The sequence below is a fragment of the Litorilituus sediminis genome (genome assembly GCF_004295665.1).
Taxonomy (GTDB): domain Bacteria; phylum Pseudomonadota; class Gammaproteobacteria; order Enterobacterales; family Alteromonadaceae; genus Colwellia; species Colwellia sediminis.
In genome coordinates this window covers 4,152,346-4,267,688 of record NZ_CP034759.1, presented here as the reverse complement: position 1 = coordinate 4,267,688, position 115,343 = coordinate 4,152,346, and the positions used below count along the sequence as shown (strand labels likewise).

Below are 115,343 nucleotides of genomic sequence, written 5' to 3'. Positions count from 1 at the left end.
CACGTACTAATGGTCACAGCTTCGTCCATTTAAATCAAATCCATGCTTGGATGAATGTTGAGCAAGAGTTACCACAATTTATCTCCCCGGAAGTAGATAGACGTACTGAACAAATTGGTCAATACGTTGCCATGTTGGTTGAAAATGGCTCTACTTTGCAAATTGGTATTGGCAAAATACCAGAAGCGGTACTGCGCTATTTAGCCAACCATAAAGACTTAGGCATACATAGCGAAATGATCTCTGACGGTGTTATAGATTTAATGCTTAAAGGTGTCATTAATAATCGCAAAAAAACCTACCACAAAGGTAAAGCAGTTATTACTTATTGTATTGGCAGTCAGAAGGTTTACGACTTTGTCGATGGCAACCCTCACATTGAGTTCTACCCTTCAGAGCATATAAATTCGCCGGCAAAGATTGCCAAGAATGACAATATGATATCCATCAACAGTGCTATTGAAGTTGATTTAACCGGTCAAGTGGTTTCAGACTCTATCGGCTACCAGTTCTACAGTGGTATTGGTGGCCAAGTAGATTTTGTTCGTGGCGCGTCATTAAGTAAAAACGGTAAAGCCATTATCGCCCTGCCGTCAACAACAAAAGATGGCAACATTTCCCGTATCGTACCGCACATTACCGAAGGAGGTGGTGTAGTAACTTCACGAGGTCATGTTGCTTATGTGGTAACCGAGTTTGGTATTGCATCACTACAAGGTAAAAGCATTCGAGAAAGATCATTAGAGCTTATTCGTATCGCTCATCCTAAGTTTAGAGATCAACTCTTAGCAGATGTCCGCAAACATTACTGGGTACCTGAATATCAAGAAGCAAGCCCAAGCTCTGTGCCTGAACTTGGCGATGTAGAACTAAAAAAATTCACCTTTAAAAATGTTGATTATACTCTGCGCCCGCTTGCACCGGCTGATGAGCGCAAGTTACAAGAGTTTTTCTATTCTCATAATAAAGAAACGCTGATCATGCGTTATAACCACCATATAACGCAAATGACCCGAGAGAAGTCTTGTAACTTAGTTAGCGTTAATCAACATTCAGATTTAGCGCTTTGCTTTACCCGAAAAGATTACCTTGGTGAAGCCATTCAGGCGGTTGCTCGCTATTACTTTATTGAAAGTACCAACTCTGGTGAAGTGGCTTTTGTCATCAAAGAAAGTCTACGCGGTATGGGAATGGCGAGTACATTATTGGGTGAAATGATCATCATAGCTAAAAAACGTAAACTCGATAGCCTAGTCGCTTGTGTAAGAAGAGATAATGCGTCTATGCTAAAAGTTTTTGAAAAGGCAGGCTTTATTCGCCAACCCAGTGATGATTTTGATGAGGTAAGCTTAAAGCTACCATTAACAGATAGTGAACAAGCTATGGCGTAAACACCATAATTTTTCACTATATTTCATCATAAAGTCGAATAGTGTCATGTGATAAAAACAGGTAAAGTGCACTTAATAACCTTTATAACGTATTAAGTGCAAACTTAAGCTTTAAAATACATGAGAGGCCAGCAATGCCGGTTGGAGTAATAGGTCACTATAAGTGTGGCGAACATGACATGGGCGAACACCACCCTGAAAATGGCAAACGCTTAACGGCGATATCTGATCAGTTGATCCGCAGCGGCCTTGATTATGTCGTACGTCAATTCGACGCAAAACCTATTGATAAGTCACTAATATCTTTAGCGCATAGCCAAGCACATATCGACTTTGTCTTTGACAATGCTCCGCAGGGTGAAGATACTTTTGTTGTTGGTGAAGACACAGTAATGAATGCTAAAACATTATCATCTATTATGCTTTCTGCTGGCGCTGCAATTGATGCGGTTGATCTGGTCATGGACGGTACTTTAGGCTCAGCATTTTGTGCCACCCGCCCGCCTGGGCATCACGCAGAGCACGATAAAGGTATGGGCTTTTGCTTTTTCAACAATGTCGCCATAGCAGCAGCTTATGCGAAAGAGAAATATAATCTAAAACGTGTCGCTATTGTTGATTTTGATGTGCACCACGGTAATGGTACCGAAGATATCGTTAAGAATAAGTTTAACGATGATGAAGGCTACCTATTTTGCTCAAGTTACCAGTACCCATTTTACCCATTCGAAATGACCGAAAGTAACACTCCACCGATTATTAACACACCACTAGCGGCAACAGTAAAAGGCCCTGAATTTAGACAAGCGATTACCGATAAATGGTTGCCTGCCTTACATAAGTTTAAGCCTGATATTATTTTTATTTCGGCAGGTTTTGATGCTCACATTGAAGATGATATGTCTCAAGTTAGTTTAACAGAAGCCGATTACCGCTGGGTTACTGATGAATTAAAAGCCATTGCCAATGAATATGGTCAAGGACGTATTGTCTCGGTACTTGAAGGTGGCTACTCGCTAAGCGCGCTAGGTCGCAGTGTCGTTGCCCATATTAATGGTTTAATAGGTAACTAACCTGAGGTTAACTAATCAGAACTTATCACAGGTTATCATTAAGAAAAAAGGATGCTATTGCATCCTTTTGGCTTCTACATTGCGTGATAAATCAATGATTAAAAATACCATTCAACTGATAATTGTGCGTGGTTATCATGCCTTAGCATAAATGCGGTATCAATCGAATCACTGCTTTGCAATAAACGAATATCTAAGCTGGCTTTAAAGCTTTCACCAAAACGACGGCTCGCTTCAACTAAGAAACTACTGGCACTGTGATCTAAGTCAGTACCTATGCCCATTAATACTTCCGAGCTTTGCATATCATTAAGCGCTAAACGCGCACCAACAAAAACATCGTTTTGAAATACAGAGCCTGATTTGCCAAATTCTAGGGTACTAAAATCTACCTCACCGCGCGAGTCCCAGGCATATTCAGTTAACAGCCCTAAGTCAAAGTTAGTATCAAAAATACCAATAAAACTGTATTCAAAGCCTGCCTGTGTCGCAACAAAACTCTCAGCACTGGTTTTTCGGTAAATAGTTTCAAACTTCCATAACCAATCACCTAAAGTCGCTTGAAAATCTAAGCCAAGCTGATCCATTTGATTGTAATACTGCTGCAATACTAACTTTTCGCCGTTATGGCTAGGGATTAAAATTGGCTCACGATTAGTACCGTGAAACCAATAAGCACCAATATCATAATCACCAATGCTATTAGCCCAACGAAGCGCGACATCTAGATGCTGTTGCCCCGCTGATGATTCATAATTGACATTATCGTCATCAACCACGATTGGCCCACGTAAGCGCCCTTCTTCGCCGGCAAAGGTTCGCTCACGAAAACCTGGCAGTAAAAACACATCCACTATGCCCCAATCTCTCACAAGCGATAAATTAACCATTTGCTGACCTAACTTATCTTCACCGTCAAAGTCTTCAACGCCATCGGTTTGGTTAATCACATCAACCAAATGTTGAAACTCAGTTACTCCCCAAAACTCTTTACGTATCCCGAGCCTAAGCTCCCAATCATCGGCGGCGTGGATATAAGCTAATTCACGTATATCACCGTGTTGTCGATTATCATCTTGGCTATCAACACGATAAAACGGGGTAAAAATGATGCTATCAAAGCCGTCATTCCAACTCCAATAAAGCTCAGGCTCTACCACTAACGATGTTTGACCACCATTAAATTGATTTTCAAACTGAGCATCTTTAAAAAAGTACCTTTGCTCAAGTGCTAGTTTACCGGACGCTTCAAATTCTACTGCATTAACCTGAGTTGCTAATAAGGCAACAGTTAGGCCAATTGATTTAGCTAACAAATTAACTTTGCTATTAACCATTTTACCTATCACCTACCTGGCTCGTTTTAATGAATTTTTATTAAAGTCACTGTCTTTCAAACCCGTTTTGAATTGGTAGTTACTCCAAACCAACTCGGTACTTTTACCACTTTGGTGGTTAACCATATTTTGCACATCAGCACGCCAGTGTTTACCTAAGTACTGTTTATAATCTGAAAAAGTTAAGGTTTTTAATAAGGTATCTTTTCTATCATAAAAATCAATTTTCTGAACACGGTATTCTTGTTGATCTATCCATACAACACGACGCGTATAACCTGAGTTTTCATCAACTGGATATTGCTCAACCTTAAAACTCATTAAGCCATTAATTTGCTCATCAGCAATATATTTATAAGTATATTTTTCTACTTCAAATGAACTTAAATCCTCAAAAGCAAACTCTGAGCCCATAAAAGGTCCTGACTTATTACGCGATGAAATACGTTTAACTCGCTTTAATGCCGGTAAAAACAACCATTGTTCATCAGCTGCCACCGGATGAGAGAAACTTAAAAACGCAGTACCTTTTACGTCTCTAGGCTTATTAAAAATGGTTAAACTTTTATCGCCATCGTTATCAATTTCCAACGATTTTATTTTAATTTCACGAACACTTTCCTGCCCTTGCTTATTTCTAAGCATCATTAACATATCTGCGCTGCTATCTTGCCAACCTAAATCACGCTTTTTCGCCTCAATCGAAATATCTAGCCCTTTTTGCTCATCAGCAGTCAAAGCAAACGATGCCGCACTCGTTAAACTCAGTACCATTACCGATAAAGCAGTAATTAAGGTTTTGTTTTTTTTGATCATCTTTTTCATGTTAATTCCTATAAAAATTCTTATGCGATATAGCTACAGTCTATTTAACTAAAGCAGCATTCTGTTCATTTACTAGTTTTTCTTGGCCTTGGCGCTTTTCCCTGCGTTTATCAATTGCCATCAATAATGGTGGTAAGAAAAGGAAATCAACCACTAAAGCAATAAATATAGTAACCGCGGTTAGTAGCCCCATCTCAGCATTCATTCTAAAGGTTGATTGTGCCAAGACGCTAAAGCCTGCAACCAGTACAAAAGTAGTTATCCATAGCGCACGACCAACATTATCAAAGGCATAATGAACCGCTTGCGTTGTGCTTGCCCCTTTATCGCGCTTAGCATGCAGGTACTTACTTAAAAAATGCACGGTATCATCAACAACAATACCTAACGTCATACCGATAACAACAGATAAGCCTAAGCCAACTTGTCCGCTATAAAGTGCCCATAAACCAAAGCCCATAGCTGCTGGAATTAAATTTGGCAGCAAACTAATAAAGCCAAAACGAACACTTTTCAGAGCAAAACCAAGCAAAATAGAAATAAGTACTAATGCCAGTGTAGTTCCTATTAACATGCTATTGATATTACGCTGACCAATATGCGCAAACATTAAACTTGGGCTGGCAAAATCAACATCATATTGCGGGGCATTATGGTTAAACCATGCTTGCATCGCTGATTCAATATTAATCAACTGATTACTGGTCATGTTCTTAAAGGTTGCTACCACACGTGATGATGATTTATCTACATTTAGCTGGTTATTAAGATCTAAGCCGTACGGTAATGACATTTCATACAATAATAAGTATTGCGCAGACAATTCATTGTTATCAGGCAACTTATACATAGCAGGATCATCACCATGCATGTTTTTATTTAAGCGTTTTAAGGTGTCGGTAATAGTATTTACATGGTCAGTTTCTGGCTGAGCACGTAACCAATCAGTAAAGTCTGATACGGTTTTTAGGTAAACCGGATCATTAATACCACTTTCTTTGCCGGTTTTAATTGAAATCTCAACAGCCATCATGCCCGAAAGATGCTCTTGCATGTAATCGGTAGCAGCACGGTATGGCACGCTTTCATCAAAATACTTTACAAAGTCATCATTTAATTCATTTTTAGGTACAAAGGCTGCTGATGCGATAATAAAAATACTGGTAAAAACTAATAAACCTTTACGCTTACTAATAACAAAGTCAGCAAGCTTAGCCATGCTATCTTTCTTACCTTCAGCTTGTTTTCTCACTTTGACAGGTAAAACAGTTAATAAAGCCGGAAAAATGGTTACAGAGAAAACAAAGGCCAGCATAACGCCAATCGCCACTAAATTACCTAAGTCCCTAAATGGCGGGGAGTCAGAAAAGTTCATACTTAAAAAGCCAATTGCCGTAGTAATACTGGTTAAAAAGATTGGCTGAAAGTTGATTTTGACACTGCGCGCTATAGCTGTACGCTTATCTGAACCTTGACGCATTTCATAAAACATCGAGGTTAATATATGAATACAATCTGCAACGGCAAGCGTGAGTATCATAGTCGGTGCCGATGCCGAAGGCCCTGTCAGGAAGAAGCCTAACCAACCCGCTAACCCCATGGTGGTCACAATACTCATAATAATAATAAGTACTGTGGCAATAGTGCCGGTAATAGTTCTTAACAGTAAGCCAATGGTGATTATGACGACCAAGAACATCAGCGGAATAAGTGTTGCGTTATCACTTAGTGCTGATTCAGTGAATGAGGTGTTCATCATGATCATGCCAGATAACATAACCTCATTATCGGGGAATTCCGCCAAAAACTTTGCTTTGATCTCACGAACACTTGCAGCCACCTTAGGCGTTTCTGTTAATGGGTCAATGCCGGGTAATTGAACAGTAACATTAACCACAGATACATGGCCTGCTGGTGCGATAATCTTATTTACCAATAAAGGTTCGCTAACCGCTATTTGCTTAATCCGCTCTAAGTCTAACGGAGTCAAGCTGCCAGTATTTAGCACCAAATTTTCAACAATCATGTCGTCTTCTTCAGCATAGGTGTACTGAAAATTAGTTACTGAATCGACACGTGTTGAGAATGGCACTTGCCAGCTTGCTTTGGTTAGCGACTTTAATGCCGCTAAATGCTCGTTAGTAAAAACATTGCCGTCTTTAGGTATAACAATAAAAGCGACATTATCGGTTTTGTTATAGATTTTCTGCATCGACTCAAAAGCGGTCAATTGCGGGTTCTCTTTACCAAAAAATACTCGGTAATCGTTCTTAAAGACCAACTTTTGTGCTCCTGCACCAGCAACTACCATAAAGGTAATACATGCCAGTATTACCCAAATGGGATATTTGCCAACAAAACTATAGAGTTTATCTCTCATGTTTTTCTCCATTTTTTTCAATGACGAATCGTCACTTAATAATTTAAAAAATACGGTGAAAACACCGTACTTCTGTTAACTTAAATTCTGTGCAATTGAGCTAAAACTTTAGCTCTCTACCTTTCTCTTTTATTAACCTTAGCTCAACAGGATAAACTTGCTCTAAAGCTTTTCTTAGTTCATCACAATGCATTTTGTCCTTAGTCAAAGGTTGCCACTGCAAACCATCAAACAACAAGTTGCTTTGATTAAATAATTCTCGCTCTACCACTAAGTTAGTCCTGCCACTGCATTGCTCAACTTCTGCCGAAAGTAAGGCAATGGTGCCATATGCCATAGACCAATTAGCAAAGGTTAGCTGCTGTAGATCCATGTGCGCTGGCAAAGTTAAGCTTTCATTGGCAATTGCTTCTTCAAATATGCCAAATATAGCGCCCATTAGCTTAGTCTCTAATACTTCCTGCTCTTGAATGCGCTCAGCACTTGACTTACCCACAACGTTAGGAGCTTTCGCACAAATACAGGTTTGAAATAATTCAGGATAGAGAATTGCATAAAGCAAATAAGAAAAGTTAGCCAGTAACATACGTTCACGCGCACAACCTTCAAAGTGAAATGCTTTAATGAATAACTCAGCTAATAACTTAATCGCTCGGTTACTAATCGCAAGAAGTAAGTCTTCCTTACCTTCAAAATGTTTATATACAGTACCCTTTGAAAATGGTACCTGGGCAACAACCTTATCCATGGTTAAATTTTCTATGCCCACCTTGGCAATTAACTTAACTGCACTATCAATAATCAGCTCTTCTCGAGCTTGCAGTGCAGTGTCATCTATAATTCTTGGAGTCATATCTTATTTATACCTTTAAGTGACGAAACGTCACTGACGATTCGTCAATAATAAACTTATTGTGAAAAAGATCAATAAAATGTTACCTAAATGTACAGTTTTTCTTTCTGAACAGAAGACTCGACATGCCTTGTTACATTCAGTAAAACATCAAATGAAATTTTTATCATAAAGTAACTATCTCATTACATTGCATTTACTCAGATAAGCATCACTTTATGACCAGCCAAGCATATCAACGTTTACTTAGCGATAGCCTGATCACACTCATTTGGCGAAACTCCTTTCCTATGATTGGCGCAATTTTAGCTTTATTCTCATATGATTTACTTGAATCCAGTTTAATGGCATTAAGTGATGCCAATACCTTAACAGCACTTGGTTTTACCTTACCTATTACTACGGCAATGACTGCATTCGCCATTGCCACTAGCATAAGCTGCAATAACACGGCGGTTAAATCAGCATGCCAACAAGGTAAATGCTTAAGCCTTGCCATTAGCCGCTCATTAGTTAAAGCCAATGTTGCCATTATAATATTTACGCTACTACTCCTTGCTTGCTCGGGATTATTGTTAAACTTATTAGGCAATTCCAGCTGGTTAAGTAGTTTAGCCCCAGAGCAACAAGCATTATTTTTATCTGAGCAATCCAGTTACCTTAATACCCGCTACTTAGGCTGGGTATTTCTCGCAATAATTTGGCAAAGCAATGGCATATTAAGGGCAATAGGATTAACGCATATAGCCAGTAAGCTAATGATATCTTGGATCACGGTTAAAGCGTTCCTGGCTATCATCTTACTGTCGCCAGATAGCAGTTACTTTATAAGTAGCATGTATGGCGCTTCACTAACGCATGCTATTAGTGACTTTACCTTTGCACTCGCTTCAATTGCAGTTTTACATCATAAAATTAAATTGAAAAAGCCATCGCTAACTGAGCTTAAAGAAACTGAAGATAAAGCAAAGACCACTTCTAGCTTAATTGTCATGCAGCAGCTGATAACACCAATCAGTATTGGTGTTATTACCATCATAGCATTAAGTGTAGAGCCTTCATTAGTTGCTGCATTTGCTATCATTTTTCGAATAGAAGCATTACTGCTGTTACTGCCAATGGTGTTAACCACATCCATGCCAGCTATCGTAGGGATTAATTATTGGTCTGGACATCAGCAAAGAGCAAATCAAGCAATAATGATTGCTTTTATCACCATAATGATTATGCAAGCGTGCATATCAATCATACTGCTCAATCAAGAAAATTTATTATCTGTCTGGATATGCCCACAAGATGAGGTAAGTAAGCATCTAGAAAACTACCTAATGTGGCTTCCTTGGGGCTATCTAGGCACAGGTTGTGCACTCGTTTATCAATCATGCTTAAATGCTAAAGGAAAAGTCCTACAAGCGACAATATTAGCGGTAAGTCATCGGATTATTTTATTACTGCCGTTGGCATTTATAGGCGTGCAAATTGATATAAACATAGGCATCTTTCAAGGGCTGATGCTAGGACATTTGGGAGCAGGGATACTTAGCTTGCTATTATTTTATAAACATCTACAAAAAAAGGGTGCAAACAAGGCTATGGCAATACAAGCAAAATCAAGTTAAAAACAAAATGGCCAGTTACAATCAAAGTAACTGGCCATGACCACTAATCTTATTTAACTTGTTTATGGTACTAACCAAATATCGCTCGCATTAAGCCAATAACGTGCTCTACCGATTTACCGTTCTTAACTTCATTTATGATTGAGTCACGCTTAGTCAAAATATATTCTGGCAATGAATCATCCGCAAGCGCACGATCAACAATCATTTCAGCAGTCTCTTTACTCTTAGGTCGAGACAATCTTGCACCTGTGCCACTTTTCTGTGCACTGCGCTTATCACGTAAACGTAGATAATTTGAGTTAAGTGCTAAAGTTTCATCTGCGAACAAGAAAGCATCCAAAAACAGCACTCTCGCTTGCCATAACTTATATTCAATATTATTCCCTTCCTGATGCTCAGGCTCTGCTTGATGCCACCAAGCACAGGTTCTAATTGTCCCTATCATATCTTGGAAGTAACTATCAAAATCAGTATTGTTAAACTTAGCAATAGATAGCCCCTGACATAACACGTCTATCTTACTATTTGTTAAGGCAACAAATTGATCTGGTCGTCTCATCGCAAGTAATCGTGTCGCCGGAGCTAAAGGTGCTTTTTCACCTGACGGCTTTTCGACGGTAAAGCCTTTAAAAATAGCCTTATAAGCCTTAACAAAGTCTTGGTATTGCTGTGGCGTTACATCACCTTCAAGGGGTATATAATTTAAAGCAGCATCAAAGTCTGATGCTTGTTGCTCTATTAGCAAAAGAAAAGTTTTCGCGGCTTTAGTTGAAGCAAACCACTCAACATCAAAGTTGAATACCGATGGTTCATGCATACTGGTATGCTTACCTATATAAGCTAAGCGTTGTGTATCACTCATCTGTGCTAACGGAATCGTTCGAATCGACGCAATATAGTCTAATAGTGCTAAACGCTCTTCTAAGGCATGCAACTGCGCTTGTTGCTGAATAAACTCGCTGTAAATAGGCCAAGGAGCAATACGCGTCATTTTTAACTGACTAACACTGATTGCTTGAATTAAAATCTCTTCAAGCTTTTTAAGTGGTTTAAACTGCTCAGGCTCAAGTAAGTCGAAATTGATACCATCACGACAAATAGCCAATAACTCATTACTCCAACCCAAAAAGTCATCAGGTCGATTAGTTACTTTAACCGCCATAAGGTTAAGGCTAATTTCAGCAATATACTTTAAGGCATTTTGATAAATAGCATTTTCAACATCAGACAATGCCATATTTACAGGGGAAGATAACAGCTTTCTCATTAAACTACTCAAGATCTAGAATTCAAATATGATCAAGTGATTTACTTAACAATAAATCAACTTTTACACCTTTTCCCAAATCCCAAAAAGCAAAAAGCCCGTAACGTATGTTACGGGCTTTTCTTAATTAGGCGCTTAGCAATGTGCCTCTACGCTCTTACATGGGCTTTTCGTAACATAAGTCACACTACCATCGGCGTACGGTTTATTGTCTAAACCTGAATTAGGTGCTTAGCAATGTCCTACTCTCACATGGGAACTCCCACACTACCATCGGCGCTATTGCATTTCACTTCTGAGTTCGGAATGGGATCAGGTGGTTCTACAATGCTATTGTCGCTAAGCAAAAAAGGACAATCTCGAAAACTTAATATAAATCTTAACTCTTGTAACTTAGTGCGTGATGTTCATCAGCTTCATACACAAAACCACTTAGGCGTTGTATGGTTAAGCCTCACGGGCAATTAGTATCAGTTAGCTCAAGGCCTCACAACCCTTACACACCTGACCTATCAACGTCGTAGTCTCCAACGACCCTTTAGGGGACTTAAAGTCCCAGTGAGAACTCATCTTAAAGCCTGCTTCCCGCTTAGATGCTTTCAGCGGTTATCAGTTCCGAACGTAGCTACCGGGCAATGCCATTGGCATGACAACCCGAACACCAGAGGTTCGTCCACTCCGGTCCTCTCGTACTAGGAGCAGCCCTCTTCAATTCTCAAACGCCCACGGCAGATAGGGACCGAACTGTCTCACGACGTTCTAAACCCAGCTCGCGTACCACTTTAAATGGCGAACAGCCATACCCTTGGGACCGACTTCAGCCCCAGGATGTGATGAGCCGACATCGAGGTGCCAAACACCGCCGTCGATATGAACTCTTGGGCGGTATCAGCCTGTTATCCCCGGAGTACCTTTTATCCGTTGAGCGATGGCCCTTCCATACAGAACCACCGGATCACTATGACCTACTTTCGTACCTGCTCGACGTGTCTGTCTCGCAGTTAAGCTGGCTTATGCCATTGCACTAACCGTACGATGTCCGACCGTACTTAGCCAACCTTCGTGCTCCTCCGTTACTCTTTGGGAGGAGACCGCCCCAGTCAAACTACCCACCAGACAGTGTCCCCAACCCGGATTACGGGCCTAGGTTAGAACATCACGCATACAAGGGTGGTATTTCAAGGATGGCTCCACCATATCTGGCGACATGGTTTCAAAGCCTCCCACCTATCCTACACATGTAGGAGCAATGTTCACTGTCAAGCTATAGTAAAGGTTCACGGGGTCTTTCCGTCTAGCCGCGGGTATACGGCATCTTAACCGCAATTTCAATTTCACTGAGTCTCGGGTGGAGACAGTGTGGCCATGATTACGCCATTCGTGCAGGTCGGAACTTACCCGACAAGGAATTTCGCTACCTTAGGACCGTTATAGTTACGGCCGCCGTTTACCGGGGCTTCGATCATGAGCTTCGCAGAGCTAACCCAATCAATTAACCTTCCGGCACCGGGCAGGCGTCACACCGTATACGTCATCTTTCGATTTTGCACAGTGCTGTGTTTTTAATAAACAGTTCCAGCCACCTGGTTACTTCGACCGACTTCAGCTTAGGGAGCAAGTCCCATCACCATAGTCGGCGTACCTTCTCCCGAAGTTACGGTACTATTTTGCCTAGTTCCTTCACCCGAGTTCTCTCAAGCGCCTTAGTATTCTCTACCTAACCACCTGTGTCGGTTTGGGGTACGGTTCCTATATATCTGACGCTTAGAAGCTTTTCCTGGAAGTATGGCATCAACAACTTCTGCTCCGTAGAGCATCGTCTCGTATCTCAGTCTTAGAATCCCGGATTTGCCTAAGATTCCAACCTACATACTTTCACATGGACAACCAACGCCATGCTTGTTTAGCCTGCTCCGTCCCTCCTTCGCAATATATAGAAGTACAGAAATATTAATCTGTTTCCCATCGACTACGCGTTTCCGCCTCGCCTTAGGGGCCGACTTACCCTGCCCTGATTAACATGGGACAGGAAACCTTGGTCTTTCGGCGTGGGGGTTTTTCACCCCCATTATCGTTACTCATGTCAGCATTCGCACTTCTGATACCTCCAGCAAACCTCTCGATTCACCTTCAACGGCTTACAGAACGCTCCCCTACCACTCAACATAAATGTTGAATCCGCAGCTTCGGTGCATAGTTTAGCCCCGTTACATCTTCCGCGCAGACCGACTCGACTAGTGAGCTATTACGCTTTCTTTAAAGGATGGCTGCTTCTAAGCCAACCTCCTAGCTGTCTATGCCTTTCCACATCGTTTCCCACTTAACTATGACTTTGGGACCTTAGCTGGCGGTCTGGGTTGTTTCCCTCTTCACGATGGACGTTAGCACCCACCGTGTGTCTCCCGGATATCACTCACTGGTATTCGGAGTTTGCAAAGGGTTGGTAAGTCGGGATGACCCCCTAGCCTTAACAGTGCTCTACCCCCAGTGGTGTTCGTCCGAGGCTCTACCTAAATAGATTTCGGGGAGAACCAGCTATCTCCCGGCTTGATTAGCCTTTCACTCCGACCCACAAGTCATCACCGCATTTTTCAACATACGTGTGTTCGGTCCTCCAGTTGATGTTACTCAACCTTCAACCTGCCCATGGGTAGATCGCCGGGTTTCGGGTCTATACCCTGCAACTAAACGCGCAGTTAACACTCGCTTTCGCTACGGCTCCCCTAATCGGTTAACCTTGCTACAGAATATAAGTCGCTGACCCATTATACAAAAGGTACGCAGTCACCCTCGAGGGGCTCCCACTGCTTGTACGTATGCGGTTTCAGGTTCTATTTCACTCCCCTCACAGGGGTTCTTTTCGCCTTTCCCTCACGGTACTGGTTCACTATCGGTCAGTTAGGAGTATTTAGCCTTGGAGGATGGTCCCCCCATGTTCAGACAAAGTTTCACGTGCTCCGTCCTACTCGATTTCACGGTAAGTTCGTTGTCGTATACGGGACTATCACCCTGTATCGTTGTCCTTTCCAGAACATTCTACTAACTTACAAACCGCTTAAGGGCTAATTCCCGTTCGCTCGCCGCTACTAAGGAAATCTCGGTTGATTTCTTTTCCTCGGGGTACTTAGATGTTTCAGTTCTCCCGGTTTGCCTCTTTATGCTATGTATTCACATAAAGATACTGTCTTATGACAGTGGGTTTCCCCATTCAGAAATCCTAGGTTATAACGGTTTTTATCACCTTACCTAGGCTTATCGCAGATTAACACGTCTTTCATCGCCTCTAACTGCCAAGGCATCCACCACATACGCTTAGTCACTTAACCATACAACCCTAAGTAGTCTTAGTCAGAGCAGGTGACTAAACCTACTCGATTGTAAAGTCTGACATTTTCACGCACTTTTCATTTAGCTTTCGCTAATATGATGAGTTACTTGAATAAGAGTTAATAGTCTTTCAACTATTGGTCTAAATGATTAAGGAATAAATCATTTAGCTATTGTTGGTATTTATACTTATGTGATTGAAGTGCGACACTTCGCACACCATATAAACACCGGGTATTTATATCAGCTTTCCAGATTGTTAAAGAGCGTCAAACTAGCGCACATTCGGCTAATTTGTGATTTCCCTCCTTGCGGAGAGTAAAAACCAAACTTAAATTGTTCATTAGAACCGCTTAAGTTTGGTTTCTAGAGTAATGATGGTGGAGCTAAGCAGGATCGAACTGCTGACCTCCTGCGTGCAAGGCAGGCGCTCTCCCAGCTGAGCTATAGCCCCATCTTTTCACCCAAGGCAGGTGTACTCTTTTAATTTCGTTATCATGTAATTTGTGTGAACACTCAACAAAGCGTTGTTTTACTTCAAGATAAGGAGGTGATCCAACCCCAGGTTCCCCTAGGGTTACCTTGTTACGACTTCACCCCAGTCATGAAACACAAAGTGGTGACCGTCCTCCCGAAGGTTAAACTAGCCACTTCTTTTGCATCCCACTCCCATGGTGTGACGGGCGGTGTGTACAAGGCCCGGGAACGTATTCACCGTGGCATTCTGATCCACGATTACTAGCGATTCCGACTTCATGGAGTCGAGTTGCAGACTCCAATCCGGACTACGACGTACTTTGTGGGATTCGCTCCACCTCGCGGTATTGCTGCCCTCTGTATACGCCATTGTAGCACGTGTGTAGCCCATCCCGTAAGGGCCATGATGACTTGACGTCGTCCCCACCTTCCTCCGGTTTATCACCGGCAGTCTCCTTAGAGTTCCCGCCACTACGCGCTGGCAAATAAGGATAGGGGTTGCGCTCGTTGCGGGACTTAACCCAACATTTCACAACACGAGCTGACGACAGCCATGCAGCACCTGTCACTCAGTTCCCGAAGGCACACCAAAATCTCTTTTGGCTTCTGAGGATGTCAAGGGATGGTAAGGTTCTTCGCGTTGCATCGAATTAAACCACATGCTCCACCGCTTGTGCGGGCCCCCGTCAATTCATTTGAGTTTTAACCTTGCGGCCGTACTCCCCAGGCGGTCAACTTAGCGCGTTAGCTACGCCACCCACTGCTCAAGGCAACAGACGGCTAGTTGACATCGTTTACGGCGTGGACTACCAGGGTATCTAATCCTGTTTGCTCCCCACGCTTTCGTACCTCAGCGTCAGTATCTGTCCAGGTGGCCGCCTTCGCCACTGATGTTCCTTCCAATCTCTACGCATTTCACCGCTACACTGGAAATTCCACCACCCTCTACAGTACTCTAGTTTGCCAGTTCAAAATGCAGTTCCAAGGTTGAGCCCTGGGCTTTCACATCTTGCTTAACAAACCGCCTACGTACGCTTTACGCCCAGTAATTCCGATTAACGCTTGCACCCCTCGTATTACCGCGGCTGCTGGCACGAAGTTAGCCGGTGCTTCTTCTGTAGGTAACGTCACAGATTGCAGTTATTAACTACAACCCTTTCCTCCCTACTGAAAGTGCTTTACAACCCTAGGGCCTTCTTCACACACGCGGCATGGCTGCATCAGGGTTTCCCCCATTGTGCAATATTCCCCACTGCTGCCTCCCGTAGGAGTCTGGGCCGTGTCTCAGTCCCAGTGTGGCTGATCATCCTCTCAAACCAGCTAGAGATCGTCGCCTTGGTGAGCCATTACCTCACCAACTAGCTAATCTCACTTGGGCTAATCTATAGGCGAGAGGTCCGAAGATCCCCCCCTTTGGTCCGTAGACATTATGCGGTATTAGCAGTCGTTTCCAACTGTTGTCCCCCACCTAAAGGCATATTCCCAAGCATTACTCACCCGTCCGCCGCTCGACGCCGAAGTACAAGTACTTCTCGTTTCCGCTCGACTTGCATGTGTTAAGCCTGCCGCCAGCGTTCAATCTGAGCCATGATCAAACTCTTCAATTAAAAAATCGTTTGTGGAGCCGAAGCTCCTGCTCAATGAATTCTGTCGTTTCTTCTCACCAAAGTGAAAAGAAGCATTACATATATAAGTATATATTTATTTGCGTGACATTCATCAAAGTGCTGCTTTACGTCCAATGGACTATGTAAAATCAACATCTATGTGAGTGCCCACACAAATTGCATGATAACTAATTGTTAAAGAACTCTCTTTCGAGAAGATATAAATCGCATTCGTTTATATCGTTTGCCTCAGTAGCTTTGCCCCGAAGCGGATGCGCATTGTACGCTTCCTAGTTTTGATGTCAACGTTTTTTTTAATTTATTTCAAATTAATTTTTAACGTTATCTTAAGCTAATCTTTCAAATTTGATTGAGTTAACTTATCAAAACTGACTTCTTAAGTCTCCCTGAGAAGTGGATGCGCATTTTAGACACTTTTCTTCTCAGGTCAACCCTTATTTGCAATTAATTTAGCGTTTACAGCTTAAGTGTTCAAAGCTTATACAATTCACACAAATAACCAGCTAAAAACGCTATTATTTGCCATTTACATACATAAACCGCCATCGATTTCGACAACACGACCAGTAAAAAAGTCATTTTCACAGATATATTTCGCCGTATGAGCAATTTCTTCCGCTTCACCTAAGCGACCAACTGGTTTCATTTTTTCTAATCTATCACGCATCTCAGGTTTCATTGCATCTGTCATAGCCGTACGAATTACACCTGGCGCTATTGCACCAACACGAATACCGTGTCGTCCAAGTTCTCTAGCCCAAGTAATTGTCATAGCGACAACGCCAGCTTTAGAGGCTGCATAATTGGTTTGTCCCATATTACCGCCACGAGCAATGGAAGACATATTAATAATGACACCTTTTCTACCCGCTTCAATCATATGAACCGCAGCTTCACGTCCGCAAAGGAAAACACCTGTTAAGTTGACATCAATGACTGATTGAAATTGCTCCAACGACATTTTTTTCGTCACTTGACCATCTTTTTCCTTAACAAACATGCCATCTCTTAAAATGCCAGCATTATTAATTAAGCAATCGATACCTGCAAAATCACTATTAATTTGAGCAAAAGTCGACTCGACCTCACTTTCAACACTTACATTAGCAATATAATACTTTGCCTTAACGCCTTGTTGCTCTATTAGTGTTACGGTTTCTTGTAATAACGCTTCATTTAAATCAATTAAAGCGATATTAGCGCCACTTTTAGCAAAGCTTAGCGCCATGGTTCTACCTAGGCCTTGACCACCACCAGTAATGACTACTGTTTTATCTTGTACATTCATATTCTTTTCTTTTAATAAAAATTAATAGTGCTATTTATCGTGATTGAACACGTTAAAAATACTAGAGAAATCTTTTGCACCATTACCTGATGCCGCATGCATGGCATATAAGCTACGTGCTAAAGCCCCCATTGGCGTTGACGATTGACTCGCTAATGCTGTTTCCATAGCTAAGCCGAGATCTTTCGCCATTAAATCCACCATAAAACCACCTTGGTAGTCATTTGCTGACGGAACATTTTCCATCACGCCTGGGCACGGGTTATAAACATCTAATGTCCAGTTACTCCCTGAACTTTTACTCATAATATTTGAAAGCACTTTAGCATCTAGCCCATTAGCTAAACCAAGCTGTAATGCTTCACTTGTACCGACCATAAGTACTGATAGCAACATGTTATTGCAAACTTTTGCTATTTGACCGGCACCATGCTGACCAGCATGAAAAATATTCTTGCCCATGGCTTCTAAAATAGGTTTAACTTGTGCGAATTCTTCTTCACTCCCGCCAACCATAAAGCTCAATGTACCAGCCACTGCGCCGCCCACACCCCCAGATACTGGCGCATCAACAAAGTTAATGCCCTTTTCTGCAAGTACAGATGCAACTTTTTGCGAGGTTTTTGCATCTATGGTTGATGAATCTATTACATGACTACCCGGTTTAATATGCTCAGCCAATCCTGAACTAGGTGTTAAATAGACAGCTTCAACGTGCTTGCCAGCAGGTAACATTGAAATAATAAATTCTGCACCTTTAACACAGCTGATGGCATCATCAAAGGTAGTTGCACCTTGCTCGACAACATGAGCAACAGCTTCTTTGGATAAATCAAAAACACTAACTTGATGACCTGCTTTTACTAAGTTGATGGCCATAGGGCCGCCCATATTACCTAGCCCGATAAATGCTATATTTGCCATGATTATTTCCTCATTAAATTCTTTTCACTGTATTGCGTTAACTGCGTTAATACTAGCACCTATAAATCTGCTAACGGGTGCGTAGCATCTTGCCACTTATCGGTAAAAAACCAATCGACAACTTGACTATCTACATCATCAATTGCAGCAAAACGCCAGTTAGGTTGATTATCTTTATCTATTAATAATGCTCTTACACCTTCAACAAACTCACCAAATTTACCACTTTTAACTGACAAATTTAGCTCCATTCTAAAACAGTCAGCTAAAGGTAAAGATTTACCTAACTGTAGCTGCTTGTACGTAATACAAGCACTTAATGCACTACCGTGTTTCAGAGATTTTTGTCCGCGATTAAACCACTTATCTTCGATGTCACAATGAATAATGGCATCAACGATACTTTTAATATCATCTTGATTAACAAGCTCGGCAATCAAGTGTTGGTGTTCGCGTATATGTGAGGCAGGTAATTTATTTTGCGACTGTTTTTCAAAGTCTTGTAGCACTACTGATAATTTTTCATGATTAAGGGCAATAGTATCACCCCAATTCACCTGCAATAATTGCTCGACAAATTCACCGTGCTTATCTTGACTCATAAAGTAATCGGCCAAATGGGTAAATTTTGCATCAGCAGCATTGATACTGGCACCAGTTAAACCCAAGAATAAACCACAGCCATTTGGCATTTTATTTAAAAAGTAACTTGCACCAACATCAGGATAAAGCCCTATGCTAATTTCTGGCATAGCAATCCGTGAAGACTCAGTAACGACTCTGTGACTTGCGCCAACCATCATACCTAAGCCTCCGCCCATAACTATACCACTGCCCCAAACAATAAATGGTTTGTTATAACGGTGAATTAAGTAATCTAACTGATACTCTTTAACAAAATAAGTTTCAATTGCAGGTGCGTAATCATCTTTATGACTCGACATTTCTTTATAAAGATGAACAATGTCACCACCAGCACAAAAAGCTTTTTCGCCCTCTCCTTTCAATAACACCGCAGCAATATCATCGCATTGTTGCCATGCTTGTAGTTGAGGATAAAGTAAATCAATCATTTCACCACTTAATGCATTAAGTGATTTAGGGGAATTTAACGTCGCAACGGCAATTTTCTTACCGTTTGCACAATTTAACTCTTCAAAGGTAACTACATTAGACATAATGAAAGCCTTACTTATTAGACCAAACAGGCGCACGCTTTTCTAAGAATGCTTGCACACCTTCGGTTTGATCTTGAGAATCAAAGAGATCAACAAATGCTTGGCGCTCTACAGGCAAAGCATCAGCTATTGGTGTAGCTCTATGCATTTGCACTAATTTTTTACATGCGCTAACCGCAACAGGACTTTGCTTAGCAACTTTTGCAGCTAAGGCAATTGCCGCTTGCAAACCTTCACCTGAGGCGACGACTTCTTCTACTAAACCAATTTGCTCTGCTTTTTGTGCCTTAATACGCTCACCACACAAAATCATGCGCTTAGTCCAGCCTTCACCGACAAGAATATGCAAGTTTTGCGTGCCGCCAGCACAAGGTAATAAGCCAACCGTTGCTTCTGGTAACGCCATTTGCGCATGTTCTTCTGCAATTCTAATATCACATGCTAACGCAACTTCAAGACCGCCGCCCATGGCGTAGCCGTTAATAGCTGCGATTGACACACCACGAAATTGAGATAAGGTTTCAAACGCTTGACCAAAAATTTCACTCATCTCACGAGCAACTGTTTTATCGCCATCAGCAAAAACATTTAAATCTGCGCCTGCGGAAAAGAATTTATCACCGCCGCCCGTTAACACTAACGCATAAACGTCTTTGTCTTCATTAAGTTCAATCACTAAATCGCGCAAATCAGCTAAGCTTTGCGCTGTCCAAGTATGTGCTGGTGGATTATTAAAGGTTACCACTGCAGTATTGCCCTGCTTTTCTACTAACAAATAATCTGACATGATCTTTCCTCAAAATTCGATTGTCTTAAAGCAGTTGACCTGCGCCTTGTGTTAATAAACGACGCGCAATGATCAAGCGCATAATTTCATTGGTGCCTTCTAAAATTTGATGCACACGAACATCCCTAAAATGACGCTCTAATGGGTACTCTTTGATATAACCATAACCACCGTGTATTTGCAGCGCAGCATCACACACTTTAAAGCCAATATCTGTGGCAAAACGTTTGGCCATAGCACAGTACGCGGTTTTTTCCGGATCATTTTGATCGAGCTTATAAGCTGCCAAACGTACCAATTGTCTTGCTGCAACGAGCTCAGTTGCCATATCAGCTAATTTAAACTGTAAGCCTTGAAATGCTGCGATAGGCTTACCAAATTGTTCACGCTCTTGCATATAAGCAGCGGCAGTATCTAGCGCTTGCTGAGCTGTACCAATTGAACAAGTAGCAATATTAATGCGACCACCGTCTAAGCCTTTCATTGCTAAGGTAAAACCTTCACCTTCACTGGCTAATAAGTTTTCAACTGGCACTTTTACATCTTCAAACGTAACTAAGCGTGTTGGCTGGGCATTCCAACCCATTTTCTCTTCTGCTTTACCGTAAATAATGCCATCAGTATCAGCAGGGATTGCTAAGGCAGAAATACCTTTAGGGCCAGCTTCACCTGTTCTTACCATGACAACGAGCATATCGGTTTCACCAGCACCTGAGATAAACATCTTAGAGCCATTAACGATATAATGTTCACCGTCTTTTTTAGCCGTAGTTCTCAATGACGCTGCATCTGAGCCAGAGCCAGGCTCTGTTAAACAATAAGAAGCAAGCTTTTCACCAGTAACTAATGATGGACACCAAGCATCTTTAACCGCTTGTGTACCCCAGGTAGCTATCATCCACGTTGCCATATTGTGTATGGTCATCATGGCTGTTGTTGTTGTGCAGCCCATCGCCATTTGCTCAAAAATAATTGATGAGTCTAGACGACTTAAGCCTAAGCCTCCGGCATCTTCTGGTGCATAAAGGCCACAAAAACCAAGTTCACCCGCCTTGGTAATCACCTCTTTTGGAAAAATGTGCTCTTGGTCCCACTTAGCAGCATTAGGTAATAATTCACTATCACTAAATTGCTTAGCGGTATCAGCAAACATTTGCTGATCTTCAGTTAAATCAAAATTCATGTTTAATTCCTATGTGCTAATGCTTATAACATTTCAACAGCAATCGCCGTTGCTTCACCGCCGCCTATACATAATGAGGCAACACCTTTCTTAAGGCCTTTATTTTTCAGCGCGTGAATCAAGGTCACCATAATACGGGCACCACTCGCCCCTAATGGGTGACCTAAAGCACATGCGCCACCATGAATATTTACTTTGTCAATATCAAGCCCCATATGTTTAACTGCCAGCATAGTGACCATGGCAAATGCTTCATTAATTTCAAATAAATCAACATCATCAACATTCCAACCGGCTTTATCTAAAAGCTTATTCATCGCGCCAACTGGGGCAACGGTAAATTCAGCAGGCTTTTGCGCATGCGTAGCGTGGGCAACAACTTTACATAAAGGTGTTAACCCTTGTGCCTGTGCTTGAGAAAGCTTCATCATCACTAAAGCTGCGGCACCGTCTGAGATGGAACTAGAGTTTGCTGCGGTAATAGTGCCATCTTTTTTAAAGGCTGGACGAAGTGAAGGAATTTTATCCGGGCGGGCATTACCGGGTTGTTCATCAGTATCAATTACAGATTCTACTCTGCGGTTAACTACTGAAACTGGGGTAATTTCATTAGCAAAAGCACCAGATTCAATGGCATTATTTGCTCGACTTAATGAACGAATGGCAAATTCATCCATTTCTTCTCGAGTAAAACCTGTTTCATCAGCCGTTTCTTGAGCAAAGCAGCCCATAGAAATACCATCATAGGCATTCTCTAAACCATCAAGCATCATATGATCTAGCACTTGACCATGCCCCATACGCATACCACTGCGCGCTTTTGGCAAAATATAAGGTGCATTACTCATGCTCTCCATACCACCAGCAATGGCAACATTAATTGAGCCGGCTAAAATCGCATCATGTGCTTGCATAGCTGCTTTCATACCTGAGCCACACACCTTATTAATCGTGGTACAAACCGTAGATAAGGATAAATCCGCCGCTAAAGCCGCTTGTCTAGCTGGTGCTTGCTTTAAACCCGCAGGTAAAACACAGCCCATTATTACTTCATCAATTTGATCATTTTCAAGGTTAGCAGTTTTTACAGCCGCTTTAATTGCAGCACTGCCTAACTGAGTGGCATCCAAGTTAGCAAGGCAACCACCAAATCCCCCCATAGGGGTTCTTGTTGCAGAAACAATAACGATAGGATCATGTGTAGACATCAGGTTCTCCGACAATTTATATAGTTATCAAAGTCTAGTTAGTTTCCAACCAAAAAGACGCTTTATCTATTAAGCCTACCCCAATATTACCTTTACGCCAACGTAAACTTTAGTACTAGTTACTATGATTAATTTGCAGAGTGTAAGCTCAAAGTTACAGCAAGCCCGACAGATAAATAACTAAAACCAAGATGAAAGCACAGATAAAGGTCACGCTCATTCTTTACGTTTACGTAAACTTCATGTAAGGTTTAAACAATAGTGAATTAAATGATAAATATTATGACAACCAGAACTAGCCAAGCTCGCTACTCCATCGGCGATTTATCAAAAGAGTTTGATATTACTACCCGTAGTATTCGCTTTTATGAAGACCAAGGGTTATTACACCCTAGCCGTAAAGGGCAAACACGAATTTATAACCAAAGAGACAGAGTTCGACTAAAGTTAATTTTACGTGGTAAACGCTTAGGTTTCTCTTTGGCAGAAACAGGTCGCTTATTTGAGCTCTATGACGCCGATAAAACTAGTGCAACACAGCTCTCGACAATGATGGAGTTGATAGTACAAAAGAAGAACGATCTAAATCAACAGCTTGAAGACATTAATGCCGTACTTATCGAGCTAAATGACTTAGAAGCAAACTGTGAAAAAATACTCGCTAACATTAGCACCGAACAAAAGTAAGGATAAAACATGATCTCTCAATTCAGCTCTTTAAACTTTAATTTAGGCGAAACCGTGGAAATGATCCGCGATACTGTCAATGCTTTTGCTCGAGATGAAATTGCGCCACGTGCAGAGCAAATTGATTTAGATAACGAATTTCCAATGGATTTATGGCGAAAATTTGGCGACCTTGGCTTACTTGGTATGACAGTTGATGAACAATACGGTGGCTCAGGCTTAGGTTATTTAGAGCATATGGTTGCTATGCAAGAAATTTCACGCGCATCAGCTTCTGTTGGTTTAAGTTACGGCGCTATGTCTAACCTGTGTTTAAACCAATTAAACAAAAATGGCTCTCATGAGCAAAAAGCCAAGTACCTACCTAAACTTTGTACTGGTGAGCATATCGGTGCCTTAGCCATGAGTGAGCCAAACGCCGGCTCTGATGTGGTTAGCATGAAACTACGCGCTGATAAACAAGGTGATAAGTACATATTAAATGGTAATAAAATGTGGATCACTAACGGCCCAGACGCCCATGTTTATGTTATCTACGCCAAAACAGATACCTCAGCCGGCTCAAAAGGCATTACCGCGTTTATCGTTGAGCGCGATTACCCAGGTTTTTCTCGTCATCAGAAGCTCGATAAATTAGGTATGCGTGGTTCAAACACTTGTGAGCTAGTGTTTGAAAACTGTGAAGTACCCGCTGAAAACGTATTAGGTGAAGAAGGTAAAGGCGTACGTGTATTAATGTCTGGTCTTGATTACGAGCGCTTAGTATTAACTGGTGGGCCATTAGGTATTATGGATGCCTGCATGGATTTAGTTGTGCCTTATATTCACGATAGAAAGCAATTTGGTCAATCCATTGGCGAGTTTCAACTTATCCAAGGAAAAATTGCCGATATGTACACGCAAATGAATGCCGCTAAAGCATACGCTTATATGTGTGCTCAAGCTGCTGATAGAGGCGAAACCACCCGCAAAGATGCCGCAGGCGTTATCTTATACGCAGCAGAGCTTGCCACGAAAATGGCGCTTGATGCCATTCAATTACTTGGTGGTAATGGTTATATCAATGAATTCCCAGCAGGTCGTTTATTACGTGATGCCAAACTTTATGAAATTGGTGCTGGTACCTCAGAAATTCGCCGCATGCTAATTGGACGTGAATTGTTCAACGAATCAAATTAATCAATTTATGAGCTATACCCAAGGTGTAGCTCATGACCAACTAGCCCATTTAAAAGGTTTTTGTTGTGACTAAAATAATTTCAAAAGTTAACACCCGTAGTCAAGATTTCCTCGATAACTCGGCTCATATGCAAAGCCAAGTAGACGATTTACGCGCTAAATTAAATGATATCAAGCAAGGTGGCGGTGAACGCAGCCGAACTCGCCATACCGATAGAGGTAAACTATTACCTAGAGATAGAGTTAATGCCTTACTTGATAATGGTTCAGCTTTTCTAGAGTTCTCGCAATTAGCAGCCTATAAGGTCTATGACGATAATGTACCTTGTGCTGGTATCATCACCGGTATTGGCCGTGTCGGCGGACAAGAGTGTGTTATTGTTGCTAATGATGCAACCGTTAAGGGCGGTACTTACTACCCGCTTACGGTAAAAAAACACTTAAGAGCACAAGCGATAGCTCAAGAAAACAATTTACCTTGTATTTACCTAGTGGACTCAGGTGGTGCCAACCTACCGAATCAAGATGACGTCTTCCCTGATAAAGAGCATTTTGGCCGAATCTTTTTCAATCAAGCCAATATGTCCGCGCAAAATATCCCACAAATAGCTGTGGTGATGGGCTCATGTACTGCTGGTGGTGCTTATGTTCCCGCCATGGCAGATGAGTCTATTATTGTAAAAGAGCAAGGTACTATCTTTTTAGCTGGCCCACCTTTAGTAAAAGCTGCTACTGGTGAAGTAGTGAGCGCAGAAGATTTAGGCGGAGCTGATGTGCATTGTCGCACCTCAGGGGTTACCGACCATTACGCGCAAAATGATCATCACGCACTTGAAATCGCCAGAAGTGCGGTGAAAAACCTCAATAGAAAAAAATCAGTCGATATTGACATTAAAGCGGTTAATGAGCCTGCATACGATACAAGTGAAATTTACGGCATCATTCCTAAAGATACCCGCCAGCCTTACGATGTTCGTGAAGTCATTGCACGTATTGTCGATGCGAGTCAATTTGAAGAATTTAAAGCCTTGTACGGTAGTACGTTAGTTTGTGGCTTTGCTCATATTTATGGCTACCCCGTTGGTATTGTCGCTAATAATGGTGTGCTATTTGGTGAGTCAGCAGAAAAAGGCGCCCACTTTATTCAGCTATGTGCGCAACGAAAAATCCCCTTAGTTTTCTTACAAAACATCACGGGCTTTATGGTAGGTCAACAATATGAATCTGGCGGTATCGCAAAGCATGGCGCTAAAATGGTAACCGCAGTAGCCACAGCACAAGTGCCTAAATTTACGATATTGATTGGCGGCAGCTTTGGCGCAGGTAACTATGGTATGTGCGGTCGCGCTTATGATCCGAGATTTTTATTTATGTGGCCAAATGCGCGTATATCAGTCATGGGTGGCGAACAAGCCGCTGGCGTAATGGCACAAGTAACCCGAGATAAAAAAGAAAAGCTTGGTGAAACTTGGACTGATGAACAAGAGCAAGCATTTAAGCAGCCGATCATGGATAATTATGAGCATCAAGGTCACCCCTACTACGCCTCAGCGCGCCTGTGGGACGATGGCATTATCGACCCTGCTGATACCAGACAGGTATTAGGCTTAGCAATTTCCGCAGCACTTAATAAACCCATAGCTGATACCAAGTTTGGTATCTTTAGAATGTAGGTGGCTTTATTATGCAAGACTTTAATGACAACCCTATGCCAAGCCTAAGTGACAAGGTACTGTTTGACCTTGATGACCAAGGTGTGGCTACCGTAACCTTAAATAATGCCGAAAAACATAATGCTTTTGATGATGAAATCATTAAGCAGCTTTTAGCCATCTTTACGCATATTGCCAAGCGTAGCGATATCAAAGTGATGGTATTAGCATCCAGGGGCAAAAGCTTTAGTGCTGGTGCTGATTTAGGCTGGATGAAACGTATGGCCTCGTATTCATACGACGATAACCTTACCGACGCTAATGCCCTAGCAGCTATGTTAAAGGCACTTAATTTTATGCCACAGCCAAGCATAGCGAAAATTCAAGGTGCAGCCTTTGGTGGCGCCGTTGGTTTAGCAAGCTGCTGCGATATAGTTATTGCCAGTAATAAAGCAAGCTTTTGTTTAAGTGAAGTTAAGCTTGGCCTTATCCCTGCTACTATCAGTCCTTATGTAGTCTCTGCCATTGGCTTAAAGGCGTCGCGTCGATACTTTCAAACCGCTGAGCGCTTTTTTGCCGATAAAGCCATGCACTTAGGTTTAGTCGATGAAGTTGTTGAGCTTGATGCCTTAGATGATGCCGTAAAGACAATGACAACAAGCTTATTAGCCAATGGCCCCCTTGCTATGCGCCAAGCCAAACAACTCGCCTTTGATGTTGCTTATAAAGATATCAGCGATACCTTAGTAGCAGATACCAGCGAGCGCATTGCCGCGATAAGAGTATCAGGTGAAGGCCAAGAAGGCTTAAGTGCTTTTTTTGAAAAACGTCGCCCCAGTTGGCAACAATGCCCAAACGATAAAAGGAATCCTTAAATGTTCTCAAAGATTTTAATTGCCAACCGTGGCGAAATCGCTTGTCGTATCATTAAAACCGCCAAAAAAATGGGCATTTCAACCGTTGCCGTCTATTCAGATGCTGATAAAGATGCTTTGCATGTTCATATGGCTGATGAAGCTATCTATTTAGGGGCTTCGCCATCAAGAGAAAGTTACTTGGTGATTGATAAAGTTATTGCCGCCGCCAAACTAACCGGCGCTCAAGCAATTCACCCAGGCTATGGCTTTTTATCAGAAAATGCTGACTTCTGTAAGGCGTGCGCACAAGAAAATATCACCTTTATTGGTCCACCTGTTGGTGCTATTGAAGCGATGGGTTCTAAATCAGCAGCAAAATCTATCATGGAAAAAGCTAATGTGCCTTTAGTTCCAGGCTATCATGGTGATGATCAATCACATGACGTTATTAAAGCGGCAGCCGATAGTATGGGTTACCCCGTTTTACTTAAGGCTACCGCTGGCGGTGGTGGTAAAGGTATGCGCCAAGTATGGAGTGAAGCAGAATTTAGCCAAGGCCTTGAAGCGGCAAAGCGTGAAGCTAAATCATCCTTTGGTGATGATACTATGTTAGTGGAAAAATACCTAACACAACCACGACACGTAGAAATTCAAGTGTTTTGCGATAACCACAATAATGCCGTTTACCTTTTTGAACGAGATTGTTCTGTACAGCGTCGTCATCAAAAAGTAATAGAAGAAGCACCAGCTTTTAAAATGCCTGACGAGCTTCGTGCAAAAATGGGTGAAGCTGCGATAAAGTCAGCGCAAGCCATTGGCTATCAAGGTGCAGGTACGGTTGAATTTTTACTTGATGTTGACGGTTCATTTTATTTTATGGAAATGAATACGCGCTTACAGGTAGAACATCCTGTAACTGAACTGATTACAGGACAAGATCTGGTTGAATGGCAACTGAGAGTGGCTGCCAATGAAACGCTACCCAAAACACAACAACAGCTAAGCATTCACGGCCATGCCTTTGAAGCGAGAATTTATGCCGAAGATGCCGACAATGACTTTTTACCGGCAACAGGTAAGCTAGCACTATTACAAACGCCCGTTGAAAGTGAGCATGTCCGTATAGATACTGGCGTGCGTCAAGGGGATGAAGTAAGTGTTTATTACGATCCTATGATAGCTAAGCTGATTGTTTGGGATGAAAATCGTGAAAAAGCGCTACAACGTTTAACCAAAGCACTAAGCGAGTATCGTATCAATGGTGTTACCACCAATATTGATTTCCTCTACAATTTAGCTAGTTGTCAGCCTTTTGTTCAAGAGGATATAGATACAGGTTTTATCGAAAAGCATAACGATTTAATCTTTCATCAAAACAGTCAAACCTTAGCAAACGAACTGCCGATAGCCGCACTTTATCTGCTCTTATCAAATGCCAATGAAGCGCAACTAAAAGCTAAACAAAGCAGTGATCCATATTCACCTTGGCATAGCACCAGTGCTTGGCGATTAAATGAAGCGCATGTTCATCAGCTTATACTCGCTCACAATGAACAAAACTATGACATTGAGATTGAACAAAAACATCAAGGCAGCGATAGCTACTACTTGATCAGCATTAGCCAAGATAACCAGCTGATGCAAACAGTCGATTGTCAAGGTGAGATAAAAGGCGAACATATGATTGTCAATATTGATGGTCACCGTAGCCAAGCAACCATTGCCCATGATGAAAATAAAATTAACATCTATCGTGCTAATGGTGTCTTTAGCTTTAAACACATTTTACCCGATTATGGCAGCAATGAAGCTAACGACTCAAATGGCGGCTTAACTGCGCCAATGAATGGCACTATGGTCAGTGTACTGGTAAAAGCTGGCGAAAAAGTTAGCAAAGATCAACCATTAGTGATCATGGAAGCAATGAAAATGGAGCACACCATCAAAGCACCGAGCGACGGCATGATAGACGAAGTCTTTTTTAATGCGGGTGATATGGTTGACGGTGGTGCTGAATTACTTGCTTTTACCGAAGCAGAGGTTAGTTAATGAAACAAGCTAATAACTTACCAACCAAGGTTAAAATTGTTGAAGTAGGCCCAAGAGATGGCCTACAAAATGAAGCTAAGCTCATCAGTGCTGAAGATAAAATCAAACTCATTGAAGCATTAGCCAATGCTGGCGTTAGTTATATCGAAAGTGGCAGTTTTGTCTCGCCTAAATGGGTACCACAAATGGCAACCTCAACTGACGTTTTTGCCAATATCACTCGTTTAGACAATGTGACTTATGCTGCCTTAACACCCAATATGAAAGGCTATCAAGCCGCCATTGATGTTAATGCTGACGAAGTCGCTATTTTTGGCGCAGCATCAGAAAGCTTTAGCCAAAAAAATATCAACTGCTCTATTGCAGAAAGCCTTGAGCGCTTTGCGCCAATTATGAAAGCCGCAAAAGCTGCAAATATAAAAGTGAGAGGCTATGTTTCTTGTGTTGTTGGCTGCCCTTATGAAGGAGATATAGCGCCAGAGCAAGTGGCAATGGTTGCAGAAAAACTATATCAAATGGGTTGTTACGAAATATCACTAGGTGACACCATAGGGGTTGGCACACCGGCAAGTGTAACTGAAATGATACGCGCGGTCAGTGCCCGTGTGCCCTTAGATAAACTTGCTGTTCACTTTCATGATACCTATGGTCAGGCGTTAACAAACATTTACGCGGTACTACAAATGGGCATTTCGGTCGTTGACAGTGCTATTGCAGGCCTTGGTGGCTGCCCTTATGCTAAAGGCGCTTCAGGTAATGTTGCTACTGAAGATGTCGTCTACCTTTTACATGGTTTAGGCATAGAAACTGATATTAATTTTGAAAAACTATTGGAAGCAGGCTGGTTTATCAGTAAAAAACTCAATAAACCGAGCGTATCAAAAGTTTCCAGTGCATACCTTGCTAAGCAAGAGTCCTAGCATAATTTACCAGAATAAAAACAGGAGAAGATAATGGCCGGATTTGACAAAGTAGTGTCTAGTTACGAAGAAGCCATGGCCGGATTAACTGATGATATGACAGTTATTGCTGGCGGATTTGGCCTATGTGGTATTCCAGAGAATTTAATCGCTGAAATTAAGCGTAAAGGCACTAAGGGATTAACCTTAGTTTCTAATAACTGTGGTGTTGATGATTTTGGTTTAGGCATTTTATTACCTAATCGTCAAATTAAGAAAATAATCGCTTCCTATGTAGGTGAGAATGCCGAGTTTGAACGTCAAATGATGGCAGGCGAATTAGAAGTAGAGCTAACACCACAAGGAACACTCGCTGAGAAAATGCGTGCTGGTGGGGCGGGTATTCCAGCATTCTTTACTGCCACAGGCTATGGAACGCCAGTAGCTGAAGGTAAAGAAGAGCGCCAATTTAACGGGCGTGATTATATTTTAGAAGAATCTATTGTTGGTGACTTTGCCATAGTTAAAGCGTGGAAAGCCGACAGATACGGCAACTTAGTTTTTAGAAAAACCGCGCGTAACTTTAACCCTATGGCCGCTACCGCAGGCAAAATTACTGTAGTTGAAGTTGAAGAAATTGTCGAGCCTGGTGAATTAGATCCAGACCAAATTCATACACCTGGCATATATGTTGACCGACTCATTCAAGGCACTTTTGAAAAGCGTATTGAGCAACGTACAACCCGTAACGAAGCGCAAGGCTAAGGAGATTTATTATGGCTTTATCAAGAGAACAAATTGCTCAACGTGTAGCACAAGAACTACAAGACGGTTATTACGTCAACTTAGGTATAGGTATCCCAACCCTAGTTGCTAACTATGTTCCAGAAGGCATGGAAGTTATGCTGCAATCAGAAAACGGTTTACTCGGTATGGGGCAATTCCCAACAGCAGAAGAGCTTGATGCTGACCTAATTAATGCTGGCAAGCAAACCGTTACTATGGCAACAGGTGCTTCAATTTTTGACTCGGCAGAGTCCTTTGCCATGATACGTGGTGGTCATGTAGATCTTACCGTGCTAGGTGCCTTTGAAGTGGATGTAAATGGTAATATTGCTTCTTATATGATCCCAGGAAAGCTTATCAAAGGTATGGGTGGCGCTATGGATTTAGTTGCAGGTGCAGATAATATTATTGTTACTATGACGCATGCCTCTAAACACGGTGAATCTAAACTACTAACAGAGTGCTCTTTACCTCTAACGGGTAAGGGCTGCATTAAAAAAGTATTAACTGACTTAGCTTTTATTGAAATACGAGACGGGAAATTTCATTTACTTGAACGCGCACCTGGCGTATCAGTTGAAGAAATTGCCAAGTTAACCCAAGGTGAACTGGTTATTGCAGGTGATATACCTGAAATGACTTTCTAAAGAGTTGTCAAACGCTTGGGAGGGATAGAATTGCTATTTTCAAATTTCCCTCCCCTCACCCTTGCGCTTGTATACGCCATTATTGCATACAAAATACCCCATAAAAATACTGTATAACCCATACTTCTTGTATGCATACCTTTTATATAAATTGGCTATAATGCCCGCCATACTTGCATTTGTAGGTAATTTTGGTAATACTTAAACTTGACAAAGAAAAAGGCAAGGTACGCGAAAACGTACTACGCAAAACCACCGGTCTAAGGGTTTTAATGTTTACTTACTTGTAAGTTAGTATTTTATTTCCTATGACAGCGGAGTCACCATGGTCAAGGTACATCCCGTGGTTTTTTCTTTTAATAACTCAATGCATTTAAAAGGTTACTAAAATGAAAAAATTATTAATAGCTTCTACTATCACTGTTTTAACATTGACGTCTGTTGTAACGACGCCATCAGCACAAGCTGCAAATGTTGCTCAAAGTATCTGCGAGTACGTAGCTGCCGATGACAAGAAACGCATGCGTTCTTTTTTAAAGACGAATAAATTAAAAATTCGTCGTATCTTTGACGGTATTCAGTGTAATGGTAAGAATTTATTAGAGTTTGCTGCAGCATCTGGCGCAGTAGAAACAGGCTCTTTGATGATTTCAAAATTACCAAAGAAAGTTGTTTCTGCTAACCTAGCTACATTGCAAACTGGATCGCAACCATTGATAGATGCTGCCAACGCTCGCGTTAGTAGCTAAATTATTTTCAGTTAAGCGTTAAACTTACTACAGTTATTTTATAAAGGTGATAAGTCAGAAGGTTTACTGTTAATAATTCTATGTCATTTTAAAAAGGTCAGCTTCTGCTGGCCTTTTTTTCTTTCCTAAATTCTGCTTTAAAATATTAGCGTTGCGCTAGCGAAGTTTACTAAATGCCATTACACTAACAATATCAGTTGTAAGCTTTTGATAAGCATAATAATACTAAAGGCTAATTCTTCTTATCATGACTAGCAAACGTAATTATATCGATAGCAAAAACGCCCTTGTCTTAACTGGTGGCGGTGCAAGAGCTGCATACCAGGTAGGTGTGTTGTCAGCCATAGCTAAGTTTGTTCCTAGAAATCACGGCATTCCTTTTCCTATTCTTTGCGGCACATCTGCTGGAGCAATTAACTCAACAGCACTTGCTTGTTATGCATCATGTTTTCACTTAGGCGTGAAAAAGCTAGAGTGGGTGTGGAAGAATTTTAATTTAGCGAAAATATACCACAGCGACGCGACACGGGTGTTTGGTCACATTAGCCATGGTATGTTAGCAAGCTTTCAAGCAGATTATGCCAATAAAGTACCACGCAGCTTATTAAACAATGCGCCATTAAGAGAGCTACTTAATGCCATGATCGATTTCCCTCGCATTGACAATAACATTATCCGTGGTTATTTATCGTCTGTTTGTGTTACCGCTTCAAGCTATAGTAATGGTGACTCCATCAGTTTCTACCAAGCTGATGATAGCGTTAAACCTTGGTCTCGCGTCAAACGTCGCGGCGAAGCAAGCCAGCTTAACACGGAACATTTAATGGCCTCAGCCGCCATTCCCATGGTATTTCCTTCAGTAAAAATTAAAAATCAACACTTTGGTGATGGCTCAGTACACCAATTATCACCACTAAGCCCTGCTATTCACTTAGGCGCAAAACGACTATTTATTATCGGCGTAGATCAGCCTAAAGAGCCATTACACGCACAAGAAAATAATCCTCACCCGCCTAGCTCAGCAACCATTGCAGGTCACTTGCTGGACTCTATATTTGCAGATACCATGCATAGCGATCTAGAGCGTATGGCACGAATTAATCAAACCTTAGCGTTGATACCTGAAAAGTACAAAGCAGTAAATGAGGGCTTACAGCATATAGATACTTTTGTCTTAAATCCTAGCCATGACTTTAATGCCATTGCCACGAAACATTATCACGATTTACCATTTTCGATGCGTTTACTACTAAGAAGCGTCGGTATTAGCCATGACTCAGAATCCAGTATCGTAAGTTACCTGTTATTTGAAAAAAGCTTTTGCAACGAGCTTATTAAATTAGGTTTCGAAGATGCATTAGAAAAAGAACAGCAAATTATCAGCTTTCTAGGCTTATAATAACGCTTACAACTAACTACCTTCCTGAAGAAAGCGCTCAGCTCGCTCAATGCGTCTTGGCTTACCACGAAGAATAAGGGTATCACCTGCAGATAGCACAGTATTTGGCTCCGGCTCTTCTGTTTCAATGCCGTTACGTTTTAAGGCAAACACGTACACGCGTCGACTCGATAAATTAAGTGAGGCAATGGTTTTACCGCAACAATAAGAATCAGTTGAAATTAAAATAGCATGGGCAAACTCAATGCGGTCAATTGATGACGGGCTTAACTCAGTATCTTCCCCTTGGAAAAAGCCATGCAAATGATTGTAATGGTTTTTTCGCTCTTTCTGCACTCGGCGCATAATACGAGAAAACGGCACACCGCTAAGTGATAAAACTTGCGATACCAACATTAAGCTGCCTTCTAAGCTTTCAGGTACCACTTCATTAGCACCAGCTTGCTGCAATACATTCAATTGATCATCATTTCGTGTTCTAACTAAAATCGGCACATCAGCCTGCATACTTCTTACTTTTTGAATCACTTCAATTGATTGCTTATCTTCGCCAAAAGCGATGACCACCAGTTTGGCTTTACTTAAAAATGCTGCGTTAAGTATTTCTGTTTTTCTGGAAGAGCCAAATAAAACCCGCTCGCCAGCATCACGTGCTTTTCGCGTACGTAGAGGATCAATATCAATAGCAACAAACTCAATGCCTTCTTGTTTTAAAAAGCGGCTAACCGTTTGCCCTATTCGACCAAAACCACAAATAATGACATGATCTTGCAGTTTAATATTTTCAGGCAATTGCTCTAAATCATGGTGATCATCAACTTTTTCTTGGCTTAAGAAAAGTGACCAAGAACGAGCATGTTCTATCATATAAGGTGTGATTGCCATACTAACAACCCCCGCGCCAAGTAACATTGAAGTGACATCAAGTGGTAATAACTGACTTTGATTAGCAAGCGCAATTAGCACAAAACCAAACTCGCCCATTTGTGCTAGCATCAGCCCCGATGCCCAAGCATCTTTATTTGACTCGCCCGCCTTGACCGCTAGTATTTTAATAATAACAACTTTAATGACCATAAAGCTGACCATAAGCATAAGCAAGCTCAGCGGCGACGACAGCAATAAACTGACATCCAGCTTCATACCCACAGTAATAAAGAATAAACCGAGTAAAATATCACGATAAGGCCTAATATCCGCTTCTAGCTGATATTTATATTCACTTTCACCTAACATCATACCGGCTAAGAACGCCCCAAGCGCCATAGACAAGCCAAACCATTGGGTTAAAGCTGAAGCCAGAAGCGTAACCAGTAAGGTTGTTAACACGAACAGCTCATCCGTTCTCACTTGAGCAATAACATTAAAGATTCGCGGTAATAGCCATTTGCCAATAAACAATAGTAAAACAACAACGACAACGCCTTTTACCATCGCCAATAATAGCGCTAGCATCATAGAGCTTTCGCTATCCTGTGCCAGCATTGGAATAATAATCAGTAACGGAACAACAGCAACATCTTGAAATAACAGCACAGCAACTGAGAGCTGACCAGACTTTCGTTTCATTGCCCCCGATTCACTTAACTGGCGAATAACAATAGCTGTAGATGACAGCGCCAAAATGCTACCGACAACAAAAGCAGCACTATAGCTTAAGCCAAAAAACATGGCAGCAATCATAAAAATTAACAGTGATATACCAACTTGCAGACTACCTACCGATAGCACTAAATGCCGCATAGACATTAACCGCGGCAATGAAAACTCTAGGCCTAAAGTAAACAGTAAAAAGACTATACCTAGCTCAGCAAAGTGATCATAATCTACTTGCTCATTCGCCAAATCTAAACCATGTTGGCCTACGAGCATACCTGCAACGAGATAGGCTAATATTGCTGGTAATTTCAAGCGGCGAAATAGCCAAACAACCACGACTGCGCTGGTTAAAATTGCAAGAATCTCTAAATGCACACACTATCCTTTATTCGTATGAAATTTATATGTTGCTTAATTTAGCTGGCAATAAATTGCCATTTACCCGCTCAAATACCCCTAGCAAGCAATGTCAATAAAGTGACTTAAAAAACAGTTTACCTAGTATGTATTAATATTGGCAACAAAAAAACGATTTATCAATTAGTTAAACAGAGCATTCTGTTATGCGATATATAAGTCTCAGCCAAAAAAATGACCTTTAACAATAGGCATGCTACTTGCTTACATAAATAACAGACAGAACAGTAAACAGGCTAAACACGGATGTAATATGAGGTTTTAGCATGCAAACATTGAATATTCTTGATAATAAGTTTTCTCGATTTAATACACTAACAACACTAAGCGCAGAATCACTGACTGAAGATAATTACTATCGTAATAAAGTCATAAACAAGCGATATACTTTATCTGTATTAGAGCGATTACAAACAACGCTAGATATAGATGAGCTGTTAGAGATTTTTGCCATTGAAGTCACTAAATACCTCGACTTTGCCGGGCTATACTTTAAGAGTCCTACCCTGTGTAAAACCCTTAAAGGTAGCAGAAAAGCCAAGCAAGAACGTCAGTTTGAATTAAAAGTTAACCAAGAGTTTCTCGGCACACTGACTTATGGGGTTAACTCACCAATAAGTATGACTAACTTCAATGTGCTAGAGCAATTGCATCAGTGCTTACTTTACCCGTTAAAAAATGCCATTGCTTATCATCAAGCCATGCAACTTGCCATGCAAGATGCCTTAACAGGTTTAGGTAATAGACGATATTTTGACGAACAGCTAAAACGTGCCATGCATCATGCTAATAGACACCATAGTATGGTTGGCTTAGTACTTGGCGATCTTAATAAATTTAAAGCAATTAACGATACCTTTGGCCACCCAACTGGTGACAAAGTACTGACTGAGTTTGCTAATGTCCTTAAAGCGAGCGTGCGTGATTCTGACAGTCTATTCCGTTTTGGCGGCGATGAGTTTGCTATTATCATTGAAAATGCTGATGACAATGCCTTGGCCATTATTGAAAGTAGAATCAAGCAAACACTCACAGATAACCCACTGCTAAGCAAATATAAATTAACCTGTAGCTTAGGCGCGACCTTTATGAGTCGAGCTGATACAGAGCAAAGTTTATTTGCTCGAGCAGATCAGTCGTTATACCGTAAAAAAATGAATATGAGTCAAAAGCTCACTGTAGTTTAACGGGTTAATGCTTTAAAGGCTCTTTTTCGTTCATCGGGAGTAGAGCCTACTAACAGGCGGCAAAACCTTACCGCTTTGGCAAAGGTGCTAGATGAGACATCCGCTAAATTGATACCGCCAGTTACTTGCCACATATGCTGTAGCACTGCAGAAAAATAATGCTCATCCAAAGCAAACGTTTTGGCGTAATGCTTAACAGCATCACTAATACTGGGGTAATAAACATCATCAAATAAAAACTCAGTATGTATTTCAGTATCTTGAATCTGAATGCCATCTACTATAATGGGCCAAGCTTGATAATTAACCCTTGCCTTTGCCACTTCATACATAAACCAAGCACTACGTTGAAACCCGGCAAAATTTCCGTGTTCAAATTCACTCTCAGCTAAGCTTTGTGGTGTCCAGTTTATCCCTATTGCCAAATCTTTACGATATTGCTTAATTAAAGCGCCCTTAACAAACTGCTTCACTTGAAAAATAGAAGCACACCTGGCTTTACTAGCAATAGCACAGCATTCATTACATGTTTGAATTGCCAATGTTGGATGAGGACAGTCCAACACTATATGACGATCAAGCTCATACCTTGATGACTGAGCAGGCGGGAAAGTAAAGTATGTGGCATAAGGCTCACCACAAAACCAGCAACTATGGCGAAACTCAAACGGTACTTCTACCGCTTTAACCTCTGGGCTAGCTGCTGACATAGTTTTATTTAACGCTTCTTCTTAATTTTATTGTTGTATTTAGCATTCGCTCTAGCGGTTTTATTTTTTTGCACAGCCTTCTTCTTGGCTTGCTTTTTAGCTATCGCTTGATTTTTTTCTTGTGTAGCTCGATAACGATTCTTACTGGCGCATTTAACTGCTTGTTGCTGATATTCTTCATGCTCATTACGAGTAAATTCATAACCCGGAACGATAATACGCTCAAACTTTCGACCTACTAATTGCTCAATATTCTCTAAGAATTTTTCATCTTTAGGGCTTACTAACGAAATCGCAACACCAGACTTACCTGCTCTACCAGTACGACCAACACGATGAACGTAATCTTCCGCTAAAAACGGCAAATGAAAATTAACAACATAAGGAAGGTTATCAATATCTAGGCCACGCGCAGCAACATCTGTCGCAACAAGAACACGTACCTGTCCAGAAACAAACTGCTCTAATGCTTTATTTCTAGCACCTTGTGTTTTATCACCATGACATAAAGCCGCTTTAATACCGTCTAATTTTAGCTCTTTCGCTAAAATATTGGCGCTTTCCTTAGTACCGGCAAATACCAACACTTGCTGCCAGTTATTAACACCAATTAGCTCAGATAATAACTCTCGCTTTCTTGCTTCACTAACCCAATACACCGCCTGCTTCACTTTACCCGAGGTGGTGTTTTGCTTGGCGACGCTAATTGTTTTCGGCGTGCGTAATAAAGTATTTGCCAGTGATTTAACACGCTCAGAAAAAGTCGCTGAGAACATCAAGGTCTGATGCTGATGTTTAATATTCACCATGAGCTTTTCTATGTCAGCTAAAAAGCCCATATCAAGCATACGATCCGCTTCATCTAATACCAGATATTTCACTTGAGAAAGATCGACATTTCGTAAAGCCAAATGCTCTAACAAACGTCCAGGTGTAGCAACTAAAACATCCAGCCCTTGCTTTAACTTGTTTTCTTGCGCTGCCATTTTGCCGCCGCCATAAACCGCAGCACTTCGAATAGGTAAGTGTTGACTATATTGGCTAATATTATCAGCAACTTGAATAGCAAGCTCTCGCGTTGGCGTTAAGATTAACGCTTGCAAGGTATGGCCTTCTTGACCAGCTTTCTTTTTGCCGGCAATTTTATCTAAAAGCGGGAGAGAGAAAGCAGCCGTCTTACCTGTACCAGTTTGGGCACTGGCGAGTAAGTCATGACCTTGTTTGATTACAGGGATTGCTTGTTGTTGGATAGGCGTAAGATTTTTATAGCCACACGCTTTAACCGCCTTTAATAATTCAGCCGATAAACCTATTGCATCTACACTCATAACCTTTCCTCACCCCCGATAAATTTTAGGGTGCGGATTATAAACCAATTGCTGACAAATTGCAGACTAATAAATTAAAGCATCAAACTTAGCATGGCTAAGCCTTGATGCTTTCTAGTATTCAATTGAGTTAACTAGTGATTAGAGACCTTAATTTTCTCTAATAGATCTCGACTGGCAAGGACTGAATCTTCACTCATAACAAAATCAAGCTGAACCAATAAGTCCTTATGAAAGACACCGCCTGAGTCATACTGCCATTGACGTAAAGCAATTTTGGCAGAGTCATCAAAAACCTTTTCTGGTACTGACTTTAATACCATAACATCAGTAACCTTGCCGCTTTTATCTACGTTATATTTCAAGACAACTGAGCCTTCTACCCCTTGCTCAGCAGCTTCTGTTGGGTATTTAGGTTCGATTCTGATAACAGGTTGTAATGCTACTTTTTTATTAGCGTGTACCTTTTGCTCAGCGGATAAATTACCGGCATAACTGATACTGGTTAATAAAGAAACCGATAACAAGCTAACAACAGCCAAGCTAAAGCCATTATAGCTCTTGTTCGTTTTTATATGTTTTATGCGTTCAAACATAATATTTTTAGCTCCGTATTTTTTAAAGGATAATTGAGCAAACGCTAGTGGTGGTGACGTCTCAGCCGCCACTAACAATGCTTTGCCATAGTTAATCCTGCTTTCTGTTTGTTTGCGCGCTAAAACAGTTTGATCACAGGAAATTTCTTGGTCTCGTCTAAAGCGAAAATACGCTAACCAAACCAAAGGGTGGAACCAAAACAGCGCTATAAAACTATAGGCGAGAAGATTCCAGTAGATGTCATTGCGATCAAAATGACAAATTTCGTGCTCTAAAATAAGGGTTTGCTGCTCTTGGTTATACAATACCTTGAAGTCTTCTGGGATCAGTAACTTTTGTTTAAATAGACCAATAAGCATAGGGCTATGGGCATGAGAGCTTTGATAAAGTGCAAGCGAGTTAGGTAGTTTTACCTGCACCTGCTCTTTTACTTGGCTACATTGTAAATTTTGCTGAAAGCACCAATAACTTAATAACCCATGGCCAACAATCATTAATGAGCCAGCAAGCCAGATTAGCATAAGCCAATCAAGTGCTACGCCTTGTTGTAATACTTGTTTAGGGGCAACCAGATAGGTAGTGATTAACTGTTCATCTTGAGCTGAGGTACTAAAAAAACTCAGTTTGCAGCTATAAACTAATAATGCCAATGGTACGATTAACCAAAAATAATACGTTTGCCTTGCGCCAAGCTTAGTCAAAAGTGCAGAATGACCAAACAGCAGCAATGAAAGCACAATAGTTAACGGATAAATTAACTCAATAATTAACTCAATCATGCTCTTGCTCCCACTTTGAAATGATATCTTTCAACTGGGCAATATCTTCTTTTTTTAATTCATTATGTTTGGCAAAGCCCGCTACTAAAGGTGAAATTTTGCCACTAAATAAACGCTCTACTAAGCTTATGCTTTCTTTTTGCGTGTATGTATCTCGCTCTAGTAGTGGCGAATAGAGGTATCGTCGTTGTTCTTTTTCAAAGCTAATTGCTTCTTTCTTAACTAAACGATTCAACAAGGTTTTTACCGTTTTATCATGCCAGCTTTTTTTTCTATTTAACCTCTCAATAATATCGCTGGCACTTGCTGGATAGCTTTGCCACAACGCATCAAGTACTTCAAACTCAGCATTACTAATTTCGACCATCTATCTCACCTACTTTTGCTAATTCTTGTTATAAATAAGCATAGTATTACAAATGTAATCATAAAACAAAGAATTACACCTGTAATACTTAAAGTCAAGACAATAATTATTTTTTAATAATTGAATAAGTAAAAATAATGCCCTGCAACTTAGTTACAGAGCATCAAATAAGGGATGAAACCTAAAGCGCTCTAAATATTTGCTCAGTGCTCTCTTTGGCATCACCAAACAACATCTGAGTATTTTCTTTATAAAAAAGTGGGTTTTGTACGCCAGCATAACCCGTATTCATTGAACGTTTAAACACAACAACCTCTTTGGCTTGCCAAACCTCAAGTACTGGCATACCAGCTATTGGACTTGATGGATCTTCAGCTGCTGCAGGGTTTACTGTATCATTGGCGCCAATAACAAGTACTACATCAGTTTCAGCAAAATCCTCGTTTATTTCATCCATGCCGAAAACAATGTCATAAGGCACCTTAGCCTCAGCAAGAAGTACATTCATGTGCCCGGGTAAACGGCCTGCCACAGGGTGAATGGCAAACCTAACCCTTATGCCACGCTCTATTAGCTGCTGACTCAATTCATATACAGGATATTGAGCTTGCGCTACCGCCATGCCATAACCAGGCGTGATAATCACTGATTTTGCCTCACGTAATAGTTCCGCAACAGATTCAGCATTAACTTCTCTATGGTCACCATAATCAGCATTTTCATCAACAACAACATCAGTACCAAAGCCACCCGCTATAACACTGATAAATGAGCGGTTCATTGCTTTACACATAATGTAAGACAGAATTGCCCCTGACGAACCAACCAAAGCCCCGGTAATAATAAGTAAGTTATTATTAAGCATAAAGCCAGCTGCTGATGCCGCCCAACCAGAATAAGAATTAAGCATTGATACCACTACAGGCATATCAGCTCCACCTATTGAGGCAACTAAATGCCAACCAAAGGCTAAGGCAATTATTGTCATCAACAAGAGTGCCATCATAGCACCATCACTTTGCACAAATATCAGTAACAATATTAATGAAACAACACCAGCGGCTAAATTCATCTTATGACGATGCGGTAACATAAGGGCACTTGAGCTAATAAGACCGCGAAGCTTGGCAAAGGCAACCACTGAACCAGTAAAGGTTACCGCGCCAATAAATACCCCAAGAAATACTTCAATAAGATGAATGGTAAAAGCAGTCTGCTGTGCTGTGGTTATGACTAAGGCATGCTCACTCGTTAAAAAACTATTGTAACCAACAAGTACGGCGGCAAGCCCAACAAAGCTATGCAATATAGCGACAAGCTCTGGCATTTGTGTCATTTCTACTTTATTCGCTAAGCGTAAGCCAATAACAGCCCCGATGGCCATAGCAACTAAGATAAGCCATACCGTTGACACTCTTGGGTCAGCTAATGTTGCCAGTAACGCTATGCCCATGCCAATCATGCCAAACAAGTTACCTCGCTGAGCAGACTCTTGCTTACTCAAACCAGATAAACTAAAAATAAATAACAAGGCGGCAATAAGATAGAAGCCGTTTATTATATTTACAGATAATGTCATAAGCCCCTTCCTTATTTTCTAAACATTTTTAACATACGGCTTGTTACCTTAAAGCCGCCAACTATGTTAATGGTTGCGATTAAGGTAGCAAATGTCGCCAACACTTGTACTAACCAATTATCAGAGCTGACTTGCAGCAAGGCTCCGACAATAATGATGCCTGATATGGCGTTAGTCACACTCATTAACGGCGTATGTAGCGAGTGTGAGACATTCCAAACAACGTAATAGCCAATAACACAGGCTAAAACAAAAACACTAAAGTGCGTTAAAAAATCTGCAGGAGCTTTATCTAGTAGCCAAATATAAAATAACAGGGCCACAGCGATAGCTAAAGACTTAGCAAAACTAAAGCTGCTGATATTTTTGCTTTTTTCTGGCATGGCTTTTTCTGGCATTACCTGTTCTGATGTTACTTTTTCAGGCTTTTGCTTTGCAGGGTTAGTTGGGGCAGCGCTTACTTGAATAGGCGGCGGTGGAAATGTAATGTCACTACCTTTTACGACAGTCATATTGCGAATAATGACATCATCAAAATCAATCGCTATCTGCCCATCTTTTTCTTTACACAATAACTTAGCAAGGTTAAGCAAATTATTAGCGTATAACTCGGAAGACTGACTAGCTAAACGTGAAACCAAATCGGTATAACCAATAATTTTCACGCCTTCACAATTAACAACTTTACCTGGCTGGGTAAGCTCACAGTTGCCTCCGCCAGCCGCAGCTAAATCAACAATAACACTGCCAGGTTTCATTGAAGCCACCATCTCGGCAGTGATTAATTTTGGCGCTGGTTTTCCCGGTATCATGGCGGTGGTAATAATAATATCGACTTCTTTTGCCTGTTGTGAAAACAGCGCCATTTCAGCCTCAATAAAGGCTTTACTCATTTCTTTTGCATAGCCATCACCGCTACCAGTATCTTCACTCTCTTGATAATCTAGCGCTAGAAACTCAGCTCCCATACTCTCAATTTGCTCTTTTACTTCTGGGCGGGTATCAAATGCTCTAACTATTGCGCCTAAACTTCCTGCCGTACCTATAGCGGCAAGGCCTGCAACGCCAGCGCCAATAATCATCACCTTAGCTGGCGGCATTTTCCCTGCCGCTGTAATTTGACCAGTAAAAAAGCGACCAAAATGATGAGATGCTTCAATAACGGCGCGATAACCGGCAATATTTGCCATAGAGCTCAACGCATCCATAGGTTGTGAGCGGGTCATTCGAGGCACCATTTCCATGGCAAGGCTAGTGATTGATTTTGCTTGTAGCGCAGCGATAAGCTCATTCGATTGCGCAGGCGCTAAAAAGCTAATTAAATAAGCGCCGTCTTTCATTTGCTCAACTTCAGATAAGGTTGGCGGATTAACTTTAAACACTATATCCGCTTGCCATGCAGCCTTTTTGGTAGCCAATAAAGCGCCCGCATCTAGATAATCTTGATCTTTGAAACTGGCTTTATTACCCGCCGTTTTTTGTACACAAACAGTAAAGCCAAGCTTGATTAAACCTTGTATCGATTTTGGCGAGCCCGCAACTCTATTCTCTCCCGATTGAGACTCTTTAACGATTGCTATTTCCATAAACCATCCTTAATTAAACGACTAAGCACGTAAAACTTGATGTGTAATCAGTCAGTTACTTTTAATTAAAACAACACAACTGCTTATTGTTTTACCATTTAATGTACTATTTTTAAACAGGTTAAGCTGGTATTTGCGTTTTTACTTGCCCAAACTGTGATGACAGATAGAATTAACTATGGAGTAGTTGACAATTTTAGCAACACAAACGGAGTATTCATTTGCTTAAGCTTGCTGTTTTACTGGTATTAATTTTCTACGTAGCAGACTGCATTGCTGAGCAAGGGGTCAGCGCAAAAAAAATTAAGCTGGGTATGTCTAACGCGCTAACGGGTCCTGCTGCAAAGTTAGGCTTAGAATTAAAAAAAGGCTCTCTAGCCTATTTTCATAAGCTAAATAAAACAGGTGGCATTCACGGCAGAGAAGTTGAACTCATAAGCTTAGATGATGCTTATGAGCCTATCCACACGGTTGCAAATACTCATCAATTAATTGCCAAACAGGTATTTGCCTTATTTGGTTATGTTGGCACACCAACCTCACATGCAGTGATGTCTATCATTAAATACAAGCAAATCCCATACTTAATGCCGTTTACTGGGGCAAAATTTCTTAGAACGCCAACACAAAAAAATATTTTTAATTTAAGGGCAAGTTACGCACAAGAGGCTCAGGTTCAAGTAAACTACCTTGTAGAAAAGCAACACTTTAAAAATATAGCCTTAGTCATTCAAGCGGATGAATTTGGTTTAGCTGCTGAAGCAGTATTCACCCAATCTTTATCTAGCTATAACCTTAACCCTGTCGTTGTTGCTCGCTTTCAACGTAATAGTAATGACATAGATAAAGTACTAGTTAAGTTATTACAGCAGCCTGTTGATGCGGTTATCTTTGTTGGAACTTATCAACCTTTTACTTCTTTAATAAATCAAGGCTTTGCGAAAGGTTTTAACCCTTACTATTCCAGCCTTTCTTTTATTGCCAGCAAAGAAGTATTCTCTGAGCTTAGTCAGCCAAGTAAAATATTAATCACAGAAGTTGTTCCTAACCCTGATAGCTGTCAATGGCAGGTATGCAAGCAGTTTCGCGCTGATATGAAAAGCGCAGGTCATAATGAACTCAATAGAATACAGTTTGAAGGCTATTTAAATGCGCTGGTTTTTGCACAAGCTGCCAAGCAGTGTGCTATAGAGCTAAACCGAGAATGCTTAATAGCGCAACTGGAGCAATTTTCTCTATCAAACCTGACTATGCCTATTCAGTTTTCAGCTAATAACCACCAAGGCTCACAGCAAGTGTACTTATCATTAAGTGATGCCGTGAACTAACAAGTCTAAGTACATTAGTAAGCTATTTAGTGCGATTAGCCTTACTTACAGACCAAGTTTCAAACACTGCTGCACTTATCACTAAAATACCACCAATAATCGTCAGTAAATTCACTCTCTCTTGTAAAAGAAAATAAGCTAATACACTGCCATAAAGTGGCTGCAAACATGAAATTAATCCCGCCGTTGTTGCAGATAAATGACGTAAACAAGAAGCAAATAACGCATGAGGTGTAGCAGTAAATACCACACCAACAAGTAGTAATAACAACCAATTATCAACAGAAACCTGCCCAGGGGGTACTTCAACAAAAAGGCATAACATAACAAAAGCGACTAAAGTTTGATAAAGCATGGTATGCGGGCCAGAATAGTGAGAAAAGTAATTCTTATGCAGTATATTTCTCACCGCAAAAAATACTGCCGATATCACTCCTGTCACTATTCCCATAGTCACTTGATTACCTAAACTTATTTCTGGAATAAGTAAATAAATACCCAGCATAACAACCAGAGCAGTGACAATATCTTTACCTTTAGGTCTGGTTTTATTAAACAGAGGCTCAATAAAGACTGTGATCACCGGGTAGGAAAAAAAAGCAATAATACCTATGGTTACACCAGCCATTTGCATTCCGGCAAAATAAGTAACCCAATGAATACCAACAACCGCCCCTAATAACGCAGCAATAGCGTAATCTTTAGCACTAGATAATAAGATTTTTTTTCTTTGCATTGTCAACAATACCAGTAATGCCATTGCAGCAACCGCGGTTCTATAAACCGTAATATCTAATGCAGGTAGAGAAATAAGTTTAGAAAATAGCGCGGTGCCGCCAAAAAGTAATACGGCACTGTGGAGATATAACAAGCTTTGTTGGTGAGCTTTCATGAAAGGAACTTCTAGTTTTTGTTAAATTGTAACCAAGTAATGATTGGCTGCAAAATACAATTCGTTATGAGATATATAGAACTAACACGCGGTTAATCAAGATCATTAAGCGGCCAAGTAACAATATGATCTTCAAATTGCTCTACGCCAACCTCATCATCTTTAACAATTTTTCCGCGAACTGACATACCTGCATTATGCATTGCTGTTTTTTTGCCTTTGTTTAATAACGGGTGCCAAGAAGGCATACCTCGCCCTTCTTGCAACCTGCGATAAGTACAACTAGGCGGCATAAAGAACACCCCATCAATATTATCTTGTGTTAGTCGCACACAATCTGGCACTAAGGTTGTTCGCTGTTGATACTTAGTACACTGACAAGTTTTTTCATTAAGTAAATAACAGGAAATATTCGAGTAGTAGAGCTGCTCACCTTGCTTAATATGATCTGTTGGTAAAAGGTCAACATCACTTTCTGTTTCATCATCATTGATAAAGGTATGCAAACAGCACTTAGCACAGCCGTCACATAATGACTCCCACTCATCTCTGGTCATTTCTGCCAAAGATTTCGTTTGCCAAAACGGAACAACTTCTACTTTTTTACTACGGCTCTTCTTTCTCATAAATTCTTTAATTATTTAACGGGTGGAAACTTAATGCGATCAGATAAATGACCAACAGAGCTAACAAAGTAATAGGACAAATTCCAATGCATTAAACTCTTATAATTATCATAGGCTAAGTAAACACGGCCGTTTTCATCATCTGGAAACACCAAAGCAGCTTTAATATCTACGTTAGGTAAATTGGTGCCATCAACTCGACGAACCCCAAGTGCTTGCCACTCGGCTAAAGTTTTCTCTGTTTGTGACCAAGCTTTTAACCAATTTTTTCTGCTACCTGTATTTTTAGGTATAGCTAAAGAGGTATCAAAACCTTCTGGCAGCTTAACTTGTCGACCCCAAGTTAACTCATCGCTCCAGCCTTCTTTTTGTAAGTAGTTTGCCATGGAAGCAAAAACATCCGCTTGGTTTTGCCAAATATCTTTTTTGCCATCACCATCGCCATCAACTGCATAGGCTAAAAATGAAGTGGGCATAAATTGATTTTGCCCCATAGCGCCAGCCCAAGAGCCTTTCATATTTTCAATATCAATATGCCCTTCTTCAAGAATAGTTAAGGCCGCAAATAACTGCTTTTTAAAAAAGGCTTCTCGGCGTCCTTCATAAGCTAGCGTTGATAAGGCAGAAATAACATTATAGTTACCCATTATTTTACCAAAGTTAGTTTCCAAGCCCCATAAAGCAACGATAAACCTAGGTTGCACGTTGTACTTTTCACCGACATCAGTCAATAGAACTTGATGTTCTTTATACAGGGCTCTTGCTTTATCCACCTTCCATTTAGGTACGCGTTTCGGCAAGTAGGTATCTAACGTTTCAACCTTTTCCGGTTGACTTCTATCGGCCTTAACCGCACGTTGATGAAATTTAACTTTGGCAAAACTTGAATCTACCATGGCCTGTGAAAAACCTTTTTCAAGCGCTTCAACTTTTAATTGCGCAACATACTGTTCAAAGCCTTCTTGAGAGAGTTCTTTTTTCTTTGCCTCAACACTAAATGAAGCAATATTTGCCGATAAACCTAAGGCTGCAATTAATAACGTAGCATAAACTGTTTTCTTCACTGACATATTAAGCTCCTTGCTTTTTATTCGACATCATTTCTGCTTTATGCGCCTTTAACATATCTTCTTTTGGTGGCGGCAATTGCAAATAAAAACCTTGCTCATCTAAGCTAGTTTTTACTTTATTAATATCTGCCATGCCTAATTTATCCTTAGTTGCTAAATTAACAATGGTGACTAAAGTAGGCGTACCAAACGTGGTCATTAGCGCTTCAGGCACATCGGAAAAATCATCTCTTTTTTTGATAAACAGATATGTTTGTTCTTTTTTAGCACTTTTATAAATGGCACATAGCATAATGGAGACCTATTGTGAGAAATGATAATAAACAGAGTGCAATATAACATGAGCAAAGTGTCATGTTCAGCGATTTATTGTAATTAAAATAAAGGCGAAAAATAAACTTATGTCATTTAACGTTCAGCAAAGCCTCGCGCAGCGAAGTCTTGTAACGATTGACCAAACAATTGATAGCGCCAATCTGAAAGCAAATCAACATGAAGCGAGCTCGCTTGAGCATCATTGATATTAAAATGCCAAGTTAAAAATTGGTTCAGCTGTTTCTTTGACGCTAAATTTTCAACGGCAATACCACTTTGCTCACTAATAGCTGTCATAAAGGCTTTTAGTTTTTTGAAGATTTGTTTATAGCCTGGGTGTTCATCTAAGCGCTGAATTTTTTTCGGATAACTGCTGATATCATCTTTTTCAGCTTGACGTAAAACCGCTAACATGGCTTTACCTTTATGGCGCACATCAAGTAACTCTACCCCAGTCAGGTTTAGCATTGCACTTATACTGCTTGGGTTTGCTTGAGCAACAGCCATTAAGGTGTGATCTTTGGCAATAAAGCCTATGGGTAAATCGCGTTTCTTCGCCTGTTGATAGCGCCAACGAGCTAAGTGTTTTAGACTATTTAGCTGTTTTGGGTTTAATCGCCAGCTCATTTTAATATGTCGATACAAGCTATCTTCGTCAATATCAGTAAACTTTTTCTCAACTAGGTTATTCGACTCTTGCTGAACATAATCCCAATAGCCTGCGTCTTTAATATCTTGTAATAGCTTAGGGTAAAGCGATATCAGGTAGCTAACATCGGCACTCGCATAACTTAACTGCTTATCCGTTAATGGCCTTTTCATCCAATCCGTTCGAGATTCTGACTTATCTAGTTCAACCTGGCAATAATGTTTCACCATAGCGGCATAGCCCATAGAGAGCCCATGCCCTAGAAATGACATCATCACTTGACTATCAATTAAGTTAGCGGGTTTACACTGACCAACCATTTGAAAAATCTCTAAATCTTCAGAGCAGGCATGCAGCACTTTTGTAATATTCTCATCGGTAATTAAGCGCCAAAAGCCAGATAAATCATCAACAGCTAACGGGTCTATTAGTGCGAGCTGCTGACCATCAGATACCTGTAACAGGCCAAGCTTTGCATAGAGGGTTCGGGTTCTTACAAACTCAGTATCTACGGCAATAACACTTGCTTTACTTAATTGCTCGCACAAGGCATCAAGTGCTGGCTGATTATCAATGTACTGATAGCTCATTTATCTACTACTTACTTGGCTGATTACTTATGACGACGGCGCATGCTTTGTTGATGGCGTTGCTGGTGTTTTTTCACTGAGCGTCTGATTCTACGGCTCTTAGCATTATCCATCGCCTTTTCATCAACCCTCACTTTACTTTGCGTTTCTGGTTTTAAATTGACTAATTTACGATAGTAATTCACTTCTTTAAGGCCTAATTCTGTCCAGCCACCTAAAGGTAGTTGACGCTGCATTTGCATATCACCATAGCGTACGCGGATCAGTCGGCTTACTTGAATTTCTTGGCTTTCCCATAAGCGGCGAACTTCTCTATTGCGTCCTTCAGACAGCACGACATGGAACCAGTGATTTCGTCCTTCACCGCCGCGATAGGTAATTTTTTGAAACTTAGCTGGGCCATCTTCTAATTTTACCCCAGAACGCAATGTTTGCAGTTTAGCTTCGGTGATCTCACCAAATACTCGAACCGCATATTCTCGTTCAACACGTTGTGATGGATGCATTAAACGGTTAGCTAACTCGCCATCCGTGGTAAATAACAGCATACCTGAGGTATTAATATCTAGGCGGCCCACGGCTACCCAACGCCCGGTTTCAAGTGGTGGTAGGCGGTCAAATACCGTTGGTCGTCCTTCTGGATCTTTTCGTGTACACATCTCACCTTCTGGCTTGTTATACATAAGTACACGACAAATATCTTCACCTTGTGCGGTCAACTTAACTTGATGTCCATCAATACGTATTTGCTCACTGCCATCAACACGATCGCCTAAGTAAGCAACTTTACCATTAACGCTAACACGCCCCTCACTAATGTAAGTTTCCATTTCACGGCGCGAGCCTTTGCCAGCACGGGCCAGTACTTTTTGTAGCTTTTCAGAGTCTGTATGGGTAGCTTTTTGAAAGTTAACTTTTTTCGGCTGTTCAACAAGCTTTTGTTGGCCACGGCCTTTTTTACTGTGAGTTTTGTTAGCTTTTGCTGAATTTTCTCGGCTATTGCGCTTACTTTCGCCTTTAGTAGCAGGTTTACCTGCCCTACCTTTAGCGGCTGTATTTTTTTGTGAATCTTTTGCTTGAGACATAGTTTTTGCTCCGTCAGTAGCGCCTCCCTAAAAGGCTACTTCTGACTCAATTAAACGTAATGATGCACACAACTTACATTGTGCTACATGCGCTACTGAAACGGTGATGGGTCGCCTTCACCGACACGAATTATTTCAATATCATCATTCGAGAAATCTATCACTGTGGTTGGGTGTTCCCCTAAATGACCGCCATTAATGATTAAATCTACTTGGTGTTCTAACAAATCTCGAATCTCTTCTGGATCATACTCAGCCATCTCTTTGCCGGGCATAATTAAGCTGGTAGACATTATAGGCTCTGCAAGCTCAGCCAACAAGGCTTGGGCAATGTTATTATCGGGCACACGAATACCTATGGTTTTTTTCTTAGGATTTAATAAGCGTTTTGGCACTTCTTTACTGCCTTTAAAAATAAAGGTGTAAGGACCTGGGGTATTATTTTTTAGTAAACGAAAAGCACTATTATCAACACGTGTGTACTCAGATAGTTGAGATAAATCTTGGCACATCAAAGTGAAGTTATGTTCTTTGGTTATATCGCGAATTTGACAAATACGATCAAGGGCTTTTTTATCACCTAAGTGGCAGCCAAGTGCATAACCCGAATCGGTTGGATACACAATCACGCCACCTTCATTTAAAATAGCTGCCGCTTGTTTCATTAAACGGCCTTGAGGATTTTCAGGATGTACGTAAAAAAACTGACTCATAACTAGTTATCCTTGCTACAACAATATTAAGTTTTAATTAACCATCTTAAGCAGTAATTTACTGCCATTGAGCCCAAATAGGTTTAACGCCATCGGGTAATGTGAGATTTTTACCTAAGTCACTCCAGCGGTTTGGACGATGAAAGTCCGATCCTAATGAAGCGTACAAATTATATTCTAAACAGTATTTTAGCATTGTTTGTCGCTGCTGGGCATTCATTTGTGGTAAGACGATTTCAAGGCCATCGCCACCAGTGTCTTTAAATTGAACAATTAAGCGTCTTAACCATTTAGCTGATAAGTCATAGCGAATCGGGTGTGCCATCACAGCACTACCACCCGCTTGATGAATAACGCTAACAGCCTCTTCAATTGTGCACCAATTAGGTTTTACAAATGCCCTTTTGCCCTTACCTATATACTTATCAAACGCCTTTTGCATGGTACTAACATGACCTTGCTGTAATAAGACCCGAGCAAAATGAGCACGGGTAATGCTCCCCTCTCCAGCCAGTTGTTTAGCGTCTTGATAAATATCTGCAAAGCCGCATTTTTCTAACTTTTCCCCCATAGTTAACGCGCGTTGCTCTCTAGCCTCTTGTTGCTTAGCAACTAACGCGGTTAAAGCTGGGCTTGTTTTATCTATATTTAAGCCAACAATATGAATTTCAAAGCCCTGCCAGGCCGTTGAAATTTCAATACCGTGAATTAAAGTAAGTGGAACATTTTGCGTTGCTATATAAGTTTCGGCTATATCAAGACCAGTAACAGTGTCATGATCGGTAATGGCCAATGCCGCTAATTGATAGTTCCATGCCCTATCAATCAAGGCTTGTGGTGACAAACTACCGTCAGAGCAAAGAGTATGGCTATGCAAATCAATTCTGCCGTGACTAAAGCTATCTGTTTTTTTTATCTCGAATGGAAAATCAACGGTTGACAGTAGCGCCATAATATTGTCTTCTATAGGGGAACAACTTGTAATGGTACAAGTTTACTGATTAGAGCAATATAATGATACAAGCAAATGACTTTTCTTTAAAAAAGTCGGTAACTACAACGACATTTATTTGGTGGTGGCATAACTCTACATAGTGGGTTGTGATATTTGCTGTATCTGAAAATCAGATAAAATCAGAAATTTTTCAAAAACCCGCTAACTTAAGCGGGTTTTTTACGTTTAATAGCATAAAAAATTGTATACAATACGCCAGCATTACTATGGCGCAAAGTAGCAACACACAGACGGTGGCACAATGAACAAGACAAAGACGTGGTTTTTATGGTGGCTTTTGCCTATCTATGCAGGATGACAACACCTATAAACCAACTGAATAAGTAGAATGAATATGAATTTAAATGTACACAATGGGCACAATACGGCGGTATTAACTCAGTCGATTACAGCGCCTTATCACAATGATCCTTTAGCCGTTTATCAGCTATTATGTCAGCACAAAGAAAACACCCTGTTACTCGAGTCTGCTGAAATAGACAAAAAGCATCTATTAAAAAGCTTATTACTTACCGATGCCGCAGTAAAAATTGTTTGTCGTGGTCAGCAAGTAAGCTTTACTGCGCTATCCAAAAGCGGTGAACAAGCCTTAGCCTTTGTTCAAACACAATTAGCCGATAAAGCTAAGTTAGCTTTTTCTGAAACAGATAAAGCACTCACCGCAGTATTTCCAGCAGTAGAGCAAGAGCTTGATGAAATGTCTCGTTTAATGGCAAGCAATCCATTTGAAAGCTTACGTTTATTTAAACGTATTGAAAATCATAATCAGCATCCATTTGCCATTTTTCTTGGTGGTGCTTTTGCCTTTGATATGATGTCTATGGCTGAAGCGCTGCCTGACGTTCAAGAGGGTGAAAATACTTGCCCAGACTTTGTTTATTACTTAGCAGAAAACTTAGTGGTAATCGATCATGAGCAGCAAAGTACAGAAATCATAAACAACCATTTTACTCTAGATAAAAATGCCACAATTGATACACAACAAAATGCTCGAATAGAAGAGATAAAGCAAATACTGGCAAGCCCAGTTACGCCTATGCCAGCCATTAAAGCGCAACAACCTGCGCAAAGTGAGGTAACAAGCGATCTTAGTGATGACGCATTTTGCTCTATCGTTAATAAGCTCAAAGAAAACATCAGAGCAGGTGATATTTTTCAAGTGGTACCATCTCGTACCTTCACCTTGCCATGTCAAGATAGCATCAGTGCTTATCAAGCCTTAAAGCTAAGTAACCCTAGCCCTTATATGTTCTACCTACAAGACAGTGACTTTTGCATTTTTGGCGCTTCACCTGAATCAGCCATCAAATATCAACAGCATAACCGTCAAGTTGAGATATATCCTATTGCAGGTACAAGACCGAGAGGCTTTGACCAGCACGGTAATATTTCTCTCGATTTAGATAGCCGCATTGAACTTGAATTAAGACAAGATAAAAAAGAGTCTGCTGAGCATATCATGCTGGTTGATTTAGCAAGAAATGATATTGCTCGAGTAAGTCAAGCAGGCACACGTTTTGTTGCCGATCTATTAAAGGTAGATCGTTACTCTCATGTTATGCACTTAGTTTCACGGGTGTGCGGCACATTATTACCTGAGCTTGATGCCCTACACGCATATCAAGCCTGTATGAATATGGGCACCTTATCTGGCGCACCTAAGGTAAAAGCAACCTCATTAATTCGAGAAGTTGAAGGTAAACGTCGTGGTAGTTATGGCGGCGCAGTTGGCTATTTAACAGGTAATGGCGATATGGATACCTGTATTGTTATCCGCTCGGCTTTTGTTAAAGATAATATTGCCCAAGTACAAGCTGGTGCCGGTGTGGTTTACGACTCAGACCCACAAAGCGAAGCCAACGAAACCAGACAAAAAGCGCAAGCTGTCATTTCGGCCATTAGCCGAGCAAATAACGTAATTCGTACAAAGGAGCACTAAGTTATGACCAAGTTATTTATGTTAGATAATTTAGACTCTTTTACTTATAACCTAGTAGACGAGTTTCAATGTTTAGGCTTTGAGCCAACGGTGTATCGCAATACACTGGCAGCAGACTTTATTTTTGAAAAGATGCTCGAGCATCATAACAAAACAGGTGAAGACGTATTATTGGTGCTATCGCCTGGACCTGGCGAGCCTCAAAATGCTGGCTGTTTAATGGCTTTGATTGAAAAATGTGCCGGTCGAATCCCTATGCTAGGTATTTGCTTAGGCCATCAAGCGCTGATTGAACACTACGGCGGTAAAGTTGGCCGTGCTGATGAAATCGTTCATGGTAAAGCTTCTGCAATAACGCACTCTGCAACAGGTGCATTTGCTAATATTCAAAATCCTTTACCTGTTGCCAGATATCATTCACTCGTGGGAAGCAATATCCCTGAGTCACTTGACGTTATTGCAGAATATAACCATATGCCAATGGCGATTAGTCAGGCTGAAGATGCGGTTCTGGCATTTCAATTTCACCCTGAATCCATTTTAACTACGTTCGGCTCTACCCTGCTTGCGCAAAGCATTGACCATTTGCTTGCTCAATCAGCTCAACTTACAGGAGTTTCTTATGAGTAATAATAATGTTTTAACTGAATTAGTCGCCGGTAATAACTTAAGCCAAGCACAAAGTCAGCACTTTTTTCAGGCGGTATTAGAAGGTAAGGTTGATCCGGCATTGCTGGCAAGTGTACTAACAGCATTAAAAATCAAAGGCGAAACGTCAGCAGAAATCGCCGGTGCTGCCCTTGCGATAAGACAAGCGGCAACAAGCTTTCCTGAGCAAGCACAAGCCGTTTCTGATTGCGTTGGTACCGGTGGCGATGGCGCAAACACCATTAATATTTCCACAACAGCAGCTATTTTAGCAGCAAGTTGTGGCTTAAAAATGGCTAAGCATGGTAACCGTAGTGTATCGAGCATGTCAGGCTCAGCAGATTTACTTGAAGCATTTGGTGTAAACCTGAATATGTCGCCTGAAACAGCCAGTAACTGCTTAGATAAAGCTAACCTTTGCTTTTTATATGCCCCAGCCTACCACACAGGTTTTAAATACGCAGGGCCAGTAAGAAAAGCCATGGGCATTCGCACGCTATTTAATATTCTAGGACCATTAGTAAACCCTGCAGCACCTAAAGTAATGTTACTTGGCGTTTATACACCTGAATTACTCGAAACAATCGCGCAAGCCTTATTACTTACCGGCGTTGAGCGAGCCTTTGTTGTTCATGGTAGTGGCCTTGATGAAATTGCCTTACATGGCGATACTCAATTAATTGAAATAAATAATGGCCAATTAATTGAGCGAACCATTTCACCAGCAGATTTTGGCTTAGCTAATTATTCACTTGAAGACATCAAAGGCGGTACGCCACAAGAAAATGCTGACGTGATCAAAGCAATCCTGTCAGGCAATGGCAAACCTGCGCATAATTCAGCCGTTGTTATCAACTGTGCTGCCCTACTTTATTTACATGGCAAAGCAGCAACCTTAAAAGAAGCGGCACAACTTGCCAGCGAAGTACTGGCATCAGGGCAAGGTATGCAAACCTTGAATAACCTTGTTAGTCTATCAAATGAAAAAGAGAGTAAATAATGGCGAATATTTTAGAAAAAATTGTTGCTGATAAGCGCATTGAAGTGGCCAATTTAAAAAAGGCTAAGCCATTAGCAGACTTTATTGATACCTTAAAGCCGACAAGCAAAGACATGTATGCCGCACTGACTCGAAGTGCAGACAAACCTTATGCAGGTTTTATATTAGAGTGTAAAAAAGCATCACCTTCAAAAGGTTTGATCAGACCTGACTTTGATGTAAAAACCATATGTCAAACTTATGATAAATATGCTGCGGCCATTTCAGTATTAACCGATGAAAAGTACTTTCAAGGCACTTACGATTATTTGCAAACCGTATGTCAAACTGTGCAAAGTCCGGTACTTAATAAAGACTTTTTTATTGATAGTTACCAAGTGTATTTAGCCCGTTATTATGGCGCTGACGCAATTTTATTAATGCTCAGTGTATTAAGTGATGATGAGTACAAGGAATTAGCTAGCGTTGCTGAGCAATACAACTTAGCGGTATTAACCGAAATATCAAATGAAGAAGAAAAACAACGCGCTATCGATTTAGGCGCAAAAATGATTGGAATAAATAATCGCAATCTACGTGATCTTAGTACGGATATTTCTCGTACATTTGACTTTGCTCCAAGCATTCCAGACGACAGAATAATTATCTCAGAATCAGGCATTTACACTAATGCGCAAGTCAGAGAATTAGCACCTGCTGTTGATGGTTTTTTAGTGGGTAGTTCGTTAATGGCTATGGATAACAATCCACATAATGATATTGATCTTGCCTGTCGAAAGTTAATCTTTGGTAATAACAAAGTTTGCGGGCTTACAGCTCCTGAATATGCACAAATGAGTGCCAAAGCCGGTGCCAGATATGGCGGATTAATCTTTGCTGAAAAATCTCCGCGTTGCGTCAGCTTAGAACAAGCCCTAGAGATTGTCACAACAGATACAAAACTTGAATATGTTGGTGTGTTTGTTAATCACCAGCGCCAAGAAATAGTCAAGTTAGTAAAGGCGCTTAATCTTGTTGCCGTTCAACTACATGGCAGTGAAGACGAACAATACATTAATGCGCTAAGAGAGCAACTAGACAGTCATGGCTGCGTACGTTGTCAAATTTGGCAAGCAAATGCCGTTATCACAGAAGTACCTGAGCTAAGTAAACAAGTCGCTCATCATGTACTCGACGGTAAGTCTCCTGGTAGTGGTCAAGCATTCGATTGGCAACTATTAAGCAAAAGTGAGCAAGATTTATCTGCCAGCTTATTAGCAGGCGGATTAAACAATGACAACCTTAATGATGCATTAAGGCAATTAACCGATTTAGATTTATTTGGCTTAGACCTGAATTCAGGCGTTGAAACAAGCCCAGGTCAGAAATCGAGCGACAAACTAGCGAGTGTTTTCGCTCAAATTAGGAATTATTAACATGACAGATATTACAGAAAAAAGCACCCTACCTGCTTATTTTGGCGAGTTTGGCGGCATGTTTGTTGGTGAGCTACTAGTACCTGCACTTGAGCAGCTCGAACAAGCCTTTATTGATTCACAAAGTGATGAAGCGTTTTTAAACGAGTTCAATAGCTTACTAGAAAAATATGCCGGTAGACCGACACCACTTACCCGTTGTCGTAACTTAGTGAAAAACCCTCTAGCTAAAATTTACCTAAAGCGTGAAGATTTACTTCACGGTGGTGCTCATAAAACTAACCAAGTGTTAGGACAAGCATTATTGGCTAAACGCATGGGTAAAACAGAAATCATCGCAGAAACAGGCGCTGGTCAACATGGCGTTGCTACGGCAATAGCCTGTTCTTTACTTGGCTTAAAGTGTCGCGTCTATATGGGCGCGGTTGATTGTGAACGCCAACAACCTAACGTATTTCGTATGAAATTAATGGGTGCTGAAGTCATTCCAGTTACTGCGGGCTCGGGTACATTAAAAGATGCAGTAAATGAAGCATTACGTGACTGGTCGGCAAACTATGACGATGCACACTATTTGCTCGGGACGGCTGCTGGCCCTCACCCTTTCCCGACCATAGTGCGCGAGTTTCAAAAAATGATAGGAATTGAAGCGAAAGCACAATTTCTAGCAGAAGAAGGACGTTTACCTGATTATGTTATCGCCGCTGTGGGTGGAGGCTCTAACGCGATTGGTATGTTCCAAGACTTCATTAAAGAAGATGGCGTAAAACTTGTGGGTGTTGAAGCCGGTGGTAAAGGTATTGATACTGACAAACACGGCGCAACCTTAGCGGCAGGCACAAAAGGCATGCTCCATGGTAACTACACCTACATAATGCAAGATGATTACGGTCAAATTCAAGAGTCGTACTCTATTTCTGCCGGCCTTGACTACCCAGCGGTAGGTCCTCAGCATGCGCAGTTAAAAGAAACGGGGCGCGCTGAATATGTGCCGATTAATGATGATGAAGCACTTGCGGCATTCCAAGCGCTTGCTAAAAATGAAGGTATTATCCCTGCACTAGAGTCATCACATGCACTTGCGCAAGCACTTAAAATGGCAGAATCAGCAACCGAAGAAACCATCTATTTAGTTAACTTATCTGGTCGTGGCGATAAAGATTTAGCGCATGTTCACACCGTACTTTCAGCTCAAGGAGAAGCATAATGACTATCGCAGACAATAACACTGTCGGTGCTCGCTACCAGGCTTCATTTGCTCAGTTAAAAGAGAAAAATCAAGCAGCGTTTATTCCTTTTGTTACCATTGGCGACCCTAATGCTGAACAATCTTTAGCGATTATTAAAACCTTAATCGACGCTGGTGCTGACGCATTAGAGCTAGGTATTCCTTTTTCAGATCCTAGCGCTGATGGCGTAACCATTCAAATGGCTGGCCTGCGTGCGTTAAATTCAGGTATTAATACCGATAGTTGTATTGATATTTTAAAGCAAGTACGTGAATACGCACCACAAATTCCCATTGGCTTGTTACTATACGGTAACTTAATCTTTGCTCGTGGTATAGATAACTTCTACTGCGATATGGCCGAAGCAGGTGTTGATTCTGTACTGATTGCCGATGTACCTATTCGTGAAAGCGAACCATTTAGAGCAGCAGCAATCAAACATGGCATAGCGCCAATCTTTATTGCACCACCAAATGCAAGTGAAACAACATTGCAAAAAGTAGCTGAGTACGGCCAAGGTTATACTTATATCTTAAGCCGCGCCGGTGTTACTGGTGTTGATAGCGGCGCACTAACGCCAACTTCAGCTGCAGATAAACTAATAAGCACACTCAATAACTTTAAAGCACCAGCCCCTGTGGTAGGCTTTGGTATCTCAACACCTGAACAAGTGAAAGATGCCCTAGCCGCTGGAGCATCAGGCGCTATTAGCGGCTCTGCTGTGGTAAAAGTCATAGAAGATCACCTCGATGATCCTAAACAAATGCTATTAGCATTAACTCGCTTTGTCAGTAAAATGAAACAAGCCACCTTAAGCGAGTGATCATTTTTCAACAATTGACAAGGAGCCAACAACGGCTCCTTTTTTTATCAAAAAATATTAAAAATATTTATCAAATCACTTATAGCAAGAGTCTATGAATTGAACAGATTTTTCATATGCTTATAAAGTTAAACTGATTCTAATTGAGCAAAAACAGTCCGCGATCAGCTAAGGTTTGCTAACCACATAGTGTTATCTAACTTGAGTAGAGGCCAGAACCATGATAGCTTCGTAGTAATTTTATACAATATATAATAATTATTATGACAAAATTAGAATTAACCGCGATTGGCATTATTGTTATAGCTGGCATTGGCCTAGCCGTTTCTTATACACCTTCAAGTGCTGATGTAACTAAAGACTCGCAGCAAAGCAGTGCAGTAACAAAGCAAAAGCAACCAATAACAAAAGCGCCAGCGCCTAGACAAGCAGAGCATGACAATCATTCATATACAGTAGACAGAAGAAGTCTCCCCGTTGCACACGGTTATGCAGATAAAGATGGCAAACAAATTAACCCTGAAACAGGTGAAAGATTAAGGCCACCACCGCCACCTCCTGCACCATCACCAAATGTAAGACGTACTACAGCACCTCAAGTAAATGCGCATAGTCACGGCCATGAACATTCACATACCGCTAAAACCGATGATAGAAATACGCCTCCGCCACCAGCAGGAGCAAACAAAGGTTAATTAATACCAATTTGATTAAATATTTAGTCACTTAGAGTTACAAGAATAGCATTAGAACAAGCAAGATTTATGAAGATATAGTCGTTCTACATCAAATAAATATTGTGCAGTTATCATGTTATTCTTGAACTCCCAAAGGGCGAGTTTAAAAGGCTTATACCCAGCGTTGCTAATTTTAACAAGGGAATAACCATTCTTTGCAATTAGCGCCTTGCTTATAAGCCTTTTAATTCTCGCTAAATGATCAAATACTTAATTAACTTGGTATAACCATCCGCAAGTCGCATTTTAGCGACTTGCTTTTCAAACAATTGTGAATGTAAATGCTACCTTGGTAGCTTACTAAGTCTTTATCATCCTGCACACTAACCACTTTCTTATTACAAAGCTTGCTCAACATTTGAATTAATAGAATCTCTAAGAAAAATCTATTTAAAAGTGCCAAAAATCCGCCAACATGACACCTTAATGACACTTTTATTTAGTTTTTTTTATCTTTTTCTATCACATTTTGACGTTATTTTTTCCATTAATTTACAACAATTTAACATTGATTTTTTCTCAAAATTACTGCAGCCGCCCTCTTATCCACCTTTGTATTTAGGAAGAACCCCTGTTTTTTCAGTATACAATTAGTATCATTTATAATATATTGCATACAATATATACACATTTGGTTGCATTGTTAGATAAATAACAATTCGAAATGTAGCGCAGATGTAAATGATAAAAATGACAAATTTGAATGGTGCATTCAGGTTACAAATGCCAACCCAAGCTACTTTAAACCGCGCCATTAGCTGACATAAAGATGCAGTCAGCCCAACAAATGCAATGCTAGCGCTTTTCTAGCTTGCTACAACTATGTTGTAGCTAAAGAGTAAACTCAAAAAGCATATAAAAACTATAAATAAGAGGAATGTCCGCATAACTTCCTCAATAAAATAATGGGAACTTTTATGACACACTCTGTCGCGAAAAAGTTACTTGCTGCAGCAACCATGTGCGGTGCTTTTGCATCAACGCATGCCAGCGCAAGCGACTCTGCCCTATGTGGCAGCTCAACCATTTCAAGTGGTGAGCTGACCATTGGCCAAACTGAATGTACTTCAGGTAATGGCTTATACTTCTACGTAGATGTTGAGCAAGATAATACTGCGTTAGAAATCACTACATCAGGTGGAACAGGTCAAGCTGACATCTATGTAAACACGTCTTCTTGGGCAACTAGCTCAAGCTACACACAGCGTTCAAGCAATAACGGAACGGATGAAAGCTTATCGGTTACAGCAAATGCTGGCCGTTTATATATCAGTATCTTTGGTATACACGAACAGGTTACTTTAAATGTTCGTGAGCCTGACTCAGGTAACGGTGACGCTACGCTTTGTGCTAACCCAAGTAATTCAAATGCTACCCTTACTATTGGCGATGTTCGCTGTACTTCAGGTAATGGTCTGTATTTTAGTACTTACGTTGAGCAAGACAACACGCCACTAACCATCACAACAACAGGTGGTACAGGTGAAGCTGATATTTATGTTAATAACAGCTCTTGGGCAACTCGTTCAAGCTATACGGCTTCATCGGTAAATAGTGGTACAGAAGAGTCTTTAACTGTTACAGCTAACAAAGGTCAATTCTATATATCACTAATGGGCGCTCATCAGGGCGTAACATTAAGCCTACAGGATGACTCAAACGGTGGTGGTGATAACGGTGGCGGCGATAATGGTGGCGATACGCCAGTATTATGTGGTGCTAAAACGCTTTCTGGTTATGCCTTAACGTTAAATCAACAAGAATGTATTTCTGGTAATGGTCAGTATTACTATTTAGATGTTGAGTCTGACAATACACCATTAACTATCACCACAACAGGTGGTACAGGTGAAGCAGATTTATACGTTAATACGGGTAACTGGGCTTCGCGCAGCGACTATATCGCATCTTCAGTTAACCAAGGTACCGATGAAAGCCTTAGCCTAACCGCTAATGCAGGTCGTCTATACATTAGTGTATTTGGTCTTAATGACCAAGTTAGCTTTAAAGTAAGCGACGATACTGACAACGGCGGCGGCGATAATGGCGGTGGTGATAACGGCGGCGGTGATAACGGCGGCGGTGATAACGGCGGCGGAAACGACGACTATATTGTTGTTGATAAAAATGTCGATGTGACTATTCCTGCACCGACACTAACCTCTGAGTCACAATTTGCTGATGTTGTAAATGATATTATTGCCAGTGGTTGGTCAGATTGGGCAGCAATTGCCAGCAGCACACCAGATCCTATCGGTGATGTCGCTGATGCGATTCATTACTTAGCGGCACAAGATGACATTAACAGCACAGCATTAGATCAACTTGTGTACTTCCTACGTAACTACGCAATTAACGGCGCTTATGATGACTTTAGTGCAGACGAAGTAACACGTTTAAGCAATGCGCTTCATGCTGTTGCAAAAATGTCAGACTTCCACTCTACTGTTGCACCTGCCGGTTTAATTCAAGAAGGTTACGCTACGGCTATGTTAAATTTGGCCATGGCACCAGCAAGTGATGTATTCCATGAACACATCCCTCACCTACTTGCATTAACTCAATATTATTCAGAGTTAACTAACCCATATGCTAATGATAACTTTGGTTACAGCACTCATCAGTTATTAAAAGCTATCTATGATATGGCGTTTGAAGCGAAAGCTAATGCGGCATTAAACGATGCTTATAATGACAATATGCTAGCGGTTATTTCAGCATTACGCGCTTATGGCTTAGGTGAAACTGCACTTGATTTACGTTGGGATGCAGACAGTGACAGAAAGTGGATTTTAGCTCATCAGTTACTTGCTTTAGGTCATGTTGCCAACATTGCCGATGCAGCAACAAAAGAGCGTATCGACAGCATAGTTGTTGAAATCTACAACAAGGTTACTGCTGATATTTCTGAAGAAACAGCAAAACGTGAAATTGGTACAACTTACTTAGAAGCCGTAGGTCGTACATGTGATGCAAATGATGCTTTAGCTGATTACTGTTTAGCTCCTGCAACTGCGGATGACATTTTAACAATTACACACCAATGTTCTGACGATTTGACTATCCGTGCTCAAGCGATGACAGCAGCACAACTTGATAGCTCTTGTCAAAAAATGGCAGCGGTTGGCGATAAGTTCCACAACTTCTTTAACACAGGTAACCAACCTGTAGCGGATGATACCAATGTTAAACTTGAAGTGGTTGTTTATGCTACACCTGAAGATTACGAGCAGTATGGTTATGACTTCTTCGGTCACAGCACTGACAATGGTGGTATTTACCTTGAAGGCGACCCTTCTGTAGAAGGTAATGTTGCTCGTTTCCACGCAATGCAATGTCCTTCAAGCTGGGTAGGTTACTCATGTGAAGCTGCAGGCGACGTATATAACCTAGAGCACGAGTATGTTCACTACTTAGATGGTCGTTATAACCTATATGGTGCTTTCCAATACCATGACAATACAGTGTCTTGGGCTGAAGGTATGGCTGAATGGTTAGCAAATGGTGAAAACCATCAACGCAGTTTAGACTCAGTTGCAGGCGATAATATTCCTTCGCTATACAACGTATTATTCACTGATTACTATCTAGATGATCTGTACCCGTGGAGCTACTATGCAATGCAATACTTAGCATTAGAGCGCCCAGATACAGTTGCAACGCTTTCTCAAGCACTACGTTCTTCTGATGTTTCTTTATATCAAGCAGCATTAAATGAAGTAGCAGCAACTGACGGTACTGGTTTTGTTGACTGGGTTGCAGCAAATACCGATGCAACACCGCCACCACCACAAGTTTTACCCCAAGCGAATACCTTTGGTAGCTGTGACTTGGTTTATCAATACGTCAGTGATAGCAGCGCTTTAGCAGCTGTATCAATCACAAATACAACTGATACGCCTGTAACACTTTACTTAGTAGACGGCGTTTCGGGTAAAGTTGACTACTCTTCTCCACTTCAAGTACTTGATTTAGGTGAAAGCTATAACTCTACTAGCCACGCTAATGGCCAACGTATCGCCGTAACTGATAACTACAAAAACTGTTTAGGTGTTGCTGTATTAACAGAAACAACAAATACCTATGATATTGATGCAGATATGGTAGCTGATGCCGTAACGGTTGAAATTATCCCTGCTGCAGGTGAATTTGGTATGTGTAACCTAACTAATGCTTATGATAGAACTGCAGATGCAGCTGAAATCAGCATTACTAACACAACCAACACACCGGTTAATCTTTATTGGGTAAGTTCTTCAACGGGTGAGCCAAACTTAGATAACAACTACCAAACACTATATAATGGTGATACCTACAGTGCAGACTACTGGGCTCAAGGTGACCGCTTAATGGTGGCAGATAGCAGCAATAACTGTTTAGGCGTAGCGGTATTAACTGAAGCGGTAAACACTTACACCATTGATGATAACTCATTCAACGGTGACGACTCTGGTGACGGCTCTGGCGACGGCTCTGGTGACGGTTCAGGTGACGGCTCTGGCGACGGTTCAGGTGACGGCTCTGGTGACGGCTCTGGCGACGGCTCTGGTGACGGTTCAGGTGACGGCTCTGGCGACGGTTCAGGTGACGGCTCTGGCGATGGTTCTGGTGACGGCTCTGGCGATGGTTCAGGTGACGGCTCTGGCGATGGTTCTGGTGACGGCTCTGGCGATGGTTCAGGAATTCCTACCCTACCAACTAACCCAGGTATGTGTGGTGCAGACACTATTGCTGAACAAGAGTTAACCTTTAACCAAGTTGAGTGTGTTAGCATCTCAGGTTCATCTTCTTACTACATTTACGTTCCTGCTGATAATATAGAAATTACTATGTCAACTGCAGGTGGTACAGGTGATATTAAGATCTACACGAACCAAGAAACTTGGGCTAACGATAGCAACTACGAGCATGTATCAAGCGATATGGGCAGCAGTGAATCTGTTACTTTTGTTGCTAATAAAGGTTGGTTATATGTAGCACTTTATGCTGCAAATGATACCGCAAATGAAGTGAGCTTCTTAGTCGCGTCTGATGCATCTAAGTTCCCATCTACAGGTGGTGGCTCAGATATTCCAGATGATGGTTTCCCAACAGATGCTACTCGCTTCTTAGGTTTAAATGGTGATGAACTAGTAGAGCGTATCGCGATTTCACACCCGCAACGTGTTAGCCCTATCTATAACATTAGCGGCCCAGATGCGACACAAATCTATTCTGAAGCGAATATGTTAGCGATTGCTAATGCAATCAACTCACGTGCCCCATCGTACGCAGGTGAAGATACGACAGGCCTTGAGTCATTATTCTACTTCTTACGTGGTTCATACTATGTATCATTCTCACACCCAGATGATGTACCTGAGTACACAGATGCGGTGAAATCTACCATTAAAACAGCACTACGCACTTTCTTTAATAACAGCAGTGCTTGGATTACTAGCGAAGCAAATGGTAGCGTTTTAAAAGAAGCATTAATCACTGTTGATTCAGCAGGTTTAGGTGCTGATTTTAACGATATCACTATTAAAGTACTTACCGATTACAATGCTGATTGGAAGGCAAGCTTTAACATGAATGCCGCAGCTAATTCTGTTTTCACAACCCTATTCCGCGCACAATGGGATGAGGATATGAGAGCATTATTTACAGCTGATGACAGTATTTTAGACGTTCTATATGACTTCCAAAATACTAATCGCGACATGATTGGTACTGATGCTGAATATGTATTACTCAATGCTGTTAATGAAATGGCGCGTTTATACCATATAGATTCAATGTTTTCTCGTGTTAAGGTATTAGTTAAAGCGGTACTTGATAGCACCAGCAAAGACGATAATACTCGTGGTTTATGGATCAAAGCTGCTAGCATGTCAGATTACTACGATCGCGCAGATTGTGGTTACTACGAGATCTGTGGTTTTGCCTATACCTTAGAAGCTGAAACATTAGCCTTTAACTACAAGTGTTCTGATACGTTAAAAATCCGTGCACAGCACATGTATAACGATCAAGCCGCTTGGATTTGTGATGTGTTAGGCGATCAAGAAACTAACTTCCATTCAATCTTAGGTACAGGTTATCAACCAGTAGCTGACGATAATAACCAATCTTTAGAATTAGTTATTTTCGACTCCTCTGATGATTACCAAACCTATGCAGGTCAATTCTTCGGTATCAATACCAACAATGGTGGTATGTACTTAGAAGGTGCACCAATTAATGAGAAGAACCAAGCACGCTTTATTGCTTATGAAGCAGAGTGGATCAAACCTGAATTCCACGTTTGGAACTTACAACACGAATACGTTCACTACTTAGATGGTCGTTTCGATTTATACGGTGACTTCCAATTAGGTATGACAGTAAACACTGTTTGGTGGTCTGAAGGTCTAGGTGAGTACATTTCTCAAGGTGACGGTAATGATTATGCAATCTCTACTGGTCAATCTCAGGAAGTAGCTTTATCTGAAATCTTCAAGAATGACTACAATTCAGGTCAAACACGTATTTATCGTTGGGGTTATTTAGCTGTACGCTTTATGTTTGAAAAACACAGAAATGATGTTAATCAAATATTAAACTTAACTCGTACTGGTCAATACCCAGAGTACCAAACGTATATGGATAACATTGGCACTTCATACGACAGTGAGTTTAACGACTGGTTAGTAAACGGTATTACTTTAGGTGAAAGCAACATTGTTGAACTGGGTCCGAATGATGAAGACTCAGCGGCATCAGGTACTGCAGGTAACTGGGCAGGTGAGCCAGTAACGATTAGTACTGACTTCTCTCCATGTGAAGTTCAAGTTCCAGCTAATGCTTATGATGCAGATAACAACACTGTGACAACCAACCAAATTGTTGAGTGTATTAATTCTTCAGGTGGACGTGCTTCTTTCTTTATTCGTAATGAAGGCGGTCTTTCTACACGTTTTGAGTTAAGAACCACTGGCGGTTGGGGTAATGCAGACATTATGTTTAAAGCTGATGGCTGGCCAACAGCTCAAGATAATGACGGTTATGCAAATGGTGACGGCAACTGGGATAGCTTAGTTGTTGAACTTAAGCCTGATGTATACTGGCACTATATCACCTTAGATGGTGAGTTTGGTGGCGTAGAGTTACGTATTACTGAGCAGTAAATAGCAGTTTAAAACGACAAAAGCCCTAACAATACGTTAGGGCTTTTTTTTACCTAGTGTCCCGTCCTGTGTCCCATCCTGAAATAAGTTGACTATGACAACACATTCAACATTCGACTTGATATCATCAAAATAGCTAAAGTTAATAAAATAAATAAAACCGAGAGTAACCACATGGCAAGTTGTTTCATTTTTAACTTGAATTTAGCAAGCAAAGACTGAGCAGTCTGCACTTCAACAACCTCGCCAGCAAAGGTATTGATTAAGCTATACAAAAGTAATAACCAAATAAAGGCCATAAAACTGAGCTTTAACACGCTATCACTGGCGCTCTCCTTGGCATCGATAAAAAGAAACTGATACATAAGAAAACCAAGCAAAAATATCAAGATTGCAAAGCATAGCTTTCTTAAAGGAAATAACCAGTTAGCGAGCTTTTGTAAAAAGAGGTACATGAAAATTTGAACCGTAAAATAGAGTTAGCGCATAAAGAATGTCACTATTTTAACCAGGTTATAGTTAAAAGATATAGCATTACCAACTCAGATTAAATTGTGGCAACAGCTGTAGTAGTCTGAAAAGAGGCAGGAATAAAAACAAAAATGCGGCTCTAAGAGCCGCATTTCATACTAGCTTATTTCGTGCGTCCTGCACTCATATTTAGTGTTCTCGTTTCTTCCTTGAATTACTATCCTTAGTCTATCCTAATGAGTCCTCTCATTGTCTATCCATTTACTACAGTCTTCCTGACGTTGATCATCCTAACCAACTCACATCCCTGTTTATGTCATCCGTTAGTGACATCCTGCCACTATGCTTTATCCTTAAAGCTCCCGAAACAAAGCATCCTGCCTTGTGTTGTCCTTATTTCCTTATAACATCCTTGTGCAGCTCTTCCGTGATAAGTCCAAAAAATGATTTACATCCTTAAATCACTTGCTATCCTAGCCTGCTTATCCTTAAGCATATCGTCCTTAATATCCTAAAAGCCCCCTGCTCTATGTCTTCCTGACATGATTAATATTACACCCTACAAAATTCATTTGTAGGCAGTTATTCGCAATTAATTATTTGTAATCTTGTTGTAACAATAAATCAAAACAATTTATTTGTTACTTTACAACAACTTAAATAAATTAAGGTGTAAAAAGTTAGCAACAAGTGCCAATATATCTCACGACTTTGTGCGACATGTCTTACAAAGATTAAGGGGATTTGGAAAACAACCTATTAACATTTTTTAGCAAAGCTAGCTGAAAGCGTGACAAGAGTGTTAAAGTTTTGTTTATAATTAACAATAAATTGAACTTATAAGCAGCAAGGAAGGCTTAAACAGATTACAAACAGGAAATCAGCTTGAATTTGCCTTTAAAAGAAAGAGTTCCAATATTAGTAGCAATAATAATGCTAACGCCCTATCAGTATCTACCATTTATTTCCTTAAGTAGTCTTGATAGTTTAACGGCTGTGCTAATTACTGCGGTGCAACTGCTAAGTATCACTTATACCGCATTAGCAGCGTATCAAGCCAAAACAAAACAATTAACCTCGTTTTGGCAATTTCTGTTATTGGCAGTATTAACATCAACACTGCCTAAAAGTATTTTATTGAATACCCATTTAACTTATTCATCCCTCATAGCAGACTTTACTTATTTATTTAGCTACTTTTTCATCATTCTGGCAATTGAGTCCAATCCGCACTCACCTGTCGATATAACAAGGAAGAACGTAGACACAAGGGCTCCAAGTATTTTCTTTGCGCTATTGTGCTTCTGTTACTTAATATTGTTGCCCTATGAGTTTGATAAACCCAATTATCAATCACTTTTACCATCACTGCTGTTCCACTCAAGCATGGCTTCAGTCATTTTTTTACGTGTGCTGTTAAACGTCATAAAATGCCAAAACCTGTACTGGAAAAAAACCTATACAATCCTTGCACTGGGCTGCGCAGCACTGATAATGGAAAGTATATGTAGCTATTTTTCATATAACGCCAATACACCAAGCTTTAAATATAGCCAACAAGTCTTACAAACCCTGCCCTATTTATCACTGATCCTAATAAGCGCTATCGCCATTAAGCGAGTTCACCTACCCATTGAACCTGCATCAAAAGCAAGCACTGAATTATATCTATTTGGCCTATCGCTATTCATCATCATATTGCACCTAGTTGGCAAGGAGTACTCATTAGCTTATATATCAACAAGCTACAATCAGTCTTTACTGGTCATTGGCTGGTTTTTTATAACAATGATATTTATCGCTATCCTTGTACATAAAAAACAGAATACGCTAGCTCATGTTTTAAATGAGTCTAAGGCGCTGAGTGAGCAAAAATCATCACTTTTATCTTTAAATGAAGAACTAACCAAATCACTTCTTTACAGTGAAGATAAAGCCATTGTTAGTGCGTCAAATAATGCCATTTTAACAACGACAACCCAAGGCATGATACTTTCAGCCAACCCAGCTGCTAGTAAGGCATTTCAATGCCTAGAACATGAAATTATCAATACCAATGTATCTAAGCTATTTTCAACAGAAGATAAAATGCATTACTTTTTTAATTTTAAAAGCAATGTATACGCCTTACAACGAAAAGAGTCCGGCATATCAATAGAATGTACTGCTAAGCGAAGTGATAACAGCGAGTTTCCCGTGCAAGCCGAATTACAATGGGCAGAAAGGCAAGAGCAACCATTAATCGTCATCACATTCATTAACTTAACTGCAAGAAAGTTAGCCGAAAAGCAAACATTAGAGTTAAAAGATAAATTTATCGCTAATATTTCACATGAATTTAGAACGCCACTCACCATTATTAATGGCGTATTAGATAAGTATATACTCGATGCTAAATCTGCCAATGAAAACCTAGAATTAACAACCGCCAAACGTAATGGCTTACGTTTAGTGCGCATGGTTGAGCAATTATTAGAGTTATCAAAGCTCAGTAATAAACCTAATTTAACGCTTGCCACCTATAAATTAGATACCTTAATGGCAATGCCATCAGATTCATTTAAACGTCTTGCTCAGCAGAGTCAATTGACATTTAAGCTTAGTATTGCACAAGGACTATGGCTTGAATGTGATGCTCAAGCCTTTGAGAAAATTATTTTTAACTTATTAGCCAATGCCATCAAATATACTCCTGCCGGCGGCGAAGTTGAAGTAAACGCCTATTGCGAACAAGATACCATTTACTTAGATATTATTGATACCGGCATAGGCATTAACAAAGAATCGCAAGATAAAATTTTTGAGCGTTTCCAGCGAGCGACAGACGAAAAAAATCATGCCATCTTTGGCGTCGGTATAGGCTTATCTTTAGTGAACGAACTCGTCAATGCTCATCAATGGCGCATCAGTGTGGTCAGTGAATATAATCAAGGCAGTAAATTTACCTTAGCAATACCTATGGCACAACCTGCAAAAAGTGAAGCAAGTGTGCCCATTAGTATTTCAGAAAATGAAGTGTCATCACTTTTGCTTGAGCAGCAAAGTCAAGCAAGCACTCACAAGCCTCATTCAGGACACGTTGTTCTTGTCATCGAGGATAATTCCGATATGCAAAATCATATAAAGCAAGTTATTGAGAAGAAACATCACTGCCTATTAGCAGATAGTGGCGAGCTCGGTATTGATTTAGCTCGAGAGTACCTACCCGATTTGATTGTTTGTGACATTATGCTTACCGGTATTGATGGCTTTTCAGTGCTAAAAGCCCTCAAGCAAGAAGAGTTAACCGAGCATATTCCTGTCATATTACTCACCGCACGCTCAGATCTTGATAGCCGATTACAGGGATTAAACTTACATGCAGATGATTACCTCAGTAAACCCTTTAATCATCAGGAGTTGCTAGCGCGTATTGATAACTTGATGGAGAACAGAAAGAGTCTTCAACAAAGTTTATTGCACAAGCTCGAGAAAAAGCAGCAGCAAGAAAGAAAAGATATATGTCACCAAAATGTTGCCAAACAAACCGCAGTAGAAAGTGACACAATGAATGAAAAGTTTTTAACTAAACTGGAAAACGTTTTAGCTAAACTTTACACCGAGCAAGATTTAGGCATACATCACATAGCAAGTGAAATGGCAATGAGCGAAAGACAGCTGCAACGAAAACTCAAGGTTATTTTAGGTATCAGTCCAAATAACTTTATTAAAGAGTTCAGGCTTCGCAAAGCACAAGAGTTATTACGAAGTGGCGCTCAAATTGGCCGCATTGCCCTTGATGTTGGCTTTTCTTCACAAACATACTTTGGTCGCTGCTTCAAAGAGAGCTTCGATTGCACACCTAAGCAATATCAACAACAAATATTAAAGCAAGAGGAGCAATAATAGCTAACCATGCTTAATGACAATATTGTTTTTCAGCTCATCCAAGGTATGTTGTTGTAATACAGATAAATAGTCAAACGGCTGCTCCTTTGGCTTACATAACCCCAACCATTGAACATTGGCTTCTCTTTCCACGAGATTTAAGCCAAGCTCAATCAAGACATTAACCTGATCCCAGGATGTCTCAACTGGCTGTTCAATGTTAAAGGGATAAAAAGAATAGGCTAAGCTAAGACAAACTTGGTTTTCAAAGGCACTTGGCAACTTTTTCGCCAAACTATGAGATAATTCAGCAGCGCTGTTTTCTTTTTCATAACCAATAATGGCAAAGGTGTCATCTGCCCAACGAATAACGAGATCCTCAGGGTTTCTACTGTATAGTAAAAGATCGGTTAAGTTAATGAGCTGGCTATTAGATATTGTCGACATATCATTGATACGCACCATAACAATATAAAGCCTTGGCAGCACACTACGTTGAATAGGCAGTAGGTTTTGGTGGATATTATTCATCAACTGGCTGGCTTGTTCAATATAAATATCTAAATAGCGGCGACTCTTAATACCTGTCACCTTGTCAATGGTAGCAGCCTTTTCTAGTTGCTTATTAGCATGCTCTAACTCAGTATTTTTTGATAAATATCTTTCGGTTTTTTCTGCAACCTGTTGCTTGAGTAATTCTTTTTGCTGCTGCTCTTGTAATAACTTGCGGTTTAAGGCTTTAGCATAGAGCAATAAGGATAAGGCAATAATAACTGCATAGGCCAAATATGCCCACCAAGTGTTCCAAGGTGCTGGTTTTACGTTAATTTCAACTTGATAAGGTTTACTCCATAGCTCATCACTACTGCTGGCTATAATTTGTAATTGATATTGTCCCGGGGGTAAATTCGTGTACGTGGCTCTAGTAGCATCTCCAGCATTTATCCATTGCTGCTCAAAGCCTAATAACCGATATTTATAGCGGGTCGCCTTTGGATTTGAATAATTTAAACCAGCATATTCAAATGAAATGAGGTTATCACTGTAGTCAAACGTTAGCGCGTCAATATGTGTCAAGGGTTTACTAAATGACATTGGCTCGTTTAATTTCATCACGTTAGTTAACTTAACGTCAGGTACATTATATAAACCATTAATATCTTCAGGTTTAACACTGCTGATCCCTTTACCCGCACCAAAATATATCGTGTTATCAGCAGCTAAAAAGACTGAACTATGATTATATTCCAAATCAATTAAACCATGGCTTAAATCAAAGTGGACAAACTTATTCTTTAACGGAGAAAAACGAGTAAGCCCTTTATTTGTACTGAACCAAATATCCCCTTCTTTATCTTGAGCAATACCGTAAACCGTTCTACTTTTAAGACCATCCTTGGTATCAAAATGGCTAAAGGTGTAGTGCTCACGCTCAAAATTTTCATGACTTAATAAGTTCAAGCCTGCCGCCTGAGTACCGACCCATATATTCTTTTGATTATCTTGCAGTAACACCCAAGCGATATCACTTGATATTGAATCACTCTCGCCTTTTACGTTCTTTATATGAATAAACTGATTTTTTTCAGGAAAGAACCGATTGAGCCCGCCGCCATAAGTGCCCAGCCATATAGTGCCATCAACATCGACTAATAACTGCAAAATATGATTACTACTGGGGCCCAAAGACGGCTGAGATTGCTGTTTAATATAGCGAGTAAAACTGCCATCACTATTAAGCTTATTTAGTCCCTGATGAAAAGTAGCCACCCAAATGTTGCCATTTAAGTCTTTAACGATATCAGTAATGCTATTAGCGGAAATAGAGTCGATATTGTCTGGTTCGTGTTGATAATGCACGACCGCTTTTGACGTTAAATTAATTTGATAAAGCCCATCGGTTCTTGTGCCAAGCCAAAGGCTATTAGTTTTATGGTCAATATAAGTGGTCATGATCCTAAGCTCAGAAAAATAATCATCAAGCTGAAACTGAGTAATGACATTATCACTGACAGATAATTGATAAATACCGCCACTATAAGTGCTAAATAAAATGCGCTCAGGATCTAACTGACTAAAGCTTGTGACATTATTATTACTAAGTGCTGGATGGTTGATAGAGCTGTATTGGCGAAAACTTGCCATATTTGGGTCATAACGATTAACCCCGGTAAATGTACCAATCCACATCATATTATTTTTATCTTCAAAGAAGCATAAAATAAAATCGTTATTTAAGCTAAAAGGATCTGTGGCAGCGTGATTATAGCGCTTAAAGTTATCTGTATTTTCTTGATAGATTATCAAGCCTTTATCTGTTGCTATCCATAATTGCTGTTTAGAATCTTGATAGATTTCTTTGATATTATTGCTGGCGATACTATGTTGATCTTTTTCACTATATTGATACTGCTGTAATTGTTTGCTCGGCAAGTGATATCTCAGCAAACCGCTATCAACCGTCCCTATCCAGACATTCTGCTTGTTATCCAAAAACATCGAATTAACGAACTTATTGCTATAGCTACTTGAATTGCTATCACCAAATTTGATTGCTCGAATAAACTGCCCTTGCAATGAAAATACGGAAATACCGCCGCCATGGGTTGCCACCCAAACTTCATTGTTATTAACTTGAATAACATCATGAATAGTATCGTGTGTTAAACTGTTTTCATTACCTAATACTTGTGCTATCTGCTGAACATGCCAATGGTTATCTTTAACACTAAGTATATTTAAGCCTTTTTCTGTACCTATCCAAAGTTTGCCTTCACTGTCTTCAAATAAACTATTGATAACATCATTTGTCAGCTTAGCGTCTTCGGTTAAGGTGGAAAAATGCTGAAAATTTTTACTCAGCTCTTGATATAAATTTAAACCTGCGCCCGATGTCGCAACCCAGAACCTTTGCTTGCTATCAATTAGCATAGTGCTAACAACATCAGAGCTTAATGAATTTTCTATCTGCGCATCATGGTGGTAGCTCACAAAATGTTTACCGTCATATCGATGTAAACCTTCATGGGAGCCTAACCATATAAAACCGTCATCATCCTGAACTATTGAGCGTACAAATTGATAAGATAACGGGTTATCAGGAGTAAAACTCTTGAATAATTTGACTTGTTCGGCAAGAGCAAAGTTACTCACCAATAAGAGAATGATAAAAATACATCGATTGAGCATACAAATAACCTAGGTATGTCTATAGGAGGATAAGCTGGATTGAAAAAGCCTCTTAAAAGAGGCTTTTTATTGGCTTTATTGTTGGTCGACCCAGTGATTAATGGCGATATTTGAAACGCCATTTTCTTCCAAGTTCACCTTCCAAATCAGCGCATCGGTTTCCAAGTTAACTTTCCAAATTAATGCATCTGACTCTAAGTTGACTTTCCAAATTAACGCATCGGTTTCAAAGTTTACTTTCCAAATCAATGCATCTGTCGTGGCATTATCTTGCCAAGCAGCAAATTGTTCTTCGTAGTTTACCTTCCAAATTAATGCGCTACCATCTAATGTCGGCTCATCCCTTTGCCAAACATATTCATCACCTAAACCTTCTATATAAAAATTACCGTCTTCATTAATATTCGCAGGACCAAAATAATGATTTTCATTATTTAAATCTTTCGCGATATTTAGTGACTGGTTAGCACACCCTGACGCTGTAGTTGCTAAAGCCCCTTTTGCATTAACAACACCAGCGCCTTGTTGGAAAACACTATAAGCACGCTGGCCATTATCTTTAGTTGCGATATGGGCACTATCAAGTAATCGACATTTTACATCATCAGGCGTAAGTGCAGGGTTTTCAGTTAACATCAAAGCGACCACACCTGAGACAACGGCTGCGGCTTGAGATGTACCTGACATTTGAAAATAACGGCCACCATCGTGAAACTCTGGGTGCTCATTAACAATTTGTGAATCAAACGACATCAAGCCAGATAAATGACCACCTGGGGCAAGTACATCAGGCTTAACAAAACCTGATGGTGTCGGACCTGCTGAGCTAAAGCTTGCTAACTTATCATCTGTTGTAAGTGACTTAGTATAAGAGTCAGTCATAGCACCTACCGTGATAATATAAGGTACATTACCTGGCACCCCAACTGTCATTGGCTCAGGGCCTTTATTACCAGCTGAAGCGACCACCACAATACCTGCTTGCCAAGCTTTCATCACCGCTTGATTAAGTGGATCCTGCCAATATAAAGAACGTACCGGGCCACTGAAGGACATATTTAACACACGTAAATTGATATCATCTTTTACTTGCAGTGCCCATTCAATACCACGAATAACATCGGCATAAGTCGCCTTACCTTCATAATCAAACGCCTTGATACCGACAATAGCTGCATTCGGTGCTACACCATATAATTTACCGTTAATATCAAAATCACTGTTGCCAGCTATGCTAGCTACATGTGTGCCATGGCCGTTGGCCTCATCGTCATAGTTATGCACGCTATTATTAATCGCATCATAGGTACCCCAGGCTTTATCTTTACCATATAAATCAGTTGATAAGCCTGATAGTTGATCTAAACCTGTGTCCAAAAAGCCAATGGTTACGCCATCACCAAAATTACGACTACTATGTGCCTCACCTGCTTCAATAAACTGCGCTACTGTTGCTTCAGGTTGCCAGCGACGTTGCCCCTTACGCCAGCCATTATTTGCTGCCAACTCAACACTGTAATTAGGCGTTACATCCACATTAATTGATTGCTTTAATAATGCTAATTGCGCTTGTGTTAAATTTGCAGCAACCGCATTAATAATGCTTAATTCATGGCTAGTGGTTAACTTTAATTGCGCTAACTTACTTTTCAGACCATCGTAATCCTTTGCTGAAATAATATATGACTGACTTAGTGTATTTTCATTATTCCATTTCAATGATGCCAAGCCAATCAGCAACATCAAAGCGAGTATGATGACTAAACTCGGTTTTATTATTCTTAAATAAGCGGAAGATTTCATAACCTCTCCTATATTTATTACAACTAGTGGCCCAAAACGACAAGCAACTCAAAAATGATATACAGTATTACATTTGTTAATATATCGTTAATTAGAGGTAGACTATGCAACATAGCGAGATATGACGGCATATGTCAACTAATAAAAAGGTAATTTCTTACTACAACAGAATTACTTTATCGCTTAAACGACAATATCCAGCTTACTAAAAGCAAGCTGGATATTATTATTTACCTAAGGTAATTAGAAAGAAACAGATTGCTCATTTGAACAGTTGTCTGTTCCTTGGTCACATACTTTGTATGTGTAAGAACCTGACTTTCTAAAGCTCTCTGTGTATGAACCGTCATTAGCTGTAGAACCTAATAGCGAACCATTACGGTAAATGTCAACGTTAGCAGTTGTTGCATCTGTCCAAGATAAAGTAACATTGGTCTTACGCTTACTCGTTGAAGTCGAAATGCTCAATGTAATATCACCACCAGTAGGAGGTGGAGTTACATCACCACCACAGCCATTTGCTGTTAAGTAATCACTTGCAGCTTTTGCTTTAACAATACCATGGCCGAAATAAACATCATGACCTGCACTACCAGCATCTTGAGCCGTTGCTTTTAATGCTTCACGAATTTCAGTACCCGTACAACCATTGTGATTAGACCATACTAACGCAGCAATACCAGAAACAGCAGGAGTCGCCATTGATGTACCACTCATAAAGCCGTAGTCACTTGTACCAATGGCAATATCTGCAGTAGACGCCGCTAATAGTGCGCTTCTATCTTCAAAAGCCGCACCAACAGCAGGAATGCTAGTTGCGTTTGTATCACCAAGCGTAGCATATAACATACCCGCTTCATTATTGATAATAATAGCGCCTACACCGCCTGAGTTTTCACAGTTTTGTACTTTGTCATGGAACGAGATGTTACCACGGTCAATAACACAAATATTACCATTAGCGCCAGAGTCTGTTGCTTCGGCAGTACCCATATAGTAAGTATTACCTGATGCATTACCTGCATTTTCCATTGAAGATGAAGCAAAGGCTTGACCATCAGCTGACATTGAAGCACTGGTTGCCATATCTGCTGGGTAAGTTGATAAAGTATCAACACCACCTGCGGTTACTTCAACACAAATTGTTTCATCAGTTGATGTAGTACGGTTTTTACCTTTACCACCTGTTACTGTACAGCTTGGAAATTGTGAGAAATCAGCAATATTGTTGTCAGCATCATTTGCACCAACCATCATAACTGAAGAGTAACCCGCTGGATAAGAACGAACATTGTTACCGTCATTACCTGCTGCAGCTAGTACTAAACCACCATCATTAGTAAAGGCCTTAAAGGCGTTTTCTTCAGTGCTGTTTGCACCACCACCACCAAGGCTCATGCTAATAATGTTAGCGCCTGCTGCACTACATTTTTCCGCAGCATAAGCAAGGTCAGAAGAGTAGCCCCAACCGTCAGCGTTAAATACTTTAATAATATGCATATCAACGCCAGGTGCCATACCAACAACACCAACATTGTTATCTGCTGCACCAATAGTACCAGCAACATGAGTACCGTGTGGACCACCGTGCTCATCCCAGTTGCCTGTACCTGAATCATTATCACCAGTAATGTTATTCCAAGCAAAATCTGGGTTTGAACGATCTAAACCTGAATCAATAACACAAACTTTCATACCCGCTGACGCATTAAAATTCACTTGATCGGCTTGTGACTGATAAACTGCATAAGGCGTTAATTGTGATGTCATCGGGTTACCAGCATCATCACTATAGGCAGCTAATGGCATACGACGTTGATCTTCTTCAACAACTTTTACGTGTGGATTATTTAATAAACCTTTAACTTGTGATAAATCTTTACCGTTAAATGAAGCAGCAATAAAGCCATTACCTTCTACTTTAAGCTCACCACCCACTTTTTTTGCTAGTGCTTTAACAATACCTTTGCTGTTGTTGTCTACTTGAATAATGTATCTATCGTCTGCAGCTTGTGCGCTAAATACACCTGAAATTGCAACTGCTACCATTGAACTCGTAAATTTTGAAAGTTTCATCTATCTTCTCTCCACCCGAGGGTATGTTTTATTATTAGATTTATAATTAATTCAGCATCCATTCTGCATCTTCATATTATTATTGTTATGACATTGAAGTGCGTCCTAACTGCAAGTGCTATCGATACTACCTAACTAGCAAAGCGCACCTAGTAAAATCACGACAGGTTTTCGTACAAAAACGTCACAAGCAAAAGTAACACGTAAAAATCAAACACTTAAATAAATAGATAAAATTTAAATTTTTCCTTTCCTCGTCGTAAAGTCGCGAATAAACGTCTGTTATTTACTAGTGGTAAGTCCAGATAAATTACAAGATGAATAAGGTTGAAGTGACTTCAATCACTAACAAAAAAACAAGAATAGCGAAAAGCTATCTCTCATCTAAAAACATAATGGAGACACCATTAAATGAAGAGTCAAAATAAATACCTGCTAAATACGCTAACCATAGCGATTGTTGCTGCTACCAGCACAAGCGTACTTTCAGCGCCGGCGAATTTAAAAAGTGCAGCCAAGGCAGTATCACAACAGAAATCAGCACAAGCTGACTTTGCAACGTGGCGTGAGCAACAAAAATTAAACCGTAATGACTATACTGATCAGTTAATTATTACTTTTAAAGATAAGAAGCATGGTCCTTTTATACCACCTGGTTTAGCCAAAAAAGTCGGTCTAGATTTAGCACACGTCAAAGTATTAAAAAGTGGTAGCCATGTAATTTCAATGGGCGAGCTAAAACATGTTAAAGACATTGAAAAGCTACTTGAGCAAATGCGCAGACACCCTGCGGTTGAATCAATTGAACCGGATTATCAGCGTTTTTTATTCTCACAAAATGAGCCTTGGGGGATCAGTAATACTCAATCTGACTTATTAGCAGATACTGATGCTGCGAATATGACGGTATGTATTATCGACTCAGGCTATCAACAATCAAACCCAGACCTTAATGCGAATAACGCAACAGGTACCAATAACTCAGGTACAGGTAACTGGTATCAAGCGGGTGGCTCGCACGGTACTCATGTTGCAGGTACCATAGCAGCGGTAAACAACAGTGAAGGCGTGGTTGGTATCTTACCTAACACCAATGTTAATTTACATATTGTTAAAGTATTTAATGAAAGCGGCTGGGGTTACTCGGGTGATTTATCTGATGCGGTCGATACTTGTGTCAATAATGGTGCTAAGGTCGTTAACATGAGTCTTGGTGGCTCAGGCTCTTCAAATACTGAAAAAAATGCGCTACAAGCGGCGGCAGATACCGGCGTATTATTAATTGCTGCCTCAGGCAATGATGGTAATGCCACCTTATCTTATCCGGCATCTTATGACGTTGTTATGGCAGTAGGTGCTGTTGATCAAAATGGTCAACACGCTGAATTTTCACAATATACTAGCCAAGTGGAAATTGCCGCGCCTGGTGAAGCGATTTTATCAACCGTTGCAGGAGACGGACGATTAGGCTCAATCACTATCGGCTCAAACACTTATGCAAATGATGAAGTTGTTCCTCAAAGTAGGTATGTTGAAAGTGGTGGCAGTTACTCTATAAGCGATGTCAACGGTACAGCCTCAGGTATTTTAGCAAGCTGTACTATTTCAGGTAGCAGCTACAACTGTAGCAGCAATGTTTCAGGAAATATTTGTTTAGCAGAACGTAATGACAATCAAAAAGGTAGCAACTACCCTGAAATCAATCCTGCTAAAGCCTGTGCTGATGCTGGCGCTGCAGGTATTATCGTATACAGTAATAGCGAAAGACCCGGGTTACAAAACCCATTCTTAGTAGATGGCACAAGTGCTGTAAATGTTCCAACCGTATCGGTGAACAGAACATTAAGTCAACAATTAGCCAGCCAATTAGGTAGCAATGTCAGCCTAAATGTTAGTGCGAACCAAGACCATGCTTATTATAATGGTACTTCTATGGCTACGCCTCATGTTGCCGGTGTCGCAGCATTAGTATGGAGTAACAATCCTAACTGTACTGCGACACAAGTACGTAATGCGTTAAAATCAACTGCCGTTGATTTAGAATCAGCTGGACGAGATGATAAAACTGGTTATGGTCTAGTACAAGCGAAAGCCGCATCCGATGCGTTAGCAAATGCTTGTGGCGATGGCGGCACAACTCCACCACCAAGTAGCGGTAATAGCTTAGAAAATGGTGTAGCTAAAACTAACCTTTCAGCAGCAAGTGGCCAAGAGTTAAGCTTTACCCTTGAAGTTCCTGCAAATGCTACTGACTTAACCTTTGATATCTCTGGCGGCACAGGTGATGCTGATCTATACGTTAAATTTGGCTCAGCACCAACGAGCAGCAGCTATGATTGTCGCCCTTATAAAAGTGGCAATAGCGAAAGCTGTCCTATCGCCTCAGCCCAAGCAGGTACCTATCATGTTAAGCTTGTCGCTTACTCAAGCTTCTCAGGTGTTTCACTAACGGCAAGTTACACAGATAATTCTGGTGGTTCATCAGGTGGCGCAACGGGTGGTAGTGCAAACGTATCTGATATCAGCATTAGCCGTAGAGCGTGGAAATACTACACTATTGATGTGCCAGCCGGTATGTCAACACTAGACTTTAATATTAGTGGTGGCACAGGTGATGCCGACTTATATATTAAACGTGGTGCACAGCCAACAAGCTCTAGCTATGACTGTCGTCCCTATAAAAGTGGTAATACTGAAAGCTGTTCATTTACTAACCCAGTTGCAGATACTTGGCACATAGGTATTTACGGCTACTCTGCTGTTAGCGGGCTTTCATTAGATGTAGTGTATAACCCTTAATAGCTTGCCCCCTAAAGTGAATACATTAGGGTGGCTCAGCTAACATAAAAAAAGCCAAAAGGAATCAACTTGATTGCTTTTGGCTTTAATAATTCTGTGCCTATAATAATTCTGTGCCTATATAAGTAATAAACAAGCACAATTAAACCACTTAACAGTTACTTGCGATAATGCACCATGACAGCGCCTGATACATCGCCAACATTCACTTCAGCAACAGTTTGATAATCGACATTCTCAAAAAACGATTTAAATTTTCCTGAGGTTGCATACACAGCAACACCTTCACTGTCTGGGTGTTCATCAAGTACAGTGTTAACAGCAGCCATTAAATAGTGACCAAAACCATGCTGTTGATGCAACGGGTGCACTGCGATAAAAGATAATAAATGAAACTTCTTTAACGGCACAGCAGAAAACACTGCTTGCTCTTTTTGGATCATTTGCTTGGTACTAAAATAGCCTGCATTTAACAACATTTTTAAACGCCAGTGCCAAAAGCGCTCACTTGATAACGTCTCATCAGGGCTATTTAAACAGGCAACGCCGACCATAGTTTCGCCTAAATATAAACCAACCATAGGTTGATTGGCTTGCCAAAACGCGTTTAGCTCTTCACGTATCGCCGCTCTTAATCTTTGTTCATAATCAGCTTTATTACCGTTAAAGATTTCTAAAAAGACAGGATCATCATGATAGGCTTGATATAACAATGAAGCCGCTAACTTTAGCTCATGGGCATTTAAATAGGTGGCTTTAACCTCAACATCTTCGATGCTAGAAACCGTGTCTGTCATTTTAACTCTCCAACTCTATATGGTGGATTAATTACGTTAGATTTATCAACAAAATCAACTATGCACCTTACCAGCATAATTTAAATCAGGTCAAATTTAATTATAGAGATAAAATTTCAGCTTATATATTAATCATGTAAAACAATTCAGCCCCGCGGGTTTGCGAGGCTGATTTTTTACTAACGGGCTAAATTATCGTTTGTATTCATCACCATTGCCTGTCTGAACCAGTGAGCCATCAACAAACTGTAAATAAGTACATTCATCTTTCGTTGTTAAACCATCTTTATGTTTACGTTGCGTGCGATAATATAGCACTCGTACCGTTTGCTCCCCGTCAGTATAGGTTTCTGAAAAATCTGCAACCCCCAAGGTTTCTTGCATATCAGCAAAACTTGACCCTAACTGGACTTTTGCGATCTTTTTGCGATTTGAATAGGCTCTATCTTCATGATCTGACATAAAGCTGTGATCAATTTCACCATCTTTAACTGAAATAACACAACCTGATAAAGTTAATGCTAAAGGTGCGGCAACCAATAAAGCTAATAATGATTTTTTCATGTTTTTTTCCCTTTGAAGTCAACTGAACATTGAGTTAAATAATCAAACTGAACAGTCTTTATTTTTAATATTTAGCCGTTAACAAACCAATGCGCTTGTTAATTTACGCTAACTCATATTCTTAAGAGCAAAAAGCAAACCACAATAGCAAACCATTGAAATATATGCACTTTATAAGTTTTAATATGATGAGGTCGTGATATGATTAGCATTTTTAGCTAAAATATAGTTGAATTAGTTAACTTACTAAGGGTGTTTAAGCAAAATGACAATTATCGACGAAATTTTAATCTGCGCAAATAAATTGGCTAACGAAGGGAAAAAGCCTAGCGTGGCGTTAATTAAAGCCAAGCTTAATAAAAATGTGCCACTGCCAACAATTATCAGCACATTAAAAACTTGGCAACATGAACCTGACTTTATCGCCATTGAGTGCGAAGATGAAAAGCCGATAGAGCTGGCAGAGTCGCCAACTCAAGTCAATGATGATATGAAAAAGCTCATTCAACAAACCCTTAACCAAGAGCTTGCTGAAATGAAAAAAGAGCTAAGCGATATGAAAGCGCTGATTAAAGAGTTAACTAAGCAACTTAAACAACAAGATTGACGCAGCTAAACTTCAGGGGTTAATTGGCCAATATAATCAGCTAAGGAATTAGCCAGCTTTTTATGCGGCTTACAACCCACCCGTTCAGCCCATATTTCACCGCTAGCATTAGCAAGACTAACAATAATATCTTCAGCATCAGTGACGGCAAAAAAAATAGTTTCAGCCTGTTTTAGCTTTCGCTTCATTAAAATATGACCAATAATATTTTCCTGCAAACGTTGAAAATCATCAAAATTCCATGCAAATAGCAATGACAACTTGCCATCTTCACTACTGGCGTTGATGCTCTCGCTGTATAAGGTAGTAAAATAAGTAATGATATCCGGATGCAGGTTTATCTCCAATGCCGACTCGACATTGTCGAAAGTTAATGTCTGCTGCTGATCAAGTTGAGCTATCTCAACAGGCTGCCAATAGCTTTCGTTTTCATTAGCCTTGCCCTGTTCACAAGGTGAAATCCAATCTTCATCTGTCTCTACTAATGGCAGGTGGCCATGCGCCTGAGAAAAAGCATCCAGGTAGTTACGGGAAAATTGTCGGAGAACTTGTGGTAAATTTGTCTTTGAAGATGTCATCTACAATGAATATCCTTTAAAATAGTGAATAAAACAGTATCAACAGAAAACTATATGGCTACCTATCAAAACGCAAAAGAGCTAAGTACACTGACCTTAGGCAAAGCAACGCAATATTGCAGTGAATATAACGCAAATTTACTTCAAGGAGTACCAAGAAGTTTAAACCGGGATGATTTAGCACTTTGCAATGAAAGTTTACCTTTTTACGGTGAAGATGTTTGGTACGGTTATGAATTATCTTGGCTAAATCCAAAAGGCAAGCCGCAAGTTGCCGTTGCTGAATTTAGGTTTCCGTGCACAAGCCCAAATATTATCGAATCTAAATCCTTTAAGCTGTACTTAAATAGCTTTAACCAAAGCAAGTTTGCAAGCCGCGAAGAAGTTGAAAAAGTGCTAACTAAAGACTTATCAGAGGTTGCTGGTGCTAGCGCTATTGTTAAGCTATTTTCTGTCGATGACTGCCCTGCACTGGAAATAAAATCAGCTGATAAAACCAGTTACTGTATTGATGATGAAGATATTACAGTAACTCATTATGACTTTGATGCGCAGTTATTAGCTAATGCCCAACAGCAAGACTCAGAAAACACCCAAGAGCAATTGGTAAGCCACTTATTAAAGTCAAATTGTTTAATCACCAATCAACCCGATTGGGCTAGTATTTACATAACCTACACAGGTAAAAAGATTAACCATGGTGCTTTGTTAAAGTATTTAATCTCTTTTAGAGAGCACAATGAGTTTCACGAACAATGCGTTGAACGTATATTTTGTGACTTGCAACAGTTTTGTCAATTAGAACAATTAACTGTGTTTGCCCGTTATACCCGCCGTGGCGGTTTAGATATAAACCCCTTTAGGAGCACTCATCTTGACAGTGCTCCCCATGGTCGAACATTAAGGCAATAACACTAACCTCTACTCATTGGGAAAGGTAGGCCTGTCCAAGCGTTAAAAAAAGCTTTTTGCTTTTTACTCGCCTTAGTTACTGGCACGATCATCAGCTTACCTTTTGGGATTTTAGCAAGTGTCATGTTTTGGTTCATTAGCTGATCTCGGCGAAAAAAGGTTACTTTAACTGATTGCTCTGGCGAAAAGTCTTTTAAACGATTCGCCATAGTATCACCTACTAACCTTAAGTCATCTATCGCAATGATAATATCATCTGTGGTTAAGCCTGCCCGCCAGGCTGGGCTATTTTTTTCTACATGAGTAACCATTAAGCCATGACTATGCTTTTTAGTTTTAACCCCGGTAAATGCTTGGCCTTTCGCTTTTTTACCGCTTGCACTATTACTGTACTTTATTGTCAGCCCTGCCTTAGACAATAACTGATTAAAATCAGGCTTAGCAAAACCATGAATATTTTTCTGCCACCACGCGTTATAATCTTCCCCTGTAATCTGCTTTAAAATAGCAAGCACATCAGCTTCGTCATAACTTTTCGGTATGCGGTGATGCTTATACAGTAAATTATGTACATCTCGATAACTTTTCTTTAATTTGCTTCGCGTTAAAATATCAAAATCAAGTAGCCAAGACACCAAGTAACCTTCTGAATAAATATTGACGCTGTGGTTATTGCCATAATCTCCTGACTCATTTATCCAAGCATCAAAACTTGCTTGCGCAATAGTTTGGCTATCTCTACCCGGTTTGCGCAGGTAGCCTGTAATACGCTTAGCAAGTTTATCTAAAAACTCTTTACTTGTTATCAAGTCGCCTCTTGTTAATAACTGACTTTGCAAATAACTTGTTGAGCCTTCAGCTAACCAAAGTAAATTAGAATAATTCTCTTGCTGATAATCATAAGGAACTAAGCCTTTAGGCCGATATTGCTTCACATTCCATGTATGAACAAACTCATGAGCTGCGGTTAACAAAAAGTCTAAATAATCTTTTCTTTGTGAAAACTGAAAACGCGAGCCTTGTATAATAGTTGAATTTAAATGCTCTGTTGCTCCCCGTGCACCACTGGTTGCATGCACCATAAAAACATAACGGGAGAATGGGTAGTCTTGCCATATATGTTTACTTTGCTTAACCATAATCTTTAAATCATTAAGCATTTTCTTACTATCGTAATTACCCTGCCCCCAGATAACTAACTCATAGTTGCGACCTGCTACGGTAAAATGGTGAAATTCATTGATGCCCGTTTCAATCGGCGAGTCAGCCAATACATCATAATTTGGCGCGATAAATTGGTGTGCTTGACTGCCATAAGCTAAACCAGAAACACTACGCCACTTATTAGGTACTTGTAAGCTAATAATATGCTCTTCAGGTCGACTATGCTTACTGTACATGATGACGGTTGAGTTATCTAAAAACGCATGGCTATCATCGATATGTCGTGTTCGGTATGACAACTGATTAGCATAGACTTGATAAGATACTTTAATGACCTGATTTTTTACGCCGGAAATTTCCCAGCTATCCTTAGCCGTTTTTCGCCAATTTAGCTCAGTATTATCGGCCGTTACGGCAAAGTTTCGAATGCCATTGGCTAAGTTCAGTATTTGATAACGACCTGTACGCCAGGTAGGCAGGTACAAGGTTAAGGTATCTTCTGCAGTTGCAGGGAAAATAATATCGACATTGGCTAAATGGTGCTCAGGTGAAATCAAGCTAATATTCACCTTGACTTGAGCAAAAGCGTGTTGACTTACAACGGCTAAAAAAAATAAAAAAATGCTCATAACGCATGTACGCATTTGTTTGACGGTAAAAATAATCATAAAGGAATCACAACTCCAACAGTGAAAAGGCAAGCAAATATAAAAGCTCAATATCCATTGATTAAAGTAAAGCTAATTTAAAACAATAAATCATTAATTTTTACGATATTTACTAAAGTTATAGCTTATTTGTTTGATTATTTGTCTTATACTAATATCATTATGGTGATTACTGGTTTGCTAATTCATGCATTCGTTAATAACAACAAGAAATAGCGCTTCCCAGAAATATAAGTAAGACAATACATAGTGTCGTAAAGGATAAAGCATTTTTATGAGTAGCAAGTCTGTAGCTGAACAGCAAGTCACGGCGTTGAAAAAGAAATTAGAAGCTGCAATTCAATCGCGAAGTACACTGGAAGAAGACTTTAGCGTTCAATCAAGTTTGTTGATCCAGTTTATTGGCAAGCTATCCCTGGTATCAAAAGGCATAGACTTAGAGCTAGATAACCGTTTAGCTCAACTAAGAACCTTATTTACTAAGTCTGCACCCATTGCAGAAATTGAAAGTAAAATTGCTGTCATTACCAAACTACTACAACAACATAGTATTACCAATGAACAAAACCTTACCCGCATGCACGAACAGTTTAATATGGCGGGTGAAAGCTTACAAAAAATCAATGGTTTACCTGATAATGTTAGACGCACCTTAAGAGCACTTCTTAAGGAAACCAAAACCAGTAAAGACGCGCTTGTGCAATACATTCCTTTACTAAGCCAACTTCTTGAACTTTATGATGCGGCATTAAAAGCAAAAGATGCTCCACCCAAAGGCGGTCTTTTACAAGCCAACAATGTCGCTCTAGCAAAAGCTGACAGTAAAACAGCAACAGTAGATGAAAGCCTGATAGAGCGAATTTCAGCTAGCCTGAGTGCACTCAACTTATCTAAAGAGCACACCAATGAATTACTGGCAATTAAAAAGAAACTGTTAAATGACACATCAAACGAAGAAGTGCTTCAGCACTTTCTGGAAATATTTGATGTTATTGTTGCCGACTTTAAAGACGAACAAAACAGCGCTAAAAACTTCTTAACAAATTTAAGCGATACCTTAACTACCGTACAAAACGCGGTAAAAGAAACCTTAACGTCACAAAAGTCATCGCAACAAGCAAATGATAAAATTAATCAGAAGTTACAAAGCCAAATAATAGAAATGACAGGCACAGTAAAAAAAGCCTTGTCATTAGACCAAGTAAAGTCTGATATTAATGAAAAATTACAACTTATTGCTGGCACCTTAGAGCAAAAATCTAAGTTTGAGCAACAAAGCCAACAACAGCTTGCTAACCAGCTAAAAGAAATGGCAGAAAAAGTCGACTTTTTAGAGCAACAAAGCAAGATTTTTGAAGAAAAGTTAGCCGCTCAGCAACAAAAAAGCATGCAAGATGCCTTAACCAAATTAGCAAACCGTGCCGCCTTTGATGACTACTTTGCCAAAGCTATGGTGCGATTCCACCATCAAGCATACGAGTTAGCATTAGTGGTGATTGATATTGATGACTTCAAACTCATTAATGATACTTATGGCCACACTGCGGGCGATAAAACGCTGCAAGTTATTGCCAACACCATTCAAAAACATGTTAGCAAAAATGTTTTTGTCGGCCGCTATGGCGGTGAAGAGTTCGTCTTAATTTATTCTGCAACATCTAAAGCCGAGCTAGTTAAAGAGCTCAATAAAATAAACAGCTATGTTGCTCGTTTACCCTTTAAATTCAAAAGTAACAAAGTGAGTATTACACTTTCAATGGGCGCCACTCATATCCAGCAAGATGATAATATTCATATTGCTTTTGAGCGCGCTGATAAAGCGATGTACCAAGCAAAATCTCAAGGTAAAAACCAGGTTGTCTATCTTACATAGGCAGCCACATTCCCTGTTTTCATTTTCTAACCCGGTAAAGCCAGCATAAAAGGAGTTCATTATGCGAACACAATTAAACCCTGTCGGCAATATGAATTTACTCTCTCAATCTGAAGTAGATCAACTGCAACAATCAGCCTCCAGTGAACTGTATAACCTTTATAGAAACTGCTCATTAGCCGTATTAAACGCCGGCTCAAATACCGATGACGCCGAAGCCATTTATCAAAAATTTGTCGACTTTGAAATTCAAGTATTAAGACGTGAGCGCGGCGTAAAAATTGATTTAAATAACCCGCCACAAGATGCCTTTGTCGACGGAAAAATAATTCGCGGTATTCGCGAGCATTTATCGGCAGTATTGCGTGATATTTTATTTATTAATAATCGCTACCCAAGCATGCCAGAAACCTCTTCTGAGCTCACCGATGCCACGTTTGATATTTTGCGTAACGCCAATGCCATATTACCGGAAACAGAGCCCAATTTAATCACTTGCTGGGGCGGACACTCTATTAAACAGCATGAGTATAAATACACCAAAAATGTTGGCTATGAATTAGGTTTACGTGGTTTTAACATCTGTACTGGTTGTGGGCCTGGTGCAATGAAAGGGCCAATGAAAGGTGCAACTATAGGCCATGCAAAACAACGTACTCAAACCGGTCGATATCTTGGTTTAACTGAGCCAAGCATCATTGCTGCTGAGCCGCCAAACCCTATTGTTAATGAATTAGTCATCATGCCCGATATTGAAAAGCGTCTTGAAGCTTTTGTTCGTATATCACATGGTATTATTATTTTCCCAGGTGGTGCAGGAACAGCAGAAGAGTTACTTTATATTTTGGGTATTATGCTGCATAAAGAAAATAAAGATCAGCAACTACCTATTATTTTAACAGGCCCGGCTAGTGCTAAAGCCTACTTTGAAGAAATTGATGCCTTTATTGGCGCAACCTTAGGTAAAGAAGCACAGTCTTTATATCAAATCATTGTTGATGATGCTGCTAAAGTTGCTATCGCCATGAAGGAAGGCTTAGCTAAAGTACTCGCCTATAGAAAAGAAACCGGCGATGCCTATCACTTTAATTGGTCTTTAGTGATTGAAGAAGATTTTCAACATCCATTTGAACCTAGCCATGAAAATATGTCAGCGCTTAATATTAGCTTTGAACAAGAAACAGCAGAGCTTGCCGCAAATCTACGCCGAGTATTTTCAGGCATAGTCGCCGGTAACGTAAAGTCAGGTGGTATCAAAGCCATTAGGGAGCATGGCCCATTTGAAATATCAGGTGATAAAGCCATCATGGCCCTTATGGATAAACTGCTCGCTTCTTTTGTTGACCAGCAGCGCATGAAATTGCCAGGTAGCGAATACATACCTTGTTATAAAGTTATTGCTAGCCATAAGGAATAAAGTGTGACAGCTCACCTAGTATTACTGGACGCACTAAATCTGATCAGGCGCATCTATGCCGTTCAGGAGCGTCCTTTTATTCATGCAAAAAATCAAGATACTGGTGAGCTTTCAGCCTCAACCCAACAGCAAGTGTTATTTAATACCGCACAAGCGTGCAGCCAAGCATTAGAGAAAATACTTCATCAGCACCAGCCAAGTCATGCTTTAGCCGTTTTTGATAGTCAACAGCCCTGTTGGCGCTACAAGTTATTTGATGGTTATAAAAAAGGCAGAAAAAAAATGCCGCAATCTTTAGCGGATAAACTCAATGACATTCAAGATGCCTTTATGCAACTGGGGGTAGATTCACTTACTTCTGAAGAAGATGAAGCTGATGACTTAATTGCAACACTGGCAACCAAAATGGCTTTGCATGGACAAAACGTTACCATTATTTCAACTGATAAAGGTTTCTTATCTTTATTAAGTTTGCACATCAAGGTTTACGACCACTTCAATCGACGTTATTTAGATGATGAACATATAAAAAATAAGTTTAATGTCAAAGCAAGTCAATTAATCGACCTTTGGACATTAACAGGCGATGCTACCAATAAAATCCCAGGCGTGGCCGGTATTGGGCAAGTCACCGCAGCAAACTTATTAAACCAATATGGCTCATTAAAAGCCATGCAACAAGCTGACGACCTTAAGGCAAACATTAGCGATAAACTTAACGATAATGAAGAGCAAATGAAGCTGAGTAAACAACTGCTTACATTAAAACAAGATATTCCGTTAGGCTTTAACCTAAAGGATATCAGGCTTACGCCAATTGACCATTAAAATATCTTGCAAAGACTTTTAATGTCATGAACAACTCGCTATCATTTGCTTAATGCGTTTTCAGGTTAATATCAAATGAATAAAAAAGTTATCTCTCGTATTTTACTTGCTTTAGCAGCCTATGGCATTTTCGTTGCCTTAGTGGTTACTTTTTATGATGACAGTCCAGATAAAATGGAATGGAAAGATAGAGAAGCCTATAACAGGCAATTTATCGCTAAAATTAAGCTTGAAGAATTTACCTTTGATCAAGCCATTGAGCAACTAGGTAGCCCTGATATTACCGAAGCAAAAACCGTACAAGATACCAAATATCAAGTGATGTTTTATCGTACTCAACATGTCAAATCTGATGGCATAACCACGCAAGATGAATGCACCTTCTTACTCTTTGTTAATGGGGTATTAAAGGAGATAGGTTTAGGCAATAACTACCCTGCTCAATGGGGTATTATCGAAAACTATCAACAATCATCACACAGCTCTTCTGTATAACTAAATTCTTCCCTTAGACTAAAGTCACCTTGCTAGCATCTGCTCATAGTTCTACTATGGTCAGATGTGTGCTATGCGATGAAAGGTTTCATTCTCGCATACAGCTAGTTTACATGATATAAAACGCACCATTACACGTTAGGTTAGCCCCATATTATACCTAAGCGTACAGTGCCTAATTTTACAATTAGCTTCTATACTAATGTAATACTCATAATTAGCAGCACATTCTACTAATAAATCACTTAGTGCTTTTTTAAGCTTTAAGTCAAAATAAATACTTTACAAGGTGAACTAATGACAAAACAAACCATCACTGTCATTCCTGGAGATGGCATCGGCCCAGATATTATCGACGCAACTATCAAGGTTTTAGATAAAGCAGGTTGTAATTTCGATTACGATTACGCTGACGCAGGTTTAGCAGCGCTTGAAAAGCATGGAGAGTTAGTTCCAGAAGAAACCATTTCATTAATTGAAAAAAACAAAATAACCTTAAAAGGCCCACTTACAACCCCTGTTGGCGAAGGCTTCACCTCAATTAACGTGACCTTACGCAAGCAATTTAATTTATATGCCAATTTACGTCCTGTACTTTCTTTTAAGGGCACGAAAGCACGTTACGAAAACATTGATATTCTAACTGTACGTGAAAATACACAAGGTATGTACTCTGGTGCTGGTCAAATCACCTCAGATGACGGTACTAAAGCAGAAGCGATGAGTATTGTTACCCGTGAAGGTGCAGAAAAGATTCTCACTTTTGCCTATGAAACCGCGCGTAAAGAAGGTCGTAAAAAAGTAACAGCCGTACATAAAGCCAATATTTTAAAATCTACCTCAGGATTATTCCTAAAAGTTGCCAGAGAAGTTGGTGCGCGTTACCCAGAGATTGAATCAACAGAGATGATCGTTGATAACTGCTGTATGCAACTTGTTATGAACCCTGAGCAATTTGATGTCATTGTCACTACCAACCTATTTGGTGACATTTTATCAGATTTATGTGCGGGTTTAGTTGGCGGTTTAGGTATGGCTCCAGGCGCAAACATTGGTGAAAACTGCGCTATTTTTGAAGCTGTGCACGGCAGCGCGCCTGATATTGCTGGCAAAAACTTAGCCAACCCAACCTCAGTTATTTTAGCTGCCATTCAAATGTTAGAATACTTAGAAATGACAGATAAAGCTGAAAAGATCAGAAACGCCTTAACAGACGTTATTGCTTCAGGTGATCGCACCACACGTGATTTAGGCGGTACGCATGGTACTACTGATTTTACCGAAGCACTATTAGAGCGTTTATAACGCGAACTGCTTCGCCTTGAAAGTGTAAACACATTTTAGGACGAGACAGACAAAACTGAACAAAAAAGCCGCTAAATTTAGCGGCTTTCTTTCGCTTTTATTTTTGTGGAGCAGGCGATAATAACCTTGCATGTACCGTCACTTCTTCTCTATCGTAATACAAATGTTTCGCGTAGAGTTCATACTTAACATGATGCTCACTAAAGGCATCTTTTATCGCTTGTAAGTCTTCAGTAACTTGTTGATAACGACCTTTCATTGGCAGCTTTAAATTAAACATAGCCTCTTTACAATAACCATTTAACAACCATTCACTCATCAATTTAGCAACACGTTGTGGCTTTTCTATCATGTCACAAACCAACCAATAAACATTTTGCTTCATCGGCACATATTTAAAGCCATCCATCGTTTTATGTTTTACTTGCCCGGTCTCCATTAACGACTCTGCCATTGGGCCATTATCAATAGCGGTCACCATCATACCGCGTCTCACTAATTGATACGTCCAGCCGCCTGGTGCAGAGCCTAAATCAACCGCGTTCATGCCAGAGCATAAGCGTGAGTCCCACTCTGCTTTAGGAATAAAATATAAAAAAGCTTCGTCCAGTTTAAGCGTAGAGCGACTTGGCGCTTGACTAGGAAATTTTAATCGTGGGATCCCCATTACATGAGGAGAGCTATTATGCGCCAATGAAAAGCCTAAAATGACCTGTTGGCCAGATAAAAATAACGCATGTAATATGGCGCCATCTTTATCATTTTTCTCGGTTAGCACTTTTGCTTTTCGCAAACCTTGTCTTAATGGTACCGCTAATTTACGGCAAAACTTAGTTAATGCTTTACCATCATTGGTATCTGCGGTTTCCATCCGTAAATCAGCATACTGCCACTCTGTACCAAGCGCTTCACTGATAGCCTCAACACGATTATATTCAGGCAGGTCTATTACATCCGTTAAACTTACAAACCATTGACGTGCAAAAATGAGTCGCTTTAATGGCAGCTTATTCATTAACAACTCGCCATCATCACTATTATGTAAGTGAAAAAAAACAATGCCTTGGTTTTTCTTTAGCTCTAAATAGCCATACATTTCATTCCAAGCGGCTTTTTCTTGGATTTCTGCACCACACTCTTTTTCAAAGCCTGGGCGACAGTATAAAACAATACTTGTCATAATCTTTTTCTACCTTCAAACGCTAATGCTAACCAGCCAAGCGCAAATAACATGCCACCAAAGGGGGTTACTTTACCAACAAAAGGCACGGCCAAAAGTAACTTAAAATATATAGTGACGCTAAACAACACAATACCCAACATAAAAGCAATACAAGTAAATTTTACTAGCGAAGACATACCTAAATACTTGCCATAAGTAACACAGCCTAATAAAGCTAAGGTATGATACATCTGATACTTTTGAGCGCTAGCCAAACTCACTTGTTCATTTATTGGTAATGCCTGACCTGCATGAGCTAACCAAGCGCCGAATAGTACAGAAAAACAGCCACTGATACCAATAAAAAGCATAATAAAACGAAATAGCCTTGTGCCCTGCTCGCCATTTGATTTCACCTAAGCCTCCTTAGCTATGATATTATCAATAAATTGTCTCACTGCTAGCGCAGCATTTGCTAGGTGTTCATCATAGCGAAAACCAGATTTTACTCTTGGTTTAAGGCTATGATCGCCATCAGCTAAAAACTGATAACGACACAAGGGTGAAACCTCATACTCAGCTATTTCTTGCTCACTACCTAAGCTATCTCGTTCACCTTGAACAATAAGAACAGGCTTACTTGTCTCTTGTAGCGGCTCTAAGCGAAGCTTTTCTGGCTTTTTAGCCGGATGAAAAGGATAACCAAAGCAAAATGCCCCGGCTATTTTTTCCTGCTGTTGTATAGGCAGAGCCCCCTCTTTCGCTAATAAACTCACCGCAACTCGCGAGCCCATTGACTTACCACCAATAAATAACGGCAGTGATGCGTTTTTTTGCTCATCAGATTCAGCTAATAGTGTGGTAATCACCTCACTATAATGGGATAACAATACCGGCATTCTATCGGGCGGATAGCGCTTGCCTGTTTCAGCCCGCTTTTCCATATAAGGAAAATTAAATCTAATGACATTTAGGCCTTGTTGATTTAACAACTCGGTCATCTTTTCTAGAAATTCATGATGCATATTAGCACCAGCGCCATGAGCAAGTACCAGTTGCGCAATGGCATCATCAACGGTATTTTTAATAAATAATGACATTAACTAATTTGCCCATCAGTAATTTGTTCTTGCTCACTAGCCACCATATTCAGCATCCACTCACGAAACGCCTCTATTTTTCCTAGCTCTTTTTGATTTTCTCGACAAACAATAAAATAAGCATTTTTACTAACCAAGACATCGTTAAATGGGCATACTAAACGTCCAGAATCAATATCAGGCTTAGCCAACACACTATAAGCCAGAGCAACCCCTTGTCCGTGCAAAGCCGCTTGCACAACCATAGCAGAGTGACTAAAGATTGGCCCATGATTTACATTGACCCCTTTAACGCCTACTTGCTTAAACCAACGTTTCCAGTCTTTACGTGAGGTATCATGCAGTAATGTGTGGTGCTCTAAATCATCGAGCGTCAATAATGCCGGTTTACCGTTGCTAGCATTTTCTTGAAGTAGTAACGGCGAGCAAACAGGTATTAAGTACTCAGTATGTAATTTATCAGCATGTATATTCGGCCAACGTCCCCTGCCATAATATATGGCAACATCGACATCCTCAGTTAACGAGTTTTCAGCTTGATCTACCGCTTTGATCCTAACATCTATTTCAGGATGTAAGGCATTAAATGCCGTTAACCTTGGCACTAACCATTGAATAGCAAAACTGGCCTGTGAGCTGACAGTAATAGCACCTTTCGCCCCTCTTGCTAGGAGCCGCTCTGTGGCATCATGAATTGAATTAAAAATATCTTTAATATCTAAATAATACGACTGACCTTCATCTGTTAATAATAAAGCGCGGTTCTTTCGCATAAACAATTTAATGCCTAAATGCTCTTCCAAAGACTTTATTTGATGACTGATCGCAGCTTGAGTGACGAAAAGTTCTTCAGCTGCACGGGTAAAACTCAATTGCCTTGCTGAAGCTTCAAATGCTCGCAAAGCGTTTAGTGGCGGGAGTCTGTTAGCCAAAATTCACCTTTTATTTACTTTAAAAATTGAGAAAAAACTGCATATTTAATTACAATGCAAGCATAACAATTATTCATTAGTTTTTCTAATGAATAACATTAAATTTTGTCATTTTTATTTTTTTTCCATTGTCGGTATTATACCCACCGTAGATGAAGGACATCATCTCAACGCTCAAACAAAAGAGTGTAGCAAGTGACCCCAACCCACGCGCTGCACTCTAGTTTATCTAAACGAAATAAATGAGCAAGCGCGAGAAAAGGTCCTAATAAATCTATCGGGATTAACATATATTTATTATTACTGACGAGGAAGTCGGTAAAAAACTAGGATCACTACCATGAAAAAAACTAACGTATTAACCACTTTAATCACAGGCCTCATTATCAGCACTTCTGCAATGGCTGCAGTACCAACTACAGAAGTAGAAAAAGCAGAGCCAGTTCAGCAAATTAACTTAGTATCTCAAGCAAAACAAACACTTGAACTATCATTTGCTAACATTGAAATTAAAACCGAGATGAGCCAAGTAAATAACAAGAACTCACTTGCTAAACAAAAAACCGACGCTAACAAAAATAAGCCGGTTACTTTAACAAAAACAACATTATTAGCTGAGTAATTAGCAGTAAGTAAATCTATCAAAGAATGCTCGCACATTGGTTGATCAAAAAAGGTGTCTAACGACACCTTTTTTTGTAGCTAACTTTTATCATTTTACTCTGTTACTAATGGCTCAAAGCCCTTTACCAGCTCATCTATCGCTTTCATTTGAGTTAAATACGGGGCAAGCTTATCAAGTGGTAATGCGCATGGGCCATCACACTTAGCCTTGCTAGGATCAGGATGTGCTTCAATAAATAATCCGGCAATACCAAGCGCCATACCACTTCGAGCCAATTGAGCCGCTTGTGCGCGACGTCCATCAGCGCTATCACTACGACCACCCGGTTTTTGCAATGCATGTGTAGCATCAAAAATAACAGGTGCGTAGCTTTTCATTGCATCCATGGCTAACATATCAACAATTAAATTGTTATAACCAAAACAGCTACCACGCTCACACAGCATTACTTTTTCATTACCTGCTTCAGCAAACTTAGTAATAATATGACGCATTTCATGAGCCGCCAAAAATTGTGGTTTCTTAACATTGATAACTGCATCTGTTTTTGCCATTGCCACCACTAAATCTGTTTGCCTTGCCAAAAATGCCGGCAACTGGATAACATCAACCACTTCACTTACCGGTTGAGCTTGGTATGGCTCATGAACATCGGTAATGATAGGGACATTAAAGGTTGATTTAATTTCTTCAAATATCTTAAGGCCTTCATCTAAACCAGGGCCACGATAAGAGTTAACAGAAGAGCGATTCGCTTTATCAAATGATGCTTTAAAAACATAAGGTATATTTAACGTTTGGCACACGTTTACATAGTGCTCAGCAATTTTCATTGCCAGATCGCGAGATTCCAACACATTCATACCACCAAAAAGTACAAACGGTTTATCATTTGCCACTTCAAGCTGAGCAACATTGACCGATTGAATCGTCATAATTGAATTCCTTAATATGCAAAAAAAAGAGCCATAATTTATGGCTCTTATAATAATCTTAAATACTGAGCTTAACTACCGATAATTCTCAATAACTGGCCACATAACCACGCCATGTATGTTCCTAGAGCATAGCCTAAAACGGCTAACAACACACCGACAGGAGCAAGTGATGGGTGGAAAGCCGAAGCAATCACAGGCGCAGATGCCGCGCCACCAATATTGGCTTTACTACCTACCGCTAAATAGAATATTGGCGCTTTAATCATTCGGCCAACAACAAACAGTAAAATAACATGAATTGCCATCCATATCAGACCAATAACAACATATTTAGGCGCTTCAGCTATTTGAGTGATATCCATGTGTAAACCAATAGTGGCTACAAGAATATATAAAAAGCTACTGCCCACCTTAGATGCGCCAGCATACTCTAACTGTCTTACTTTAGTGAAAGACAAAGTTAAACCAATAGTTGTTACCAATACGATGATCCAGAATAATTTACTGTGTAAGCTAAACTTCTTTAATTCAGGGAAGTTAGTTTGAAAGAAAGGCACTAACCAATCAGCGGCAAAATGCGCAAAACCTGCTGCACCAAAACCTACAGCAATAATGAGCATGTAGTCTTTTAGCTCTGGCGTACGTTTATTCTTACGTTCAAACGCTTCTACCTTGTCTATTAACTTATCAATGCCAGATGTATCGGCACCACTTTTTGCATCAATCGCTTTATGATTAGCGGCAATATATAGCAAGCCTGCCATCCAAATATTGGCAACAACAATATCTACCGTCACCATAATGGTGAAGATTTTGCCATCAGCCTCATAAATTTCTTTCATGGCAAGCATGTTTGCGCCACCACCAATCCAGCTACCTGCAAGTGCAGCCATACCGCGCCATACCGCATCTGGACCAGATACACCAATAAGCTCAGGCCATACAGCCGATACTGCAAGTAAAGCAATCGGCCCACCAATTACAACCCCAATAGTGCCCGTTAAAAACATGATAATGGCTTTACTGCCAAGACCTGCAATGGCTTTAATATCAATACTTAATGTTAATAACACTAAACAAGCTGGTAGTAAGTAGTACTTAGCCACCTCATCTACCTTGCTTATATCTGCGCTGACAATACCAAAAGTATTTAGCAGTGACGGTAATAAATAACACATTAATAAGGCAGGAACGTATTTATAAAAACGCTGCAAAAATGGATGTTGACTATTTGATGTGTAAAAAACAAAACCTAGTATTAGCGCTAAAAGCCCCAATACCACATTGTCATTTGCGATAAGTGGCGCGTTTGCCACAACTTGTGCTTGCATTATTCAACCTTTATTAGTTTTAGTTATTACCATTGTTTGTTGTGATGGTTTTATTAATGTATTTTTTTTAATGTAAAACGGTGTCAACAACGCTTATATTTTCTAGTTGTAATTTTAATAACTTAGCCGCAGGATCTTTAGGGCATTGCTCTACGAAGAAGCGATAGTCATCAACTGCTACCTTAAAGCAATCAAGTTGATGTAATAAAAAGCCGCGATCTCTTCGCTGTAATGGGTCATTAGGTGTTAATGATAAAATCACATCAACACATTTAAGCGCCTTATCGAATGATTGCTGACGAATTAGCGCATTTTTAAATGAGCTTAGGTGCTCAACTATAATGGCTTGATGATCCATTGCTTCTAATTCTGGCTGACTTGGGTCGCCATCAAGCTCATCAAGGCGAATATCTAACTCTTGCCAGTTCAGTGATTCGCCAGTCACAGCATCAAAAATAATGGCATATTTTTCATCACAACAAACTCGAACCATGACTTTATTTGGCACAAAGACAAGATCTGTTTCAAAGCCACAAGCCGTTATAATTTCACGAACAATCACGGCTTTTAATACCGGTGACATTAAGCGCTGATTTAAGCCCGAGGCAACCAAATAAGAATCACTTGGCCATAAGCGTCGATATTTATCGATAAACATATGTTGGAAATAAAGCTCATTAAGTAATACTTCTGCTTTTTCCAGCGGGGATTCAAGCTCTTCAATGACAGCTAAACACTGGTTAATAATTTGCTCTAAACCATCTAAAGAACAATCACTCTCTAGCTGAACAAGTTGCGCTTGCTGACTAAATTCAGCTTTCCCTAAAATATAATCTTCTAATAAAACAAATAATTGCAGTAAATCTTTGTTATCAGATTTAATTTCTGATAATAACAACTCGTTCATAACTACCTAAAAAATTAATATTACTTCAACATATGCTTTGCTTTGCTTTGCTTTGCATATTAAAAAATCATTGGCTCACGTGTCATAGCTAAGCGTACTATCAACATAACCCAGCCCATAGCGCCTAAATAACCGATAATTTGCATGGTACGATTTCTGGCTAATTTTAAGGTGTAATAGCCGGTAAAAATATAAGCTACTACCGCTAATAGCTTTTCACCTAGCCATAAATGCACCACCGGGTTCATGTGATATAAAAAAGCCATATAAACACCGATACCTAATAAGAAAGTATCAATAATATGCGGGGTAACCTTTACCCATTTCTTCTGCAATGACGGCGAGTTAACTAAAGTCCAGACAAAACGCAGACTAAATAAGGCAATGCTGATCACAGCCAGTGTCATATGAAGATGTTTAAACATAGATATTCCTTTTATTATTATTCATGTGAATGAGAAAAAATGGCCCAGCTTATACGCTCATGGCCATTTAAATCTGTAACAGTTTGTGCAGCTCGGTAACCTAAATTTTCCAGCAGCGCTCTCACTGCAGCCCCTTGCTGATAACCATGTTCAAAATACAAGCGCCCCTGTGGCTTTAAATAATGCTTAGCTTGTTTAGCAATATGTTCTATATCAGCTAAGCCGTTATTGTCAGCTACTAATGCCGATTTAGGCTCAAACCTAACATCACCTTGGCTTAAATTAACATCATCACCATCAATATAAGGGGGATTAGATACAATCAAATCAAACTGACTGTTAGATGGAACCTTCTCAAACCAATCACTTTGGTAAATATTTACCTGAGGTAAATTAAGCTGCTTAGCATTAAATTTGGCTAATGCCACCGCGTCTTCGCTAAAATCTAACGCGTCAATATGCCATGTTGGCATTTCAGATGCGAGTGATAAGGCAATTGCGCCTGTACCTGTGCCAAGATCTAGACAGCTTAATTGCGCTTTCTCTGCAAAATGTACTAAAACCAGCTCAATCAAGGTTTCAGTATCAGGACGAGGAATTAACGTTGCCGTTGACACTTTAAAAGGTAATGACCAAAATTCTTTAAATCCCAGAATATAGGCGATTGGCTCGCCTTCTATACGACGAGATAACAAAGATAAGAACGCTTGCCTTTGCGCTTTTGACAGCACCTTTTCTGGCCAAGTTAACAAATAACTGAGTTCTTTATCTAATACAGATGCTAACAATAATTGTGCATCTAATTTAGCGCTATCAGAGCTAGGCATCAATTGTTGATGCCCATACGCTATCGCCTGAGCAAGTGTTGGTGTTTCAACTAACATTAACGCTGTATTACTTTATTCTTGCTCAGCTAATTCAGCCAATAAATCAGCTTGGTTTTCTTGCATGATTGGCTCCATAACCAACTGCAAGTTACCTTCCATAATTTCAGCTAAACGATATAAGGTTAAGTTAATACGGTGATCACTCATACGGCCTTGCGGGAAGTTATAGGTACGAATACGTTCAGATCTATCACCACTAGCAACAAGGTTACGACGTGAAGACTCTTCTTCACTACGACGTTTTTCATCTTCTGCTTGTTGTAAGCGAGCTTGTAAAACAGACATAGCTTGAGCACGATTTTTATGTTGTGAGCGCTGATCCTGACACTCAACCACCACACCCGTTGGAATATGGGTAATACGAATGGCCGAGTCAGTTTTGTTAACGTGCTGACCACCGGCACCTGATGCTCTAAAGGTATCTACTTTTAAGTCGGCCTTATTGATTTCAATGGCTTGCGACTCAGGAATTTCAGGCATAACAACCACAGTACAAGCTGAAGTATGAACACGACCTTGAGATTCTGTTTCTGGTACACGTTGAACACGGTGTCCGCCTGACTCAAATTTCATCTGACCGTAAACACCTTCACCGTTTACTTTCATGATCAGTTCTTTATAGCCGCCCTGCTCGCTTTCATTACTGTTCATTACTTCAATTTTCCAGCCTTGCTTCTCTGCATAACGGCTGTACATTCTAAAGAGATCACCAGCAAAAATTGCCGCTTCATCACCGCCAGCACCTGCTCGAATTTCAACAAAACAGTTATTATCATCGTTAGGGTCACGAGGTAGTAATAGAATCTGCAGCTTATCAGCAATATCGGCAACCGCTTGCTTTGCTTCTTTATACTCTTCCTGCGCCATTTCACGCATATCAGGATCGTCATCTTTAAGCATTAATTCAGCCGTCGCAAAGTCATCTTCTGCTTCTTTATAGGAAGTAAAGGTTTGTGTGACTTCTTCTAATTGCTTAAATTCTTGAGATAAGGCTCTGAATTTTTCTTGATCATTGATGGTATCAGGATCTGATAATAGCGCTTGTACTTCTTCGAAGCGTTCAACTAACACTTCAAGCTTTTGATAAACTGAGGGTTTCATGAATAAAATCTTATTTCTAAATACTGATAATTGCCAACCACAAAAATTAAGGTTGGCGAAACTGACGCTATTCTAGCACAGTGAGCAAATGAAAGAAGATATTGCGAGACTTTTTAACGAGATAAGTTATTCTTTCGGATCAATATCGAAAATATCGCGTAAGTAAAGCAGCTTATCTAGCTCGCCACCTTGCGCCGCAGATTGCAGCGCACTTGTTGGCGCATGCATAAATTTATTAGTAAGCTTAGTTGCTAACTCTGCCACAACCGCTTCTGAAGATTTACCATTTTTTAATTGTACCAGTGCTTTTTCAAGTAACTGATCACGATTAGCTAAGCACTGCTTACGGTAAGTAATCACAGTATCTTGGGTATTTAAACCACGTAGCCAAGCCATAAAACTGTCTGATTGACTGTTAACAATACTTTCTGCTTGCACCGCTGCTTTGCGACGATTTTCAATATTCTTAGCAATAATACCTTGTAGGTCATCAACCGTATAAAGAAAGACATCTTCAAGCTCAGATACTTGCTCTTCAATATCTCGAGGAACAGCTAAATCAACCATAAAAATAGGCTTATGTTTACGAGCAACCAGCGCCTGCTCAACCATACCTTTACCAATAATAGGTAAAGTAGAGCCTGTCGAACTAATGACGATATCGGCTTGACAAATGTGCTCAGGTATTTGCGCTAACGTAATCACATCGGCGCCAATTTGCTTCGCCATACCTTCTGCTCGCGCAATAGTACGGTTTGCTACGGTAATTTTACCGACATTATTTTCATATAAATGTTTGGCAACTAGCTCTATTGTTTCACCGGCACCAACAAGTAACACGCGCGCTTTTTCTAGGCTAGCAAAGATATGTTTAGCAAGGTTAACTGAAGCAAAGGCAACAGATACAGCGCTTGCACCAATTTCAGTTTCAGTGCGTACTTGCTTGGCTACACCAAAAGTACGCTGAAATAAGCGATCCATCACAAGTGCCATAGAGCCAGCGGCTTTCGCTTGGCTATAGGCTTGCTTCATTTGCCCTAGAATTTGCGGCTCACCTAATACCAATGAATCAAGTCCGCAGGCAACACGCATCATATGATTCACGGCTTGCTGATCTTGATGCCAATAAAGGCTAGGTAATATAGTAGAGGCAGGAACGTTGTGATAACTCTCTAACCATTGCACCAATCGCTGCTGAGTATTTTCTACATCACCATCTTGAACTAAATACAGTTCAGTACGGTTACAAGTAGATAATATTGCTACTTCCTTACACTGAACCTCAGTCAGCATCTCCTGCAGCGCAGTCGATAACTTATCCGGATTAAAGGAAATTTTTTCCCTTACAGCAACAGGAGCAGTTTTATGATTGATTCCAACAGCAACAATGGACAAAATAATTAACCTATATCTTTCATATGACTAACAATCAATACGTTAACTTTAGCGTAGATATTAATCATGTATTTTATACTATATTAACAATTTTACTGGCAGCTACTTGTTTAGTAACCGACCTTAAATCACTTGCTTGCGCATTATACCTGAGTCATTCAAGTATTTCCCTATTATTACTCAGGTTTTACGATTAAACCATGATCTGAAATAAAAACTGCCGAGAAATTCTTGTCGCCAACCAGTAAAATTTGTTGTTATTGCACATTGCTAGAGCCTGTGTTCCAATAAATAAACTCTTACTAGTCACACTGTAACGATAACAACTTCTTCATGATAAACACTCAGTCTTCATCAATTTACCGCCTGCTGACCATACTAGTATTGGCAATGTTTTTTTTATCCGCCTGTACAACAAATAAGGCTATTCCCCCGATAGAATCAGTACACCCTCACCAAGAAAGAGCACAGTTACTCCAGCAGCTTAGCCAGTGGCAAATCACAGGAAAAATAGCCTTTATTCAAAGTAACAAACGCGAGCGCGCCAATTTCCATTGGCAAATAAATGAAGAAACTCAGCAGCAAAACCTCAACTTAACCAGTTATTTAGGTATCAATGTCTTGCAATTATCTTCAAGCAATGGCCATCATAAGGTAAAAGTTGATGGTAAAACTTACCAAGGAGAAGACTTAACAGCACTGATTTATCAACTTACTGGCTTCACCTTACCAACGAAAGCGTTAAACTTTTGGCTTAAAGGTTTACCTTATTTAGACAGTGACCAAATCAGCTATCACCCAGAAACACAATTGCCTGAGTACCTGTTAAGTAGCTTAGAGACAAATACAAATAACCATGAAGCTTGGCGCATTCACTACGGTAACTACCAAGCAATTAAGCAATTCATTTTGGCAAAAAAGCTCACTATCAGCAAAGGTGACTTAACCATCAAATTAGTTATTGATAAGTGGCGCGTATGAGCAAGTGTATTGCTATAGCCGAAATTATCTTAATTAAGCCGTACTTTAATTTTAAAGCATAACAAATCATTATTATGAATAGATTCATTAACCAAACTAAAACCTTTAGCGCCCCCGCTAAACTTAATTTGTTTTTACATATAGTGGGCAGGCGCAGTGATGGCTACCATGAACTTGAGACATTATTTCAATTTCTCGATCACTGTGACACGCTATCCTTTACGGTTACTGCCAGTGAAAAAATTCAATTACTGACACCGATAGCTGGCGTAAACGATGACGACAACCTCATTGTTAAAGCGGCGCGATTATTACAAGAAAAAATACGTCAAGATCAGCACTCCCCTATTTTGGGCGTTAACATAAGCATTGATAAAATATTACCTATGGGCGGCGGACTCGGCGGTGGCTCATCTAACGCTGCAACGGTTTTACTGGCACTTAACACCCTTTGGCAAGCAAACTACTCAATAACTGAATTAGCACATTTAGGATTAACCCTTGGTGCCGATGTGCCTATTTTTATTCACGGTCATGCTGCTTTTGCCCAAGGTGTTGGCGAGAAATTCACGCCAGCCTCACCAGAAGAAGCTTGGTATTTGGTCAGTAAACCCAATGTCAGCATATCCACGCAAAGCGTATTTACATCAGGGGACTTACCAAGGAACACAGAAAAACTGGAAAAACCTGACCATTTAGTAAACATAATGAACGATGAATTTTTCCACAATGACTGTCAAACCATGGTAATAAAACACTACTCTGAGGTTGCCAAGCTACTGGCTTGGTTGATAGAATACGCGCCGTCAAGAATGACGGGAACTGGTGCCTGCGTTTTTTCACGCTTTACCAGCCAAGAACAGGCGTGCGAAGTACAAGCAAAACTCCCTAATGGAATTACGTCCTTCGTTGCTAAAGGATTAAATAAATCGCCGTTAATTACGCAAATTGCAAGCTTGTAATACCTAATTATTACCTGCTTAAAATAAAATTATCAATAGTTATTAACTTGCTAAGCCAATAACTAGTGCCTAAAGTTAATGCTGTTTTATTCATGCTATTTGTTGCAAATGCACCTTTGAACAAATAGTCAAATATTAATGTCAAAAGTTTCTGAGGAACTGACTGTGCCTGACATGAAGATCTTTGCGGGTAATGCCACCCCTGAACTGGCCAAAGAAATTGCTAATCGCTTATATATTACTTTAGGCGAAGCCAAAGTTGGCAGCTTTAGTGATGGTGAAATTAGCTTTGAAATCACTGAAAACGTACGTGGTTCAGATGTTTTCATCGTGCAATCTACCTGTGCACCTACAAATGATAATTTAATGGAATTAATTGTGATGATCGACGCATTACGTCGTGCATCAGCTGGCCGTATTACCGCGGTAATTCCATACTTTGGTTATGCTCGTCAAGATAGACGTGTTCGCAGTGCTCGTGTACCAATCACAGCAAAAGTTGTCGCAGATTTCCTTTCAAGTGTTGGCGTAGACCGCGTACTAACAGTTGACTTACACGCAGAACAAATTCAAGGTTTCTTCGATGTACCAGTAGATAACGTATTTGGTACACCTATTCTTTTAGAAGACATGAAAAACCGTGAGCTAGATAACCCAGTTGTTGTATCGCCAGATATTGGCGGCGTAGTACGTGCACGTGCTGTAGCAAAATTATTAGATGATACAGACCTAGCCATTATTGATAAGCGTCGTCCTAAAGCAAACGTTGCTCAAGTTATGCACATTATTGGTGAAGTTGAAGGCCGTGACTGTATTATCGTTGATGATATGATTGATACGGGTGGTACTTTAGCCAAAGCCGCAGAAGCCTTAAAAGAGCACGGTGCAAAACGTGTTTTTGCCTACGCTACTCACCCAGTACTATCAGGCAATGCTGCAGAAAACTTGAAGAACTCTGTTATTGATGAAGTTGTGGTAACTGACTCAATCCCACTTTCTAAAGAAATTAAAAAGCTGAAAATGGTTCGTCAATTAACATTAAGCGGTATGTTAAGCGAAGCAATCCGTCGTGTTTGCAATGAAGAATCAATTTCTGCCATGTTTGAAAACTCATAATTCAAACGACAAAACACCTCGACAAAAGCCAGCATCACGCTGGCTTTTTTATTGCTTTATTCATTAGCTCATATGAACGCTAATATTTTTCAACAATACATAGCTTTAATTTAATTGAAGTGTTATCATTTCGCGCCTTTTTTATCTGGCACTTAATTTACTTGCTTAAAGTGACTAAATAATTGCAGAGATAACAAAGCCAATATCCTTGTTTTTGGTCGCAAAAAACAAGACTTAACTTTAGTTTAACAAGAGTATTAAACATGACTGATTTATTTACTTTGGATGCAGAAGTACGTACTGACCTGGGGAAAGGTGCGAGCCGCCGCCTACGTCACGCGAATAAAGTTCCTGCTATCCTTTACGGTGAGAACCAAGAACCTGTTTCTTTAACTTTAGAGCACAAAAATGTTTACCGTGCTCAACAAGAAGAAGCTTTCTACTCACACGTATTAACATTAAACGTTGATGGCAAAGCTGTTGAATGTTTAATTAAAGACATGCAACGTCACCCATACAAAGACGTTATCATGCACTTAGATTTCATCCGTATCGATGCTAAGCATGCTGTTCACGCTAACGTTCCTGTTCACTTCTTAAACGAAGATGTTGCAGCGAAGACAGGTGCTAAAATTGCTCACCACATCAATGAAATCGCAGTAACTTGTTTACCAAAAGATTTACCTGAGTTCATCGAAGTTGACTTAGCAGATCTTGAACTTGGTCAAACATTACACTTATCTGACGTTAAATTACCAGCAGGTGTTACCTCTGACGAATTAGCCAAAGGTGAGAGTCATGACCAAGCAGTTGTTACAGCTAATGCTCCAAAAGGCAAAGCAAGTGACGACGAAGCTGCAGAAGAAGATACTGCAGAATAATAATCGTTAATACATTTTTTTAAGTGTAATAATCTATGACGATTAAATTAATTGCGGGGCTAGGTAATCCTGGCCCCGAATATAGCAAAACTCGCCACAATGCTGGTGTCTGGTTCGTTGAAGAACTAGCTCGACGCAATAATATTGCTCTTCGCCCGGAAAAAAAATACTCAGGCCTCTACGGTAAAGGCTTAATCGCCAATCAAGTAGTTCACCTACTTATCCCGACAACCTTTATGAATCGAAGTGGTCAAGCTGTCGCTCCCTTAGCAAACTTTTTCCGTATTAATGTTGAAAATATTCTCATTGCGCACGATGAAATGGATATGCTACCTGGTACTGTAAAAATTAAACAAGGTGGTGGTCATGGTGGACATAATGGCTTAAAAGACATTATTGCCCGCATGGCAAATAACAAAGATTTTTATCGCTTGCGAATTGGCATAGGTCATCCAGGTCACCGCGACAAGGTAACAGGCCATGTGCTAGGTAAAGCGCCCGCAAGTGAACAAAGCTCAATTGAACAAGCCGTTGACGAAGCAAGCCGTTGCTTTGACATTTGGCAAACTGACGGTCTTACCAAAGCTCAACAGCGCTTACATGCCTTTAAAGGCTAATTGCTCAAAGCAAAGTAGACCATTGCAAATTATATATCAAAAAAGTAGGTAAAAATTATGGGATTTAAATGTGGCATCGTTGGCTTACCAAATGTAGGTAAATCTACTTTATTTAATGCGCTAACCAAAGCAGGTATTGAAGCTGCAAACTTCCCTTTTTGTACTATTGAACCGAACACAGGTGTAGTACCAGTACCTGATCCGCGTCTTGATAAATTAGCAGATATCGTCAACCCTGAACGCGTTATTCCAACCACCATGGAATTTGTTGATATTGCCGGTCTGGTTGCAGGCGCATCAAAAGGTGAAGGTTTAGGTAATAAATTCTTAGCAAACATTCGTGAAACTGACGCCATAGGTCATGTAGTGCGTTGTTTTGAAAATGACAACATTATTCACGTTGCCAACAAAATCAGCCCAGCGGACGATATTGATGTTATCAATACAGAATTAGCCCTTGCTGATATGGATACCGCTGAACGTGCTATTGTACGTCAAACAAAACGCGCTAAAGGTGGCGATAAAGACGCTAAGTTTGAACTACCTGTACTGGAAAAAATACTTAAGCATGTTGAAGACGGGCAAATGATCCGCTCTCTTGAGTTAAGTAAAGAAGAGTTAGCCGCGGTAAAATACTTAAACTTCTTAACCGTAAAACCAACCATGTACATTGCTAATGTCAATGACGATGGTTTTGAAGATAACCCTTATTTAGATATCGTTCGTGATATTGCTGAAAAAGAAGGTGCGGTTGTGGTTGCCGTATGTGCCGAGATAGAAGGCGAATTATCTGAAATGGATGAAGATGATCGTATTGAGTTTATGGCTGAAATGGGCTTAGAAGAGCCAGGCTTAAACCGCGTGATCAACTCAGGTTATGGCTTATTAAGTTTACAAACCTACTTTACTGCCGGTGTTAAAGAAGTTCGTGCATGGACAGTAAAACAAAATGCCACTGCACCTCAGGCTGCTGGCGTTATTCATACTGATTTTGAAAAAGGCTTTATTCGCGCTGAAGTGGTTAGTTATGATGACTTTATTGAGTTTAACGGTGAAGCAGGTGCTAAAGAAGCCGGAAAATGGCGCTTAGAAGGGAAAGACTACCCTGTTAAAGATGGCGATGTTGTTCACTTTAGATTTAATGTTTAATCATTAACGCATTACAAATTTCAATAGTAAAAAGGCTCATTCAATATGAGCCTTTTTTATATCTTTTTTGCCAATTTTTTAGCACTCTTATATCGTCTAATATATCGCCATGTAAACCTTAAGTTAATTGAAAGTTAAAGATTAACATCTCCTCAATTAAAGCTTGTTTTTACACTCTAGTGCAATAGAATGCGCGCTGAAATCACAAGAAAATCAAAACTGTAGAAACGTTTTTTTAGCTATTTTCTCGAAAAATATCTAAATAACACAATTCTTAGTCTACACTTTCTTTGTCAAACCATATTTTTACTTAACAATAATAAGGTGCTCTAATGAAAAAAGTTCTTTTATTAGCAACATTGGTAGCTGCAAGCTCATTAACGGCAACACCTGCGCAAGCAGACAACTTAACATTACGCGTATGTGAGTACGTGCAAGCAAACGATAAAAGTCGTTTAAGAGCTTTTTTAAAGCAAAACAAATTAAAAATGCGCAATATCTACACTGGTTTAGAGTGTAATGGCAGTAGCTTGCTTGTTTTTGCAGCAAAATCTAATGCGTTAGAAGTAGGTGAATTCATTATTGGTAAATTACCCGCAAAAAAAGTTAAACCGGAAATCGAAGAGCTATCTAAACATTCTGCACATTTAGCTGAAGAAGCAAAAGAAAGATAATTACTTTCCCCTTCAATAAAAACAAAAACGCATTACTTTATTTACTAGATAATGCGTTTTTTCTTAAAATACTGCATAGTTAACCACCAAATTGCACACGCATTAGCCAAACAAACAAAAAGTGTAATTTTTTCGAAAAAAACGGTTGACGTACGGCAAGCAGATTAGCATAATACGCCGCACTTGCTACAGAGCAGGTTGGTAAGGCTACATAGCTCAGTTGGTTAGAGCACATCACTCATAATGATGGGGTCCCAGGTTCAAATCCCGGTGTAGCCACCATTTCACATAAGGATTGTGTGAATATTAGAAATGCGGGAGTGGCGGAATTGGTAGACGCGCTGGATTTAGGTTCCAGTATCTTTGATGTGAGAGTTCAAGTCTCTCCTCCCGTACCATTTCTAACAACGTCAGTTGTAAAAAGTAAGTACATTGCAGGGGTATAGCCAAGCGGTAAGGCAGCGGGTTTTGATCCCGTCATTCAGAGGTTCAAATCCTCTTACCCCTGCCACTTCTTTTCAATTCAAAAGAATTCAATGTAATTACAAACGGTTTTCTGCAGGGGTATAGCCAAGCGGTAAGGCAGCGGGTTTTGATCCCGTCATTCAGAGGTTCAAATCCTCTTACCCCTGCCACTTTCATTTCCAAATGAATAACTTAAATGATGCTGAAGTAGCAAATTGATAGACGCGCTGCTTTCTATTAGAAAATAGCAGGTTCCAGTATCTTTGGTGTGAGAGTTCAAGTCTCTTTAAAAACTTTACTACCTTATGCGGGAGTGGCGGAATTGGTAGACGCGCTGGATTTAGGTTCCAGTATCTTTGATGTGAGAGTTCAAGTCTCTCCTCCCGTACCATCGCCCAAACAATCCAAATAAATTCTTTCTTCATTTATTAGCTATTTACTCATCATGTTTTGGTTGAGTTGTTAGACGCGCTGCTTTCTATTAGAAATTAGTAGGTTCCTGTATCTTTGATATGAGAGTTCAGGTCTCTTTAAAAACTTTACCACCTTATGCAGGAGTGGCGGAATTGGTAGACGCGCTGCTTGTATTAGACATGTACGGTTCCAGTATCTTTGATGTGAGAGTTCAAGTCTCTCCTCCCGTACCATCGCCCAAACAATCCAAATAAATTCTTTCTTCATTTATTAGCTATTTACTCATCATGTTTTGGTTGAGTTGTTAGACGCGCTGCTTTCTATTAGAAATTAGTAGGTTCCTGTATCTTTGATATGAGAGTTCAGGTCTCTTTAAAAACTTTACCACCTTATGCAGGAGTGTCGGAATTGGTAGACGCGCTGCTTGTATTAGACATGTACGGTTCCAGTATCTTTGATGTGAGAGTTCAAGTCTCTCCTCCCGTACCATCGCCCAAACAATCCAAATAAATTCTTTTCTCATTTATAGCTTTTTACTCATCATGTTTTGGTTGAGCTGTTAGACGCGCTGCTTATATTAGACATGTACGGTTCCAGCATCTTTGATGTGAGAGTTCAAGTCTCTCCTCCCGTACCATCGCCCAGCAATCTAATCAAAATATACTTTTCTTAAATTTCATCTTTGCCAATACATGATGCAATAATCCAAGTTTCTATAAAACTTTACTACCTTATGCGGGAGAGGCGGAATTGCTAGACGCGCTGCTTACATTAGATATGTAGGGTTCCAGTGTTTCTTTTTTTGATGTCAGAGTTCAAGTCTCTCCTCCCGTACCATAGTCCAAGTAATCCATACAAAATATTATTTTCTAACTTATTATCTTATAGCCAAGATGTTTTGGCTGTATGCTAGACGCGCAGCATGAGCATTAACTTTCATTAAGTAAGTGCAGTTACAGTAGCTTTTATGATGCGAGCAGAAGTTTAAACTCATGTTTAATAAAGCACATTCATTAGGCCGAGAAGAGTCTTTAAAAGCTAAACTTGTTAGCCTTTAATCAAGGTTCTTTGCTGAATTCAAGCTTTCTGTTTGATTGTCGTATTCGCGCTTATTCAGTGAGCGTCACACCACAGGCATACGCTAAAGCTCTATTTTTAATTTGAGTATTGATTAAAGGCAGTTTATTAATAGCTAAAAAGCCAAGATTACGAGCAAATTTAACTAAAGATGATGGGTGACTAAAACTAGTGTATAAGGCATCCATAGTAGACATCATCAATAAATTATCATGTCGTCTTGCCTTTTCATAGCCACCAAGCACAGTGTCACTATGCCAACTCTGACCATTAGCTATTGCTGATGCAATCACATTCTGCAATGCTTTTACGTCTTTAAAGCCTAAATTAACACCTTGGCCTGCCAAAGGGTTAATGGTATGAGCTGCATCACCAACGAGTAATATGCGCTTGTGCTGATAACTATTGGCATGGCGGCGCGTAAGCGGGAATGACGCTTTATCTATCACCTTTACTTTACCTAAGCGCTTTGGAAAATATTGATGTATTTCAGACGTTAATTGCGCGTTAGAGATTGACGCGAGACGTTTAATTTCTGCTTTACTGTGATACCAGACTAATGAGGCATAACCACCAAGCTCGCTCTGCCCAGGCAAGGGTAAAAAAGCAACAGGACCTGAGGGAGTAAATTGCTGCCAAGTAATATCTTGCTGTGAGAACTCAGTTTCAACATTGATTAACATGGCTGATTGCTGATAATCCCAACCTGTTATACCAATACCTGCGAGTTGTCGCACCTTAGAATTAGCGCCATCAGCACCAATCAGCAACTTAGTAGCTATAGTAGAATTGCTTAGGGTAACAATCACATTATCTGTTGATTGTTCAATATCTACTAAGCTTTCTGGGCAATACAAAAATATATTCTGATTACTGTTAAGCTCCTGCCAGAGCGCTAACTGTAATAGTCTATTCTCTACGATATCACCTAGATGCTCTTGTGCTATATCTTTAGCGTTAAATTCGGTATAAGCATACGGTAGTTCCCAAACCCCTAAACGCTTATATTGACATGTTCGCCATTGCTTTATTTGCTGCCAGCAGTTTAACTGGGTGAGTAAATGTTGTGAGGCTAATGATATAGCGGAAACTCTCAGATCAAGCGGCTGCTCTTTAGCAAACTCTTTAGGCTTAAATTGCTCAACAACAGCCACTCGCAAGCCTAGGTTTGCCAAAGATAGTGCACTAGCAGCACCAACCATGCCACCACCGATTACCACACAATCAAAATTTTCCATCTCTTATTGTTCACTAAGCAATTTACATTGCCAACATTCTACCCCATGCATTCATGACTTGCCTGAGAAATTTTACTAAAAATAAGTTAGCGCTTATTTAAACAAAGCTCGATAAATGCCTGAGCCGGAATAGGTTTAGATATATGATAACCTTGACCATAATCGCAACCTAAAGATTGCAAATAATCAAAATGTTGTTGCGTTTCTATGCCCTCGCCCACAAGCTTTAAGTTTAAACTGTGACCAATAAGAACAACGGCCTCTACTAAACTTGCATCAGTCTTATCATCTATTGCTCCTTCAATAAAAGAGCGATCAATTTTCAAAACATCAATAGGGAAATGTTTTAAATAACTTAACGAAGAATAGCCAGTACCAAAGTCATCCATATGAATAGCAACACCAAGCGAGCGGATTTTTTGTAAGGTTGAAATCATTTCCTTGGAATTATCCATTAATAAACTCTCGGTGATCTCAACTTTTAAATGATTCGGCTGAATGTCATTCTCTGCCAGTGCTGTCTCAATGACTTCAGCTATCGGTGTGGCACTGGTTTGCTTACATTGCCTACTAGAAACATTCACGGCAACATTTAATTTTAACCCTTGGTTATGCCAATTTTTCAAATCTTTACATGCTTGCATAACCACCCATTGACCAATGGTCTCAATCAAACCTGTCTCTTCAGCAATAGCAATAAAACTATCAGGGTATACCAAACCGTCTGTTGGATGCTGCCAGCGAATAAGTGCTTCAGCGCCCACTATATTTCCAGATTTAAGCGATACGACCGGCTGATAATGTAGAACAAACTCGTTATTTTTTACCGCCCTTCTCAGCGCAAGCTCAACCTTCATACGCGCGGTAACGGTTTTATTCATACTGGCAGTGAAGAATTTATAAGCGTTTCTACCTGACTCCTTCGCTTGGTACATAGCAGTATCGGCATTTTTAAGTAGCAGCTCAACTTCATAACCGTCAGTAGGTGCGATGGTAATACCAATACTGGCTGAAACAACCGCTTCATTACCACCACTGTCAATATCATTAGATAAATGAAATGGTGCAGATAAGCTTCTTAGAATATTCTTGGTTATGCGCTCAATATCAAAGCGATTGGCTGTTCCAGCTAAAATCACAACAAATTCATCGCCGCCAAAACGGGCAACGGTATCTGTCTCTCTAAGGCACTGTCTTATACGTATAGCCGCTAACTTAAGTAATTCATCACCGCTATTGTGTCCCCAAGTATCATTAACGTTTTTAAAGCGGTCTAAATCAATAAAAAGCAAAGCTAAGTGACCGCTATGATATTGATTTTTATTTACTTCATGATGTAAGCGCTCTAAGCAAAGCTTACGGTTAGGCAAGCCAGTGAGTGAATCATAATTTGCTTGTAGCCAAATATCTTCTTCATACTTTTTATGTTTAGTAATATCAGAGAACAGGCTAATGTACTGAATAGGCTTATTATGGCTATCCTTTACCACGCTAATGGCTAAAAATTCAGGGTAAATTTCGCCATTTTTCCGTTTATTCCAAATCTCACCTTGCCAACAATTATTTTGCTCTAACTCTTGCCACATAGCTTGGTAAAAGCTAGCGGTATGTTTACCTGAGTTAAGAATATTAGGATTTTGACCTATCACCTCGTCAGCGCTATAACCACTAATAGCACAAAAAGCCGGGTTTACTGTTTCTATTTCATTGTTTTCATTGGTGATCATTATCGCTTCTGAGGCATATTTAAATACCGCAGCAGAGATTTTTAATTCCCCTTCAGACTTAATCCGTTCAGCTAACATCTGGTTAAATGCCGCCGCCATTTCAGCTATTTCATCTTTACCTTGCACAGCAAGAGGTTGATTAAACTTGTGGTCTATTTGCATTTGCTTCATGGCATCAGCAATGGACTTAATTTTCTGAATAATGCGCTTTACAACAGAAAAAGATAAATACAGGGCACAAATGAAAATAACAGCAAACAAACTAAGATAGATAACTAAGTTTAACCTAGCGCTTGATTCTTGCTTTCTGGCTAAACTTTGCATTTCATCGCCGATAGAATCACTGATTTCGCGAAATAAAGCGATTCGCTCTGAGCTTATCTGCCACCACAATTTATCATCAATATTTAAGCCGTATTGATGTAAAGTGCCAATAGCATTTACGGCATCACTGTCGTCAATCCTAACTTGTTCATCAATCAGTTCAATTTCCACTCCTTGTGCTTTTAATGACTTTGCCAAAGCCAATTGACTGCGATAAGCTGCAAAGGTTTGCTCTAGTTGTGTTAGCGCGAGGGTTTCCTGTGCTGATAAATCATCTAACTTATGAAATGCACTCAAAATATGTTGCGCCATCTGATAACGCTGCTCAAATAAATTTAAGTAATGTGGCTCGCCTCGAATAATATAGTTTTTGAAGTGGTGAATTAAGCCGCCGTAACCCAGCTCATGTTCAAGCTTATAAATATATTCTTCTCTCATCAATTTTTGATAAATGCGCTGTCTTACTGTAAACACTTGAG

87 protein-coding genes, 7 tRNA genes, 3 rRNA genes and 1 riboswitch (2 of these 98 only partly in view) are annotated in these 115,343 nt (G+C 40.1%); of the genes, 46 read left to right on the top strand and 51 right to left on the bottom strand.

The window, feature by feature from the left end; all coding sequences use genetic code 11:
- Together EMK97_RS18890 and EMK97_RS18885 are read left to right on the top strand one after the other, a co-directional pair.
- Positions 1–1,391: the 3' portion of a bifunctional acetyl-CoA hydrolase/transferase family protein/GNAT family N-acetyltransferase gene (locus tag EMK97_RS18890; protein WP_130604308.1), read on the top strand. 469 nt of this gene lie to the left of the window's left edge; the window shows 1,391 of its 1,860 coding nt (coding positions 470–1,860); its start codon lies off the left edge, out of view; it ends in the stop codon at positions 1,389–1,391.
- Positions 1,392–1,525: 134 nt separating this feature from the next.
- Complete coding sequence (locus EMK97_RS18885; RefSeq protein WP_130604307.1) at positions 1,526–2,464, top strand: histone deacetylase family protein; 939 nt, start codon at positions 1,526–1,528, stop codon at positions 2,462–2,464.
- 98 nt (positions 2,465–2,562) lie between these two features.
- Here the strand turns inward: EMK97_RS18885 and EMK97_RS18880 are convergent, their stop codons facing one another.
- From EMK97_RS18880 to EMK97_RS18865, 4 genes are all read right to left on the bottom strand, one after another.
- On the bottom strand, positions 2,563–3,801 hold the full coding sequence (locus EMK97_RS18880) for a hypothetical protein (protein WP_130604306.1): 1,239 nt from the start codon (positions 3,799–3,801) through the stop codon (positions 2,563–2,565).
- Between the two features lie 12 nt (positions 3,802–3,813).
- The gene (locus tag EMK97_RS18875) at positions 3,814–4,617 is read right to left on the bottom strand and encodes an outer membrane lipoprotein-sorting protein (RefSeq protein ID WP_211342321.1); all 804 of its coding nucleotides are present in this window, start codon (positions 4,615–4,617) and stop codon (positions 3,814–3,816) included.
- Between the two features lie 49 nt (positions 4,618–4,666).
- Entirely contained in the window at positions 4,667–7,006 is a 2,340-nt protein-coding gene (locus EMK97_RS18870; RefSeq protein ID WP_130604304.1) for an efflux RND transporter permease subunit, read from the bottom strand.
- A gap of 100 nt (positions 7,007–7,106) precedes the next feature.
- Positions 7,107–7,859 (bottom strand): TetR/AcrR family transcriptional regulator, encoded by a 753-nt coding sequence (locus tag EMK97_RS18865; protein WP_130604303.1) that lies wholly within the window; start codon positions 7,857–7,859, stop codon positions 7,107–7,109.
- A gap of 218 nt (positions 7,860–8,077) precedes the next feature.
- Here EMK97_RS18865 and EMK97_RS18860 point away from each other — a divergent pair, with 218 nt between their 5' ends.
- Positions 8,078–9,478, top strand: coding sequence for an MATE family efflux transporter (locus EMK97_RS18860; protein ID WP_130604302.1), 1,401 nt, complete (start codon positions 8,078–8,080; stop codon positions 9,476–9,478).
- A gap of 70 nt (positions 9,479–9,548) precedes the next feature.
- Here the strand turns inward: EMK97_RS18860 and EMK97_RS18855 are convergent, their stop codons facing one another.
- The 11 genes from EMK97_RS18855 to EMK97_RS18805 all read right to left on the bottom strand — a co-directional run bounded on the left by EMK97_RS18855 (position 9,549) and on the right by EMK97_RS18805 (position 22,748).
- Positions 9,549–10,748 (bottom strand): hypothetical protein, encoded by a 1,200-nt coding sequence (locus EMK97_RS18855; protein ID WP_130604301.1) that lies wholly within the window; start codon positions 10,746–10,748, stop codon positions 9,549–9,551.
- Between the two features lie 229 nt (positions 10,749–10,977).
- Positions 10,978–11,092 (bottom strand): 5S ribosomal RNA (rrf, locus tag EMK97_RS18850).
- 99 nt (positions 11,093–11,191) lie between these two features.
- Positions 11,192–14,074, bottom strand: a 23S ribosomal RNA gene (locus EMK97_RS18845).
- A gap of 379 nt (positions 14,075–14,453) precedes the next feature.
- Positions 14,454–14,529 (bottom strand) — tRNA-Ala (locus EMK97_RS18840).
- A gap of 89 nt (positions 14,530–14,618) precedes the next feature.
- Positions 14,619–16,159 (bottom strand): 16S ribosomal RNA (locus tag EMK97_RS18835).
- Together the 16S, 23S and 5S rRNA genes with 1 tRNA gene alongside form the textbook arrangement of a ribosomal RNA operon.
- A 547-nt stretch (positions 16,160–16,706) precedes the next feature.
- Positions 16,707–17,468, bottom strand: a complete 762-nt coding sequence (locus EMK97_RS18830) for an SDR family oxidoreductase (RefSeq protein WP_130604300.1) — start codon at positions 17,466–17,468, stop codon at positions 16,707–16,709.
- A 30-nt stretch (positions 17,469–17,498) separates the two neighbouring features.
- Positions 17,499–18,392 carry a 3-hydroxyisobutyrate dehydrogenase gene (gene mmsB, locus EMK97_RS18825; RefSeq protein ID WP_130604299.1) on the bottom strand — a complete coding sequence of 298 codons (894 nt, stop codon included), beginning with the start codon at positions 18,390–18,392 and terminating at the stop codon, positions 17,499–17,501.
- Between the two features lie 59 nt (positions 18,393–18,451).
- Complete coding sequence (locus tag EMK97_RS18820) at positions 18,452–19,570, bottom strand: enoyl-CoA hydratase/isomerase family protein (protein WP_130604298.1); 1,119 nt, start codon at positions 19,568–19,570, stop codon at positions 18,452–18,454.
- 10 nt (positions 19,571–19,580) lie between these two features.
- Entirely contained in the window at positions 19,581–20,357 is a 777-nt protein-coding gene (locus EMK97_RS18815; protein WP_130604297.1) for an enoyl-CoA hydratase, read from the bottom strand.
- Between the two features lie 25 nt (positions 20,358–20,382).
- Complete coding sequence (locus tag EMK97_RS18810; protein ID WP_130604296.1) at positions 20,383–21,540, bottom strand: acyl-CoA dehydrogenase family protein; 1,158 nt, start codon at positions 21,538–21,540, stop codon at positions 20,383–20,385.
- A gap of 23 nt (positions 21,541–21,563) precedes the next feature.
- Positions 21,564–22,748: an acetyl-CoA C-acyltransferase gene (locus EMK97_RS18805; protein ID WP_130604295.1), complete on the bottom strand. Its 1,185-nt coding sequence runs from the start codon at positions 22,746–22,748 to the stop codon at positions 21,564–21,566.
- A 279-nt stretch (positions 22,749–23,027) separates the two neighbouring features.
- Between EMK97_RS18805 and EMK97_RS18800 the strand changes: the two genes are divergently transcribed.
- From EMK97_RS18800 to EMK97_RS18755, 10 genes are all read left to right on the top strand, one after another.
- Positions 23,028–23,435: a MerR family transcriptional regulator gene (locus EMK97_RS18800; protein WP_425462198.1), complete on the top strand. Its 408-nt coding sequence runs from the start codon at positions 23,028–23,030 to the stop codon at positions 23,433–23,435.
- A 9-nt stretch (positions 23,436–23,444) separates the two neighbouring features.
- Entirely contained in the window at positions 23,445–24,614 is a 1,170-nt protein-coding gene (locus EMK97_RS18795) for an isovaleryl-CoA dehydrogenase (RefSeq protein WP_130604293.1), read from the top strand.
- Between the two features lie 65 nt (positions 24,615–24,679).
- The gene (locus tag EMK97_RS18790) at positions 24,680–26,287 is read left to right on the top strand and encodes a carboxyl transferase domain-containing protein (RefSeq protein WP_130604292.1); all 1,608 of its coding nucleotides are present in this window, start codon (positions 24,680–24,682) and stop codon (positions 26,285–26,287) included.
- An 11-nt stretch (positions 26,288–26,298) separates the two neighbouring features.
- Positions 26,299–27,141, top strand: coding sequence for an enoyl-CoA hydratase/isomerase family protein (locus tag EMK97_RS18785; RefSeq protein ID WP_246028835.1), 843 nt, complete (start codon positions 26,299–26,301; stop codon positions 27,139–27,141).
- Positions 27,142–29,172 carry an acetyl/propionyl/methylcrotonyl-CoA carboxylase subunit alpha gene (locus EMK97_RS18780; protein WP_130604291.1) on the top strand — a complete coding sequence of 677 codons (2,031 nt, stop codon included), beginning with the start codon at positions 27,142–27,144 and terminating at the stop codon, positions 29,170–29,172.
- Complete coding sequence (locus EMK97_RS18775; RefSeq protein WP_130604290.1) at positions 29,172–30,092, top strand: hydroxymethylglutaryl-CoA lyase; 921 nt, start codon at positions 29,172–29,174, stop codon at positions 30,090–30,092. The genes EMK97_RS18780 and EMK97_RS18775 overlap by 1 nt, the downstream gene beginning before the upstream one ends.
- Positions 30,093–30,125: 33 nt before the next feature.
- Positions 30,126–30,836 (top strand): CoA transferase subunit A, encoded by a 711-nt coding sequence (locus EMK97_RS18770; protein WP_130604289.1) that lies wholly within the window; start codon positions 30,126–30,128, stop codon positions 30,834–30,836.
- An 11-nt stretch (positions 30,837–30,847) separates the two neighbouring features.
- Positions 30,848–31,504: a 3-oxoacid CoA-transferase subunit B gene (locus EMK97_RS18765; protein WP_130604288.1), complete on the top strand. Its 657-nt coding sequence runs from the start codon at positions 30,848–30,850 to the stop codon at positions 31,502–31,504.
- Between the two features lie 211 nt (positions 31,505–31,715).
- A riboswitch (cyclic di-GMP riboswitch) is annotated at positions 31,716–31,832 on the top strand.
- A 61-nt stretch (positions 31,833–31,893) separates the two neighbouring features.
- A complete protein-coding gene (locus tag EMK97_RS18760) occupies positions 31,894–32,253 on the top strand; it encodes a DUF3718 domain-containing protein (protein ID WP_130604287.1) in 360 nt (119 codons plus the stop codon).
- A 247-nt stretch (positions 32,254–32,500) separates the two neighbouring features.
- A complete protein-coding gene (locus tag EMK97_RS18755) occupies positions 32,501–33,652 on the top strand; it encodes a patatin-like phospholipase family protein (RefSeq protein WP_130604286.1) in 1,152 nt (383 codons plus the stop codon).
- 12 nt (positions 33,653–33,664) lie between these two features.
- On the opposite strand, the gene EMK97_RS18750 is transcribed toward EMK97_RS18755, so the two are convergent.
- On the bottom strand, positions 33,665–35,626 hold the full coding sequence (locus tag EMK97_RS18750; protein ID WP_130604285.1) for a monovalent cation:proton antiporter family protein: 1,962 nt from the start codon (positions 35,624–35,626) through the stop codon (positions 33,665–33,667).
- 308 nt (positions 35,627–35,934) lie between these two features.
- Between EMK97_RS18750 and EMK97_RS18745 the strand changes: the two genes are divergently transcribed.
- On the top strand, positions 35,935–36,855 hold the full coding sequence (locus EMK97_RS18745) for a GGDEF domain-containing protein (protein ID WP_130604284.1): 921 nt from the start codon (positions 35,935–35,937) through the stop codon (positions 36,853–36,855).
- Here the strand turns inward: EMK97_RS18745 and EMK97_RS18740 are convergent.
- The 6 genes from EMK97_RS18740 to EMK97_RS18715 all read right to left on the bottom strand — a co-directional run bounded on the left by EMK97_RS18740 (position 36,852) and on the right by EMK97_RS18715 (position 43,801).
- The gene (locus EMK97_RS18740) at positions 36,852–37,565 is read right to left on the bottom strand and encodes a hypothetical protein (RefSeq protein ID WP_130604283.1); all 714 of its coding nucleotides are present in this window, start codon (positions 37,563–37,565) and stop codon (positions 36,852–36,854) included. The genes EMK97_RS18745 and EMK97_RS18740 overlap by 4 nt on opposite strands.
- Positions 37,566–37,573: 8 nt before the next feature.
- On the bottom strand, positions 37,574–38,893 hold the full coding sequence (locus tag EMK97_RS18735) for a DEAD/DEAH box helicase (RefSeq protein WP_130604282.1): 1,320 nt from the start codon (positions 38,891–38,893) through the stop codon (positions 37,574–37,576).
- A gap of 134 nt (positions 38,894–39,027) precedes the next feature.
- Positions 39,028–40,269: a TonB family protein gene (locus EMK97_RS18730; RefSeq protein WP_130604281.1), complete on the bottom strand. Its 1,242-nt coding sequence runs from the start codon at positions 40,267–40,269 to the stop codon at positions 39,028–39,030.
- Positions 40,262–40,636: a BlaI/MecI/CopY family transcriptional regulator gene (locus EMK97_RS18725; protein ID WP_130604280.1), complete on the bottom strand. Its 375-nt coding sequence runs from the start codon at positions 40,634–40,636 to the stop codon at positions 40,262–40,264. The genes EMK97_RS18730 and EMK97_RS18725 overlap by 8 nt, the downstream gene beginning before the upstream one ends.
- Before the next feature lie 181 nt (positions 40,637–40,817).
- Positions 40,818–42,215 carry a Re/Si-specific NAD(P)(+) transhydrogenase subunit beta gene (gene pntB / locus EMK97_RS18720; protein ID WP_130604279.1) on the bottom strand — a complete coding sequence of 466 codons (1,398 nt, stop codon included), beginning with the start codon at positions 42,213–42,215 and terminating at the stop codon, positions 40,818–40,820.
- An 11-nt stretch (positions 42,216–42,226) separates the two neighbouring features.
- Positions 42,227–43,801, bottom strand: a complete 1,575-nt coding sequence (locus EMK97_RS18715) for a Re/Si-specific NAD(P)(+) transhydrogenase subunit alpha (protein WP_130604278.1) — start codon at positions 43,799–43,801, stop codon at positions 42,227–42,229.
- Between the two features lie 221 nt (positions 43,802–44,022).
- On the opposite strand from EMK97_RS18715, the gene EMK97_RS18710 reads away from it, so the two are divergent.
- Positions 44,023–45,129, top strand: coding sequence for an ABC transporter substrate-binding protein (locus tag EMK97_RS18710; protein WP_130604277.1), 1,107 nt, complete (start codon positions 44,023–44,025; stop codon positions 45,127–45,129).
- Positions 45,130–45,151: 22 nt separating this feature from the next.
- Here EMK97_RS18710 and EMK97_RS18705 read toward each other — a convergent pair whose 3' ends face one another.
- The 8 genes from EMK97_RS18705 to rnm all read right to left on the bottom strand — a co-directional run bounded on the left by EMK97_RS18705 (position 45,152) and on the right by rnm (position 52,021).
- A complete protein-coding gene (locus tag EMK97_RS18705; protein WP_130604276.1) occupies positions 45,152–46,021 on the bottom strand; it encodes a DMT family transporter in 870 nt (289 codons plus the stop codon).
- Positions 46,022–46,113: 92 nt separating this feature from the next.
- Positions 46,114–46,647, bottom strand: coding sequence for a YcgN family cysteine cluster protein (locus tag EMK97_RS18700; RefSeq protein WP_130604275.1), 534 nt, complete (start codon positions 46,645–46,647; stop codon positions 46,114–46,116).
- 11 nt (positions 46,648–46,658) lie between these two features.
- Positions 46,659–47,717: a lytic murein transglycosylase gene (locus EMK97_RS18695; RefSeq protein ID WP_130604274.1), complete on the bottom strand. Its 1,059-nt coding sequence runs from the start codon at positions 47,715–47,717 to the stop codon at positions 46,659–46,661.
- Between the two features lies 1 nt (position 47,718).
- The gene (locus tag EMK97_RS18690; protein ID WP_130604273.1) at positions 47,719–48,009 is read right to left on the bottom strand and encodes a YcgL domain-containing protein; all 291 of its coding nucleotides are present in this window, start codon (positions 48,007–48,009) and stop codon (positions 47,719–47,721) included.
- 116 nt (positions 48,010–48,125) lie between these two features.
- On the bottom strand, positions 48,126–49,271 hold the full coding sequence (rnd, locus tag EMK97_RS18685; protein ID WP_130604272.1) for a ribonuclease D: 1,146 nt from the start codon (positions 49,269–49,271) through the stop codon (positions 48,126–48,128).
- A 23-nt stretch (positions 49,272–49,294) separates the two neighbouring features.
- Positions 49,295–50,101: a 23S rRNA pseudouridine(2605) synthase RluB gene (gene rluB, locus EMK97_RS18680; RefSeq protein WP_246028961.1), complete on the bottom strand. Its 807-nt coding sequence runs from the start codon at positions 50,099–50,101 to the stop codon at positions 49,295–49,297.
- Between the two features lie 347 nt (positions 50,102–50,448).
- Positions 50,449–51,069 (bottom strand): L-threonylcarbamoyladenylate synthase, encoded by a 621-nt coding sequence (locus EMK97_RS18675; RefSeq protein WP_130604270.1) that lies wholly within the window; start codon positions 51,067–51,069, stop codon positions 50,449–50,451.
- Between the two features lie 58 nt (positions 51,070–51,127).
- Complete coding sequence (rnm, locus tag EMK97_RS18670; RefSeq protein ID WP_130604269.1) at positions 51,128–52,021, bottom strand: RNase RNM; 894 nt, start codon at positions 52,019–52,021, stop codon at positions 51,128–51,130.
- A 397-nt stretch (positions 52,022–52,418) separates the two neighbouring features.
- Between rnm and EMK97_RS18665 the strand changes: the two genes are divergently transcribed.
- From EMK97_RS18665 to EMK97_RS18630, 8 genes are all read left to right on the top strand, one after another.
- On the top strand, positions 52,419–54,023 hold the full coding sequence (locus tag EMK97_RS18665; RefSeq protein WP_130604268.1) for an anthranilate synthase component 1: 1,605 nt from the start codon (positions 52,419–52,421) through the stop codon (positions 54,021–54,023).
- 3 nt (positions 54,024–54,026) lie between these two features.
- Positions 54,027–54,653, top strand: a complete 627-nt coding sequence (locus EMK97_RS18660; protein ID WP_130604267.1) for an aminodeoxychorismate/anthranilate synthase component II — start codon at positions 54,027–54,029, stop codon at positions 54,651–54,653.
- A complete protein-coding gene (gene trpD / locus EMK97_RS18655; protein ID WP_130604266.1) occupies positions 54,646–55,671 on the top strand; it encodes an anthranilate phosphoribosyltransferase in 1,026 nt (341 codons plus the stop codon). Before EMK97_RS18660 ends, trpD begins: the two co-directional genes overlap by 8 nt.
- The gene (gene trpCF / locus EMK97_RS18650; protein ID WP_130604265.1) at positions 55,671–57,086 is read left to right on the top strand and encodes a bifunctional indole-3-glycerol-phosphate synthase TrpC/phosphoribosylanthranilate isomerase TrpF; all 1,416 of its coding nucleotides are present in this window, start codon (positions 55,671–55,673) and stop codon (positions 57,084–57,086) included. The genes trpD and trpCF overlap by 1 nt, the downstream gene beginning before the upstream one ends.
- Position 57,087: 1 nt before the next feature.
- Positions 57,088–58,293, top strand: a complete 1,206-nt coding sequence (gene trpB / locus EMK97_RS18645) for a tryptophan synthase subunit beta (protein WP_130604264.1) — start codon at positions 57,088–57,090, stop codon at positions 58,291–58,293.
- Positions 58,293–59,138, top strand: a complete 846-nt coding sequence (trpA, locus tag EMK97_RS18640) for a tryptophan synthase subunit alpha (protein WP_130604263.1) — start codon at positions 58,293–58,295, stop codon at positions 59,136–59,138. The genes trpB and trpA overlap by 1 nt, the downstream gene beginning before the upstream one ends.
- 263 nt (positions 59,139–59,401) lie before the next feature.
- A complete protein-coding gene (locus tag EMK97_RS18635; protein WP_130604262.1) occupies positions 59,402–59,833 on the top strand; it encodes a hypothetical protein in 432 nt (143 codons plus the stop codon).
- Between the two features lie 959 nt (positions 59,834–60,792).
- Entirely contained in the window at positions 60,793–67,023 is a 6,231-nt protein-coding gene (locus EMK97_RS18630; protein ID WP_170176811.1) for a collagenase, read from the top strand.
- Between the two features lie 92 nt (positions 67,024–67,115).
- On the opposite strand, the gene EMK97_RS18625 is transcribed toward EMK97_RS18630, so the two are convergent.
- Positions 67,116–67,388 (bottom strand): hypothetical protein, encoded by a 273-nt coding sequence (locus tag EMK97_RS18625; protein WP_130604260.1) that lies wholly within the window; start codon positions 67,386–67,388, stop codon positions 67,116–67,118.
- Between the two features lie 1,039 nt (positions 67,389–68,427).
- Here EMK97_RS18625 and EMK97_RS18620 point away from each other — a divergent pair.
- A complete protein-coding gene (locus EMK97_RS18620) occupies positions 68,428–71,379 on the top strand; it encodes an ATP-binding protein (protein WP_130604259.1) in 2,952 nt (983 codons plus the stop codon).
- 3 nt (positions 71,380–71,382) lie between these two features.
- Here EMK97_RS18620 and EMK97_RS18615 read toward each other — a convergent pair whose 3' ends face one another.
- The 3 genes from EMK97_RS18615 to EMK97_RS18605 all read right to left on the bottom strand — a co-directional run bounded on the left by EMK97_RS18615 (position 71,383) and on the right by EMK97_RS18605 (position 78,429).
- The gene (locus EMK97_RS18615) at positions 71,383–74,550 is read right to left on the bottom strand and encodes a ligand-binding sensor domain-containing protein (protein ID WP_130604258.1); all 3,168 of its coding nucleotides are present in this window, start codon (positions 74,548–74,550) and stop codon (positions 71,383–71,385) included.
- Positions 74,551–74,625: 75 nt separating this feature from the next.
- The gene (locus EMK97_RS18610) at positions 74,626–76,353 is read right to left on the bottom strand and encodes a S8 family peptidase (RefSeq protein ID WP_130604257.1); all 1,728 of its coding nucleotides are present in this window, start codon (positions 76,351–76,353) and stop codon (positions 74,626–74,628) included.
- Between the two features lie 243 nt (positions 76,354–76,596).
- Positions 76,597–78,429 (bottom strand): S8 family serine peptidase, encoded by a 1,833-nt coding sequence (locus tag EMK97_RS18605; RefSeq protein WP_130604256.1) that lies wholly within the window; start codon positions 78,427–78,429, stop codon positions 76,597–76,599.
- Between the two features lie 411 nt (positions 78,430–78,840).
- Between EMK97_RS18605 and EMK97_RS18600 the strand changes: the two genes are divergently transcribed.
- Positions 78,841–81,228, top strand: a complete 2,388-nt coding sequence (locus EMK97_RS18600) for a S8 family serine peptidase (RefSeq protein ID WP_130604255.1) — start codon at positions 78,841–78,843, stop codon at positions 81,226–81,228.
- Between the two features lie 158 nt (positions 81,229–81,386).
- Here the strand turns inward: EMK97_RS18600 and EMK97_RS18595 are convergent, their stop codons facing one another.
- The gene (locus tag EMK97_RS18595) at positions 81,387–82,025 is read right to left on the bottom strand and encodes a GNAT family N-acetyltransferase (RefSeq protein WP_130604254.1); all 639 of its coding nucleotides are present in this window, start codon (positions 82,023–82,025) and stop codon (positions 81,387–81,389) included.
- 192 nt (positions 82,026–82,217) lie between these two features.
- Positions 82,218–82,589 (bottom strand): DUF3192 domain-containing protein, encoded by a 372-nt coding sequence (locus EMK97_RS18590; RefSeq protein WP_130604253.1) that lies wholly within the window; start codon positions 82,587–82,589, stop codon positions 82,218–82,220.
- A 265-nt stretch (positions 82,590–82,854) separates the two neighbouring features.
- Here EMK97_RS18590 and EMK97_RS18585 point away from each other — a divergent pair, with 265 nt between their 5' ends.
- On the top strand, positions 82,855–83,196 hold the full coding sequence (locus tag EMK97_RS18585) for a DNA-binding protein (RefSeq protein ID WP_130604252.1): 342 nt from the start codon (positions 82,855–82,857) through the stop codon (positions 83,194–83,196).
- A gap of 5 nt (positions 83,197–83,201) precedes the next feature.
- On the opposite strand, the gene syd is transcribed toward EMK97_RS18585, so the two are convergent.
- Positions 83,202–83,774 carry a SecY-interacting protein gene (gene syd / locus EMK97_RS18580; protein WP_130604251.1) on the bottom strand — a complete coding sequence of 191 codons (573 nt, stop codon included), beginning with the start codon at positions 83,772–83,774 and terminating at the stop codon, positions 83,202–83,204.
- A gap of 54 nt (positions 83,775–83,828) precedes the next feature.
- On the opposite strand from syd, the gene queF reads away from it, so the two are divergent.
- Positions 83,829–84,686 carry an NADPH-dependent 7-cyano-7-deazaguanine reductase QueF gene (gene queF / locus EMK97_RS18575; RefSeq protein WP_130604250.1) on the top strand — a complete coding sequence of 286 codons (858 nt, stop codon included), beginning with the start codon at positions 83,829–83,831 and terminating at the stop codon, positions 84,684–84,686.
- 2 nt (positions 84,687–84,688) lie between these two features.
- On the opposite strand, the gene EMK97_RS18570 is transcribed toward queF, so the two are convergent.
- Positions 84,689–86,479, bottom strand: a complete 1,791-nt coding sequence (locus EMK97_RS18570; RefSeq protein WP_342774615.1) for a M61 family metallopeptidase — start codon at positions 86,477–86,479, stop codon at positions 84,689–84,691.
- Positions 86,480–86,792: 313 nt separating this feature from the next.
- Between EMK97_RS18570 and EMK97_RS18565 the strand changes: the two genes are divergently transcribed.
- From EMK97_RS18565 to EMK97_RS18545, 5 genes are all read left to right on the top strand, one after another.
- Positions 86,793–88,391 carry a GGDEF domain-containing protein gene (locus tag EMK97_RS18565; protein ID WP_130604249.1) on the top strand — a complete coding sequence of 533 codons (1,599 nt, stop codon included), beginning with the start codon at positions 86,793–86,795 and terminating at the stop codon, positions 88,389–88,391.
- Between the two features lie 61 nt (positions 88,392–88,452).
- Positions 88,453–89,808 carry a nucleotide 5'-monophosphate nucleosidase PpnN gene (gene ppnN / locus EMK97_RS18560; RefSeq protein WP_130604248.1) on the top strand — a complete coding sequence of 452 codons (1,356 nt, stop codon included), beginning with the start codon at positions 88,453–88,455 and terminating at the stop codon, positions 89,806–89,808.
- 3 nt (positions 89,809–89,811) lie between these two features.
- Positions 89,812–90,636, top strand: a complete 825-nt coding sequence (gene xni, locus EMK97_RS18555; protein WP_130604247.1) for a flap endonuclease Xni — start codon at positions 89,812–89,814, stop codon at positions 90,634–90,636.
- 75 nt (positions 90,637–90,711) lie between these two features.
- Positions 90,712–91,131 carry a DUF3192 domain-containing protein gene (locus tag EMK97_RS18550; RefSeq protein WP_130604246.1) on the top strand — a complete coding sequence of 140 codons (420 nt, stop codon included), beginning with the start codon at positions 90,712–90,714 and terminating at the stop codon, positions 91,129–91,131.
- A 297-nt stretch (positions 91,132–91,428) separates the two neighbouring features.
- On the top strand, positions 91,429–92,436 hold the full coding sequence (locus EMK97_RS18545) for an isocitrate dehydrogenase (protein WP_130604245.1): 1,008 nt from the start codon (positions 91,429–91,431) through the stop codon (positions 92,434–92,436).
- Between the two features lie 97 nt (positions 92,437–92,533).
- Here the strand turns inward: EMK97_RS18545 and rlmM are convergent, their stop codons facing one another.
- From rlmM to EMK97_RS18525, 4 genes are read right to left on the bottom strand one after another with little or no spacing between them, the layout of a single operon-like run.
- Positions 92,534–93,616, bottom strand: a complete 1,083-nt coding sequence (gene rlmM / locus EMK97_RS18540; protein WP_130604244.1) for a 23S rRNA (cytidine(2498)-2'-O)-methyltransferase RlmM — start codon at positions 93,614–93,616, stop codon at positions 92,534–92,536.
- Positions 93,613–94,014 carry a DUF423 domain-containing protein gene (locus EMK97_RS18535; protein ID WP_246028834.1) on the bottom strand — a complete coding sequence of 134 codons (402 nt, stop codon included), beginning with the start codon at positions 94,012–94,014 and terminating at the stop codon, positions 93,613–93,615. The genes rlmM and EMK97_RS18535 overlap by 4 nt, the downstream gene beginning before the upstream one ends.
- Positions 94,015–94,698: an alpha/beta family hydrolase gene (locus tag EMK97_RS18530; protein WP_130604243.1), complete on the bottom strand. Its 684-nt coding sequence runs from the start codon at positions 94,696–94,698 to the stop codon at positions 94,015–94,017.
- Positions 94,698–95,630, bottom strand: a complete 933-nt coding sequence (locus tag EMK97_RS18525) for a transcriptional regulator GcvA (protein WP_130604242.1) — start codon at positions 95,628–95,630, stop codon at positions 94,698–94,700. The genes EMK97_RS18530 and EMK97_RS18525 overlap by 1 nt, the downstream gene beginning before the upstream one ends.
- Before the next feature lie 340 nt (positions 95,631–95,970).
- On the opposite strand from EMK97_RS18525, the gene EMK97_RS18520 reads away from it, so the two are divergent.
- Entirely contained in the window at positions 95,971–96,252 is a 282-nt protein-coding gene (locus tag EMK97_RS18520; protein ID WP_130604241.1) for a hypothetical protein, read from the top strand.
- 95 nt (positions 96,253–96,347) lie between these two features.
- Here EMK97_RS18520 and kdsA read toward each other — a convergent pair whose 3' ends face one another.
- The 7 genes from kdsA to hemA form a co-directional block, all read right to left on the bottom strand.
- The gene (gene kdsA / locus EMK97_RS18515; RefSeq protein ID WP_130604240.1) at positions 96,348–97,190 is read right to left on the bottom strand and encodes a 3-deoxy-8-phosphooctulonate synthase; all 843 of its coding nucleotides are present in this window, start codon (positions 97,188–97,190) and stop codon (positions 96,348–96,350) included.
- 71 nt (positions 97,191–97,261) lie between these two features.
- Positions 97,262–98,524 carry a DUF819 family protein gene (locus EMK97_RS18510; protein ID WP_130604239.1) on the bottom strand — a complete coding sequence of 421 codons (1,263 nt, stop codon included), beginning with the start codon at positions 98,522–98,524 and terminating at the stop codon, positions 97,262–97,264.
- A gap of 67 nt (positions 98,525–98,591) precedes the next feature.
- A complete protein-coding gene (locus EMK97_RS18505) occupies positions 98,592–99,431 on the bottom strand; it encodes a SirB1 family protein (protein WP_130604238.1) in 840 nt (279 codons plus the stop codon).
- Positions 99,432–99,490: 59 nt separating this feature from the next.
- Complete coding sequence (locus EMK97_RS18500; protein ID WP_130604237.1) at positions 99,491–99,856, bottom strand: SirB2 family protein; 366 nt, start codon at positions 99,854–99,856, stop codon at positions 99,491–99,493.
- Positions 99,857–99,873: 17 nt separating this feature from the next.
- Entirely contained in the window at positions 99,874–100,740 is an 867-nt protein-coding gene (prmC, locus tag EMK97_RS18495; protein ID WP_130604236.1) for a peptide chain release factor N(5)-glutamine methyltransferase, read from the bottom strand.
- Positions 100,741–100,755: 15 nt separating this feature from the next.
- Positions 100,756–101,844, bottom strand: a complete 1,089-nt coding sequence (prfA, locus tag EMK97_RS18490) for a peptide chain release factor 1 (RefSeq protein ID WP_130604235.1) — start codon at positions 101,842–101,844, stop codon at positions 100,756–100,758.
- A 126-nt stretch (positions 101,845–101,970) separates the two neighbouring features.
- On the bottom strand, positions 101,971–103,239 hold the full coding sequence (gene hemA / locus EMK97_RS18485) for a glutamyl-tRNA reductase (RefSeq protein ID WP_130604234.1): 1,269 nt from the start codon (positions 103,237–103,239) through the stop codon (positions 101,971–101,973).
- 390 nt (positions 103,240–103,629) lie between these two features.
- On the opposite strand from hemA, the gene lolB reads away from it, so the two are divergent.
- The 13 genes from lolB to EMK97_RS18420 all read left to right on the top strand — a co-directional run bounded on the left by lolB (position 103,630) and on the right by EMK97_RS18420 (position 110,731).
- A complete protein-coding gene (gene lolB, locus EMK97_RS18480) occupies positions 103,630–104,220 on the top strand; it encodes a lipoprotein insertase outer membrane protein LolB (protein ID WP_170176810.1) in 591 nt (196 codons plus the stop codon).
- 74 nt (positions 104,221–104,294) lie between these two features.
- On the top strand, positions 104,295–105,182 hold the full coding sequence (gene ispE, locus EMK97_RS18475; protein ID WP_130604232.1) for a 4-(cytidine 5'-diphospho)-2-C-methyl-D-erythritol kinase: 888 nt from the start codon (positions 104,295–104,297) through the stop codon (positions 105,180–105,182).
- 165 nt (positions 105,183–105,347) lie between these two features.
- The gene (locus EMK97_RS18470; protein ID WP_130604547.1) at positions 105,348–106,298 is read left to right on the top strand and encodes a ribose-phosphate pyrophosphokinase; all 951 of its coding nucleotides are present in this window, start codon (positions 105,348–105,350) and stop codon (positions 106,296–106,298) included.
- 263 nt (positions 106,299–106,561) lie between these two features.
- Complete coding sequence (locus EMK97_RS18465; RefSeq protein ID WP_130604231.1) at positions 106,562–107,179, top strand: 50S ribosomal protein L25/general stress protein Ctc; 618 nt, start codon at positions 106,562–106,564, stop codon at positions 107,177–107,179.
- A 35-nt stretch (positions 107,180–107,214) separates the two neighbouring features.
- A complete protein-coding gene (gene pth / locus EMK97_RS18460; RefSeq protein ID WP_130604230.1) occupies positions 107,215–107,796 on the top strand; it encodes an aminoacyl-tRNA hydrolase in 582 nt (193 codons plus the stop codon).
- 57 nt (positions 107,797–107,853) lie between these two features.
- Positions 107,854–108,945, top strand: coding sequence for a redox-regulated ATPase YchF (gene ychF, locus EMK97_RS18455; RefSeq protein ID WP_130604229.1), 1,092 nt, complete (start codon positions 107,854–107,856; stop codon positions 108,943–108,945).
- Positions 108,946–109,277: 332 nt separating this feature from the next.
- The gene (locus EMK97_RS18450) at positions 109,278–109,619 is read left to right on the top strand and encodes a DUF3718 domain-containing protein (protein ID WP_130604228.1); all 342 of its coding nucleotides are present in this window, start codon (positions 109,278–109,280) and stop codon (positions 109,617–109,619) included.
- A 205-nt stretch (positions 109,620–109,824) separates the two neighbouring features.
- Positions 109,825–109,901: transfer RNA gene (locus tag EMK97_RS18445), tRNA-Met, on the top strand.
- A gap of 32 nt (positions 109,902–109,933) precedes the next feature.
- Positions 109,934–110,017: transfer RNA gene (locus tag EMK97_RS18440), tRNA-Leu, on the top strand.
- A 38-nt stretch (positions 110,018–110,055) separates the two neighbouring features.
- Positions 110,056–110,130, top strand: a tRNA-Gln gene (locus EMK97_RS18435).
- A gap of 49 nt (positions 110,131–110,179) precedes the next feature.
- Positions 110,180–110,254 (top strand) — tRNA-Gln (locus EMK97_RS18430).
- A gap of 137 nt (positions 110,255–110,391) precedes the next feature.
- Positions 110,392–110,475 (top strand) — tRNA-Leu (locus EMK97_RS18425).
- 160 nt (positions 110,476–110,635) lie between these two features.
- Positions 110,636–110,731: transfer RNA gene (locus tag EMK97_RS18420), tRNA-Thr, on the top strand.
- A gap of 876 nt (positions 110,732–111,607) precedes the next feature.
- Here EMK97_RS18420 and EMK97_RS18415 read toward each other — a convergent pair.
- Both EMK97_RS18415 and EMK97_RS19400 read right to left on the bottom strand, forming a co-directional pair.
- Positions 111,608–112,813, bottom strand: a complete 1,206-nt coding sequence (locus EMK97_RS18415) for an FAD-dependent oxidoreductase (protein WP_130604227.1) — start codon at positions 112,811–112,813, stop codon at positions 111,608–111,610.
- Positions 112,814–112,899: 86 nt separating this feature from the next.
- A protein-coding gene (locus tag EMK97_RS19400) for an EAL domain-containing protein (RefSeq protein ID WP_130604226.1) crosses the window boundary here: on the bottom strand, positions 112,900–115,343 show its 3' portion. It continues 766 nt past the right edge of the window; the window shows 2,444 of its 3,210 coding nt (coding positions 767–3,210); its start codon lies beyond the right edge, outside the window — the gene reads right to left on this strand; its stop codon occupies positions 112,900–112,902.

Excerpts from the sequence above, each read along its gene's own strand:
- EMK97_RS18885 (WP_130604307.1), top strand. The coding sequence starts at position 1,526 with ATGCCGGTTGGAGTAATAGGTCACTATAAGTGTGGCGAACATGACATG.
- EMK97_RS18880 (WP_130604306.1), bottom strand. The coding sequence starts at position 3,801 with ATGGTTAATAGCAAAGTTAATTTGTTAGCTAAATCAATTGGCCTAACT.
- EMK97_RS18875 (WP_211342321.1), bottom strand. The coding sequence starts at position 4,617 with ATGATCAAAAAAAACAAAACCTTAATTACTGCTTTATCGGTAATGGTA.
- EMK97_RS18870 (WP_130604304.1), bottom strand. The coding sequence starts at position 7,006 with ATGAGAGATAAACTCTATAGTTTTGTTGGCAAATATCCCATTTGGGTA.
- EMK97_RS18865 (WP_130604303.1), bottom strand. The coding sequence starts at position 7,859 with ATGACTCCAAGAATTATAGATGACACTGCACTGCAAGCTCGAGAAGAG.
- EMK97_RS18860 (WP_130604302.1), top strand. The coding sequence starts at position 8,078 with ATGACCAGCCAAGCATATCAACGTTTACTTAGCGATAGCCTGATCACA.
- EMK97_RS18855 (WP_130604301.1), bottom strand. The coding sequence starts at position 10,748 with ATGAGAAAGCTGTTATCTTCCCCTGTAAATATGGCATTGTCTGATGTT.
- EMK97_RS18830 (WP_130604300.1), bottom strand. The coding sequence starts at position 17,468 with ATGAATGTACAAGATAAAACAGTAGTCATTACTGGTGGTGGTCAAGGC.
- mmsB (WP_130604299.1), bottom strand. The coding sequence starts at position 18,392 with ATGGCAAATATAGCATTTATCGGGCTAGGTAATATGGGCGGCCCTATG.
- EMK97_RS18820 (WP_130604298.1), bottom strand. The coding sequence starts at position 19,570 with ATGTCTAATGTAGTTACCTTTGAAGAGTTAAATTGTGCAAACGGTAAG.
- EMK97_RS18815 (WP_130604297.1), bottom strand. The coding sequence starts at position 20,357 with ATGTCAGATTATTTGTTAGTAGAAAAGCAGGGCAATACTGCAGTGGTA.
- EMK97_RS18810 (WP_130604296.1), bottom strand. The coding sequence starts at position 21,540 with ATGAATTTTGATTTAACTGAAGATCAGCAAATGTTTGCTGATACCGCT.
- EMK97_RS18805 (WP_130604295.1), bottom strand. The coding sequence starts at position 22,748 with ATGTCTACACATGATCCTATCGTTATTGTTTCTGCAACAAGAACCCCT.
- EMK97_RS18795 (WP_130604293.1), top strand. The coding sequence starts at position 23,445 with ATGATCTCTCAATTCAGCTCTTTAAACTTTAATTTAGGCGAAACCGTG.
- EMK97_RS18785 (WP_246028835.1), top strand. The coding sequence starts at position 26,299 with ATGCAAGACTTTAATGACAACCCTATGCCAAGCCTAAGTGACAAGGTA.
- EMK97_RS18780 (WP_130604291.1), top strand. The coding sequence starts at position 27,142 with ATGTTCTCAAAGATTTTAATTGCCAACCGTGGCGAAATCGCTTGTCGT.
- EMK97_RS18775 (WP_130604290.1), top strand. The coding sequence starts at position 29,172 with ATGAAACAAGCTAATAACTTACCAACCAAGGTTAAAATTGTTGAAGTA.
- EMK97_RS18770 (WP_130604289.1), top strand. The coding sequence starts at position 30,126 with ATGGCCGGATTTGACAAAGTAGTGTCTAGTTACGAAGAAGCCATGGCC.
- EMK97_RS18765 (WP_130604288.1), top strand. The coding sequence starts at position 30,848 with ATGGCTTTATCAAGAGAACAAATTGCTCAACGTGTAGCACAAGAACTA.
- EMK97_RS18760 (WP_130604287.1), top strand. The coding sequence starts at position 31,894 with ATGAAAAAATTATTAATAGCTTCTACTATCACTGTTTTAACATTGACG.
- EMK97_RS18755 (WP_130604286.1), top strand. The coding sequence starts at position 32,501 with ATGACTAGCAAACGTAATTATATCGATAGCAAAAACGCCCTTGTCTTA.
- EMK97_RS18745 (WP_130604284.1), top strand. The coding sequence starts at position 35,935 with ATGCAAACATTGAATATTCTTGATAATAAGTTTTCTCGATTTAATACA.
- EMK97_RS18740 (WP_130604283.1), bottom strand. The coding sequence starts at position 37,565 with ATGTCAGCAGCTAGCCCAGAGGTTAAAGCGGTAGAAGTACCGTTTGAG.
- EMK97_RS18735 (WP_130604282.1), bottom strand. The coding sequence starts at position 38,893 with ATGAGTGTAGATGCAATAGGTTTATCGGCTGAATTATTAAAGGCGGTT.
- EMK97_RS18730 (WP_130604281.1), bottom strand. The coding sequence starts at position 40,269 with ATGATTGAGTTAATTATTGAGTTAATTTATCCGTTAACTATTGTGCTT.
- EMK97_RS18725 (WP_130604280.1), bottom strand. The coding sequence starts at position 40,636 with ATGGTCGAAATTAGTAATGCTGAGTTTGAAGTACTTGATGCGTTGTGG.
- pntB (WP_130604279.1), bottom strand. The coding sequence starts at position 42,215 with ATGACATTATCTGTAAATATAATAAACGGCTTCTATCTTATTGCCGCC.
- EMK97_RS18715 (WP_130604278.1), bottom strand. The coding sequence starts at position 43,801 with ATGGAAATAGCAATCGTTAAAGAGTCTCAATCGGGAGAGAATAGAGTT.
- EMK97_RS18705 (WP_130604276.1), bottom strand. The coding sequence starts at position 46,021 with ATGAAAGCTCACCAACAAAGCTTGTTATATCTCCACAGTGCCGTATTA.
- EMK97_RS18700 (WP_130604275.1), bottom strand. The coding sequence starts at position 46,647 with ATGAGAAAGAAGAGCCGTAGTAAAAAAGTAGAAGTTGTTCCGTTTTGG.
- EMK97_RS18695 (WP_130604274.1), bottom strand. The coding sequence starts at position 47,717 with ATGTCAGTGAAGAAAACAGTTTATGCTACGTTATTAATTGCAGCCTTA.
- EMK97_RS18690 (WP_130604273.1), bottom strand. The coding sequence starts at position 48,009 with ATGCTATGTGCCATTTATAAAAGTGCTAAAAAAGAACAAACATATCTG.
- rnd (WP_130604272.1), bottom strand. The coding sequence starts at position 49,271 with ATGAGCTATCAGTACATTGATAATCAGCCAGCACTTGATGCCTTGTGC.
- rluB (WP_246028961.1), bottom strand. The coding sequence starts at position 50,101 with ATGGAAACTTACATTAGTGAGGGGCGTGTTAGCGTTAATGGTAAAGTT.
- EMK97_RS18675 (WP_130604270.1), bottom strand. The coding sequence starts at position 51,069 with ATGAGTCAGTTTTTTTACGTACATCCTGAAAATCCTCAAGGCCGTTTA.
- rnm (WP_130604269.1), bottom strand. The coding sequence starts at position 52,021 with ATGGCGCTACTGTCAACCGTTGATTTTCCATTCGAGATAAAAAAAACA.
- EMK97_RS18665 (WP_130604268.1), top strand. The coding sequence starts at position 52,419 with ATGAATTTAAATGTACACAATGGGCACAATACGGCGGTATTAACTCAG.
- EMK97_RS18660 (WP_130604267.1), top strand. The coding sequence starts at position 54,027 with ATGACCAAGTTATTTATGTTAGATAATTTAGACTCTTTTACTTATAAC.
- trpD (WP_130604266.1), top strand. The coding sequence starts at position 54,646 with ATGAGTAATAATAATGTTTTAACTGAATTAGTCGCCGGTAATAACTTA.
- trpCF (WP_130604265.1), top strand. The coding sequence starts at position 55,671 with ATGGCGAATATTTTAGAAAAAATTGTTGCTGATAAGCGCATTGAAGTG.
- trpB (WP_130604264.1), top strand. The coding sequence starts at position 57,088 with ATGACAGATATTACAGAAAAAAGCACCCTACCTGCTTATTTTGGCGAG.
- trpA (WP_130604263.1), top strand. The coding sequence starts at position 58,293 with ATGACTATCGCAGACAATAACACTGTCGGTGCTCGCTACCAGGCTTCA.
- EMK97_RS18635 (WP_130604262.1), top strand. The coding sequence starts at position 59,402 with ATGACAAAATTAGAATTAACCGCGATTGGCATTATTGTTATAGCTGGC.
- EMK97_RS18630 (WP_170176811.1), top strand. The coding sequence starts at position 60,793 with ATGACACACTCTGTCGCGAAAAAGTTACTTGCTGCAGCAACCATGTGC.
- EMK97_RS18625 (WP_130604260.1), bottom strand. The coding sequence starts at position 67,388 with ATGTATCAGTTTCTTTTTATCGATGCCAAGGAGAGCGCCAGTGATAGC.
- EMK97_RS18620 (WP_130604259.1), top strand. The coding sequence starts at position 68,428 with ATGCTAACGCCCTATCAGTATCTACCATTTATTTCCTTAAGTAGTCTT.
- EMK97_RS18615 (WP_130604258.1), bottom strand. The coding sequence starts at position 74,550 with ATGCTCAATCGATGTATTTTTATCATTCTCTTATTGGTGAGTAACTTT.
- EMK97_RS18610 (WP_130604257.1), bottom strand. The coding sequence starts at position 76,353 with ATGAAATCTTCCGCTTATTTAAGAATAATAAAACCGAGTTTAGTCATC.
- EMK97_RS18605 (WP_130604256.1), bottom strand. The coding sequence starts at position 78,429 with ATGAAACTTTCAAAATTTACGAGTTCAATGGTAGCAGTTGCAATTTCA.
- EMK97_RS18600 (WP_130604255.1), top strand. The coding sequence starts at position 78,841 with ATGAAGAGTCAAAATAAATACCTGCTAAATACGCTAACCATAGCGATT.
- EMK97_RS18595 (WP_130604254.1), bottom strand. The coding sequence starts at position 82,025 with ATGACAGACACGGTTTCTAGCATCGAAGATGTTGAGGTTAAAGCCACC.
- EMK97_RS18590 (WP_130604253.1), bottom strand. The coding sequence starts at position 82,589 with ATGAAAAAATCATTATTAGCTTTATTGGTTGCCGCACCTTTAGCATTA.
- EMK97_RS18585 (WP_130604252.1), top strand. The coding sequence starts at position 82,855 with ATGACAATTATCGACGAAATTTTAATCTGCGCAAATAAATTGGCTAAC.
- syd (WP_130604251.1), bottom strand. The coding sequence starts at position 83,774 with ATGACATCTTCAAAGACAAATTTACCACAAGTTCTCCGACAATTTTCC.
- queF (WP_130604250.1), top strand. The coding sequence starts at position 83,829 with ATGGCTACCTATCAAAACGCAAAAGAGCTAAGTACACTGACCTTAGGC.
- EMK97_RS18570 (WP_342774615.1), bottom strand. The coding sequence starts at position 86,479 with ATGAGCATTTTTTTATTTTTTTTAGCCGTTGTAAGTCAACACGCTTTT.
- EMK97_RS18565 (WP_130604249.1), top strand. The coding sequence starts at position 86,793 with ATGAGTAGCAAGTCTGTAGCTGAACAGCAAGTCACGGCGTTGAAAAAG.
- ppnN (WP_130604248.1), top strand. The coding sequence starts at position 88,453 with ATGCGAACACAATTAAACCCTGTCGGCAATATGAATTTACTCTCTCAA.
- EMK97_RS18550 (WP_130604246.1), top strand. The coding sequence starts at position 90,712 with ATGAATAAAAAAGTTATCTCTCGTATTTTACTTGCTTTAGCAGCCTAT.
- EMK97_RS18545 (WP_130604245.1), top strand. The coding sequence starts at position 91,429 with ATGACAAAACAAACCATCACTGTCATTCCTGGAGATGGCATCGGCCCA.
- rlmM (WP_130604244.1), bottom strand. The coding sequence starts at position 93,616 with ATGACAAGTATTGTTTTATACTGTCGCCCAGGCTTTGAAAAAGAGTGT.
- EMK97_RS18530 (WP_130604243.1), bottom strand. The coding sequence starts at position 94,698 with ATGTCATTATTTATTAAAAATACCGTTGATGATGCCATTGCGCAACTG.
- EMK97_RS18520 (WP_130604241.1), top strand. The coding sequence starts at position 95,971 with ATGAAAAAAACTAACGTATTAACCACTTTAATCACAGGCCTCATTATC.
- kdsA (WP_130604240.1), bottom strand. The coding sequence starts at position 97,190 with ATGACGATTCAATCGGTCAATGTTGCTCAGCTTGAAGTGGCAAATGAT.
- EMK97_RS18510 (WP_130604239.1), bottom strand. The coding sequence starts at position 98,524 with ATGCAAGCACAAGTTGTGGCAAACGCGCCACTTATCGCAAATGACAAT.
- EMK97_RS18505 (WP_130604238.1), bottom strand. The coding sequence starts at position 99,431 with ATGAACGAGTTGTTATTATCAGAAATTAAATCTGATAACAAAGATTTA.
- EMK97_RS18500 (WP_130604237.1), bottom strand. The coding sequence starts at position 99,856 with ATGTTTAAACATCTTCATATGACACTGGCTGTGATCAGCATTGCCTTA.
- prmC (WP_130604236.1), bottom strand. The coding sequence starts at position 100,740 with ATGTTAGTTGAAACACCAACACTTGCTCAGGCGATAGCGTATGGGCAT.
- prfA (WP_130604235.1), bottom strand. The coding sequence starts at position 101,844 with ATGAAACCCTCAGTTTATCAAAAGCTTGAAGTGTTAGTTGAACGCTTC.
- lolB (WP_170176810.1), top strand. The coding sequence starts at position 103,630 with ATGTTTTTTTTATCCGCCTGTACAACAAATAAGGCTATTCCCCCGATA.
- ispE (WP_130604232.1), top strand. The coding sequence starts at position 104,295 with ATGAATAGATTCATTAACCAAACTAAAACCTTTAGCGCCCCCGCTAAA.
- EMK97_RS18465 (WP_130604231.1), top strand. The coding sequence starts at position 106,562 with ATGACTGATTTATTTACTTTGGATGCAGAAGTACGTACTGACCTGGGG.
- pth (WP_130604230.1), top strand. The coding sequence starts at position 107,215 with ATGACGATTAAATTAATTGCGGGGCTAGGTAATCCTGGCCCCGAATAT.
- ychF (WP_130604229.1), top strand. The coding sequence starts at position 107,854 with ATGGGATTTAAATGTGGCATCGTTGGCTTACCAAATGTAGGTAAATCT.
- EMK97_RS18450 (WP_130604228.1), top strand. The coding sequence starts at position 109,278 with ATGAAAAAAGTTCTTTTATTAGCAACATTGGTAGCTGCAAGCTCATTA.
- EMK97_RS18415 (WP_130604227.1), bottom strand. The coding sequence starts at position 112,813 with ATGGAAAATTTTGATTGTGTGGTAATCGGTGGTGGCATGGTTGGTGCT.